This window comes from Flavobacterium alvei (genome assembly GCF_002920895.1).
Taxonomy (GTDB): Bacteria; Bacteroidota; Bacteroidia; order Flavobacteriales; family Flavobacteriaceae; genus Flavobacterium; species Flavobacterium alvei.
On record NZ_PQVG01000001.1, the window covers coordinates 230687 to 346029 of the forward strand.

At 36.2% G+C, this 115343-nt stretch carries 62 protein-coding genes, 1 tRNA gene and 1 pseudogene (2 of these 64 running past the window's edge); 15 read left to right on the forward strand and 49 right to left on the reverse strand.

All coding sequences use genetic code 11. The annotated features are described in order from the left end of the window. On the forward strand, positions 1-660 hold the 3' portion of the coding sequence (rny, locus tag C3L50_RS01040) for a ribonuclease Y (protein WP_103804145.1). The gene continues 903 nt to the left of window position 1, outside the view; 660 of the gene's 1563 nt are visible here — the last part of the coding sequence; its start codon lies off the left edge, out of view; it ends in the stop codon at positions 658-660. A 110-nt stretch (positions 661-770) separates the two neighbouring features. Here the strand turns inward: rny and C3L50_RS01045 are convergent, their stop codons facing one another. From C3L50_RS01045 to C3L50_RS01055, 4 genes are all read right to left on the reverse strand, one after another. Then, on the reverse strand, positions 771-2276 hold the full coding sequence (locus C3L50_RS01045) for a PAS domain-containing sensor histidine kinase (RefSeq protein ID WP_103804147.1): 1506 nt from the start codon (positions 2274-2276) through the stop codon (positions 771-773). Between the two features lie 181 nt (positions 2277-2457). Further along, positions 2458-3354: a site-specific tyrosine recombinase XerD gene (gene xerD / locus C3L50_RS01050; protein WP_103804149.1), complete on the reverse strand. Its 897-nt coding sequence runs from the start codon at positions 3352-3354 to the stop codon at positions 2458-2460. A gap of 172 nt (positions 3355-3526) precedes the next feature. Then, entirely contained in the window at positions 3527-3661 is a 135-nt protein-coding gene (locus C3L50_RS16545) for a hypothetical protein (RefSeq protein WP_262496648.1), read from the reverse strand. Position 3662: 1 nt separating this feature from the next. After that, the gene (locus tag C3L50_RS01055; RefSeq protein ID WP_243400307.1) at positions 3663-4145 is read right to left on the reverse strand and encodes a porin family protein; all 483 of its coding nucleotides are present in this window, start codon (positions 4143-4145) and stop codon (positions 3663-3665) included. Positions 4146-4314: 169 nt separating this feature from the next. On the opposite strand from C3L50_RS01055, the gene C3L50_RS01060 reads away from it, so the two are divergent. The 4 genes from C3L50_RS01060 (at position 4315) to C3L50_RS01075 (ending at position 8550) form a co-directional block, all read left to right on the forward strand. Then, positions 4315-4857, forward strand: a complete 543-nt coding sequence (locus tag C3L50_RS01060; RefSeq protein WP_103804151.1) for a porin family protein — start codon at positions 4315-4317, stop codon at positions 4855-4857. Between the two features lie 76 nt (positions 4858-4933). Further along, positions 4934-5347 carry a type II 3-dehydroquinate dehydratase gene (gene aroQ / locus C3L50_RS01065; protein WP_103804153.1) on the forward strand — a complete coding sequence of 138 codons (414 nt, stop codon included), beginning with the start codon at positions 4934-4936 and terminating at the stop codon, positions 5345-5347. 98 nt (positions 5348-5445) lie between these two features. Next, complete coding sequence (locus C3L50_RS01070; RefSeq protein WP_103804154.1) at positions 5446-7932, forward strand: DUF5686 and carboxypeptidase regulatory-like domain-containing protein; 2487 nt, start codon at positions 5446-5448, stop codon at positions 7930-7932. 111 nt (positions 7933-8043) lie between these two features. Then, positions 8044-8550, forward strand: coding sequence for a hypothetical protein (locus C3L50_RS01075; RefSeq protein WP_133158835.1), 507 nt, complete (start codon positions 8044-8046; stop codon positions 8548-8550). Between the two features lie 154 nt (positions 8551-8704). On the opposite strand, the gene C3L50_RS01080 is transcribed toward C3L50_RS01075, so the two are convergent. From C3L50_RS01080 to C3L50_RS01095, 4 genes are all read right to left on the reverse strand, one after another. Next, entirely contained in the window at positions 8705-9577 is an 873-nt protein-coding gene (locus C3L50_RS01080) for a cation diffusion facilitator family transporter (RefSeq protein WP_103804157.1), read from the reverse strand. Between the two features lie 68 nt (positions 9578-9645). Next, positions 9646-10956, reverse strand: coding sequence for a UDP-N-acetylglucosamine 1-carboxyvinyltransferase (murA, locus tag C3L50_RS01085; protein WP_103804159.1), 1311 nt, complete (start codon positions 10954-10956; stop codon positions 9646-9648). A gap of 96 nt (positions 10957-11052) precedes the next feature. Then, entirely contained in the window at positions 11053-11778 is a 726-nt protein-coding gene (locus C3L50_RS01090) for a DUF4290 domain-containing protein (protein WP_103804160.1), read from the reverse strand. A gap of 2 nt (positions 11779-11780) precedes the next feature. Beyond that, the gene (locus C3L50_RS01095) at positions 11781-12077 is read right to left on the reverse strand and encodes a DUF493 family protein (protein ID WP_103804162.1); all 297 of its coding nucleotides are present in this window, start codon (positions 12075-12077) and stop codon (positions 11781-11783) included. 148 nt (positions 12078-12225) lie between these two features. Between C3L50_RS01095 and C3L50_RS01100 the strand changes: the two genes are divergently transcribed. From C3L50_RS01100 to C3L50_RS01120, 5 genes are all read left to right on the forward strand, one after another. Then, positions 12226-12765 (forward strand): AAA family ATPase, encoded by a 540-nt coding sequence (locus tag C3L50_RS01100; RefSeq protein ID WP_103804659.1) that lies wholly within the window; start codon positions 12226-12228, stop codon positions 12763-12765. 61 nt (positions 12766-12826) lie between these two features. Then, entirely contained in the window at positions 12827-14722 is a 1896-nt protein-coding gene (locus C3L50_RS01105) for a RecQ family ATP-dependent DNA helicase (protein ID WP_103804164.1), read from the forward strand. Further along, the gene (gene fmt, locus C3L50_RS01110; protein WP_103804165.1) at positions 14722-15669 is read left to right on the forward strand and encodes a methionyl-tRNA formyltransferase; all 948 of its coding nucleotides are present in this window, start codon (positions 14722-14724) and stop codon (positions 15667-15669) included. The genes C3L50_RS01105 and fmt overlap by 1 nt, the downstream gene beginning before the upstream one ends. A gap of 182 nt (positions 15670-15851) precedes the next feature. Further along, a complete protein-coding gene (locus tag C3L50_RS01115; RefSeq protein ID WP_103804167.1) occupies positions 15852-16124 on the forward strand; it encodes an HU family DNA-binding protein in 273 nt (90 codons plus the stop codon). Positions 16125-16239: 115 nt separating this feature from the next. Next, positions 16240-16800 carry a YqgE/AlgH family protein gene (locus C3L50_RS01120; protein WP_103804169.1) on the forward strand — a complete coding sequence of 187 codons (561 nt, stop codon included), beginning with the start codon at positions 16240-16242 and terminating at the stop codon, positions 16798-16800. Here C3L50_RS01120 and C3L50_RS01125 read toward each other — a convergent pair. Continuing rightward, on the reverse strand, positions 16797-17636 hold the full coding sequence (locus tag C3L50_RS01125; protein ID WP_103804170.1) for an aminotransferase class IV: 840 nt from the start codon (positions 17634-17636) through the stop codon (positions 16797-16799). The genes C3L50_RS01120 and C3L50_RS01125 overlap by 4 nt on opposite strands. Positions 17637-17699: 63 nt before the next feature. Continuing rightward, complete coding sequence (locus tag C3L50_RS01130) at positions 17700-18092, reverse strand: START-like domain-containing protein (RefSeq protein WP_103804172.1); 393 nt, start codon at positions 18090-18092, stop codon at positions 17700-17702. A gap of 154 nt (positions 18093-18246) precedes the next feature. Here C3L50_RS01130 and C3L50_RS01135 point away from each other — a divergent pair. Next, positions 18247-18320 (forward strand) — tRNA-Met (locus tag C3L50_RS01135). Between the two features lie 149 nt (positions 18321-18469). On the opposite strand, the gene C3L50_RS01140 is transcribed toward C3L50_RS01135, so the two are convergent. From C3L50_RS01140 to C3L50_RS01240, 21 genes and pseudogenes are all read right to left on the reverse strand, one after another. Beyond that, positions 18470-19384, reverse strand: a complete 915-nt coding sequence (locus C3L50_RS01140) for a carbohydrate kinase family protein (RefSeq protein WP_103804174.1) — start codon at positions 19382-19384, stop codon at positions 18470-18472. 75 nt (positions 19385-19459) lie between these two features. Then, positions 19460-20614: a DUF4960 domain-containing protein gene (locus C3L50_RS01145; protein WP_103804175.1), complete on the reverse strand. Its 1155-nt coding sequence runs from the start codon at positions 20612-20614 to the stop codon at positions 19460-19462. Between the two features lie 20 nt (positions 20615-20634). After that, a complete protein-coding gene (locus C3L50_RS01150) occupies positions 20635-22473 on the reverse strand; it encodes a DUF4960 domain-containing protein (protein WP_103804177.1) in 1839 nt (612 codons plus the stop codon). A gap of 27 nt (positions 22474-22500) precedes the next feature. Next, positions 22501-24207: a RagB/SusD family nutrient uptake outer membrane protein gene (locus C3L50_RS01155; RefSeq protein WP_165783946.1), complete on the reverse strand. Its 1707-nt coding sequence runs from the start codon at positions 24205-24207 to the stop codon at positions 22501-22503. 10 nt (positions 24208-24217) lie between these two features. After that, entirely contained in the window at positions 24218-27295 is a 3078-nt protein-coding gene (locus C3L50_RS01160; protein WP_103804180.1) for a SusC/RagA family TonB-linked outer membrane protein, read from the reverse strand. A 72-nt stretch (positions 27296-27367) separates the two neighbouring features. Beyond that, complete coding sequence (locus C3L50_RS01165) at positions 27368-28966, reverse strand: glycoside hydrolase family 32 protein (RefSeq protein WP_103804182.1); 1599 nt, start codon at positions 28964-28966, stop codon at positions 27368-27370. 5 nt (positions 28967-28971) lie between these two features. Beyond that, complete coding sequence (locus tag C3L50_RS01170) at positions 28972-30291, reverse strand: sugar porter family MFS transporter (protein ID WP_103804660.1); 1320 nt, start codon at positions 30289-30291, stop codon at positions 28972-28974. Positions 30292-30918: 627 nt separating this feature from the next. After that, a complete protein-coding gene (locus C3L50_RS01175) occupies positions 30919-33456 on the reverse strand; it encodes a GH32 C-terminal domain-containing protein (RefSeq protein ID WP_103804183.1) in 2538 nt (845 codons plus the stop codon). Positions 33457-33655: 199 nt separating this feature from the next. After that, positions 33656-36385 (reverse strand): substrate-binding domain-containing protein, encoded by a 2730-nt coding sequence (locus C3L50_RS01180; RefSeq protein WP_103804185.1) that lies wholly within the window; start codon positions 36383-36385, stop codon positions 33656-33658. Positions 36386-36795: 410 nt separating this feature from the next. Then, positions 36796-37818: pseudogene (locus tag C3L50_RS16435) on the reverse strand (pectinesterase family protein). Positions 37819-37919: 101 nt separating this feature from the next. Beyond that, complete coding sequence (locus C3L50_RS01190) at positions 37920-41312, reverse strand: carbohydrate-binding protein (protein WP_133158837.1); 3393 nt, start codon at positions 41310-41312, stop codon at positions 37920-37922. Positions 41313-41383: 71 nt separating this feature from the next. Continuing rightward, on the reverse strand, positions 41384-43675 hold the full coding sequence (locus C3L50_RS01195; protein WP_103804188.1) for a glycosyl hydrolase family 28 protein: 2292 nt from the start codon (positions 43673-43675) through the stop codon (positions 41384-41386). Positions 43676-43688: 13 nt separating this feature from the next. Continuing rightward, positions 43689-46916: a pectinesterase family protein gene (locus C3L50_RS01200; RefSeq protein ID WP_103804189.1), complete on the reverse strand. Its 3228-nt coding sequence runs from the start codon at positions 46914-46916 to the stop codon at positions 43689-43691. A gap of 172 nt (positions 46917-47088) precedes the next feature. Beyond that, a complete protein-coding gene (locus C3L50_RS01205; protein WP_103804191.1) occupies positions 47089-48783 on the reverse strand; it encodes a glycoside hydrolase family 28 protein in 1695 nt (564 codons plus the stop codon). A 4-nt stretch (positions 48784-48787) separates the two neighbouring features. Continuing rightward, positions 48788-50017, reverse strand: coding sequence for a glycoside hydrolase family 88/105 protein (locus tag C3L50_RS01210; protein WP_103804193.1), 1230 nt, complete (start codon positions 50015-50017; stop codon positions 48788-48790). Positions 50018-50028: 11 nt separating this feature from the next. Further along, positions 50029-51765 (reverse strand): glycoside hydrolase family 43 protein, encoded by a 1737-nt coding sequence (locus tag C3L50_RS01215; RefSeq protein ID WP_103804195.1) that lies wholly within the window; start codon positions 51763-51765, stop codon positions 50029-50031. Between the two features lie 186 nt (positions 51766-51951). Beyond that, positions 51952-53613 carry a DUF5123 domain-containing protein gene (locus C3L50_RS01220; RefSeq protein ID WP_103804197.1) on the reverse strand — a complete coding sequence of 554 codons (1662 nt, stop codon included), beginning with the start codon at positions 53611-53613 and terminating at the stop codon, positions 51952-51954. A gap of 12 nt (positions 53614-53625) precedes the next feature. Beyond that, on the reverse strand, positions 53626-55518 hold the full coding sequence (locus tag C3L50_RS01225) for a RagB/SusD family nutrient uptake outer membrane protein (protein WP_103804661.1): 1893 nt from the start codon (positions 55516-55518) through the stop codon (positions 53626-53628). Between the two features lie 16 nt (positions 55519-55534). After that, complete coding sequence (locus tag C3L50_RS01230) at positions 55535-58756, reverse strand: SusC/RagA family TonB-linked outer membrane protein (protein ID WP_103804199.1); 3222 nt, start codon at positions 58754-58756, stop codon at positions 55535-55537. Positions 58757-58812: 56 nt separating this feature from the next. Beyond that, the gene (locus C3L50_RS01235) at positions 58813-59628 is read right to left on the reverse strand and encodes a hypothetical protein (protein ID WP_133158838.1); all 816 of its coding nucleotides are present in this window, start codon (positions 59626-59628) and stop codon (positions 58813-58815) included. Positions 59629-60112: 484 nt separating this feature from the next. Then, the gene (locus C3L50_RS01240; protein ID WP_108723447.1) at positions 60113-64453 is read right to left on the reverse strand and encodes a hybrid sensor histidine kinase/response regulator transcription factor; all 4341 of its coding nucleotides are present in this window, start codon (positions 64451-64453) and stop codon (positions 60113-60115) included. 311 nt (positions 64454-64764) lie between these two features. On the opposite strand from C3L50_RS01240, the gene C3L50_RS01245 reads away from it, so the two are divergent. After that, positions 64765-67380, forward strand: coding sequence for a beta-glucosidase (locus C3L50_RS01245; RefSeq protein WP_103804204.1), 2616 nt, complete (start codon positions 64765-64767; stop codon positions 67378-67380). Between the two features lie 50 nt (positions 67381-67430). Here C3L50_RS01245 and C3L50_RS01250 read toward each other — a convergent pair whose 3' ends face one another. From C3L50_RS01250 to C3L50_RS01290, 9 genes are all read right to left on the reverse strand, one after another. Further along, positions 67431-70415, reverse strand: coding sequence for a glycoside hydrolase family 2 protein (locus C3L50_RS01250; protein WP_103804206.1), 2985 nt, complete (start codon positions 70413-70415; stop codon positions 67431-67433). Positions 70416-70432: 17 nt separating this feature from the next. Next, positions 70433-73336, reverse strand: a complete 2904-nt coding sequence (locus C3L50_RS01255; protein WP_103804207.1) for an exo-beta-1,4-galactosidase — start codon at positions 73334-73336, stop codon at positions 70433-70435. 13 nt (positions 73337-73349) lie between these two features. After that, positions 73350-75698 carry a beta-galactosidase gene (locus C3L50_RS01260; RefSeq protein WP_103804662.1) on the reverse strand — a complete coding sequence of 783 codons (2349 nt, stop codon included), beginning with the start codon at positions 75696-75698 and terminating at the stop codon, positions 73350-73352. Positions 75699-75759: 61 nt separating this feature from the next. Continuing rightward, positions 75760-77397: an SGNH/GDSL hydrolase family protein gene (locus C3L50_RS01265; protein ID WP_103804210.1), complete on the reverse strand. Its 1638-nt coding sequence runs from the start codon at positions 77395-77397 to the stop codon at positions 75760-75762. Between the two features lie 101 nt (positions 77398-77498). Then, the gene (locus C3L50_RS01270; RefSeq protein ID WP_103804212.1) at positions 77499-79931 is read right to left on the reverse strand and encodes a beta-galactosidase; all 2433 of its coding nucleotides are present in this window, start codon (positions 79929-79931) and stop codon (positions 77499-77501) included. Positions 79932-79933: 2 nt separating this feature from the next. Next, entirely contained in the window at positions 79934-83209 is a 3276-nt protein-coding gene (locus C3L50_RS01275) for a tetratricopeptide repeat protein (protein ID WP_103804214.1), read from the reverse strand. Positions 83210-83297: 88 nt separating this feature from the next. Continuing rightward, positions 83298-85094: a glycoside hydrolase family 2 protein gene (locus tag C3L50_RS01280; protein WP_243400308.1), complete on the reverse strand. Its 1797-nt coding sequence runs from the start codon at positions 85092-85094 to the stop codon at positions 83298-83300. Between the two features lie 32 nt (positions 85095-85126). Next, the gene (locus C3L50_RS01285) at positions 85127-87535 is read right to left on the reverse strand and encodes a glycoside hydrolase family 2 TIM barrel-domain containing protein (RefSeq protein ID WP_103804217.1); all 2409 of its coding nucleotides are present in this window, start codon (positions 87533-87535) and stop codon (positions 85127-85129) included. 28 nt (positions 87536-87563) lie between these two features. Continuing rightward, positions 87564-88961: a sugar porter family MFS transporter gene (locus tag C3L50_RS01290; RefSeq protein WP_103804219.1), complete on the reverse strand. Its 1398-nt coding sequence runs from the start codon at positions 88959-88961 to the stop codon at positions 87564-87566. Between the two features lie 137 nt (positions 88962-89098). Between C3L50_RS01290 and C3L50_RS01295 the strand changes: the two genes are divergently transcribed. Next, the gene (locus C3L50_RS01295; protein ID WP_103804221.1) at positions 89099-89980 is read left to right on the forward strand and encodes an AraC family transcriptional regulator; all 882 of its coding nucleotides are present in this window, start codon (positions 89099-89101) and stop codon (positions 89978-89980) included. Positions 89981-90111: 131 nt separating this feature from the next. On the opposite strand, the gene C3L50_RS01300 is transcribed toward C3L50_RS01295, so the two are convergent. The 9 genes from C3L50_RS01300 to C3L50_RS01340 all read right to left on the reverse strand — a co-directional run bounded on the left by C3L50_RS01300 (position 90112) and on the right by C3L50_RS01340 (position 111424). Continuing rightward, a complete protein-coding gene (locus tag C3L50_RS01300; RefSeq protein ID WP_243400309.1) occupies positions 90112-91872 on the reverse strand; it encodes a RagB/SusD family nutrient uptake outer membrane protein in 1761 nt (586 codons plus the stop codon). A gap of 14 nt (positions 91873-91886) precedes the next feature. Then, on the reverse strand, positions 91887-95075 hold the full coding sequence (locus tag C3L50_RS01305) for a SusC/RagA family TonB-linked outer membrane protein (protein WP_103804223.1): 3189 nt from the start codon (positions 95073-95075) through the stop codon (positions 91887-91889). 18 nt (positions 95076-95093) lie between these two features. Further along, a complete protein-coding gene (locus C3L50_RS01310) occupies positions 95094-96560 on the reverse strand; it encodes a fasciclin domain-containing protein (protein ID WP_103804225.1) in 1467 nt (488 codons plus the stop codon). A 54-nt stretch (positions 96561-96614) separates the two neighbouring features. Next, positions 96615-98330: a fasciclin domain-containing protein gene (locus tag C3L50_RS01315; RefSeq protein ID WP_103804226.1), complete on the reverse strand. Its 1716-nt coding sequence runs from the start codon at positions 98328-98330 to the stop codon at positions 96615-96617. Between the two features lie 15 nt (positions 98331-98345). Further along, complete coding sequence (locus tag C3L50_RS01320; RefSeq protein WP_103804228.1) at positions 98346-99860, reverse strand: RagB/SusD family nutrient uptake outer membrane protein; 1515 nt, start codon at positions 99858-99860, stop codon at positions 98346-98348. Between the two features lie 19 nt (positions 99861-99879). Beyond that, complete coding sequence (locus C3L50_RS01325) at positions 99880-103161, reverse strand: SusC/RagA family TonB-linked outer membrane protein (RefSeq protein ID WP_103804230.1); 3282 nt, start codon at positions 103159-103161, stop codon at positions 99880-99882. A 1-nt stretch (position 103162) separates the two neighbouring features. Beyond that, positions 103163-105403 carry a fasciclin domain-containing protein gene (locus tag C3L50_RS01330; RefSeq protein WP_103804231.1) on the reverse strand — a complete coding sequence of 747 codons (2241 nt, stop codon included), beginning with the start codon at positions 105401-105403 and terminating at the stop codon, positions 103163-103165. Positions 105404-105983: 580 nt separating this feature from the next. After that, positions 105984-109598, reverse strand: a complete 3615-nt coding sequence (locus tag C3L50_RS01335) for a rhamnogalacturonan lyase family protein (protein WP_103804233.1) — start codon at positions 109596-109598, stop codon at positions 105984-105986. Positions 109599-110068: 470 nt separating this feature from the next. After that, positions 110069-111424 (reverse strand): T9SS type A sorting domain-containing protein, encoded by a 1356-nt coding sequence (locus tag C3L50_RS01340; RefSeq protein ID WP_103804235.1) that lies wholly within the window; start codon positions 111422-111424, stop codon positions 110069-110071. 437 nt (positions 111425-111861) lie between these two features. On the opposite strand from C3L50_RS01340, the gene C3L50_RS01345 reads away from it, so the two are divergent. Together C3L50_RS01345 and C3L50_RS01350 are read left to right on the forward strand one after the other, a co-directional pair. Beyond that, positions 111862-113247 (forward strand): T9SS type A sorting domain-containing protein, encoded by a 1386-nt coding sequence (locus C3L50_RS01345; protein WP_103804237.1) that lies wholly within the window; start codon positions 111862-111864, stop codon positions 113245-113247. A gap of 238 nt (positions 113248-113485) precedes the next feature. Continuing rightward, positions 113486-115343, forward strand: partial view of a DUF2339 domain-containing protein gene (locus C3L50_RS01350; protein WP_103804239.1) — the 5' portion only. 665 nt of this gene lie beyond the right edge of the window; 1858 of the gene's 2523 nt are visible here — the first part of the coding sequence; the start codon lies at positions 113486-113488; its stop codon lies off the right edge, out of view.

The window sequence follows — 115343 nt, forward strand, 5'->3', positions numbered from 1 at the left end:
GTTGGTAAACGTACAGTTATTGACTTAGGTATTCACGGATTGCATCCTGAATTGATAAAAGTAGTAGGTAGAATGAAATACCGTTCGTCTTACGGACAAAACTTATTGCAACACTCTCGCGAAGTTTCTAAACTTTGTGGAATTATGGCAGCCGAATTAGGTTTGAACGTTAAACTAGCTAAAAGAGCTGGTTTGCTTCACGATATTGGTAAAGTTCCAGATGCTGAAAGTGATTTGCCTCACGCTTTGTTAGGAATGCAATGGGCCGAAAAATATGGCGAAAAAGAAGAAGTTTGCAACGCAATTGGAGCACACCACGACGAAATTGAAATGAAATCATTGTTATCTCCAATTATTCAGGTTTGTGATGCTATTTCAGGTGCAAGACCAGGTGCAAGAAGACAAGTTTTAGATTCTTATATCCAACGTTTGAAAGATTTAGAAGAAGTAGCTTATGGATTTGGTGGCGTGAAAAATGCTTATGCCATTCAAGCCGGTAGAGAACTTCGCGTTATTGTAGAAAGCGAGAAAGTATCAGATGAAAATGCAGCCACTTTATCTTTTGAAATTTCTCAAAAAATCCAAACAGAAATGACTTATCCAGGTCAAGTAAAAGTTACTGTAATTAGAGAGACTCGAGCGGTTAATATCGCTAAATAAATCCTTACCCCAGCCCTCTCTAAGGAGAGGGAGTGGAAATAAAAATTCCAAATTCCAATAGTTTTATATTGGTATTTGGAATTTTTTATTTTCTGGACTTATTTGAAAGATTAATTTTCAAAAGTAATTTTAAAAGTAGTGCCTTTGCCAACTTCGCTTTCAACTTCTATTGAACCATTCATAGCTTCTATTTGGTTTTTAGTAATATAAAGCCCCATTCCGCGTGATTTTACATGTTGATGAAAAGTTTTATACAGTCCAAATAATGTATCTCCATATTTATCTAAATCGATACCCAAGCCATTATCCGAAATACTCAGCACTTTTTTGCCATTCTCTACATAGAAATCATATTCAATTAAACAAACCCTTTCAGTGTGTGAATATTTAATGGCATTGGTGGTTAAATTTTGCAAAACACTTTCAAGATATGCCGAATTAAAATGTACTACAACATCCTTGGGAATGCGGTTCTTGAATAGTACTTTTTTACCAGAATATAAATTGGAAACCTTTAATGTTTTTTCTAAATAATCATTCAAATTAAGAGGCTCTTTTTTGATATTCAAATTATTCTGAATATCAACAATTTGAGACAGATTAGCAATTGTACAATTCAAATCATTTGAAACGGTTCTCAAATGCTCTAAAAACTCCTTTTTAGTTTCGTTGTCTTCCTCAATTTCAATAAAATCGAGCAATGATTTAATATTTCCTGCATGAGTATTTAAATTGTGTGAAACTATATAAGAAAAATTCAAAAGCCTTCTATTATGTTCCTCGAACAATTCGGTAGTTTTTATTAGTTCTAATTCCTTTTCTTTTTGTGCCGAAATATCTGTATGAGTCCCAATTACGCGCAAAGGTTTTCCGTCCAAGTCTCGTTCAATTACTTTACCCCGATCTAATATCCACTTATATTTTCCGTTGGCAGTCAAAACCCGGTGATAATTTTCATAAAATGGAACGATATTGTCAAAATGCTTCTGGATATCCGAATAATATTTTGCTAAATCATCGGGATGAACAATTTTGTCCCAACGTTCTGGATTGTCAAAAACATCTGTCGATTCTAAGTCAAGAATTTTTAATGATTGGGAAGAATAAAACACTTTATCGGTTCTCAAGTCCCAATCCCATACTCCAGCTGTAGATGCCTCTAAAGCAAACTGGAATCGTTCCTCCGAAATTTCAAGTTCTAGTTCCTGTTTTTTAATTTCAGTTATATCAGAAACTCTACCATAAAAAACAACACTACCATCATCTAAGGCCTCTGTTCTAGCTGAAATTTTGAGCCATCTTAACCCTTTAATTGGCAACAAAACTCGAAACTTAGGTTCCCATCTTCCAATACTTTTTTTCGCATAAACTAAAGATTGAAAAAAAGAATCACGATCTTCTTGAATTATTCTATCATAAATAGATTGTTTATTGTCGTTGGTAAAATCTTCTGAAGATAATTCTACTATTTGAAGAATAGATGAGCTTATTAAAGAGAAAGTATATTTATTGAACGGATCAATTGAAAACTGAAATATTAAATCAGGAGTTTCTTTAAATAATTTGCTGTAAAAATAATTTAAATCATCGGAATTTTTGTCCTTAGAAAAAATCATAACTATTTTTAAATTAAGATTAAAACAAATAAGTTACAGACAACTTCATCACCAAATACAAGACAAAACTAAAAAAAACAATTTAAGTAGCATTATCTTAACAATACAAATGAGACTAATAAATCTCGAAAAAAGTTACCTTTAGACAAATGTATGGTTTTAAATTAATTATACAAAAAAGTTATCCTCTTGGATGAAAATTATTAATGACTTCAGTCAAAAATTTCCTGTCTAAATGCACGTATATTTCTGTCGTTGTAATCGATTCGTGCCCCAACATTAACTGAATCGAACGCAAATCGGCGCCATTTTCGAGGAGATGTGTCGCAAACGAATGTCGCAAGGTATGTGGGCTGATACTTTTTTTTAATCCAATTGCAGCAGTTAGGTTTTTAATTATTGTAAAAACCATTGCTCGTGTCAACTGATTTCCTCTTCTATTTAAGAACAAAGTATCTTCTTGGCCTTTCTTTATATTCAATTCAGATCTCTTATAATCTCTATAAATTTGGATGTATTTTTGCGTCAATTTCCCCACAGGAACAAATCGTTGTTTATTGCCCTTACCCGTAATTTTGATAAAACCTTCTTCAAAAAACAAGTCCGAAATTTTAAGCGTAATCAATTCCGAAACTCGAAGTCCACAACCATAAAGTGTTTCCAACATCGCCCTGTTTCGTTCTCCTTCGTTCGAACTTAAATCTATGGCGGCAATTAAAGCATCAATTTCTTCAACCGTTAAAGTATCTGGCAGTTTCCTCCCTGTTTTGGGGGTTTCAATCAATTCCATTGGATTATCTGTTCGATAATCTTCGAAGATTAAATAGCTAAAAAAACTTTTTAAGCCCGAAATAATTCTAGCCTGCGAACGAGGATTTACCTCTTTTGAAACACTATAAATGAATTGCTGAATGGTTTCTTCACTAATTTTTAATGGCGAAACCGAAATATTATTTTCGTCCAAAAAAAGGCACAAACGCTCGATATCAAAAGAATAATTGTCGATAGTATTTTTCGACAATCCCCTTTCAATCCTCAAATAAGATTGAAAATTTTTAATATCAGTTCTCCAATTCATATATTGATATTTATTGTTTTTTATCGGTCATATGTAATTCGCAAATCATCATTGGTTCTTGGGACAAATAATCGGTATTGCTCATTTCATAGAAGCAAAGTAAAGCTATTTTTAGACATAAAAAAACCACGCAAAAATTGCGTGGTTAGATGCTATATGTTCAATCAAGATGTTATCTACCCCATTTTCCACCACCTACAAAGAATCCAATATGAATCCCTAAATAAGCATTTTTTGCTGTTCCAACTTTAGCTCCATTAACATCTTCTATATCAGATTCAGGAAGAAAATTATACTCTAACCCCATTCTAAAACCTGCCCATTCTAAAACCTGCCCATTCAAAACCTCCACGAATTAAACCCCCAAATACGCCAGATACAGCAGGATTTAATTCAGTAGAAGTACCCCCATTAACATCAGCATCATCCAATTCAACATTTGCAAGAGAATAATAACCAACACCACCTCCAATATAAGGTGCAAAAGAACTTCCTGATTTGTGAAAATAATAATCATACGTCCCTACATAAGAACCAATACCAGCAACTTTTGCAGTAAATTCATCATTATTATTAGTCACCAAATCACGAACTACTGCGGCTCCACCAAGGCGTAACCCTACATTCATGTTGTCTTTTATATTAAACTTAGGTTCAAGAGAAACTAATCCTCCTCCACCTCCACCTGCTGGCACATAACCAAAATCTAAACCTACTCTAAACTTTCCAGCTTCTTGTGAATAGCCGTTAGCAAACAGCAAAACAGCAACTAATAAAATAATTTTTCTCATGATTTTTTAAGATTAATTTTTGTAAATTTTTCTTAAAAATAGTATTTTCCTTTTTAATAAAATAAATCGCCACATCAAGTTATTAACAAATACGAAATCAGTAAAAGTTAAATTTTACAATAATCAAATAATTTTAGCGTTAAAAAAACAACCCAAAATTTATATCATTATGAAAAAGACACATTTAATTACCTTCGCTTTACTACTCTTTGCAATGAACACTCAAGCGCAGTTATTACAAATTGGTGCAAAAGCCGGTTTAAATTACGCCAACTTTTCTGGAACTGAAATTCAAACTGATGCTATAACAAGCTATCACGCTGGTTTGATAGCAGAAGTTAAACTCCTTGACAAATTTGCCATCCAACCCGAATTGCTGTACACTACACAAGGAGCTACATATAAAACAGCTTTGGGAGATGTTAAAAATGAGTTGGGCTATATTGCCATTCCAGTTTTAGCAAAAATCTATTTAAGCAAATCATTTAGTTTAGAATTGGGCCCTCAAGCTTCGTTTTTATTGAGCGAAAAAGACAAATTTAATGTCAATGACGCCAATACATTTGACTTTGCTGTTGACGCTGGTTTGAGTTTTAAAATCACCAAAAGCCTCTTCATTCAAGGACGCTATGTTCTTGGATTGACGGAAGTTTCAACTAACGCCGATGCCAAAAACTCGGTACTTCAATTTTCAGCAGGACTTATGTTTTAACAAAATTTAAAATTATTCGTGATTTAAAACCGTTCTTTATTGGAACGGTTTTTTTATTTTTACGAAAATTATTTTTATGAAAATTGGTATTATCAACGGACCCAACCTCAACTTATTAGGAAAACGCGAACCAGAAATTTACGGAAGCCAAACTTTTGAAGATTATCTTGAAATCTTGAAAAGCAAATTTCCAAACGTAGAATTGACTTATTTTCAAAGCAATATCGAAGGCGAATTGATAGGTAAAATTCAAGAATTTGGTTTTTCTTACCAGGGCATTATTCTCAATGCTGGTGCTTACACCCATACTTCCATAGGCATTGGCGATGCCATAAAATCAATAACAACTCCAGTGGTTGAAGTACATATTTCGAATACTTTTTCGAGAGAAAGTTTCCGTCACCAATCTTATATTTCAGGAAATGCCAAAGGAGTTATTCTTGGTTTTGGAATGAAAAGCTACGAATTGGCAATACAATCGTTTTTGTAATTCTAATAATTTCTTTATAATCTCTTTAGCATTTAAATAACAAAATTTTGTGATTGTAATTGAGTCCTACTTGTATATTTGTAGGAAAAAATTACCGTATGAAAAATTTCTACTTGCTTCTGTTTTTGTTAGTTTCGTTTTTTTCTTTTGCCCAAATTAGAGGAACCATTACTGACAACAAAGGAATTCCGCTTTCGCTGGTTACTGTTTTAGAAGAGAACACTTATAACGGAACTTCCTCGAACGAGAAAGGCAATTATGAATTGAACATCAAAAAAACGGGAAATCACACTCTAGTTTTCCAATATTTGGGATACAAAACCCAAAAAATAACGGTTACAATTGACCAATTTCCTTTTACACAAAACATAAAATTAGTCGAAGAAAATCTGTCGCTTTCTGAAGTCGTTATTAATTCTAAAGACAATCCGGCCAATGCCGTAATTCGACACGCCATTAAAAGCAAAAAAGAAAACTCCGAAAAAACAGCTCGTTTCAAAGCCGATTTTTATTCGCGTGGCATTTTCAAAGTCAAAGATTTACCCAAAAAAATATTAGGACAAAAAATTGGTGATTTAGACGGCGCAGTCGATTCAACTGGAACTGGGATTATCTATTTATCGGAAACCGTTTCGAAAATTATTTTTGAAAAACCCGACAATTTAAAAGAGCGAATTATTGCTTCGAAAATTAGCGGAGACAATAAAGGCTTCAGTTACAACACAGCTCGCTCGACGATTTATGATTTTTATGACAATACTTTGGACTTCAACAGCAAGATGATTTCGCCCATTGCCGACAATGCTTTCAACTATTATAAATACAAATTAGAAGGTACTTTTCAGGACGAAAACAACCTGATGATCAACAAAATTAAGGTTATTGCCAAGCGAGATGCCGAACCAGTTTTTGAAGGTTACATTTATATCGTGGAAGATTCTTGGGCTATTTACGCCGTTGATTTAGACATCAAAGGCTACAGAATGCACCAAGAATTTGTGGATGTAATGAAATTGAAACAAAATTTTAGTTACAACAAAAACAATCGCATTTGGGCAAAAACCACTCAAAGTCTTGAATTTTCGGCGGGTATTTTTGGTATAAAATTCAACGGAAAATTCTCTTATGTTTACAGCAATTACGAATTCGAAAAAGCGTTTGCCAAAAAGACTTTTACCAATGAAATAGTAAGTTTTGAAGACAATTCCAACAAAAAAGACACGCTGTTTTGGAATAAAATCAGACCCATTCCTCTTACTCTCGAAGAGAATACCGATTACATAAAAAAAGACAGCGTTCACACTGTTCGAAACTCCAAAAAATATCTGGATTCGATAGACAAGAAAGACAATAAATTCAAATTTTTGAGTCCCATTACAGGCTACAGCTGGAAAAACAGTTACCAAAAAAAATCATTCCGTTACGATGGTTTGCTCAATTTATCTTCGTTGAGTTTCAACACCGTTCAGGGTTGGAATCTGGATTCTGGATTTTCTTTTCGAAATTGGAAACAGCAGGAAGAAAAAGGAAAATCGACCTCCATCAGCACCAAATTCAATTACGGATTTTCAGACGATAGACTGCGAGTTACCGCCGATTATTACCATCGATTCAACAACCAGAATTATGCAACACTATCGGTTTTTGGCGGAACAAAAGTCAATCAATTCAATCCCGAAGAACCCATTTCAAGTTTCATAAACACCGTAAGCACCTTATTTTTTGAAGACAATTATATGAAATTGTACAACAAAGAATTTGCTGGAGCTACTTATGGTCAAGACGTGGGAAATAATTTTTATCTAAAAGGAACTTTAGAATACCAGCAACGAAAACCTTTGTTCAACACGACCGATTATACATTTATCAAAAGTGACGACGTTTATAGTTCCAATAATCCGTTGTTGCCCGACGATAATTTGACTCCAGCAATTGAACAACATCATCTTACGAAAGCTTCTGTTTTTGCAAAAATAAATTTCGGAAACAAATACATTTCGAGACCTGACGGAAAATTAAATATCCGAAACTACGACTATCCTACTTTGACTTTTGGTTACGAAAACGCCTTTGCATCCAATGAAAGCAAATACGAATACCAATTGATTACGGGTCAAGTTAGATATGATTTTGATGCGGGAAACAAAGGAACTTTGGGGACAAACCTGAAAGCAGGAACTTTCATTCACGGTGATAATATCTCGTTTGTGGATTACAAACACTTCAACGGAAACAGAACCCACGTGGGAACCAGCGACCGTTATTTGAACGTTTTCAACTTAATGCCATACTATTCGAATAGCACAAATAAATCCTATTTCGAAGCACATTTGGAGCACAACGACAAAGGTTATATTATGAATAAAATTCCTTTATTGAACAAATTAAACTCGACTTTGGTCTTAGGATTTCACTCTCTTGCCGTTCCCGACACAAAACCATACACCGAATTTACTGTTGGTTTGGACAATCTAGGTTTTGGAAAATTAAAGGTATTCCGCTTTGATTATGTGCATTCTTTCCAAAACGGAATTCAAGAAAACGGTGTTGTTTTTGGTTTGAAAATTTTGAATGTTTTGGAGTAGAGTTTTTGGATGAATTTAGCTATATTTGAGAATAAATAAACACTAAAGTTTATCAGACAAAGCGAACCAATTTAGGGGTGAAAAGTCTGATTATGTCAGACCTTATAAGTTTTGGCTAATTTTAAAACCCAGCAAACAATGAAACGAAATCTATTTTTTGTGCTTTTAATTTTTATCGGATTTAATCTTAATGCACAAAAATCCGGAATTGAATTTTTCTTTGTAGAAAATTATAAAAACTTAAATTCTGATTGTAAATATTGTTTCGACTTGGAAACTGCTAATTTGGAGTCAATTCCAATATTAAATGAGGAAGATATCAAGCATTTTAATTGGAAGGATCAACAAATAATTTTAACAGAAAAAGGGAAACATAAATTTACAGATTTGAAAATTCCTTTATCGGGATTACCAATAGTAATCACTCTAAATGGAAGAAAAATTTATGGTCTTTGGTTTTGGAATGCAGTATCTTCTTTTGGTTGTGATAGAGTATTTGCTTTTCCAACCATTGATTTTAAAATCCAATTTGGTTTGCCTAAAAATTATAGTTTTGGAACAGATCCGAGGTTTGATGAAAAACTTAGAGAATATGTGGTTTCCAAATATAATCAATAAAAACAACGGCAAACAGTTACTACGGATTTGGGCAATTGGCTTAATGGAAAACTGGTTTGTATTTGTGATATTTTGGCAGATCCGAAAGACACTATCCTAAAAAGTGTGTAAGTTTAAAATATATTGGTTTAAAAAACCATTTCAACTGAAATTTTCAATAATAAGAAGGTTCAATATGAATCAAAACGTGTCCTAATTCAGGGATTTCTGCTCGCAAAGTATCTTTTAACAAATGGGAGATGTCGTGACCTTCTCTCACCGTGATATTGGCGTTGACAATGGCGTGCAAATCGACGTGGTATTTCATTCCTGCTTTACGAATAAAACATTTTTCGGTGCTTTCGACACCTTCAACTTGAAGCGAAACTTTCCTGATTTCGACAATTAAATCATCGTATAAATTTTCGTCCATTATTTCGCCCAAAGCGGGTCTGAAAATTTTATAACTGTTATACAAAATAAATCCAGAAGCAAAAAGTGCTGCAAAATCATCGGCCGATTCGTAGCCTTTCCCAAAAAATAAGGCAATTGAAATTCCAATAAATGCCGCAACCGAAGTTATGGCATCGCTTCGATGGTGCCAAGCATCAGCTCTTAGCGAAGAACTATTGGCTTCTTTGCTTCGTTTCATTACCAAACGAAAGGAATATTCTTTCCATAAAATTATAGTTCCAAGAACAATTAGCGTCCAAGATTCAGGCAATTTGTGTGGAACTCCAATATTGGTAATGCTTTCGTGAGCAATAATGGTTGCCGAAGTAATCAAAAAACCAACTACCAAGAAAGTTACCAATGGTTCGGCTCGACCGTGTCCGTAAGGATGATTATCGTCGGCAGGTTTGTTCGAATATTTAATTCCAAATAATACTAAAAATGAAGAAAAAATATCGGTTGTCGATTCAATAGCATCGGCAGTCAAAGCATAGGAATGTCCAAAAAAACCTGCCAACCCTTTTATTAAAGCTAGTAATGTATTACTTGCAATACTAAAATAAGTCGCTTTTACAGCTGTTTGTTCTTTATTCATTTGGATAATTATAAAAACCTCAAAAGCTTGTGCAACTTTTGAGGTTTGAAGTTTTTTTAAAATATGAATTAAGCTCTTACAATTTTTGCTCCAATGGCTCTCAATCGTTCGTCAATTCGTTCGTAACCTCTATCGATTTGTTCTATATTTTGAATGGTGCTGGTTCCTTTTGCAGAAAGTGCCGCAATCAACAAGGATATTCCCGCTCTAATATCTGGCGAAGACATTGTGGTAGCTTTTAGTCTGGATTTGAAATCGTGACCAATAACTACCGCTCTGTGTGGGTCACAAAGAATAATTTTAGCTCCCATATCAATCAATTTATCTACGAAAAACAAACGGCTTTCAAACATTTTTTGATGAATCAAAACATCACCTTTACATTGAGTTGCAACAACCAAAACAATACTCAATAAATCGGGTGTAAATCCTGGCCAAGGTGCATCGGCAATAGTAAGAATCGAACCATCGATATCGGTTTTCACTTCATATCCGTCTGTATGAGCTGGAATGTAAATATCATCCCCTCTTTTTTCTAAAGTAATACCTAGTTTTCTAAACACATTTGGAATTAATCCCAAATTTTCCCAGCTTACATCTTTAATAGTGATTTCGCTTCTGGTCATTGCTGCCAATCCAATCCAGCTTCCAATTTCGATCATATCTGGAAGAATTCTATGAGTACAACCCCCAAGACTTTCAACCCCTTCTATAGTCAATAAGTTAGAACCAATACCTGAAACTTTGGCTCCCATAGCATTCATCATTTTGCACAATTGTTGCAAATAAGGTTCGCAAGCAGCGTTATAAATGGTTGTTGTTCCTTTAGCCAAAACCGCTGACATCACAATATTGGCGGTTCCAGTAACTGATGCTTCGTCTAACAACATAGCAGCGCCAGTCAAACCTTCTGGAGCTTCTACTCCATAAAAATGGTCTTCTTTATTATAACGGAATTTTGCACCCAGATTGATAAATCCTTCAAAATGCGTATCTAATCTTCTTCGTCCAATTTTATCACCACCTGGTTTAGGAATATATCCTTTTCCGAAACGTGCCAAAAGTGGCCCAACAATCATAATAGAACCTCGAAGTGAGCCTCCTTCTTTCTTGAAAGCTTCTGTTTCTAAATAGCCAACATTGACTTCATCAGCTTGAAAAGTATAAGAACCCGGTCCATTTTTTTGAATTTTAACCCCTAAATTTCCCAAAAGGGTAATTAGTTTGTTAATGTCAATTATGTCTGGAATATTATTGATGATTACTTTTTCAGGTGTCAACAATACGGCGCATAAAATTTGCAATGCTTCATTTTTGGCTCCTTGTGGCGTGATTTCTCCTTTTAGAGGAACACCACCTTCAATTTTAAAAACTCCCATATTTGTTTTTAGTTATGAGTTATAAATTATGAGTTTTAAGTTAAGTATGAATTATAAGTTAGTTTTGAAAATTCATAACTCATAATTCATAATTCCTTATAAAGGTTTTCTGTTTTGGTTTTTATGCGTAGGATTTGACTTTCCTAATTTGCTGTTTTTGTTACTTTGAATTTTGGGTTGACCAGCAGGCGTAATTTTATTAGAAACTCGCTTGTTGGTTCTCAATAAATCGGTTGTGGTCAAAAGTTCTTCTGTACTTTGCAACATATTTATTTTTCCACCTGACAATTCATATAAATGTTCAAAAATAACATCGTCTTTTACCGTGTCTTTGTTCCAACTCAAATAGGATTTTTTCATATGATTGGCAATTACTTTTACCAAAGCATTTTTCATTTCTCCTTCTTCCCATTTATTGGCAACATCAATCATATACTTAATATTATTGCCATAATATCGGTATTTCGGAAAGTTTTGTGGATATTTTAAAACATCCGGTTTGAGTTGTAAAACTTCGCGAGTTGGCACTGGATAAGGAGATTCTACATCCAATTTAAAATCGGACATGATAAAGATTTGATCCCATAATTTGTGTTGAAAATCAGGAACATCTCGCAAATGAGGATTCAAACTCCCCATAACTTGAATGATGTATTTAGCTGCTTTGTTGCGCTCTTCTCTATCTTCAATTTCGGTAGCTTGATCAATCAATTTTTGCAAATGGCGGCCATATTCGGGAATAATTAGATGAGTTCGCTCAGCGTTGTATTCCAAATGATGCACAACATCGTTTGCCACTTCTTTTATGTATTTAGTGTTCATATTTATAGCGAAATAATACCTTTAATAGTAGATAATTCAATATATTTCTCAATTATTTCTTGAGAATTTTTCATCATAACATCGACAGAAATGCTAGTAAATTTGCCTGTTTTGGATTTTGTGGTTTTAATCACTGCGCCCATACAATCAAAAGCTTCTTCAACTCGAAGAATATTTTCTTTATCAGTAGGTACGATAAATTTATACAAATACAATGCAGGCCAAGCGGTACTTAAATCCAACTCCTTTTTTAACCTTTCGTAAAATTCTTGGGTTTCTTTTTCTTTTTCTGAATCCATTCTAAATTAAAATAGAAGCAAATATACAGTTTTGATTTTAGAATTAGGATTTAGGGTTTAGGATTTTTAAAATAAAGAGACTTATAAGTCAAATTAATCTTTCGGAATCCCAATAAGTTTAGGTAAATTTGCGCTTTATTTGAAAAACGTGAGTAAAGAAATTATAGTCATCATTGGCGGACCAGGAACAGGCAAAAGCACCATTATCGATGGATTAATAGAAAAAGGTTTTTGCTGTTATCCCGAAATTTCAAGACAAGTAACTTTGGAAGCCAAAAAACAAGGTATCGAGCAATTGTTTCTTGAAAACCCTTTGCTTTTCAGCGAATTACTATTAGAAGGTCGAAAAAATCAATTCAAAAGTGCTTTAGAAGAAACCCACGATACTGTTTTTATTGACCGTGGAATTCCAGATGTTTTGGCTTATATGCACTATATTGGCGACAGTTATCCCGCACATTTTGACTTGGCTTGCCGAGAAAATTTATACACAAAAATCTTTATCCTTCCGCCTTGGGAAGAAATATATGTGAGCGACGAAGCCCGTTATGAAAACTTTGAACAGGCCAAACTCATTCACAATCATCTCGTTGAAACCTATCAAAATTATGGTTACGAACTCATAGAAGTTCCGAAAGATAACCTTACTAACAGAATTTTGTTTATCTTAGATAAAATTTCTAAATAATTTGAAGTTTTATAAACAGTGTTTTAAAATTATTTAATAGCTAATCAACAACTTCTATTTCATGGCTGAAGCGTTAGCAATTCTTCAAAAATACTGGAAACACGACCAATTTAGATCGCCACAAGAAGAAATTATCAATTCGATTTTAGAGGGCAAAGACACTTTTGGCTTGATGCCAACGGGTGGTGGAAAATCCATTTGTTTTCAAATTCCCGCTTTGATGAAAGACGGAATTTGTTTGGTTATTTCTCCCTTGGTTGCCTTGATGAAAGATCAGGTGCAACGGCTGCAAAGTATGAACATCAAAGCTATTGCATTGACAGGCGGAATTCAATCGGACGAAATGATTACACTTTTGGATAATTGTGAATTTGGCAATTATAAATTCTTATACTTATCACCAGAACGCCTGCAATCCGATTGGATTTTAGAGCGCATCAAAAATCTTCCTATTAATTTAATTGCCATCGACGAAGCGCATTGTGTATCGCAATGGGGACACGATTTTCGTCCTGCTTATTTAAAAATTTCAAAACTAAAAACTCATTTCCCGAAAGTTCCTTTTCTAGCTCTAACTGCTTCGGCAACCCAAAGAGTTCTTGAGGATGTGATTCTTCAATTGGGATTAGAAAACCCTGTGGTTTTCAAAAAATCATTTGCCCGAAAAAACATTGCTTATATGGTTTTTGAAGTGGAAGACAAATTGTATCGAATGGAGCAAATCTTGAAAAAGAATCCGCAGCCTTCTATAATATATGTACGAAATAGAAAATCGTGCTCGGATACCGCTTCACAATTGCAAGCTTTAGGATTCAAAGCCACTTTTTACCACGGCGGATTATCTGTTAAGGAGAAAGAAAAAAATATGAGCCTTTGGATGAATGAAGAAGCACAAATTATGGTTTCGACCAATGCCTTTGGAATGGGAATTGACAAATCGAATGTAAAAACGGTCATTCATATTCATCTACCCGAAAGTTTAGAAAGTTATTATCAGGAAGCAGGTCGAGCGGGTAGAAATGATGAAAAAGCCTTTGCCATTATTCTAACGAGTCCATCTGATAAAATGCAAGCCCAAAGTCAATTTATTGATGTGTTGCCCGACAAAAAAATCTTGACCCAAATTTACATTAAACTGTGCAACTATTTCCGAATTGCTTATGGCGAAGGGATAGACGAACAGTTTTCGTTCAATCTGAATCACTTTTGCCAGAAATATGGCTTTCCTACATTGAAAACCTACAATGCTATTCAGTTTTTGGATCGTCAAGGAATTTTGACTTTGTCACAAGAATATTCAGAGAAAATCACGATGCAATTCATCATTGAGTCCAAAGAAGTAATTCGCTATATGAGTTTAAACCCAAATGAAGAACCTGTTATTTTATCACTACTTCGAAACTATCCTGGAATTTATGAATCGCAAACTGCGGTTAATACATCATTGATTGCCAAAAAATCAAATTGCGAAGAGGCTTTAGTTCATTCTATTTTAGATAAGTTAAAAGAACGCGACCTTATTGATTATCACAAAAAAAACAATGATGCTTCGATTATTTTTAATGAAGTGCGTGAAGACGAAAGAACTATCAACCGGGTTTCGAAATATTTGGAAAACCAAAACAAACAAAAAGTAGCTCATTTCGAATCTGTTGTGCATTATATTAACGAAAAGAAAATTTGCAAAAGCAAATTGATTTTGGACTATTTTGGAGAAAAAACAGAAACCGATTGTGGAATTTGTTCGTATTGTATTTCCCGAAAAAAGAAGTCTGATGATGAATTGTTAGTCCCTAAAAAAATAATGCAACTATTAAAAATCCAAGAATTGAATTCGAGGGAAATTCAAAAACTGACCAAAAATAGTGAAGACGATGTTATCTTTGCTTTGCAAACTTTATTAGAAAACAATAAAATAATCATTCAAGCCAACAACAAATACACTTTAAAATCATAATGGAAAAATTAAGAATCATTTTTATGGGAACTCCAGAATTTGCCGTTGGCATTCTAGATACCCTCATCAAAGCCAATTATAATGTCGTTGGAGTTATTACCGTTGCTGATAAACCAGCAGGTCGTGGCCAGAAAATAAAACATTCGGATGTAAAAGAATATGCTTTGGCTAATAATCTTCCTTTATTGCAACCCACCAACTTAAAAGACGAAACTTTTTTGGCCGAATTAAAAGCATGGAATGCCAATTTACAAATCGTGGTTGCCTTTAGAATGTTGCCCGAAGTCGTATGGAAAATGCCGGAATTAGGCACATTCAATCTTCATGCCTCATTACTTCCTAATTATCGTGGTGCTGCTCCAATTAATTGGGCGATCATTAATGGTGATGCAAAAACAGGGGTTACCACTTTTTTTATTGATGATAAAATAGATACAGGAGCTATGATTCTTAGTGCCGAAACCGAAATTGATCCAAACGAAAACGCAGGACTTTTGCATGATAGATTGATGCTATTGGGAAGCGAGACGGTTCTAAACACTTTAAACCTAATCGAAAAAGGAAATGTTAGTACAATCATTCAGGAAGAAACTGCTGAAATAAAAACGGCATACAAATTAAACAAAGAAAATTGCAAGATCGATTGGACTAAATCGACAAAAGAAATATTTAATTTAATTAGAGGGCTAAGTCCATACCCATCGGCTTGGTGCTTTTTTCAGGACAAAAATGAAGAATGGAGTGTTAAGATTCACGAAGCAAAAATGGCATTAGAAAACCACAATTTTGAATCTGGAAGTCTGATTTGCAGTAAAAAAGAAATGAAAATTGCCGTAAAAGATGGTTTTATTCAGGTGATTAGCCTTCAATTTCCTGGAAAAAAGAAGATGAATGTGGGAGAATTATTGAATGGAATGACTTTTTCTGATAATGCAAAGGTGGTTTAGACCAACAAAAACGGGGATTTTAGGGTGTTTTATGATGATTTTACATCGGCTTATGAACAAAAAAAACAAGTTATCAACAAATTAGGCTAAAATTAGGCAAAACACTTGTAAGGGAAGTTAATCCTACTAATTTTGTTATTATTAACAAAGTTTTTTTAACCAACATTTAATAACTAAACATTATGAACAAATCAGAATTAATCGACGCTATCGCTGCTGATGCAGGAATTACAAAAGCTGCTGCTAAACTAGCTTTAGAATCATTTTTAGGAAACGTAGGTAGCACTTTGAAAAAAGGCGGAAGAGTATCTTTAGTAGGTTTCGGATCATGGTCAGTTTCTTCAAGAGCTGCAAGAGATGGTAGAAACCCTCAAACAGGAAAAACTATAAAAATTGCTGCAAAAAATGTAGTGAAATTTAAAGCTGGAGCTGAGTTAGAAGGAGCTGTAAACTAATTTAAGCTTTCTTAAAATATATAAAACCTTCCTATGGAAGGTTTTTTTATACTTTTTATCGATTTATTTGTTTTATTTTAATCTTTTTTTCTTAAATTTAATTAAAATACAACCTATGATTTCAGAAAAATTAAAAAAAGGAAAACTACTTATTGCAGAGCCTTCTATAATTGGAGATTTGTCTTTCAATAGGTCAGTAATTTTGTTGGCGGATCACGACAAAAAAGGATCTGTGGGTTTTATCATCAACAAACCCCTAAAATACACCATCAACGATTTGGTGCCTGACATTAAGGCAAACTTCAAAATCTACAATGGTGGCCCTGTCGAGCAGGATAACCTTTACTTCATTCACAATGTTCCTGATTTAATTCCGAATAGTATAGAAATCTCAAATGGAATTTATTGGGGAGGCGAATACGAAACTACAAAGGAACTCATCAATAATGGTCAAATAAACAAAAATAATATACGCTTCTTTTTGGGTTATACTGGCTGGGATGAAGACCAATTAGAAGCCGAAATGGCCGAATCCTCTTGGATTATCACCAAAAATAATTACGAAAACAAAATAATTGGAAAATCGGCTTCACACTTTTGGAAAAAACAAATTATGGAATTGGGCGGAGAATACTTAATTTGGGCTAATGCACCCGAAAACCCAACGTCAAATTAATTTCTATTTATAGTTTGATTTAATTTTTGCAAAAGCTGATTTGCAAAATCTTTCGTAAACTCTTTTTTGCGATATTTTGTTATCGGCTGAATTCCTTTAATCACATTAGTAATAAACAATTCATCAGCTTTTTGAAGATCAAAAGGAGAAATAGTTTCTTCAAGTACTTCTATGTTTTCTATAGTTTTGGCCAAACTCAAAATTTGTTTTCTCATAACACCATTCAAGCAACCATCGGAAACTGGGGGTGTCACCAATTTATTTCCTTTGAGCATAAATACATTTCCCTGCAAAGCATCGACCACATTTTTACCATCATTAAGTAGCAAACAATTATCCAAATCATTTTCACTAGCATAAATACTTGCCGTGATGTTTATCAATTTATTTGTAGTTTTTATTGACGAAAGCAACTGCTTAGCCACATAAAAATCGGTATATAAATCTACAATGTATTCTTTTTTATTTATTGAATAGGGCACTTCCTCTATGCTTTCTGTAGTGATTAAAAAAGAAACTGTATTGGTTTGCGGTAAATAATATCCTCCATCATTTCTATAAACTGTAATTCTAGCTCGGGCAGAATCAGCTACATTTTTGGCTTTGGCCAAAGAAATAATTTGTTCTTCAAAGTATTCCATGGTAAAATTCATAGGAATTTCCATTCGAACAATTCGCATAGAGGACATCAATCTAAAATAATGATCTTCTAAAAAAAGAATTTTAGAATTTACAATTTTTACTGTTTCAAAAACTGCGTCGCCATATAAAAAACCGCGATTGTGAGTCAACACATTAGTGTCATCAGACACAATAGAACCATTAAAATTTATCATAGTATTCAAAAAAAAATCCCGATTAAATCGGGACAAATATAAGGCATAAAAAAAACAAAATTACTATACCGATCCAATTACATGTTTAAGATCGGAAATTTGATTTTCCCACAAAAGTCGTGCTTCATCAACTTCTTCTTTGTGAGCAAAATCGATAACCATCAAGGAAACATCTTTTGTAATTTCATCTACTAATATATTAAGTTCAAAAAAGTATTCTGAGTCTTTATTATTCCCATCAACCCATTTGAATCTAACTTTTTCGCCAGATTTTTTGGAACAAAGTCGAGCTTTTTCTTCTGAATCATCCCAAATAAAAGTAAAGAACTCGCCACGAGAATTAACATTGTCGGCAAACCATTCTGACAAACCTGATGGAGTTGATATGTATTGATACAATAATTGTGGGGATGAGTTAATAGGAAACTCTATTTCGTAACGTATTTTTGCGTCCATGAACAGTATTTAATTTTTTGGAAATTTATAGAATATAAAGTCAATAAAAAAGCCTTTTTAAAAATATTTTTTTTTATTACATATATGCTTGCAACCTCTAATTTAATTTTTATCTTTGCACCCGCATTGAGAGATGATTTACATCTTGAAATATGGCGAGGTAGCTCAGTTGGTTAGAGCGCAGGATTCATAACCCTGAGGTCACGGGTTCAACTCCCGTCCTCGCTACAAACTTAAAGTTTTGAAAATCACGGATTAGTTTACTCTAATCCGTTTTTTTATGTCTAAAATTTAAAAAAATACTTATCATTTGAATTCTAAAAAAAAGCCGTCTCTAATTGTTTTTTTGAGACGGCTTTAATCTTAAGAATAAAAAGTTATTTTTTGCTTTTCTTTTCTTCCAGCATCATATATTTTTTTATTTCAGTATTAGAAAATTTTGGATTAGCCCCTTCCTGACCCGCTACTAATGCTCCAACGGCACAAGCGTAATTCAAGGATTTCTGCGGAGATTTGCCTTTGAGCAATCGAACAATTAAAGTCGCCAAAAAAGAATCTCCAGCACCAACTGTATCCATCACTTTGATAAAATAACCGCTATTGTAATAAAATTTATCATTGTAATATAAAACGGCTCCAAATTCGCCTTTGGTCACGCAAATTTGCTTGGTGTTTGTTTTCTCGGCTATAAATTTCATATTCTGCTCAAAAGAATTATAGGGCGAATTTAACTCTTTGCTTATTTTCTTTAATTCTTCATCATTTAGTTTAATAAAATCAGCCTTTGACATCAATTCTATCAATACTTCAGTCGTGTAATAAGGTGCCCTTAAATTTGCGTCCATCACTTTATATTTTGCTTTATCTAACAAAGCAAATAAGGTTGATCTAGAAACTTCATCTCTACAGATTAAGCTTCCAAAAATGAAAACATCTGATTCAGAAACCTTTTCAATCATTTCATTTGTTAACGCGATTTTATCCCAAGAAGAAGGATACATAATATCATATGATGCATTACCCTTTTCATTGATCATAACATTAACCACCCCTGTCTTGTAGTCCTCCCCCACTTGAATCGAATCAAAACTGACATTTTGATTTTTTAAGAAGGATAATATATCATCTCCTTCTTCGTCTTTACCAATACGACTTATAATAGTTGTAGCCAATCCTAAAGAATTCATCCGAAGTGCCACATTTAGAGGAGCTCCACCAATCTTTTTGTGAGAAGGAAAGACATCCCATAAAACTTCTCCAAAGCAAACCGCTTTAAAATTATTTTTTTGCATTATTATTTACTTTAATTATTGGGCAAGTTTTACTTGCCCAATAAAATTACTAACCAAAAAATTATTATAAAATTACTATTTTGTATTCAAATAATCTATCGAATTGCGGTAGATTCCTTGTATGTTGGAAGCATAGGCATTGGTTCTACCATCATTCATAGCCCATTCCATACCACCAACACCAATTGCGATAATCGTTCCGGCATATACAGAATTCGATTTAAACTCAATAATTCCTGGGCAGCATTCATCGGATACTCCAGACCAAACAGCAAGAACTTTACCACCATACAGGTTTTCAAATTCTGCAAATTGCCCTTTTTGATGACCTGGTCCTAATAATGGTCCTAAATCCCAAAGATTATTGTGATCTTCTTTGTAACCTCCATTAATTATTGGGAAATACCCACTAGAATCAGTAGAAATTACTTGGGTGAAATTATAAATAGGGCTGCTTCTTTGATCGTTTTGAAAATTCACGCCTCCATCAATAGCCCAAGTACCCGCATCGACAAAACCGATGCCGTTTCCTTTTATGGTCAAAAGACCGCTTTTGTCACGACCAATAACTTCTGCATAACTGGTAGCCATTCCGCCCAAAAGCATTTTACCTCCTTCAACAAGATATTGAGTCAAAATATTCTTTTTGTCTAAACTAGATTGTGGCAAAGCAGATGTTCCTTGCGTATCATAAAAAAAGAAAACAACATTCACCGTTTTTAAAGAATTCAAGGTTAAATCCGAAAAAGGAATAAATACAAACCGACTTCCGTAGGTGTTTTTTGCCCATTGTGCGGCCGCTTTTACATCCTCATCAACAATGGTTTCAATCGAGGTTGCATCACTAACAAAAGCAATTTGATTAGGCAACACTCTAGCATTGATTATATAATGTCTCGTTTTGCCTCCAGAAGTAGCGGTTAGCTCCAGCGGATTTGTTAAGTTAACAGTAGTTCCTGAAGCTGGAGTTACAGTTACGCCATCGGGGCTTTTTATATCCAAAACAACCGAATTGATGTTGGTTTCGGAAGGTAAAACAAAGTTTATCACTCCGGATAAATTATCTACCGTAGCAGTTGTTTGACCTATTTTGATGGATTCGATGATGTTCAACGTGCTCGGTAATTCGTCATCAGAATTGAGACGTTCCTCGCAGGAGTATGCCATTGTTGCTATTACTAGCAACAATACATACTTAAGTTGAACTATTTTTATAAATTTATTTTTCATATCAATTTTTTTGAAATTAATTAATCGTTGTTGATGCTATACAAGTAATCAATAATATTTTTAGTAAAGACTTTTATATTATTTTGATAAGCATTTGCTGTACCATTTGAATTCCATTCGTAACCTACGATTGTATTAGAAATTGTTAACACGTGTCCTTTGAAATCTTTAGGAATTTGAGAATCAAACGAAGCATCGTTTGTCAAATCAGTTCTTTTGAATTCAACAGCTCCATAACCAAAGGCATCGCCAATATGTCTTAGGGTTCCGAATTTTGTAGCGGTTAATGTTTTTTCAAATTTAGTGGCAGCATCAGAACCACAACAGCTAGGATTAAGAATTCCGTCAAAGTGTTGCCACCAGATTAATCGAACTTCTCTATTGGCACTATTTTGCAATGGTAAATATTCATTTCCAGCTCCACCTTCAAAAGTCAAACCGTTGAAAATAGCGTGAGTACGTCTGTTTCCAGAATTATTTGCATCTCTCATTCCCAATCCCCAAATATCGTCTGATGGTTTACCTGTGTCATAACAACCTGATGCACCGGCACAACCAAATTCAGAGAACACATAATTTCCTGGTGCTCTTGCCGCTCCAAAATTGGCTGGAACTCTGCCTAAAGAGAAGATAAATGGGCTAGGATCTCCAGCAATCAACATGTCTCCACCACCTTTTACCCAAGATTTAAGCACATTGGCTTGAGAAGCTCCAGCTCTTAAAGCCGCTGGTAACATTGTAGAAACATCGGTTGGTGTTGCCGAGAAATTTTGATTTTCGCTTGGAGTTAAGTAATACAACATAGCTACTTTTACATCCCCAATATTTTGGGCTGAAATGTCCGCAATTTTGATGTATTTAAAATTCGCTCCGTAAGTAGTTTGCATCCAAGTTGCGGCAGCTTTTGCATCGTCATCAACCATAGAACTGATGTCGTTTTCTAACCCTAAAAAGGCATATTTTGTAGGAGCAATTGACTCTACTTTTACACTATATGCTTTTGTTAAATTTTCTTTGTTTTTAACCGTATAGGTAATATTGCCAGTACTAAAATTTTGTGATACTCCAGAAGCTGGTGTCACTGTTTGATCTGCTGTTAATGTAATTACGGGGGCTAAACTAGTTAGACTTGTTCCTGGAGGTAAAATAACCACAATAGAATTGGCAGCATTGTCAATAATACCAACGGTTCCATTAATCACAAAAGAGTCAATTCTAGGGGCTTGAATTTGAGTAACTGTTACCGTATATTGTTTGGCGGTGTATCCATTATTGGACAAAACGGTATATACTTTTGGAGCCGTAAAATCTCTAGCAACTCCTGAAGCAACATCTACAGTAGTTCCTCCAGCAATTACAAATGAAGGAGCCAAATTATTCAAATTCCCATCTTGACTTCCGATTTCGACTGTTATGGTATTTTTGGTTTCGTCAATAATACCCGCTTTTCCAGCAATAGAAAAAGATAATATTTTAGGGTCACCATAAGCACCAATGCTGGCTGTGTAGGTCCTGTGAGCTCCATTAGTAGAAACCACTTCAAAGGTTACTGGACCCGCACTAAAATCTATTTTGGTTCCTGAAGCTGGTGTCACTGTAGCAGATTCTGGTAGTCTAATTTCGGGCGTAACATTTTTTAAATCAGTTCCAGAAGGCAAGGTCATTGTAATAGTTCCTATTGTATGATTGATATCGGCATACTTGGTTCCTACTTTAAAAGATTGAATGATGGATTCACTATAATCCGGAACGCTATCCGAGAAATTGTCGTCTTTTTCGCAAGATATTACAGCAAAAATAAGTACTAAAAAGGCCAATGCCGTTTTATAAATAGAACTTTGGTTTAGAATTGTTTTCATTTTTTTAATTTGTTGGTTAGTTTGTTATTAGTATCCTGTTCTTTGTTTGTAAACTCCTGAACTTGCGTCAATTTCTATTTGTGGTATTGGCAAATATTGTTCGTGAGCTTGTAATGAAGCACTTTGCAAATAAGTACGACGTGTTTTTTCCACTTGAATATAGTTGTTGACATACGATTCGGCTATGCCCCATCTTACTAGGTCATAAAAACCGTGACCTTCATTGGCCAATTCCAATCTTCTTTCCATTCTAAGGGCTTTTCTTGCCGCATCTTGCGACAAACTCAACGGATAGAGATTAATTAAATAATTGGCTGCATTTTGAGATGGATTATTGAAATCTTTCACATAAGGTGAATTTTTAGCCCTATTTCTAATTTCGTTAATCAAGGCAACACCTCCAGAAACATTGGTTCCTGATTCAATCAAGGCTTCAGCTTTCCACAACAACAAATCGCTGTATTTGATAATTGGAAAATCTAAATTACCCAATGCCCAAGGGAAGCCCGTTGGATTGGAAGCCAAACCGTTTGAATTGGGAGAAATCACATTTTTCTTAACCAGGAAAGAACCATACGTTGCTGGATCTCTATTCCAGTCTGGTTGTTGTGGTCTTCCAGCCCAATCTTTCCAAGTAATTCCATTTCTTCCAATTTCGTGATCTAATCTTGGATCAACTAAGTCCGTTGCCGTTAGATTGGCATTATTGTAAGAGTCAAAAAGAGGAAGTCCGTCCGAACCAACTTTGAATGCGTTTACCAAATTTTGAGAAGGTTTGTCAAAATCATCTCCATTCAAATAAGGATTTTTAGTATCATCTCCAGGGCTATCAGGAGCATTTAATAAGTTTCCAAAATTGAGGTTTCCATACTGTGAACCGTCATTTATGGAATATTGAACCGCAAAAATGTTTTCACGATTTCCATAACCCGGAATGGAATATAATTTTTCAAGATCGGCTACTAACCCATATTTACCAGAATTAATAACATAATCAGCACTTACAATAGCGTCAGACCATTTTTTCTGAAAGACCTGAGCTTTACATAAGTAGGCATAAGCCACCACTTTATTTACTCTTCCTAATTCTGTTTGAGTATCTGGCAAAAGAGCAATTGCATCGTTCAAATCGCCTTCTACTTTAGACCACATAAAGCTAGTATCAAAAGAATTGGGTATTTTATTAATCTCCGCAATTGGAGTGTTTTCATCATACCAAACGAAAGATCCAAAATTTTTAATGGCCTCGAAATAAAAATGAGCTCTCAAAACTTTTAATTCTCCAATTCTTGCTTTCTTATTTGGAAATTTTGCTTCGTCAATAATACTGATAGTTCTTAAAGCCGAATCCACTCTTTTTATTCCGAAATAAATCGCTCTCCAAACATTGTAGGCATTTTCGCTTGACGGAAATAAATCTTGCGTTTCCAATTGGTGCATTCCACCCCCAGGATTATCACCGGTTCCACCGCCACCTTTGTAAGCATCACCACAACGAATGTCAGATGTTGCCCAATTGGACGGAGCGTGGTCAAAAGGCCATAAATCCCTAAAATCACCCGTGTTATAACGATAATCAAGAGCGCTATAAGCTGCAATTACCAATTGTTCGGGGTCAATATTGTCGGCTGATAAAACATAATTTTCCTTAACCTCTAAATCGCTGTCATTCACACAAGAAAGCAATTGGATGCTTATCAATAGTGTAAATACTATTTTAAATTTTGTTTTCATTGTTACTGTTTTAAAAATTTGCATTAATTCCAAAAGTCATCGATTTTGTGTGCGGAATTCCATAACCTGCCACACCAATTCCACCGGCACTCAAACCGGAAACTTCATAGTCGAAACCTGTAAAGGAAGTCAGGGAGAACAAATTTTGTCCCACTAGATACAATCTCAGTTTATTCATTCCGAATCTTTTAGAAAAGTCTTTATCGAAATTATATCCTACTGTTATGGTTTTCAATCGGATGTAAGAACCGTCTTCCACATAATAACTGGATGGTTGCAATTCGTTATTGCTATTTAAAGTCGATAAGGCAGGAATGTTGGAATTTGCCTTGCTTGGTGTCCAAGCATCCAAAGTATTGGTGTTGTGATTAAAACTGAAATAATCAAAATCACCTATGGCACGTTGAGCATTGTACAAATCATTTCCTTGTTTTCCGTCAAAAAATAAGGTCAAATCAAACCCCTTGTAAGATGAATTTAAGTTAATTCCATAGATAAAATCAGGATGTGGATTACCTATGATTGTTCGGTCAAATTGGTCAATTTTCCCATCCAGATTAACATCTCTAAATCTAATTCTACCCAAGCCTTTACCCGGTTGCTCTGCATGAACGGCCACTTCTTCGGGAGTCCTGAAAATACCATCGGCAATTAATCCGTAGAAAGAAGCGATTGGCGATCCTTTTTTGGTTATTGAAACTCCATTAAGTAAAAAATTGGAATCGGTGTCTAAACTTTCCACGTTATTATCATACATAGAGTAATTGAAATCAATTCCGTATTTAAAATCTTTGGCGGGATTGCTTTTGTAACTCAACACCGCTTCAAAACCTTTGTTGCTAACAGAACCTGCATTAATTAAAGGAGGTTGGCTTTCTCCGTTAATGGACATTGCAATAGGTCTAAGAATTAAATCATTGGTGGTTTTGATGTAGAAATCAGATTGCAATGAGATTCTTTCGTTCAAAAATCCGATGTCGAATCCAACGTTGTATTGCTCCGTGGATTCCCATTTTAGATCTGGATTGGCTTGACGAGATTGCAAAACCCCACCCGAAGTTCCGATACCTGTTCCGCTGATGTTGTAATCCGAAAATTCCACCACATTGCCAACAGTGTTATCTACAAAACTGGATAAATAAGCATAATCAGCAATTTGATCGTTTCCATTTACTCCCCAAGAAGCTCTTAATTTTAGATTGGAAACAGATTTATTATCGGTTAAGAATTTTTCGTTTTTAGCATTCCAAGCCAAGGAAGTCGATGGGAAAATACCGTATTTGTTATTTTCTCCAAAACGGGACGAACCATCTCTTCTCACGGTACCAGACAGAATATAGCGATCGTCAAAAATATATTTAACAGACCCAAATTGTGAAATTTTGAAGGTTTCTACTTTCCCTACAAGGGTTTTGTATTGTGCATTGGCATTCACCACATAACCGGCAGGATCGGTAATGTTTACGCCATTGATTTGGTTGTTGTGAAAATTTTCTTCTCTTGCCGAATTTTCAATACCTCCCAATAATGACAATCTGTGTTTTCCAAAAACTTTATCATACTTTAAAGTATTGGTAAAAATGGTGGCTAAATAATCGTTGTCCACATCGTCGGTTGTAATGTTTTGAAATACGGATGGTATTGTGCCTTGTGCGGAAAAAGCTTCTGTAGCCGTGTTAAATCTGTAGTTTCCTTTGTCAAAATTCAAAGTCGAATTGAATACCAATCCTTCCATAATTTTAAAATCTAAATAGGCATTCCCCAAAAATCTTTGATTCTTTTGTTCGTTATTTCTATTGCTCCATAAATTGGCAACCGAGTTAGGTTTGTCTTGCATTCCACCCGTAATGATGGTCGCATAATCGCCAAGATTGGAATATACAGGAAGCATTGGATTTTGAAGAATGGCGTTTTCAAATTCGTTGGCTTTTACCTCATTAAATTGGGAGTACAAGAAATTCTCTCCAATGGTTAATCTTTGTTTGAAGAATTTATAAGAAGCATTTATTCTCGCATTGAATCGGTCATAGCTGGTGTATCGTTGCACACCATTGTCTTCCGAATAGCTCAATTGGGTGTATAAACTCAGGTTTTCGGTTCCTTTGCGGTAGCCAAAATCGGTGTTGTTGGAAACCGTTTGGTTTGTAATTTCATTCACCCAATTGGTATCGGACGCTGTTTGCAAACCATTGGAATCTAAATATTGGGGAATGGTAAAACCAGAACCATTATTTATCAAAACCGGATGCGTTGGAGTGGCAATCCCGGCACCCAGTTGTGCTTGGTATTCCACGTCAGCCCATTGTTGCGAATTCAACAAGCTAATTTTGTCTCTTAACTGGTTAACAATTACTTCGGATTTAAAACTGAATTCGGAAACTCCTTTTTTACCTTTTTTGGTGGTCACCACAATTACTCCATTTGCAGCAGAAGTTCCATAAATTGCTGCCGAAGCTCCATCTTTCAAAACCTGGATCGATTCGATTTCTTCGGGATTCAAGGAAGAGGAACTGGTAGTTTGCACTCCGTCGATTACCCACAAAGGTGCCGAGCCGCTGGTTACGGTAGTTAATCCTCGAATGATGATTTGGGAATCATTCCCTCCGGGAGTACCACCAGAATTGATTTGCAAACCCGCCACTCTACCTTGTAAATTACTCAAAATATTAGGGCTGGTTTCCTGGGCAATATCGGCCATTTTCACCACCGAAATAGCGCCTGCAATGTCTGATTTCTTTTCTTTGGTGTAGCCTACAACTACTACTTCTGAAAGACTGTTTGCACTAGATTGTAATTTTATACTATAAGTAGTTTTTGAAGAAACTTTTATTTTAGCATCTTGATATCCTAAATAAGATACAATCAAATTTGCACCTTCTTCTACTGAAATCTTAAATTTACCATCGATATCTGTAGAGGTTCCATTTTTTGAACCTTCTACAATAATATTAGCACCTGGCAAGGGCTGACCATCATCTGCCAAGACAGAACCGTTCACTTGTCTTTGTTGCCCGGAAGCAATAAACACTAAGAAAAACAAACATATTGTCACTATGTTTTTCTTGTTTTTAAAATACTTGATTTTCATATTTTTTATTGTTTAGTTGTTTGGTTATAAATTTGAATTGTTTGGTTGTTTGGTTAGGTTGTTTTACATTGATTATTTAATTTTTAGTTGGTTTATGGTTATGTTTTTTAATTCAAAATCAGAATCTGCTTTTACTACAGAAAAAGATTCCATTGGTTTATCGGGAAAAAAGATTTCTGTCATAACCGTTTTTCCATTGTCATAAAAAACTTCTATCGAGGTTTTGTCAATAACCACCCTCACTTCAATCGAATTAAAATTGGAAGTAATGGGTGCTTTTGAAATTGTTTTGGCAAATTCATTGGAAAATGTTTTTTGACTTGCATTTTTTCTGTTGATGTAAAAAAACTTTTCCTTTTTATTGATTCCAAAATAAACGGCATTGTTTTCTTTGTTGGAAAGGATAAAATCATAGTTGTCATCCTTTAAATTATTCATTGTGAAACGAATGTCAAATCTTGCCATATCTACTTTTGATTTGTCAACAATTACAGTAGTTTTATCAATGGTAAGCGGCTCTTTTTTGATTGTTTTCGAAATGTATTTATCCAATTCTTTTACCGGAAGCGAAACAATTCGATAATGTCCATCGGTGTTTATCAGCTTCAATTCTCGTGGAATGGTTGTGCTGCCTCGCCAATTTTCGGTAGGAACTTTATCCGCATATTGCCAATTGGACATCCAACCCATAAACAATTTTCGACCATCGGAATTTGGGACATTAGCCCAAGTAACTCCTGCATAATTGTCCTTGCCGTGATCCACCCACAAAGCGCCAAATTGGTTTAAATCTTGAAGGAATGAATCCCCAATTGAAAAAGTTTTCCCGTCAAAATCACCCACAAAATATTGAGTTGCCGATCCTCCATTTGGCCCACCGGGATTAATGCTTTGCAACAAAACCCATTTTGTTTCGGTAGAGCCTTCGACTTTCATCGGGAAAAAATCGGGACATTCCCAAGGAGCGCCGTGAACTCCCAGATTTTTGCCAAAACCAGAAGCCAATTCCCAATCGATTAAATTGGAAGAACGATAGATTTGAGTTTCCACATCAGCTGCCAAAACCATTATCCATTGGTTGTGAATGGCATCCCAAGTCATTTTGGGGTCTCTAAAATCTTTGATATTTGGATTTTTGATGACTGGATTATTCTTATATTTTGTCCAAGTCATTCCTTTGTCCAATGAATAAGCAATGGCTTGCGATTGAAAATCGATGGCTCCCGTTTTTGCTTTTGCAGCATCGTGATAGGTAAACATTGCCACGATTGGCGGATTTTCTTTGTTTCCAAATCCAGAGGTATTGTTGACATCAACAACGGCACTTCCTGAAAAAATATAGCCCTTTTCATCTGGATAAAGTCCTGGTTTTTCTTCTTTCCAAGTTATCATATCTTTGCTCGTGGCGTGTCCCCAATGCATTGGTCCCCAAACATTATCATTGGGGTAATACTGAAAATACAAATGATACAAACCTTTATAGAAAAACATTCCGTTGGGATCGTTCATCCATCCGCTTTTGGGCGTAAAATGAAGGTTGGGTCTGTATAATTCTTCATTGGTCGCTACTTTTTCAGTAGTAGATTTAGTTGAACTACAGCCATTCATTGCAACCAATATCAGGATGGCAACTATTGCTTTGAAAGCTTCTATTTTTGAAATATTCTTCATAATTCTTATTTATTGGTTAATCCTTTACTTACGTCTTCCAAAGAAATTCCTTTGGTTTCCGGCATCATAAAGAGTACAAACAGCAATTGAAAAACCATCATAAAGGCAAAAAAGGAAAATACGTTGCCAACACCAAAACTGGTGAAAAGAATAGGTACCATCGAAGGGATGATGGCTGCCAAGACCCAATGAACAGAACTACCAAAAGACTGTCCAGAAGCTCTCAAATGATTCGGGAATATTTCGGAAATAAATACCCAAATAACAGCTCCTTGTCCGATAGCGTGAGAGGCAATAAAAAGGAATAAAAATCCAGGTACTGCCAGTCCTGTCCAGTTTAGATAAAATGAAGTGGCCACCATCGAAAGGGAGAAAATATAGCCAATGGAACCAAATAGCATCAATTTGCGTCTCCCCAATCTATCGATAAGATAGACGCCAATTAGGGTAAAAATTAAATTAATGAAACCTATTCCGATGCTACTCAACAAGGCCGTTTTCGCACCCAATCCAGCTTCTTCAAAAATTCTGGGAGCATAATATAAAAATGCATTAATTCCAGATAATTGATTGAATGCCGCAATCAAGAAAACCAAGATTAATTGAAAACGGTATTTTTTCATAAAAATATTTTCGTTCAAAGGAGTGCTGTCACTGTTATTGCTTAAATCGTCCAAAATACTTTGAACATCTTCTTTGGAACCAATTTTTTCAAAAATAAGTTTTGCCTCTTCAATTCTAAGCATCGAATACAACCATCTTGGACTTTCAGGAATGCTAAATCCCATAAACGTATAAATCAAGGAAGGGAAAACCTGAACTCCAAGCATCCATCGCCAAGCGTTTACACCGACATCACTAAGAAGATAATTGGACAAAAAGGCGACAAGAATCCCCAACACGATATTAAATTGATACAATCCCACCAAACGTCCTCTATCTTTGGCTGGTGCAATTTCAGAAATATAGGCCGGTGCCGCAATGGTTGAAGCTCCAATGCCCAAACCTCCTAGAAATCTAAAAAAAGCAAATACAAATGGATCGTTTGAAAGTGCCGAACCTGCAGCCGAAATAGAAAACAAAATACCTATAATAAGTAATGTCTTTTTTCTACCTAATGTATTCGTTGGAATTCCTCCAAAAATAGCACCTATTACCGTACCCCAAAGTGCCATTGCCATTACTACAGAACCGTGAAAAACATCGCTTGAATTCCATAGCAATTGAAGCGTTTTGTCTGCACCCGAAATCACTACCGTATCGAAGCCAAATAGAAATCCTGCAAACGAAGCAATGACTGACCATCTCAAAATTTTATTATTCATCATTTTGTGTTTTAATTATATCCAAATGTATTGTTAAACAGCAGTACAACGTTTTCGTAATGTATCCATTAACTTCAAATTTGTTACATATAGTTCAAATAATTGATTTTTAGCTAATTACAAACTAATTATTAGTGTAATGATATAGTATTGTTACATAAAGTTATGGTTTTGAAACAATAAATAAATTAAAAAACAGGTTTTAAATAATTTAAATCACTTGAAAATGGAGATACTGTTTTTTTATTGCTAAAAAGTTGTCATTATAACAATGGTTTGCTTCCAAAAACATTTTATTTAGTTGGGAAATAATGATGATTTCACTTCAAAAGTTGGATAAAAAAGGTTTTAACTAAAGTCTAATTGATAAATAGGGTCCTAATTGAGTTTTGTGAAAGAAAAAAACATTTTAACCATTAATAAAATTAAGAGAATTAAGATTTATAGCGTTCATAATCTTCTTCATTGTATGAAAATTTGTTCTTTTATTTCTACTTTATTGGTGTAAAGAAAAAACATTAAAACATTAAGAAAATCCAGTAGAAGCCAAAAAAAGATTGTATAATGATATTCAACAATACCATTATACAATCTATTAATAAGGAGAGAGAGATACTTTATCAGATACTATTCCACAATTATTTTGGCATCAAACAATTCGTTTTTCAACAAACCTTTGATGACATAAACACCACGGATGGCTTGACTTCCATTGTCCATTATACCATCCCAATGAACGATTGAATTATCGGCATCGAGCAATTTATCAATCTTTTTCACTGGAAAACCTGTTATGTCAAAGATATATCCATAAACAGGAGTTGATTCAGCAATATTACTAAATTTAATGTTGAAATTGACACTTGACGGATTCGGATAAACAAGGGGATGAATAATTACTTCAGTTTTTTTTTCGCTAAGTTTTGCGACAGAAGCTGTTCCGCCACCTTGAATGTTGTAAATTTTCAAATCGGTTGCTGTTGCCGAGCCGCCTTGGGCATACAAATCAATCAAGTTATTGGCAGTCGAAGGAAAAGAGCGGGTTGCAAAAGCCAATTCTTCATTGACAAAAACTTCGATTACCGAAGCATCGACAAAAATTCTCCAATTGATGTTTCCAGCAGGCAACACATAATTGGTAGATTGATTCGACAGTGGAACACCTGTTAATATGGAAGATTTACTTCTATCCACAACAAAACTACTGGTGGCAAAATCATAGTAAATTAAGGTTTGTTCGCCTGTAGCCGTGTTTTTATTTAGGGAAAAACCAACTTTTGAAGTCGTTCCTGGATTAATGGTCGCCACGATTTCATATTGAGATCCCGTGGAGTTATTCAAAACATTTGAGCTGTTTTGATCAAAAACTACATTGGTAAAATTTTTCGAAGTTCCTCTAAGACTCAATAAATTGGGATGAGGCACTTGTTTTATTTTGCCATTGACCAATGTCCAAACCCTAGGCAAACTAAATGTGTGCGCCCAGCCTTGCTCTTTGTGTTTTGCAGAAGTAACGCCGTCCGGTATAATTCCTATGGCGGTCAAATTTCCGTTGGCATCAGGATGAATGGAAGGGGATAATAATTGATTGATTACATCCAATCGTTCCGGAACGGGATTGTCCCTGACGAATTGCGCCCCATTAAAATTCCCTGTCCAATACAAGGCATTGGCATTGGGAAGTTTGTTGATTAGTACAATTGATTTGGAACCAAAATTATAATAAATGGGCATTTCCCAAAAATCGCCAGTGCCATCTACCGAAGGATTTCCTTCCAACATTGTGCCTTGTGGAGACCAGTTTTTAAAATCGGATGAAGTCGATTTGTACAAATACAATCCTCCTCTTGAGCTACCACTTCTTAAACCTGTTCCCACCATCATATACCATTCTGAATTGTGTTGAAACACGAATGGATCTCTAAAATCGGCATTGGCAGAAGTTGTTGGCGCGTTGGGAATTATGGCAGTCGGATTTTTTGTCCAAGTATCATAAGGTGCGGTGGAAGTTGCTAGTCCAATGGCCGCTTTCGATTTATTGACACCAGTATAAAAAATATAGGGTTGACCACCGCTAATAATGGCGTGTCCCGACCAAATTCCCACTTCGTCAAATCCGGGTTGAGGCCATAAAACTTGTGCTTTTTCCTCCCAGTTGATCAAATCACTGCTCACATAATGCCCCCAATTGATGTGTTCCAAATAAGGCCCATTCAAATTTCTTTGACTAAATATATGGTATTTGTTGTCGATATAAAGTAATCCGTGGGATTCATTGGTCCAGCCAGCCGATGGCAGCAAATGGTATTTTGGACGATGAATATCATTGGCAAATCGGGCAGTCGGGATTTTCAAATCGGGGTTTGAAGGCGTGTATTTCGTATATTGGGCAAGTATTTCGTTGGCGGTCAATTCTTTATTCCAAAGGGCAACTTGGTCGATGGCACCGGTTAATCCATTGGTGTCGAATCCGGCAATTGTTTTGGATTTGGATTCTTTTCCGATATAAATCGTGGCATTGTTATCCCATAATAGTGTACCAGCATCAAACGTGGTGCTTTTAATTTGAACGCCATTCAAATACAAGGAAGCCGAACCGTTTGAAGCATTGATGTTTAAGGCAATAAAACTCCACTTTTTTAAGGCGACTTCTTGGTCTGATACTATTTGAATTACATTGGTTCCCACTTTAAATTGTCCGATAACTCTTCCGTGATGATTGATTCCCAAGGCAACGCCCGAACTGTTGGACGTGTTGACATTGGAAAAAATGGCTGCGTTCGTGTTTTCGGTAATTGGGTCCAAATCTTTTCTTTGAACAGGAAAAGCAGAAGGCGCAATCCAGCCGGAGACGCACACTTTTGCCGTAGGATAAGTGGTGCTCGCATTTCCAGTGGCCCAGCCATAAAAACCATTCACTCGAAGCGCATTGCCTTCGACACCCCCAATTCGTTCAGCAGATCCTGAAGAACCATTGATGGAAAAACTCGCATTGGTCTTGGTTTCCGACACTGATTGTCCGGAGGTTTCGTTAAAATTAAACGACAAAAGTTCAGTAGCCACATTGGATGGTGGAATCGGGTTTGGAGTCGGGCTTGGGTCATTTTGTGATTTGCATCCCAAAAGAACAAGTCCCGACAGGATAATTGTATTCAGCTTTTTCATTTCTTTCTAATTTTAGATAAAATTACCAGAAAGTCAACCGGAACAAGTTAGGTAATGTTACAGTTAACCGATTTATTCATAAAAAAAAGCTAACTCCAATTAATACAAGGCTTTAAAGAGGATTAAAAACAAAGAAACCATTAAAAAAAACACTAAAAATGGTGTTATGTATAAAAATGTTACATCGTTATAGTACCAATTAATTGTTCCTAAAGTCTTTTGGAGGAACTCCATACTTGGTTTTGAAAGAAGTCGAAAAATAATTAGGAGACGTAAATCCGCAAGAATACGCTATTTCTGAAATGTTCATCGTAGTCGTCGTCAGCAAGTCTTTTGCTTTCTCTAATCTAAAATTATTGATGTAGTCCCCTACTCCAATTCCCAAAACCGCTTTTACTTTTCGATAAAGTTGCACTCGCGAAATATTTAATTTACTGGCCAATTCTTCAACAGAAAATGTGGAGTCATCCAGGTTCTTTTCCAAAATCGAATTAATCTTGGACAGAAACTCTTTTTCAATCAAACTCAAACCATCCGTTTCAATTTTATCTACATTGTTGGTGTAATAATAACGTAACTTTTCTCTATTGAACAGTAATCCTTTGATAGCCTGCTTCAAGACTTTGAGATTAAAAGGTTTGGTCAAAAACAAATCGGCTCCCGCTTCCAGTGACTTGATATAGGTTTTGTTATCGTCCATCGCAGTCAAAATAATCACGGGAATATGGGATGTGATCATATTGGTTTTCAAGGCTTCGCAAATTTCAAAACCATTCTTTTCTGGCAAATTCAAATCGCAAACCACGATATCCGGCATTACCTCCAAGGCAGCTTCAATCGCTTTGGTACCATTGCATCTTATGACGGTATAGTCTGTTTTTAACTTCGAAAAAATAAAATCCAGCAAATCAGGATTATCTTCAATAATCAATATCGTTTGCTTGTTTTCGGTAATAAGCGATTCGGCACTTTGTATCAGTTCCGTTTCTAAATATTCATACCCATTTTCGCTGTCCGAAATATAACCGCTTTCATTTAGGATGTTGTTTTTATCTAAATGTGCTTCTCCCAATTTTAGATAAATCGAAAATTCGGCACCGTTTTTAGACTTTACTTCCAATATTCCTTCGTGCAAATCGACAAAGTTTTTGGATAAATTCAACCCAATTCCCGAACCGTTTCGATAGTTGTTTGAACCTTGAAAAAAGGGACTGAAAATTTGATTGATTTCATTTTCGGGAATACCAATTCCTGAATCTTTAAAGTTGATTTTTACCAGTCCTTTTTCTAATTCTTGCGTTATTTTAATTTCAATTCTGCCGCCGTCAGGAGTGAATTTAAAGCAATTGGACAAGAGATTGTAATACACCTTGTCCATTAAATTGGCATCAAAATAAACTTCCAAATCTTCGTTGTCGGTGTCGATGGTGTAGTTAATTTTTCTTTTTTTGGCCTCTCTTTTAAATTCCTTGAACATATTGACGGAAAATTTCCAGAGATTGTTTTTGGACAGTTTTAGCGTGAATTTTTTGTCCTCGACCTTCCTGAAATCCAACAATTGATTAATCAATCGAAGCAATCGCAACGAATTGTTGTACATTATGTCCAAATCTTTTTTTACGGAATGACTTTTGTTTTTAAATTCATCGTGCAAAGATTCTACCGAACTCAATATCAATGTCAAAGGAGTTTTAAACTCGTGCGATATTCCCGTGAAAAAATTGATTTTGGATTCATTGCTTTCTTCCAGTTTCTCGACAAATTTTTCAATTTCGTTTCGTTGTTGGATAATTTTAGAATTGGTTTCCTCCAATAACTTCTTTTTCTTTTTGATGGAAACCACGGAGTAAATACTGAAAAGCCCCAAGCAGAAAATAATCACTAACAGAAAAGTTAGTAATTTGATTAAATTATACAAGGTCAAGTATTTTTTTTCTTGTTCTTTAATCGCTTTTTGCTGCAATTCGATATTGGATTGTTGAATGGTAATTCGATCAAACTGATTGCTCATTATATCGGCATTCAAGGAGTCGATCAAAATGGTGTTTAGGGTATTATTCTTGGCAACCATTTCTTTGTTTGCCAACTTTATTGCCAACTTAATGGCTTCGCTTCCACCTGTTGGATACAAAATGGTCGCCGTAAGTTTACCATCTTTAACAGCTTGAATTCCGCCATTTGGATCATTCAATCCGTCAATTCCAATGAATTTTATGCTTTTTTCCCTTCCTTTTTGTTTGGCTACATCCCAGGCTTGAAGCGCAATAATGTCGTTGAAAGCAAAAACGTAATCTAATTTTGGCATACTATCCAAAACCTTGCTCAATTTAGTATTTAGCGATGCCAAATCCGGGGCAGAAATACTTATCTTTTTTATGTTTGGATATTGGTAAACAATTTGTTTGAATCCCAAACTTCGCTCCACACTTGGCGAAATAGCCGTCGTAGCTTTTATTTCAAGAATAGTGGCGCGAGCCTTGGACATAGAAACAATATATTTTCCAGCAATATGGCCTACTTCAACATTGTCGGCCCCTAAAAAGGAAGTGTAATTTGAGGTATTCACTTTCCGATCGACTATAATTACAGGAATTCCTTTTTTGCCTGCTTTTTCGATTACGGGTACAATGGAATCGGAACCGTAGGGAGCCACAATCAGTACATCGACGTGGTTTTCGATCAATTTTTCAATATCTTGAATCTGCTTTTTGGTACTGCCGTTGGCATTGTAAATGGTTAAGTCAATTTCTGGATGCAGCGAGGCTTCGACCGTCATTGTGTTATCCATAGATTTTCTCCAACTATCGTCCTCAGAGATACTTTGTGAAAATCCAATAGAAATGGTCTTTTCATTCTTTGTGTTTTGATTACAAGAACATAATAAAAGCAAATAACAAATTGGAATGATAAAACTAAGTTTTCTTAGCATTGAGTTTATTATTAAAATAGTTGATTAAAATAACATCAAAAAAATATAAGATATTATTTATTATTGAAACGAAGCCTTATTTAAAAAGACAATTGATTATTTTGAGAACGAATTTAATTAATTCAATAAAACAATGTAAATATATAGAAAAGCAATTTACAGTAAAAATATTCAATCTATAAAAGTATGTTCCATCAATTTGGACAACTAAATTAATTTGATTTTTTTGTGTTCAAAATCATTATTTTCGAGCAATAAAAAACACAAGGACTTACGTTTTTCGCAAGTCCTTGTGTTTTTTATTAGAAATAAGTACTCAATCGTTAGTATTTAATTCTTTTTATTTGTGTTGTCATCTGCAAATGAGAATTCTTTCTAACAATTTATTTAATTTATTATAATGAATTTGCCTATCTGTATAAATTAATAACCTCGTTCGGATTCCAATTGTCGATAACTGGAGGATTTGTATTTGTAGTTTTTAAAACATTTTCTACAGTATATTGTTTTACTTGATCTGCCGTTAAATATTTCATCCAGTTTACCCTTTCATTTGAATAGGCACCAACGCCTGAAGAATTAAATTCACTATATCTTGCTGTAGATTCATTTTCTGTTTTGCGCCAGTTATCCCAGCCTGCTGGTTTTATGGCATCTGACATTTCTACGTTTATAAAGGCTACTGCTGCATAAGGTCTCCAAGGCCTACCCAATGTAGTTATATGCGTTCCTGATCAGCTAATTTTGCAATTGTTAAAGACATATCCAAAATTGACATACTCTTTGGTAGAAGCTGCTGTAATAGCACTGCCTCCTTTTGTATATAATTTACAATTATCGAAAAATGCTGTTGAACTTCCAAAGATAAAATCTGTAGATCCTTCTATATAGCAATCCTTGAAATATTGTCGTGCATCTGCTCCATACAATGTATCTTGAAAACCTAAAAATTTACAGTTATTAAATACTGCTTTATCTCCCTGAATACTAATTGCTAAAGCTTGTCCAACTGGTCCTGAAGAATTTTCAAACGTTATGTTCTTTGCATAAAACCCATTAGCCATTATAAAACAACTTGAAGAACCGCTTGTTCCATAACCCTTATTAGTTACTGGATTTATTTTGCTAGAATAATTATCATAAGTTAAGACAACTTTATCCACATCTTCCCCTATTAAGGTCACATTATTTTTATCGGTTTCTAAAGTAATAACTTGTTTATATATACCGTTTTTTACAAAAATAACACTGCGCTCTGATTTTAATTTTGGAACGGCATCAAATGCTTCTTGCACCGTTTTGTAATCACCACTTCCATCTTGGGCCACAACAAAATTGTATTTGTTTTTTTTATGCTTGCTTGTTTGTGCAAAAAAGGATTGGGAAACAATCATACACAAGAAAATGTACTTTAAAACAATAATCTTTTTCATATAACAAATAATTAATTCCAGTTGCTAATTTATTTATTTTTAATAATTGATTTAAAAAAATGGAGATAAAGCTTTTTTGCTTCAACTCCATTTTTAAAAACTTATTTCACGATTATCCTAGTGGTCATTCCTGTTTTTTGACTTTTAATGACATAGATTCCATCGGACAAATCACTGATGGTGATATCAGTTTCCAAGGAAGTCACCTGAACTTGCTTCACGACAAGTCCCGCTGCGCTGATAATGGACACCATGTCATTGTCTTCGATAGATTTCAGGGTTATCCTGTTTTTGCCAACGGTGGGATAGGCATAAAACAAATTGCTTTTGTTCGAAAATTCAGTCACGGCAAGAGTTCCGTTTTGATTGTCCGTTATATTTTTTACAATATTGTTTAAATAGACTTCGACGTTGGTGTATAATGCGTCCAAGGTTTTTAGATTACCATCGATTGGATTATTGGGATTTAATCCTTTTTCAGTTTCCCACGCATTTGGCATACCATCTCCATCAGTGTCGTCAGGAGCTGCTTCTGAAGGTAAATCAGGCCAGCCACCAGCAGCCGAAGGAGTGTCAATATAACCATTTGTACTTCCGTTACCTCCGTTCATAATGGTAGCTGTACCAGAACGAGTGTCGTCAACAGCCCTTTTATCGACGGCATCCCTATATAAACTGGCACCAGCATTTTCCAAAACTAAATCATAAGCATTTGTTGCACTATGGGTAGTAATCTCGCCCGGATTGTGTGGGGCATTAAGCTTCATTGCCGCTTTATCGGCTTCGCTTACGGGAAGTTGACTGCCGTGAAACTGGTTATATACTCCATAAGTCCAGTTATCCTGTGTGGCTCGAGTGGAACCATTTACATAATTTCCGTCGATAAAAAGTTTACCCCAAATTCCGAACATTGGTGAGGTGGAATCCAAGTTTCTACCTGTTGACAAAATACGTTCTTTTGTAGAATTAGAAGTACCCGGACCTGGTTTCCAAAAGTTGTTTACCATATTGACATTCATGGCATCTCCGCCATAGCAACTATTGTATCCCCAATTGTAAATGACGTTGTTTCGTATATCAAGCAAGCCTTCTAAAGGTATTGTACGACCGCCATATTCTCCGAGTCTAGGATTTCTACTGCTATGATGGGCTAACAAATTGTGATGAAACGAAGCTTTCAATCCTCCCCAAATTCCCCCATAACCATGCGAGCCCTTGAAGTGAACGGAATTAGTAAGACTTTCAGAAATAATGCACCATTGCATCGTGAAGTTCTTGTTTTCATAAAATGAAGCGCATTCGTCAGTGGACCAGCTCACAGAACAGTGGTCTATAATAATGTCTTTCAAGAAACGACCACCAAGTGCATCGTCTTCTACTCCATTCTCATCTCCCATTCTAAAACGCAGATAACGAATAATGACATTATTGCCTCTTACTTTTACATTATAGCCTCTCAAAGTAATTCCACCTCCTGGAGCTGATTGTCCAGCGATGGTAATGTTGTCGGTAATACCCAACTCGCTTTGCAATATAATGGTACCCGAAACTTTAAAGGCAACGATTCTAGGGCCTGTTTGATTAATGGCATCACGCAAAGAACCTACTCCTGAATCGTTCAAATTGGTTACATAAATAAGTTTTCCGCCACGACCACCAGTAACATATTTACCGTGACCTTCAGCTCCTGGGAAAGCGGGAACAACTGCACCACTGCCGCCATTATAATCTGCTTTTACTTCAATGCTTCCATTGCCATCAAAAAATTCTGGATGGGTCGTTTTATTATAGGTTCCGATGCCAAAAACCACTCCATTGATGGTTAGCTTTTGCACATTCATCACGATATTCAAGACTGCTTTGCTATTTCCTGCCAAATTTAATTTTAATTCTGCACCAGCAGCACGCTCGTGACTAAAAACAACAGAATTACCTTGATCTACATTGATGGTTCCCGAACCAAAAGCGTTGGCAACATTCCCTTCAATTACGGTTGGATAATCGACACCCAGAAATTTAGTGCTTTTTTGGGCCAAATCCCAAGTTCCCGTAAACTCGCTATTATCCCCTTTCAAAAGCAAAACTCCAGTATTGACAATGCTTCCTTGACCAATATTCAATGGTGTAATCTTTCCACTGCCGGAAATGGGACCGTTTAGGGTCATCACGGTTTTGTCGGCAATGCTCGAAATCATTTCGCATTTCAGGTTTCCGGAAACAATGATGGGAGCATCCAGCGTCATTCCGGCACCACTGGTGAAATAGTATATTCGGGTATCTTCTTTAAACATTAGGATTCCCGTTGCTTTATGGGATCCACGCAGACGCAAGGTTCCGGCTCCCGAAAAAATAAGGTCGCCAGCAAAAACATTGGCCGTTGTCTCAATTTCGACTTTACACGAAACTATGTTGCCGGCTATGGGCAAAGTGGCAGGATTGAAGTTGTTGGGATTGTCCCAACTTTTGTTTTCCAGCGCCAAAAAAACCGAGTCAAAACCTGGAGCAGGACTTTCAATGGGCTGATTATTGCCTACGGTTCCCAAAAACGCATAAAACACTTGGTTTCCGATAGCGGTCGTTTCAATTTTTTTGATGGTGTTGGGTACCGTATCCGATGTGGACCATCCGTAGAAAACATAATTCGTCAAAGTGGGAATTGGCAAAGTTACTGCCGTTCCTTCAGTATAGACTGTTGGAGTCAAACCGGCTATTCCTAGACCGTCAATTGAATTAATATACGAAATGGCGGGAGTGTTGGCAGCCACAAATTCTGCCACATAAGTCAAATTGGAGGTGATGGTAAACACGGCTGGATTGGTAGTCGAAACGGGATTCCCGTTACCATCAACCCATCTCGAAAATTTATAGCCAAAGTTGGGATTGGCCGTCAAAGTTATTTGGGTTCCGCCAACAAATTGATTGCCTGCCAAACTTGAAGTGATGTTTCCTGACGAAGCCGGACTCACATTGGTTGCCAAATTATAAATAGTGGCGTTGGCAGTATTGGTGATTTTTTCAAAATAATCAACATTTCCCACGTACGTATTTCCAGCAACTGGTTTGAATACCAAATACAAATCGTGCGTGCCTGTTGTTTGGGTTATTGCTGCAGAAACAACTTGATATGTTGTCCAATTGGCTGTTGAAGTCGCATTAATATTGGCTGTCCCAATTAAAGTGCCAGCAACGGCATCTATCCTGAATTCAATTGTTCCTGCCAAAGACCCTACTGTTGGTGATCCAGTTTGTGTTCTACTGGCAGCTGCCACATCAAAACGAGTATCTAGTTCCGTAAATTGAATACCATTGAATTTAATCCAATAGCCATTTTTGGCAGAACCAATATTTTTACCGCCAGAGAGGGCTGCATTCGTTTCTATGGATACGCCATTAAATGAATCATAATTTTCAGCTTCAAATCGATGAATACTTTGCGTAAATCCCTTAACCGAAAAGATTGTCAGCAACAAGCACATCAATAATTGTTTTTTCATTTTGATTTGGTTTTGGTTATTTTTTTGCTCCAGAATACTCAAGAAACTTGTCAAAAAATGCTTGATTCTATTTATTCCTTGATTAACTTCGCCGTGTCAATTTTACCATTGTCCAACATAACTTGCACAAGATAGATTCCCGCTGAAAATCCTTCAACATCAATATTTTGTTGGGTAGAGTTATTGCCTTTTAACTCTTTCAATTTTGAGCCGGAAAGATTATAAATCATAATTTTTTCAATACCTGAATCCGTATTTATCGTGAAATTATTTCCTTTTACCGGATTGGGATACAACGAAAATGTACTGCTAGCTTCTTGTACATCATCCACGGACAAAGTACAAGATGTGGAAGCTCCCGTTACGGTATTGATTCCGTTGATTACATTGCTGCCGCTTACCGATTCGGCTTTATAGGAAGTGATGGCATTGCCATTCGGAACAGTAATGGAAGAGCAGTTTTGGAACACCATTCCTGTTATGAAATTGGCCTTCATTCCAGTATTTGCGTTAATTTTCACATTGTCGAAAACAACATTGGAGATTAAAGATTCCGGTAAACCATAAATCATTCCAGCATTGTCAGAATTGGTTACCGTAATATTTTTGAACGTAATGTTTTTCCAAGTTGGGGTTGTGCTCGTTACTGTACCAGCAACTAATGTTGATGGATCCGCCGTAGGTTCTTTGGGGTACCAACTTGTAATGGCAAATGGAGTCGAAACATTGATCATCGTTACATTCGAATAGTAAAACGTGGATTCATTCCCTCCGCGGTCAATGGCTGATTTCAAACGAAACCCGTTGGAAGTGCCATTAAAGCTGCAATTATCCACAAAAACATTGTTTACGTTAGAAGTATAACTTCCCACCGAAACCCCGTGTCCTTCACCAAAGGCAGAATTTTTAATTTTGATGTTCTGGGAATTGGCATCTACCGCCACATCATCGTCACCCACGGAAAATTTACAGTTCAAAACATCCAAACCATCCCAGTACCATACATCTAGAGCGTCGGTATTTGGCGCAGTTTCCGGTGCCATAATTGTTACATTCTTAATTGTTCCGTTATATCCACGACCACTACCGCTTTTCCCCATAGTAATGCTGACATTGGGAGCATTGTGAATAGTAATATCGGTAATCAAAATCTTATTACAAGCCTTAAAGCGCATAATACCAGGACGACCAATGCCAGTGGCATCAAAGGCTGTCCACCAAGCGCTACCATTTCCTTCAATAGTTCCTCCTCCACTTATGGCAATATTGGTAAGATTCTCTCCATAAATAAAAGGTGTGTAACTATCTGCCGTTCCGCTGTTGGGATAAGAACCGGCAGGAACTCCATTTCCATTTCCGTAAGGCATCAATTGTAAAGTTGCCCCTGTCGAAATTTGAAGATTGACATTGCTTTTCATCGTGATGGGACCACTCAAAAAAGGAGAAGCATTGGCAGGAACAACAACGGTTCCACCTCCAGCAGCGTTTGCCGCACTAATAGCTGTATTTATGGCTGCTGCATTGTCAAGATTGGAAGTACTGCCTCCATATATTGCCTCCGTAATTACATACTGGGTGGCAGGTATGGTGGGCAAAATTTGTGTAGAAGCAACATCAGGAAAAGTCTCTGCCACAAATTGTGCCTCACGAGTGGTATTTGCGGTTAGTGTCAAATTAATTGTACTATTGGTTGAAACAAGAGCGCCATTGCCATCGACCCATTTTGAAAAAACATAGCCAAAATTGGGAGTTGCCTTCAAACTTATTTGGGCTCCATCTACAAATTGGGTACCGGACGGGTTTGAAGCTATTGTTCCTGACAAAGCCGGACTCACATTAGTTGTCAAAGTATATATGGCGACATTGGGATCACTGGTCACTTTTTCAAAATAATCAAAATTGCCTACATACGTATTTCCGGTGACTGGTTTAAACACAAAATACAAATCGTGCGTACCTGTCGTTTGGGCTATTGCAGCAGAAACAATTTGATACGTTGTCCAATTGGCAGTGGAAGTCGCATTAACATTGGCTGTACCAATTAGCGTACCGTTAGTTGCATCTATCCTTATTTCAACAGTTCCAGCCAAAGCTCCAACCGTAGGCGATCCAGTTTGCGTTTTACTGGCGGCTGCGATATCAAAACGGGTATCATATTGGCTAAAGATATGTCCCGCGAATTTAACCCAATATCCATTTTTACAACTTCCGATATTCTTGCCACCGGAAAGAGCCGCATTAGTTTCTATGGACACTCCATTGAAGGCACTGTAATTTTCCGCTTCAAGTCGCTGTGTGGTTTGCGAAAACCCCATTGCCGATATAAATAGCAGCAATAGGGGAATCAATAATTGTTTTTTCATTTCTAATTTTAATCTAGTTTTTAATCACTTTTGCTTTAAAAGTAGCTCCTTCGGCATTTTTCATACTGATAATGTAAACTCCGGAATTCAACGCACTTAAATCTATGGAACGGTCAACCTCCGTTGACAAGACTCCATTTTTGACTTTTTGTCCTTGGATGGAATACACTTCATAGTTTAGGCTTCCAACTCCTTTTGGCAATGACAAATTCACCACGCCAGTGGTTGGCATTGGATAGGCAATCACTTCATTGGATTCCTTTATTTTACCCAATCCCAAAGTAGTGGTGGCACTGGCGGTACTCAAACCTCCATATTCGCTAACGGCTTGCACGGTATAAGCATATTTAGCTCCGGCCGCGGTAGTGTCAACATAAGTGGCATCTAATGTAATGGCCAAGAGTTTTCCTTCCCTGCACACCACATAGCAAATAGCATATTGATTGTCGTCCCATTTGAGGGTGTTGTTTCCAATATCGGATAGATTGGCCGGTGCTGCAACTTGTTCTACCACCAAACGTGGATCCCATTTGTCTGTTCCTCCCAAAACGTTTTCTATCGTATATTGATCTGCTTGTGCCTTGGTCAATACCGGATTGTAATTTCCGGTTTGATTAACCCCGCTTACCGAGAAAACATTGGTTCTATTGGAAGTGTTAACCGCCACTCCAATTCCGTTTACGCTGTTGTATTCGGCAAAAAGTGCCGGCAAAGTTCCCATACTGGCCCAACCTTGAGTATTGGGTTCGTTGATCATTGTTGTATTGAGATAAACCGCTCTTGGAGCATTTTGCCAAGGTCGTCCCAAATAATATCCTGTAACTGCAGTGATGGTATTGTTGTTGAAAACATAACCGTAAGGATCTGTAGCTAAATGATTTGGAGCGACTAAATAACCAGCGGCCACCGAAACTAATTTGCATTCTTCAAACCAGTGTGTTCCTCCTCCACAAATAAAATCGACATCACCTTCGATGGTGGATTTATAGTAAAAACTTCTGTTACCTCCCGTAACTTGGGTATCTTGCTTGCTTCGTAATTTGATTCCGTTGTACACATTTCGGTCTCCTGCCGGATTCAAAGCGGGTCTTTGACCGGAAGTTGTTATTCCGTCTTTGTGCTCGATGGTTACATTTTCCATATACAAATCGTTGGCTTGAATGGAAAGTACCGCATTTTGGATTCCCCATCCCGGATTTCCCTGTAGAATTACATTGTCTTTGGATTGGGCAATCAAGGAAACATTGTTTTTTCCTGACGGAAGTTGCAACACGATTCCTTGTGGACTGGTTCCATCGCCACCCAAATTATAGGTTCCGTTGGTAATGAATACCAAAAATCTTGTGGTGGAATTAAGCGGTGCCGCAGTAAATGCCTCTGCAATGGTTTTCACGTATTTTCCAGTGGCCAATTGCGTGGCCGTTGCATTGGCATCCACGATCAAGTCATAGACGCGTTTGGCAGGAATTGGCTTCACCATTGTTTTAAATGACAAATTAACCGCTGCCGCGCTATTTCCCGAAAGGTCGGTAACCAATCCAGCCGGCACGCTAAAAGTATATTGTTGGTCGTAGTTCAATCCATAATAACTGAATTTCACGGTTTTGTTCACAAATTCAGGAGTTATGACTTTACCGTTGAAGCTAACGGTTCCCGTGCCCAATTTTACCTTTTCGTCATAAGTCAGGATGATATAGCCACTGGCACCAACCGAAGTGGAAGCCTCGGCAGGAAGCGTGGTTTGAAGCACTGGAGCCACGGCATCCGTAACAAGAACCTCATCGGCTTTCACCATGACATTGGACAATACCGTTGCCGTCACGTCAATGGCGCTTCCGTGTTTTGGTCCGGCAACATTGGGCAACCATCTTAGATATACTTTTGCTTTTCCTTCGGCTTCCACCGGCAAGATTCCTCCAATTGGAGTGATTGAACTTGTGTTGATAGTCGTCAAGTTGGAAACATTTACAAAGTTTGTACCGTCAAGTGAATATTGCAAAGTCCATTCATCACAACCGTAATAGTAACCGATGAGTCCAGACGAAACATTAATATTTTTATATCCAACGGTTGAAAATGAAGTCATAAAATAAAAGAAATCACCTCTAATGGTATTCCAGACTGCAAAACCATTTTTTCCTCCTCTATTTATAAGTCTCACGTTGGGTGTAACAATGTTATCGTTGATATTATAGGCAAACAATTCAGGTCTATTATCTACTTTAGAGTATAATTCAGCCACTCTAGGATGTGCATATTGATCGGTCTTGAATGTCCAACCTGCTATAAAAGACACATTGTCATAAGTACCCGTAATGGTTTTATTTCCATCCATTGTCAATGAAGTTCCCAATGATGTTGATCCATTAGACCAATTACTGAATTTAACAATATCATTTTCAACGGCAGTAATGGTAACATTGGTTCCCGCTTCATAAACCGAAAAAGCACCATCCTTGCCAGCAGGAGAAACAGTATATTCTCCCAAACCGAAAGCGCCTTGAGTGCTTACATTCAAGGTAAAAGTATTGACCGCCACATATTCGGCAACCAAAGTTGTATTTGAAGTAATAGTAAAAGTATAAGGATTGGCTGTTGAAACTAACGCTCCGTTTCCATCGACCCATCGAATAAAATTATACCCAAAATTTTTATTGGCCGTTACCGATACTACAGTCCCTTGATTAATTGGAGAACCACCCGGATTGGAAGTCAGCGTTCCTGAAGACGTTGGGCTAACATTTGTGGTTAAACTATAAGTAATTGCAGTTGGATCGTTGGTCACTTTTTCGAAATAATCCAAATTGAATAAATAACCTGTGTTTGTAGGATGTTTAAAAACTAGATACAAATCATGAGTACCCGTTGTTGAAGCAATTGCAGTCGAAAATTTTTTGTAATCGCTCCATCCTGTACTTCCTGATACTATTGCGGTTCCAATCAAGGTTCCGTCGGTCGCATCCAGCCTAAACTCTACAGTTCCGCCCGTTGTTCCAGAGGCTGCCACTGTGAAACTGGCATCATATTGATTGAAAACGTGTCCGGTAAATTTAATCCAAGTGTTGTTTTTAATATAGCCCACATTTCCTGTTCCCGAAAGCGCTGCATTCGTTTCGGCCCTTGCTCCCGAGGCGGTATTGAAAGTTTCGGCTTCAATTCGCTGAGTGGTTTGTGAAAACCCTAGTACTGAAAATAGTAGTAGTACTAAGAAAGTAAAAAATTGTTTTTTTATTTTTGTCATTTTTTTGGTTAGGTTAAATAGTTTATCTAAATAGTTTACACTAAAATCTTAATCCATTAAATCCGTGTTGTAGATTTACATTCTCGTATTATTTTTTCATAGTTTTTATAGTTTAGAAGTTAAATTAATTATGACCTTATATTGGTTATAGGAACAACCCTATTTATCTATTTTACTCTATGATTTTTACCTGATTTTTAATCGATTCAAGAACTTTAATATCTTTAGAATATATTTTTCTGTGCTTCATATTTAGAGTCACACCTTTAGTTAGATTCCCTCCAACTAAAAATAATTGATTTTCTCCTTCGGAATTAAATTCCTTGAAATCGATGTTTTGACTATTGAAAAATCTGGCCGAAATACCCGGTTTATCTAACTTCAAATCGACATTGTCAAAATCAATATTTGCCGTATAATTCATTTGAATACCAACTTCCGATCGAATAATCATGTTTTGAAATTGTATGTTTTGAACTGGCATTTCAGGTATTCCCATAATTTTCAAGGCTTGTTGCGCTCCATCGACATAAATATTTTTGAAATACATATTCTTAAATGCAGGAGTTTCCTCGGATACCGTTTCTTTTTCGACAATCATTTCGCCCGTAACGGGATCTTCGACTGCCCCTTTGGTAAAATAGTAGAGGTTAAAATTGATGGCATCAGTTGGAATGTTTTTCATTCGGATGTCTTCCATCCAAATGTTTTCGACCAGGCCGCCTCGACCTCTAACGGACTTGAAACGCAAGCCGCAATCGGTGCCAATGAAGGTCAGATTCTTTGCCAAAATATTGCGAACTCCTCCCGACATTTCGCTTCCAATTACAAAACCACCGTGGGCGTGATAGACTACACAATTGGTGATTACGAATAATTCCGTGGGTTTTCCGCGCTCACGACCTTCTTTGTCCTTGCCCGATTTGATGCAAATGGCGTCGTCGCCCACATCAAAACGGCAATTGGTCACCGTCCCGATTCGACAAGATTCGATATCTAAACCATCACCATTTTGAGAATACCAAGGATTGCGAACCGTTAGATTTCTTAAAGTCAAATGTTCACACATCAACGGATTGAGATTCCAGGCGGGTGAATTTTGAAAAGTCACTCCGTCTAACAATAGTTTTTTGCAATTGACCAAACTCACCATTACCGGACGAAGTGCCTGTTTGTAAGGAGCCATATTTTCAACAGTAGGTTTTTTAGGCAATTTATTTTTCTCTTCATCAGCTGTACGTGCTCCTTCTGATGGATACCAAATTTTACCATCCTTAGACAAAACGCCTCCTGACTGAACTAGCTCCTGCCATTGTCCCGCGGTCATTTTACCGATTTTAACCGGACGCCAGGCAGACCCATTTCCGTCAAAAATACCCTGACCAGTAATGGCAATGTTTTCTAAACCAACTCCCATAATAGGAGATTCACAACGAAGCACCTTATTTCCCTCAAAATAAGATTCAATTAGTTGGTACTGATTTAAATCGCTGGTAAAAGATATAAAAGCACCGTTTTTAGTGTGTAAATTGACGTTGCTTTTCATTTTTATGGGACCGGTAGTCCACAATCCCGCAGGAATGACAACTACTCCTCCACCAGACTCCGAGCATTTTTGGATGGCGTCATTAATCGCTTTGGTGCAAAGTTCTTCGGAGTTTGGAATCGCCCCGAAATCAATAATATTCAAAGTATCCACTTTAAACCTTGGAATCTGTACCTCAGGCATTTCAAAAGGAAGCTTCGCCTTAGCTATTGACACAGTACTTTTTGATTTAGCTGTATTTTGTCCAAACATATCGTTGCCACGTAAAATAGCAGCGAATAATACTGTACCAATAAGGAAGCTGGTTTTAATTTTTATCATCTATTTAATTCTTTATTTTTTTGTCTAAAATCTTTTGCAATTCAATCCCTGCCATAATAAATGGCCCCACCGCTTTTGCATCGTCATCTCGTATAGGTTCTGAAATATAATATTCGAATGAACCGTCTCTATCCTGAGGATTTTTACCTCCTAATCCAGCAACGGCACAGCATTTTGTAATAGAAATTGTTCCATCAGGATTCTGTTTGATGAACTGTTTTAAAACTCCATCAAAACCATTCCTCGCAGCATTTAGGTATTTAAATCCAACATATCCTTTGTTATAAGCTTTGGCAAACGAATAAATAAACATTGTTGAGCATGTAGATTCTAAATAATTACCTTGCTTACGAGGCTGATCCATTACTTGCCACCAAACTCCGGAATCTCTATCCTGAGCTTTTAAAACAGCTGCAAATACTTTTTGCACAATTTGTATCAACTCTTTACGTTTCGGATGATTTTTGGGAACAAAATCTAAAATATCAACCAAAGCCATGCAATACCAGCCCTGAGCACGTCCCCAAACGTGAGAAGATTGTCCGGTTTTTTTATTGGCCCAAAACTGTTCCCGCTTTTCATCATAACCGTGAAAATTCAAACCTGTTTTGGGTTCTAAAGTGTGTTTCTGAATCAATTCTGTCTGCAAAATCGCATCATCAATTGCTTTTAGAACATTGAAAACGGCACCATATTCCGCCGAAAACGGATCAGCCATGTACACGCCGTCGAGCCACATTTGCCAGGGATAACTTTTCTTGTGCCAATAACCGCCATCATAATTTCTTGGATGCGTTTCCAATTGTTTGTGGAGTACATCCATTGCTGTTTTATAGCGTTCATCAGCCGTTTTCTTATAGATTTCAAAAAGTATTTTCCCTGAGTTTATTAAATCAAGACTGTACTTTTCCAGTTCGTAACCTCCTAGAATTTTTCCGTCCTTGTCAATTAATTGTTCAGCATAAGAAAGTGAGTAATCCCAATATTTTTGCTCCTTTGTATAATCATATAATTTCTGATTGGCCAGTGTTACCAATCCGTTGGTATAATTCCATTTGGGAAATTTCACTCCATCGAGAAATACCGGATTAGGCACTCTTTTTTGATCAGAATCAGCCATCTTTTTAGACCAAACAATTGGTGAATCGCCCTGAGGATTATCTTTTAATTGTCCAAAAGTGACCATATGGCTAACCAACAAAGAGAGCAAACTATATTTGATTGTACTTTTCATACTTGAAAAATTTATTTGTTGGCAGTCAAACTAGTTTTTGCTTTGTTATTTATTACCTCTTGCTCACGCAAATTTGTTGACATTGCTGTTTTCTTGGCTTCGTTATCACTTTCTACCCTAAACCAGTCGTAATCGGCATAACTACTATCGCTGATATTTTTAGTTCCCGTTGCAAACAGTCCAATTTTGGCTCCTACCCAACGTCCTGCACTAGGTTTAAAAGGTTTCCCAAATACTTTAAAAATTTTTCCATCCGTACTATAATAAAAAGTGACTTTGCCATCAAAAGGTTCTTTGTCTTGTAGCATCTCTACTTTGGCGCGGAAGTAAATCATTTTTTGATCAATAGCTATTGCGGTTATTTCTGTCTCGCTTTCTTTAGAAGTTCTAGCGTCTTTCATCAAACGTTGCACTAATCTGAGTTTTGCATCTGCATCCTGCTCGATAGCGATATAGGAGTAATCTTCACCAAAAACTATTAGACCTGTACTAGATTCTTTTGCATCGGGATTGTTTTCGAAAGTTAATTTGGTTGTAGCTGTAAAATTTGCCCCTGGAAATTTTTGCAACAACAGGTTAGGCATCATCCACATTGTTTTCATATCCTCATCACGAGGAATACAATTCAAACGCATAAATCCTAAGTTTCCAGACAACCACCCCCATTGTTTATCTGGGTTTTGATTTGCTTGCCATTGCCATTGCAAACCATATTGATATCCGTTAAATTCATCCGAAGAAATTAAAGGAGTGGCAGGATAATTTTTACCAACATTGGGTTTTGTCCACTCAGCAACTGGTTCTCCAATGCCATCTTTATTGGTATCTTTCCCCATAATTGGCCAACCCTCTTTCCAAATAACAGGCTCTAGATTGATGATACGCCCAAATGCCCAACGATCTTGGAAGTGAATAAACCAACCTTCTCCATTTGGAGTTTCAACATATCCACCTTGATGAGGTCCGTTCATCTTAGTATCTCCCTGATGTAAAACAATTTTAGATTCATAAGGTCCCCAAACATTCTTAGAACGCATTGCTAATTGCCATCCTGGTTTTACACCTCCAGCTGGAGCCATAATCCAGTAATAGCCATCACGCTTGTATATTTTAGAGCCTTCAACAGTTGTATGTCCGTTATGACCATCAAAAACCATGGCTGGATTTCCAATTAATTTTGTTCCATCTACATTCATTTCAGACAGCATCAAAACTGTTTTAACACTAGCACGACTTCCCGCAAAAGCATAGGACAAATAAGCCTTTCCATCTTCGTCCCAAAGAGGGCAAGTATCGATATATCCTTTTCCTGCTTTGACCAAAACGGGTTCTTCCCAAATACCCGCAGGATTTTTAGTTTTGACCATATAGATTCCAAAGTCAGGATCGCCCCAATAAATATAATATTCGCCATTGTGAAAACGAATGGAAGGAGCCCAAACACCATCGCCGTGACGAACGGTTTGAAAATGCTCTATTGGAACTTGGTTTTGCAAAGCATATCCAATTAATTCCCAGTTCACCAAATCCATCGAATGGAGAATTGGAAGTCCTGGAGAACTATTGAAACTCGAAGCAGTCATATAGTAACCCTCTTGTCCTGCACATACATCTGGATCAGAGTAATCGACATGAAGAATGGGATTTTTATACTTTCCATTTCCTAAATCGGCATTCCACCCTTGAGCATTTGCTCCTAGCACATAAACTGTCAAGCCTAATGACAGTAGCAATCGTTTTAATCTCATTTTAGCTTATTTTTATCAAAATTATTTTTCAAAAAAGCACATAGTATCCCCTTAAGAGAACTTTAGATTCTCTTCAAATTGAGTATTCCTTTTATAATTTAATAGTATATGAACATTCAAGACAGGGAAAGAAGCATCCCAAATATGGACGCTTCTTTTCTGTCAAAACACTAACCTAACTGTGTTTTATTGAAGCCATCTTAAATCCCCTACCTTATTGGTAACAATTGGAGAATTAGAATCTTTAATTTTCAAATTTCCATTCTTTGGATCTACGAATAAGTTCAATGCACTAATTCCTAATGCCGTTCCTTGAATGCTTGTAGGGCCAAGTAGATAATCTGTAGTAGTATAATTATTACTATAAGTAGTGGTTGAGCCTGCTGCGATTGCTTGAATCACTTTTCCACAAGCAGATGCTAACAATACATTCTTAAAGACTAAAGTAGAGCCTGCTGCATTTGGAATATTAATTAAAGATCTATTATAAGCATAATCATAAATCGTTACATTATTATATTCCAAATAAATTGGATAGGATGATGTGCCATAATCAAACAGATTTTTAAAGTTACGCGTTCTATCAGGTACTTCAGTTCCTATCGTATAATAGTCTCTCATAAAAGTACAATTAGTAAAAACCGCTCTTTTAAAATTATCTGCTCCAGCAGAACCAAGGGCAAACGTACCATAAGGTCCTGAATGACCACCATTCATATCCAAAGTACAATAGGTCATCTCAAAGTTTCCTACTTCTTTATATTTTCCACTTCCTTGATGTCTCCAAAAACCTCGTCTAAAATTATTAAAAACACAGTTATAGAACGTAACCTCTCCTATAGTCCACGAAGTTCCACTGTTGAAAAAGTAACTTGCGTCAATGGTTTGATAAAAACGAATGTTTTCAAACGCCAAACCTGACAAATAAGATCCTTCTTTAATATTCCAGTTTCCGTTCAATTCTATTTGAGGTCGTTCGCCTTGTGTGCTACCTATAAGTCTAAATCCTTTTGAAATAGTAAAAGGAGTAACTTTGAACAACGAACCTGCTTCTAAGAAATATTCTGTTCCTTCTGGAATCGTTGCATCCAAATCGTTTTTTCTCAAAAGAGCATCTAAATCATCTCCTTTCATAACCAAAATTTGTCCTGCTGATGGTCCTGCCGAGCGAAAAGTTACTTGATTATAAGGTCTATCATAAACACGTGTTTTTGTATTGTCAAAAACATTTAGGTTGTAGGCAGTACTTTTTTCTAAACCTTCTAATTTAGCCTGTCCAATTCTTATTTCTTCTGCCGTTAACTTACGCCCAATAGAAGGAAGTTCCTTGGCACTTGCTGGGGCAACAGAAATACTATCTACTGGATTTGCCGCATCAATAATCCAACTTGCTATGACGCTAGTTTCAGAAATATTTACCTTTTCTACCTTTTTCAAAATAGCAGCATAAGGCAGACGATCTTCTGTTAATGCGGCCGTATTAGACCATTGTGAATTAAAATTTGCATTATCCTTATTGGCACGAACTCGAATATAGAACTGCGTTTTGTAAGGAATATCATCCATCAAAATTTGTGTGTCCGTAATCGTATAGGACTTGAACAAGCTTTTGTAGTAATTATCTAAATGCAATTCTACCGTATAAGAAGTAGCGTCATTTACTTTATACCATACCAAAGCAATAGAATTGCCTTTAACTAAAGGGGCTGGAAGTACAAACTTGGGTTGAAACAAATCTTCCACCTTGTTATAAACCGAACTGTCGTCTTGACAAGAGTTAAACATTCCTCCTAGCAAAATCATGCTGAAAAATGACAACATTAAAATTATTCTTTTTGAATTTTTCATACTTGACTAAATTTAATAGTTAAAACCATAATAATTTTGAATATTTCCTCTATGATCTGTAATTACTTTAGATGGGTAAGGGCACAAATAACGTAAAGGATCGTTAGGAGTTTTACTTGAAGCATTGTTAAAATTGATGAATCCTCTAAAACTCCATTTGATGTCATTTCGTGGTTCATAAGCCTGAGTATCGCTATTTAAAGAATACCAAGCCGATGCAAATACTTGTTCAGTATAACCAGCTGGTTTAGCATATAAAATTTCATTAATTCCTTTTATGTCTAAAATAGTACGACCTGCATTGTTAGGGTCTGGAATGTTCTTCCAGTACACACTTCCGGGAACATTATCAACGCCAGCAACATAAGCACCATTGGCTACTTTGCCCCAGTTTAGCAGTTTATTATATTGATTATAAATCACTTCACCATATTTATTCCAGCGAGCTAGATCAAACTTACGTTTACTCTCACCTCCAAACTCCCAAGCACGCTCATCTACAATAGCATTAAAAAATTGTGCTTGAGTTGTTTTTGAATCGACATAAGCATCCACTTTAGCCGACCAATCTGCCTTATCGAATGCTCTGCGGCGAACGCGTCTTAAACATTCTTTAGCATCTTCACGCAAACCTACTCGCTCGTTTACTGCTTCTGCATACATCAATAAGACATCGGCAAATCGCATCCATGAGTAATTCACACCTGTAGATTTAGTGCTTGTACTACCCAGTGGAGCAGTTTCATAAAGTTTTGACCATTTCCCAGTAGCCAATTGCGCTAAATTTAATCGAATGACTTGATTCAAATTAGCATCATACGAATAAGGGGCACAAGTAACGTCACGTCGCAAATCTTTAACATCAAACGAATATAAATAGGTCCCGCATAAACTAAGACTTCCCGAAGCCGATCCATAAGGATGTGACCCTGCTGTAATTGGAATACCTATAGAATAGGCATATTCCCCTGAAACGCTCTTTAATAAGGGTAACGAAAACATTACATCATCATCAACAGGTGTTACCCAATTATTTTGTTTTACCCAAAAATCACGGTAACTCAATTTCAGATCGTGGTGTTTCTCATTGATTACTTTACCTAAGTATTGAATTGCAGTATCATAATACATTTCATAATTCTCACCTCGAACCATATGACCAATTCCAGCTGCATCTGTGTCAGGACGTAAAGCCCAACCCCCACGAGTTAGAGCAAGCAAACCAATTAAACCTTGATTAAAACTTCTTGAGGCGCGTTCTGTTCCATAATCCAGTTCACTGGCATATTGCATTAGTGGTTCTACTGACTTCAAATCGTCTATCAGGAATTCAAGAATTTTATTTCTATCGGTAACTCCTACAGTAAAATCCTCGCCACCAACTGATGATTTAGTACGAAAGACAACATCTCCCCAAATGCGAATCATGTCCAGATACACCATGGCGCGAAGGGTCTTAACTTCTCCATAAAGTTGTGTCACTTTTGATGCTTTGTCTTTCTTGTCTGCTTTATAAATATCCGATTTTTCAATTCCTTCAATAATGTCATTGGACAAGTTGATGATTTTGTACATTGCATTCCAAGTTGAATTCAACGTTGTCCAATAAGGTTTGGGTTCAAAACAAGCAATGTCTGAACCGTTCACATTTACTGTATTGGTTGAAACTCCTGCCATTTCTACATCGGTATTCGGATTAAAGACAAAAGCAAGACGGTTAGAATAGGCATCGTCACTCAACATCAGTGTATATACTCCAGCAACGGCTGATTGTATTTCACTTTCCGAACTGAAAACCTCTGCCTCAGTAAAACCAGTTGCTGGTTGTACATCTAAATAATCATTACATGCTGTAAATCCCAGCAAGAAAGTAAATAGAAGGCTTAATAATATCTTTTTCTTCATTGTTTTAGTTTTTATATTAAAATGATAATTGTGCTCCAAAAGTGTAATTTCTTGTTCTTGGATACGCATTATAATCAATGTTAGGTGTTAATCCAGTTTCTAAATTAACTTCTGGATCGTAGCCCGAGTAATTAGTCCACACAAATAAATTGGAACCCGTTGCATATAAACGAACTCTATTAAATATCATTTTTTTAGTTAATGCTTTAGGAATTGTAAATCCTAGTGTAAGCATATTTAATCTTAAAAATGAGCCATCTTCAATGGCGTAGGACTCAGCAACAGGACGACCGATTGATGTTGGATTCCATATGGTAGCATTTTTATTGAAATCGGCTAAAAGTTCTGGCGAGGTGCGAAGATCGTTACCCATATCATCAAAATTTCTCCATCGATTGGCCAACGATATTTCCATTCCCAAATTATTTTGGTTATTAGAATACCAAGAAGTCATCATGATTTTGTTGGCATTATACACATCAAAACCGTACACAAAATTGAAAAAGGTAGATAAATCAAAGTTTTTCCACACGGCATTCAATCCAAAACCTCCTGAAAAATCTGGATTAGTATTACCAATAACCTGTCTGTCTTTAGCTCCAATCACATACGTATTGGAATCTGTTGGGTCAACAGGAGTCAATTTTTTAAACTTGGCATTTCCTGGTCGTGGATCGCCCGAAAGGTTTTTGGAATTGGCCACACCATCTTTAAGTACCCAAACTCTAGTGACAGGATCCAATGGTTCGAAATCGTCCACGGTATAAAAACCATCATTTACAAAACCGTAAATTAACCCTTTTGTACCTCCAACATAAGCACGATAATCATCATCATTCAACAACTGCGTACCAGCCCATCCTGAACTAAGAATCCATTCATTTTCTCCACTTGAAAGTGCATCAATTTTATTTTTATTAAATCCAACATTGAAGTTTAAATCCAGTTGAAAATCTTTATTCTGAACCACACTACCGTTAATTCCAAAATCAATTCCTTTGTTGGATGTTTGTCCCACGTTTGTCATAATTTTATTAAAACCAGATGCTCCAGCAATATCAGATGGTACTAACAAATCTTTAACTGTGTTTTTATAGATTTCGATTGTCCCTGTAAGACGCTCTTTGAAGAATCCGAAATCAAAACCAAGGTTTGTAGTATAAGTTGATTCCCATTTCACATCAGGATTGCTTAAGTAATTACCATTATAAAAATTATAATAGTAATGGCTAGTCTCGCCCCAACCCACTGAGCGGTTTTGAGAAACACCATAATATTTAGCATACAAATCGCCACTAATTCTATCATTACCAGAAACTCCATAACTTAAACGCATTTTCAAATTCGAAATGGTTTTATTATCCTTTAAAAAATCTTCGTTTGAAACTCTCCAAGCTACTGCAGCTGATGGAAAAAATCCCCAACGATTTTCAGGACCAAACTTTGTCGAACCATCTGCACGACCTGTTAGCGTTATAAGGTATTTATCATCATAACCATAATTGACACGACCGAAGAAAGAGGAAATTCGGTTTGGCGAACCTTCAGAAGAAGCGTTTCCAAAAGGGGTTCCCAATGCTAGATTATCTAATGCTTTTTCTGCTGTTATAGTTTCAGGAAAATAACGAGTAGTGTAAGTCTTATTGGCACTGCTCTGATCTTTTATTTCTTGACCAAGCATCAATTGAAAATCATGAAGTTTCTGTAGTTTAAAATTATAATTCAATACATTGGTCATTTGCCAACGTGGACTTTGAGTCATTCCCCAAGTTACTACTGGCTGATTGTTATTGGCAAATGCAGTGCCCGTATCAGTACCCCAGAAACGACCATCTTCAGAGTATTGGTATTGAAAACCGAATGAGCTTCGAAAATTCAATCCTTTATCAATATTCCAAGTCAAGGCACCCACTGTATTAAAAGTGCGTGAAATACGATTGCGATAATTCTTTGCAGCTTCCTGTATAGGATCAAAACGTTTAACTGGCTGATAATCCTCTGGGTCAAAATAAGTATCATCTTCTGGTAAAGTCATATAATCTTGCAAACCAAGAGTGGGTGCTTGACGAATGGTATTAAGCAAACTAACCCCTTCAGTTCCGGAACCTGCAATAGTTTGATCTGTAAAACGAGTTTGATATTCAAAAGTAAATTTGTCTGACAATTTAGTAGTCATCATAAAATTTATATTGGTTTGTTTTAAACCAGTTCCTATCAATACCCCCGGCTGATCCTGATTGACTACTGCAAACTTGAATTTTGTTTTTTCAGAACCACCACTAATATTTAAGTCTAAATATTTTGCAATTGGATTTGTACCAAAGATTTCATCTTGCCAATCGGTGCCTTTATCACCTTGATAAATATACAATTCATTGGCACGTCCATAGCGATTGAAAAAAGCAGTCGGATTTGAAGTTCTTCCACGTTCATACTCATATTGCATCATAGTATATTCGTACGGATCCATTACATCTAGATGATTCGATAGTGTTTTCATCTGCATATAACTATTTAAATTTACAGAAACCATATTGGCTTTAGGCTTTTTTGTAGTTACCAAAATAACTCCATTAGCTCCTCTAGCACCATATATTGCTGTTGATGCAGCATCTTTTAACACTTCTACCGATTCAATATCTGTTGGCGGGACATCATTTAGAGTGGCAACCTCAAACCCATCCACCAAAATTAAAGGAGAATTATCTTGAGTAATGGATCCTCCTCCACGCACTCTTATCATAATATCAGAACCTGGAGAACCATCGGCTGAAGTAATCTGAACCCCTGGCAATCTTCCAACCAATGCTTCAGCTACAGAACTGGTTGGAACTTTTTCTAATGTAGTTCCTTTGATACTTGAAACTGCTCCTGTCAGGTTGGCTCGTTTTTGTGTTCCATAACCAATGACCACAACTTCATTCAATTCACTTGTCGATTCTTTCATCTCGACAACAATACCTGAGGTACGCCCTTTTAAAGGGACAGTCAAATCTTGCATACCAACATATTTAACCACCAAAACAGCTGTTTTTGGATCAGTTACTTTTATGGAGAATTTACCGTCCAAATCGCTGGAAGTACTCGATTTTTCATTTTTTACTATAATTGTTGCAGATGGAATTGAACCCATTTTATCCCGCACAACACCCGTTACGGTTACCAATTTCTGAGCATAACCACTAACCGTCAATAGCAAAAGGGTCAAAATGCTCACGATATGTTTTTTTATCGTCATAACTAATATATTATTATTTAGATTTATTTTTTAATCTGTTCATTATTGGATTTTATCTAATTTGGCACTACTACCCCATTAATGGTCACCACATAATCTTTGATAATGGGAGTGTCTGGATCATTTAAGTTAAAATCGACATTCGTAATTCCGTTAGGTAAAACTGGAAAAGTACCCGCAAATTCCTTTGTTTTGACAATAACAGAATTCGCATCCATAAACTCTATTTTGGCACGAACATTATTTGCTGTATCATCTGTCTGAAATAGAATAAAATCGTCTAAATAATTAATTCCTCCTGTGGTCGTTTTCTTTGTTTTATTAACCGACATATCTCCTTGCACAAAGGTTTCATCAACAGGTTTGTATCCAGTTCGTTTTACAAAAACGGTTACTTTTATATTCACATAACTTGGATCTGCTACAATATCTTTTGCTTTCAAACGCAATGTACCTGTCCTTGTTAAAATATTCATCTTAAGAGTATCCGAGAATGGAGAGGCATAAGGTACAGCTGCCGATAAGTTTACCTTTTGATCGGCAGTGACTAATTGAGGAATAATCAAATCCTTTAGATTAACTGGAGAAGTAATCATTTGCGCTGGAATATCGGTTGCTATAAAGCTATACTGTCCATTGTTTAGAGCAAAACGATATAACGAACTGTAGTTCCCAAAATAATCGCCATTTTCTTTATAAATAAAAATAGGCAATGTTGAAATTCCAACATTTAAATTCCAAGGATCTCCATTCAGTTCAAGTTCATAATTTCTAACAACCGAAGTGTCATATTTAATTTCATCTTTAGTGCAGGCAGTCATCATTAAAAGTGATACCCCACACCCAAGTATAAGATTTTTTATATTTTTCATACAGTGTAATTTATAAATTGAAATTCCTTAAGACTAATTAATGATTGATGCGATTCCGTCAATTCATTCCTTTGGTTACATGACACTGTAAACATCCTAATAAATGGAAGGACGAAAGTGTTAATTTGTTTCATAAGCTTATTTTTTAGTTAGTTAATTAACTTTTGGTTGTATGGCAAAACTAGATATATGAAATCCTAATTTGGTGTAAATATTGCTTTTCGATAAGGGTGTAATTGCTAATTTAACCCCTAATAAATTGATGAATCAATAAATAAATAGGAGTATTTTTTTCACTACAGAAAAAAAATAAAGAAAACTAAAATACACTAGAAGTAAACCCAAACCATAGTAACACAGACCTAATGTCATTATAGCACAAAAAAAACAGGGACTAAAAGCCCCTGTAAAAACACCACCTTTATTTTAAGTATATAGTGGATGAATCCAAATACCATTTTGGAATTATATATCTTTTATCTATCTAGCGATGTTGCTGGCGATATTCAGCTGGAGTACTATTAAATTTTGTTTTAAAACATTTTCCAAAATATTTCAGGTCATTAAAACCTACTTCAAAACAAACTTCTTTTATCAACATATCTTTATTTTTGATAAGATCGGCAGCCTCATTCAATCGCATATCACGAATAAATACAACAGGCGAAACTCCTGTTATGTTTTTAAGCTTATTAAAGAAACTAGCCCGTGACATGTACATTAATTTTCCTAATTCATCGACTGAGAAATCTGATTTAGACATATTTTGTTTTACAAATTCAATCACTTGTAACATAAACTTATGATCTTTATTAGAAATTTGCAAAGGTTCTTTTTCTGAAATTTCAGGAATTGTACCTGTTGAATACAACTGCTGAAGACGCAAGCGCTGTTCCAAAACATTCTTTACCCTTGCCTTTAAAAAACTCACATTAAATGGTTTAGTTAGATACTCATCAGCACCATATTCCATTCCTTCTAATTTACTCTCTATTGATGTTTTTGCACTAAGTAAAATTACTGGAATGTGGCTGGTTGCAAAATTATTTCGAATTAATTTAAGCATTTCGATACCATCCATTTGAGGCATCATAATATCACTAATAATAAAATTTGGAGATACGTTTTCGGCTTTCAAATTTCCCTCAACACCATTTTCAGCCACATAGATTGTATATTCATCCTCTAATACCGAAACAATAAAACTCCTCAATTCGGGATCGTCTTCTACAATCAGACCTACTGGTTTCTGGTCAATAATTTCATCCAAATCTACATTTTCAGCAAGCTCTTTTTCAGGTTTTAATTCATCTATTAAATCTTTATTAGATTTTTCAAGTAAAATAGTTACATCTTCAGTAAAATGCTTATATCCTTTAAAAAAACAAAGTTGAAAGCTACTTCCTTTACCCGGAGTACTATCTACAACAATAGTTGCCCCATGTTTATCTACCAAATCTTTCACAATAGAAAGCCCTATGCCAGTACTAGGATTATATGGGTTTTCGTTGTAATTAGAAAAACGTTTAAACAATTTTTTTTGCATTACAGGATTGATCCCTGGTCCATTATCTTTTATCTTTAGGAAAACTTGTTTGTCAGATTCCTCTACAATTACCTCAACAGTATCGCCTTTGTTACAATATTTAAAAGCATTTGAAATTAAATTTACCAAAATTTTATCTAGGCTATCTGGATCAAACCATACTTGTGGATTGGGAGCAATACTATTTAGTTTTAAACCTATATTGCGCTGCTTGCTCATTTCGCTAAAATTTTCACCTATTTTAGCCACAAATTCCTCTAAATTTATTTCAGTAACTTCTAACTTCCTGTCTTGAATTCTTCTTAAGTCTAAAATCTGATTAACCAAGTTCAATAACTTATTACTGCTTCTTTCAATAACTTTAAGTTGGGTTTTCACTGACTCAGAAATTTCATTATCCGAGAGCATTTTCTCTACAGGAGCAGTAATCATCGTAAGTGGAGTTCGGATTTCATGTGAAATATCGGTAAAGAATTTTAGCTTTAATTCATTCATTTGCTTCTGCAACTCTACATCACTCCTCAATTTCAAGATGGTTAAAATCGTACGTCGAGTCACTAAAAACAAACCAACAGCCAGTAACAAATAACAGAAATAAGCCAAATTAGTTCCCCAAATAGAAGGACGAATGATGATTTTAATTCTTCTTTCATTATTCACCCATAAATTGTGTCCATTTGTAGAGGATAGTAAAAGAGTGTATTCTCCTCGATCTATATTCGTATAATTAATCGACTGACCTCCTTTAATATAATTCCATTGCTTGTCAATTCCTTCTAATTTATAACGGTAAACAATATTCTCATTTTTTATGTAATCTAAAGCTGAAAATTGAACTCTGAAAAAATTCTGATTATGTTCTAGTGTGACTTCTTCAAGTAAATCAGGATTTCTAGGAGTCTCAGGATTTATTTCGTGGAGTTCTCTATTATTTACTGTAAATCCAGAAATGGCCAAATAAGGTTTAAATCGAAAAGGTTTAATAGCTTCTGGCTTGAAATAAATAACACCATTAGAATAGCCTAACACAATTTCACCACTTGCTAGACGGCACCTTGTCGCTTCTGAAAATATTTCGTTACCAATAAGAGATTTCAATTCAGGAAAGGTTTCAGCACTATTGGTTTTGAGATCGAATCGAACAACCTGATTATCGCCCATTACCCAAATTTTACCTAATTTATCCTCTTGTATAGATACAATTCCTTGAATAAGGAAAGAAATAGTTTCGCCCCAAACCGATTTAACCTTTAGCTGACCTTGTTGGTCTATATCAGCCATAATCAAACCTTTTCCGTTGGTTGCCAATGCCAATCGATTATCAGAGGTTACTAGAATATCTAAAATATCATTACCCGAAACTTGTGAAAATTCTTTGAACACTAGCTGACTTGCTGATTTACTTTCCTCTGAAAAAGAAAACAATTTATAAGACGAAATAAAAAACAATTTATGCTCTTTATTTTCGACTATAGATCGAACCTTATCTGCACTTTTTATTGGGTAGTTTTTCAGTTCATTTCTATAATTAATAAATTGAATACCACCTTTTGACTCTCGAATAAGATTTACTCCACCTCCCCAAGTAGCCAAATAAATCTGACCCGATGCCGACTGAAAAACTTTATAAATATCATTAGAACTAATACTATAGCGAGCATTCTCGATATATTTATAATGAATTACCTTATAGTTAAATGGTTTTTTACTAGGAGTCAGACAAAATAACCCATTCCCTCTTGTTCCTATCCATATTTTTCCTTTGGAATCCTCTAGCATACTATAAACATCTGACCCCCAACCTGGACTATTATTTGATAGCGTTCCGTCTGCGCCTAAAAGTCCTATCTTCTTTTTATGAGAATCAAACAAAGCTACTTTTTCAGCACGACTAGCAACCCATAGATTACCCATTTTGTCTTTCATCAGACTCCTCACATTATGCTTTTGAAAATTGCCTGCCGAGTCTAAATTTAATGTTGAAAAATTAGTATTGCTAAATGTTATTAAGTCTAAACCTTGCTTGTAGGAACAAAACCATAAGTTCCCTAATCTGTCGAACATTGCCGTATGCATAACATCCGAGAAGGTTTCTCTTGATTCTTTAATACATTGAATTATGGAACACAATTTATTCTGTTTTTCATTCCAATAAGCAAATGCTCCTTTATTAGATTGAATCCAAACCGTTCCGTCTGGCGAAGTAAGCAAAAAACTTCTTCTATCGGTACCAACACTAGCTGGATCACTTGAATTTACTTCTATATGTTTTAACTTTCTGGCAATCAAATCAAATTGATATACTCCTGACCCTATTGCCTCAAACCAAAACTGTCGCAAATGAGTTATTCCTAAATACCTAATTTTTCCACTTGGAAAACCTGCTAATGTTGTGCTATTATAAACATCTAGTTTACCTTTTTTTATATCATAAAGATAAAAGCCTTGTTCTTCTGTTGCTATCAATACTTTGTTATCAGACACAAGCTGAATTTGAATAATATTTCCCTTTATTCCAAGCTCAAAATCAAAAAAAGTACTCGACTTTTTAGTGTATCGTGTAAGCTTGCCCTTGGCTCCTCCAAACCATATATCGTCTTTCGTTTCCATAATAAAAGTAAACGAATAGGGTTTTCCAGAGTGTCTCGTCATATTAAAAAAGAAATACTCTGGCTCTCTACTTGTTTTCTTCAATCGGCAAATCCCTGAATCAGTCAAAAACCATGTTGTACCTAAAGCGTCTTCAAAAATATCTCGGATTCCAGTAGAAAGTCTTGCTGAATCAAAAGTTACTTTGCTAATTTGCTTATTATTTTCAAATGCAATTAGGTAATTTTTATTTTCAGGAAACAACCATACTCTTCCAGAAGGCATCACTTTAAAATCTTTAAAGGAATCATTAGAAACTGGAGTAGATTTTCCTTCAATAGGTTTATGAAAAAGCAACTGATTTGTATCGAAATAATATATATCATTCTTTTCAGACTGAATCCAAACCCTTCCATTTTTATCAAATTTAAATTTAGAAACCCGATTGGATTGTAAGTGTAATGAATCTCTTTGTCCTACTCTAAAATTTTCAAAAATAGAACCATCATAACGAATCAAACCATTGTAAGTAGCTAACCAAATGAATCCTTTTTTATCTTGTTGAATGTCTATGATACGGGATTGACTTAACTTCACATCATGCGAGAAATGAGTCAATATACCAGATGGCTGTGACACACATATGGTGCTAACTAGATAAAAAAGAATTACAATTATTTTCTGTTTCAAAATTTATATTTTTATTAGCCTAAAGCAGATACAAAAATATCATAATTCTTGTCTAAACCTAAAACAGAGCTCCTTCATAGTCAAATAACCCTTCTTAAATAGCATTTTGCCCCCACTTGTAGAGGTTCAAAAATTAAAAAGCACAAGAATAAGCTTTACAACATCCTTCAAATAGTAATTTATCCTAATTGATAATAATCAAAACAACTAATTTTGTATCAAATCGTAATTGAATATTGAAAGTCTATACTATTTTTACAAAACAATTACTTTTTAAAAATAATTAAAACTAACTATTTTAAAATAGCTCAATGAAAAAAAAATATCTCCTAGTGTTTTTATTAAACCTAGTCGCATTAAACACTTTTGCTCAAAAAAACTTACCCTTTAAAAACACTGAATTACCAACAGAACAAAGAGTAAATGATTTAGTCTCAAGGATGACAATAGATGAAAAAATTAGTCAATTAATGGATTCATCACCAGCTATCGATCGGCTTGATGTGCCAGAATACAATTGGTGGAATGAAGCTTTGCATGGGGTTGCTCGTGCAGGTTATGCTACTGTTTTTCCGCAATCTATTTCAATTGCATCCTCTTGGGACCGGCAATTAATCTTTGATGTTGCCAATGTAATTTCTGATGAAGCCCGCGCCAAACATCACGAATATTTAAGACGAGGACAACACGGAATATACGAAGGGCTGACTTTCTGGTCACCAAATATCAATATTTTTCGGGATCCTCGTTGGGGTCGTGGTCATGAAACTTATGGAGAAGATCCTTTCCTTACAGGACAACTTGGACTCCAATTTGTTAATGGTTTACAAGGAAATGATCCCAAATATTTAAAAGTAATTGCCACTGCCAAACACTTTGCTGTTCACTCTGGTCCAGAACCTTCACGACACTTTTTCAATGCTGAAGTGAGTGATATCGATCTTTACGAAACCTATCTTCCTGCTTTCCGAACTTTAGTAAAAGAAGGCCAAGTTTACTCAATAATGGGAGCTTATAATCGACTTAGGGGTGAATCGGCCAGTGCAAGTCCATTTCTTTTTAATATTCTTCGAAAAGATTGGGGATTCAAAGGCTACATCGTATCCGATTGTGGTGCTGTCACCGATATTTGGAAATACCACAAAATCACCAAAGATGCAGCAACTGCTTCTGCTTTAGCAGTAAAAAATGGTTTGGATTTAGAATGTGGAAGTTGTTTTAAATCATTAAAAGAAGCCATTGCTAGTAAATTAATTACCGAAGCCGAAATTGATTTTACGCTAAAACGTCTATTTACAGCTCGTTTTAAACTAGGTATGTTTGATCCTGAGGAGATTGTTCCTTATGCTCAAATTCCGTATTCTGTAAACAATAACTCCGCTCACGACTATCTAGCTCTCGAAGCTGCTCAAAAAAGCATTGTTCTTTTGAAAAACCAAAATAAAACTCTTCCCCTTTCCAAAAACATAAAAACTGTTGCTGTAATTGGTCCAAATGCTAATGACGTACAATCTTTATGGGGAAATTATAGTGGTATTCCGAGCAATCCTGTTACGGTACTGCAAGGCATCAAAAACAAATTGGAACCAAATGCAAAAGTATTATACGCAAAAGGAAGTAATCTTGCAAAGGGAGTTCCTGCAATGAAAGCAATTCCATCTATTTATCTTCAAAATGAAAATGGAACACAAGGTTTAACTGGCGAATATTTTGATAATAAAGATTGGAATGGGAAACCTCTTTTTACTCGTGTGGATGACAATATAGATTTTCATTGGGATATTGATACGCCAGATCCACGTTTAAAAATGGGTAATTATAGCATTCGATGGACTGGTTATCTTATTGCTCCAAAAACAGGAACCTATGACATTTCTGAATGGTCGAAACCTTTTATGACTGTAGAAATTGAAGGCGGAAAAAGCACAGGTGGAAAAAACCAACATCACCCTAGAATTCGTGCTCAAAAAATGGATTTAGTAGCTGGAAAAAAATATAAAATTGAAGTCAAATACCAAAACTATTATGGCGATGCTATTGCGCAACTATTGTGGGCAGAACCACAAGAAAATTTACTGCCAGAAGCTACACAAATTGCCAATCAAGCCGACGCAATAATTCTTGTATTAGGATTGAATGAACGATTAGAAGGCGAAGAAATGAAAGTAGAAGCCGATGGTTTTGAAGGAGGAGACCGCACTAGTCTTGATTTACCAGCCAATCAACAAGAATTAATGCAAGCCATGGTAGCCACAGGAAAACCGGTTATTTTAGTTTTAATAAACGGAAGCGCACTCTCTATAAATTGGGCTAATGATAATGTTCCAGCTATTCTTACTGCGGGATATCCTGGCCAACAGGGAGGTAATGCCATTGCCGATGTGCTGTTTGGCGATTACAATCCAGCGGGTCGATTGCCTGTTACTTATTACAAATCGGCAGAACAACTCCCTGCTTTTGAAAACTATGATATGAAAGGACGTACGTATCGTTATTTCGATAAAAAAACACTTTATCCGTTTGGATTTGGTTTGAGTTATACCCAATTTAAGTACAGTAATTTGCAAATTCCAGCAACCATAAGTCCCGAAAAAGATTTTGAAGTAACTGTTGAAGTAACCAATACTGGTGACAGAGATGGAGATGAAGTGGTTGAATTATACTTAAAAGATGAAAAAGCATCAACTCCACGTCCTATTTGTCAGTTGGAAGGTTTTGAGCGTGTAAATATAAAAAAAGGAGAATCAAAGACAGTTCATTTTAAAATCAGTCCTAGACAACTATCCTTAATCAACACTAAAGACCAACGTGTGATTGAGCCAGGATGGTTTACACTATCGGTTGGAGGAAAACAACCTGACGGATCTAACGACATTCAAAGCGGACGATTCCAAATTACAGGCAAATTAATAACACTCGAAAAATAAATTATTTGGAGGTTGTCTCAAAAAGACAACCTCTTTTTTTTTAAAATTCATTACCTAATAGGCTCATAAAACTCAACTTCTATTATAGGTAATTGTTCAATGGTTTTGCCTTCTTTATTTATTCCCGCTTGATCTACTTTTCCAGTAATTTCAACTAAGTTAATTCCGTCACTATCTTTGGCAGTTGCCATTAATTCGATTTGAACTTTTTTGCCTTTGGTAGGTTCAAAATCGAGGGTTACATATCCCAAACTAAGAGGAGTAAATCCTTCAAACACTTTTTTATTGTCGATTGAAATCCGAATCGGATATTTTTTACTTCTCCATCCAGCAAGCTTCAGTACCACTTGATTGATATTGGCCTCACGCTCTAATTCATATTCAATCATCGCTTTGCCAGTTTTTCCATAAGACCATTGCGTCAATTCATTGTCATCATAACTTTTTACAGCATCTGCCTGATTAGAATCAGTATTGGCTGCGATAATAGCAACAGCAGTACGAGTTTTGGAGAAAGATGGTGTTGCCGGAGTGGGTCCTTTTTCTGTAAATGATGATAAATTTTCGCTTGGCAACGTATTCGATACCTTTTCAATATCGGTTTTGATAGTTTTTATAGTAATTGCATCACTTTTTAAAGAATCTGAAGTAGCCAAAATTTTAATATTCCCTGCAATATCGATTGATTTAACGAAGATTCGATTGACACCACATTCTACTGGAAGTTTTTTGCTTCCAATATAATTATCAGGTCCTTGGGCTATTCCTCCAATAAAAGTCCCTTGTCCTTGCACATCAAAATTGATTTCGTTTAATGCCGTTGGACAACGATTGCCTTTTTCATCCACTACTTCTACTTGAACCAAAGCCAAATCATTAGCATTAGCTAGTGTTCCTCCTGGTCTTTCGATGGTACTCAACTTAATTCCAAAGGGTTTTCCAGCGGTTTGAATTTGATTTTCACAAACTTTTTTACCCGTTTTATCATAACCAATGGCTTTGATAATTCCAGGTTTAAAGGATACCTTTTTGAAAGTGAATAAGAATCTTTTATCTTGTATGCCTTTGCCAAGGCTTTCGTTATTTACAAATAATTCTACTACATCTGCTGTTGAAATTACGGTAATATCTTTGGTCACACCATTTTCATAATTCCAATGTCCTACGATATGCAAATCGGGTGTATCGGTATCGACCCATCCGTTCCAAATCACTTGATGAGCATAGAAATTGTCTTTTGGGATTCGCATGGCGTCCACTTCTCCGCTTCTGCGATAATTTTCTTGCCCTCGGTAATGGGTATTCGAATCACTAAAAATAATATTCACTCCACCAGAATTCACGCGTTCTCCTGTTCCCGGGCGCATTTCCCAATAATCATACCACCGTGCCACATCTTCTTTAGCGTGTGTATCTTGATTGTGATTATAAGCGCTAGCATCGGCTACTTTACTACCATTGACATTAGTATGAGCCGTTCCTCCTGTACCTTCTTTGTGAAAAGGTGGCGTGAATTCGTCCCAATATTTGCGTAAGCCTTCATCTCTACTGTATTCTGTAGCCCAAAATGGAATGCGAGCACTTTTGTTGATGTACAACATTTCTCCACCATATTCAGCCACTTTGCTGTCGAGCATTTCTCTGCTTCCAATAGCGCGACCTCCTTGTGGGTCGAATGTGTTTTTGATAGCCAACATTTCTTTCATATGATCCTCCGAGATGCTTTCGTTTCCAGATTCGTAAAAAATAATACTGGGATTATTGCGATTGTAAATGATGGCATCTCTCATTAATTCAGTGCGTTGTTCCCATCGGCGACCCTGAACATCAGCTTCTGAATCTCCTGCTGGCATGGCTTGAATCAAACCCACTCGGTCACACGATTCAATATCCTGCTTCCAAGGTGTAACGTGCATCCATCGCACTAAATTTGCATTACTTTTTATCATTAAACTATTGCTGTAATCGCTTAACCAAGCTGGCACTGACATTCCTACAGACGGCCACTCGTTGCTGGTTCGCTGTGCATAGCCTTTCATCATAATGACACGATCGTTCAAATACACCATCCCTTTTTCGAATTTAGTTTTTCGAAATCCCGTTTGAATAGTCACTTTTTCGACTGATTTAGTATCGACCAATAATTCCGAAGTAACTGTATATAAATAGCCGTAGCCCCAACTCCAGAAATTCAAATTATCTAAAGCTTTCATAGCTGTTAAATCCTTAGTTTCATTTGGAGCAATAGCGAAAGAATCGCCAACAAAAGTAGCTATCAGTTTTCCTTCCCTATCTTGAACACTTACTTTCAATTGAGTAGTAATCGATTTAGAAAGTTCATTTTTTACTTGCGAAGCCACATTAACAACTGCCTTTTTGTTTGCAATATCAAAATTGGTGGCATAAACATAAGTTCCTGTTGTGCCCAAAGTAGAATACAACGGCAGTGTTTGATACACTTTGGGTTTTAAATGTAGAAATACATTTTTGGGAATTCCACCATAATTGGCATTAAAGTTATTATTGTTCCATTGAAATCCAGAACCTGATGATTTCTCTTTATACTTCCAATCATTATCGGTTTTTACGGCTATCACATTTTGCTGAGGATAAGGTTTTACATAAGGAGTCAAGTCAAAACCAAAAGCCATAACTCCATTTTCATGTCGGCCAATAAAAGTTCCATTGATATAAATTTCTCCCATTTGACGCACTCCTTCAAACTCGACAAAAACTTTTTTATTGTTCGAATCTTTAGGAAGCTGAAAGGTCTTGCGATACCAAGCAATTCCTGTAGATAATTGTGTAATATCTAAACGAAAAGCTTCAGATTGATTCCAAGCATACGGAAGATTTACATCCTTCCATTTCTTGTCATTGAAATCAGCTTGTTTAGCTTCTTCAACATCGCCAATATTTAATTTCCAACCGTAATTGAAGTTGTATTTTTCTCTATCTGATCCGTTTTTCTGCGCATTTACTGAAACAACAGCAATTAGGAAGAAAAACAAAATATAAAAACGACTATTTTTCATTATTGATTTTTAATTAATTATTTTACTTTATTTTGATTCGAATTGGGTTTCAATTCATCAGGGCTATCTTTCGTATAGGTATTAAATATTTCTTTTGATGGGCTTAGAAATAGATCCTGGATTACATCCAAAGTCAAGCTGTTTTTGGGACTAAATTGATCTGAATTCATATACTCTTGAAGCGATAAAAACAATTGTTTTGCAGCTGGTTTGTTTTCCAAATCTGGACTCAAATTGGCACTACTTACAATGATTTTCCCTTTACCTACTTGGGCTTCAAATACTAAAGCCAACCTGCGATTCATAAACCAAGTATCAATAGGTTGAATTAAAGGTCGGAAATCTACCGGAAAATCTTCGAGATTCATTACTTGCGAGCGATTTTGAATTTCCCACCATTGCAAATCAGAGTGGAAACTTGTTGGAAAATTGGAAAAAGCAGGACTTTTATCCTGAATTAGCATCCCTGTAACGTGAGGCGGACGCATTTTGAACCAAGAGGTATTCCAAAAAACAGGCAAAAAGTGCATTTCCACTTCTTTACCTTTTACCACTTTTCCTGAGGCATTCAAAAATACTTTTCCACCATTATTCAAAACCTCTTTGGCTTTTTCGTCCAAAGTTGTCGTGTAATAAATCGCTGGGGAAACTTCCACTTTTTGATCAGGATACACCCAAAAATTCCAGTCGTTGACAAAAGCAGTATCGTTGACTTTTACTTCCAATTTTAATTTCGAAGCTTCTTTAATATCGACTAATGGAAAACTAAGATTTCCAACGAATTGACCATTTCCATTTTCGAAAGTTTTAGGATCAAAACTTCCTGAAGAAAGAATATTTCCTTTTTCGTTTTGAATCGTCCAACTAATTATAGCATTTTTTAATGGCGTTTTTCCTGAATGAAACAGCACAATTTCTGCCTTAAAGGTTTCAGCATTGGTATATGCAAACTTTGGAATCTTGGCCAAAGGAACTGTAGAATTACAAAATCGACTGTATTCAGCAGCAGTTACATATCCTTTTTCTTGAAAAAAAGCATCCAAAACACCCACTAAAGCCGTTCCTTGACCCGGAAAATCCTGTAATCCTAATGCTTGAAAACCTCCGTAACCAGGCGTTCTCAACATTTTTTCGATTTCGTTTTTATAACACAACACCTGTAACTTTCCAGAGGCAATCAAAAAATCTTTGCTTTGATTTCCCATATGGTGATCATCTAAATCTTCGCGGAACATTTCGAAATTTTTGGCTCTGTAAACTCCTGTGTATTTTTGAATTTCATCGAAATTTGGAAAAACACAATATTGACCAATTTCGTGTGACACAAAAGGAACTTTAAATGGTGCAATTCCGGAGCTAAAATCAGATTCGGTTTCAGGCATTTTTTCCCATTTCAAACCTCTAACTCCCCCACGAGATTGATATTCAGCATTGGGAACAACTGGCCAGCTACCACCAACTGACATTCCGGTATAAACTCTTCGGTTGTCTTTTGCTTTCCAAAAATCAACAAATTCATTCAAGTATTTCACTTGGTTTCCTGCAGGCTCATTCCCAGCAGACAACATTGTAAAAGAAGCGTAATTGCCGTATTCCTTTGCCATTCGCGTGGTTTCGTCATACAAAAATTTATCTACAGGCTGACCCAATCCTATTTTTGGTCCGTGGTTAGGCCAACTCGGGCCTTCGGGTTGCAAATAAAAACCCACTTTATCGGCAGCAATAAAAGCTGCTTCAGGAGGACACCACGAATGAAAACGAACGTGGTTCAAACCATAAGACTTTATTTTTTTAAAGATAATTTCCCAAGCCTCGACCGTAGTTGCCGGATAACCAGTTAACGGAAATTCGCAATTATGAACCGTTCCTCGAAGAACAACAGGATTGCCGTTTATTAAAAAGCGGTTGCCTTCAATTTTGAATTCACGCATTCCAAACTGGACTTTTTTCGAGTTTTTTATTTGTTTCGAAACCAATTTTACTTCCAGATTGTACAAAGCTGGATCAAATTCATCCCAAGTCAGCATTCCTTTTCCGAAAGGCAATTCGACTTCGATGGTGTTTTTTCCCAATTTGGACACCGAAATCGGGCTAAAAATTTCTTGAGTTTTATCAGATTCGTTAGTGTTGAAACTTTTGGCAGCTATGGCAATTTTGCCGTTAAAATTATTTTGGGTACTGTTGTTGACCGTGATTTTTACCCGAGCTTTTCGATTTTTTATGTCAGGATAAATCTGTACATCGTCTATATATACTGGAGAAGCAGCCTCCAACTCCATTTTTCCGATAATACCATTCCAATTTCCTTGAGTATGATCGGTGACGCTATGGGAATCTGGTCCCACATTTATTTTTTTGATTTGATTGTCAATTCTAATAGAAATCCGCTGCTTTCCGGGAACAAGATATTTACTCAAATCATAGTTGTGAGGAGCAACGAGTGAGTTTTGCAAACCTACTTCCTGATCGTTTACCCAAACCCTAGTTTCGATATGGGCTCTTTCTAAATGGAGCACTATTCGTTGCCCTTTCCAATTCTTAGGAATGTTTACTTCTTTTTGATACCAAGCCACGCCAACATAATGTTTTGCAGGAGTCAACCAAAAGGGAATATGTATGTTTCCAGGCTCGCGAAACTTTTTTAATCGAGGTACAAAATAGTAAGAACTGTCATAAATAGAGCCTGTCCATTTGGTTTTCAAAGTAATTTCATCGCCTTTCAAGTTTTCGGCCATTGAACCTGGCAGATGAATTACATCTGCCAATTTTTTGTTGTACCATTTTGCTGTGACACCTTCGTCATTTTGATCCATTTGAAAAAGCCAATTGCCTTTCAAATTAATTACTTGAGCCTTACTATTGAAACTGCTTAAAGAAAATAATGCTAAAAAAAGCAAGCAGATATAACTATTTCTATTCATTAGGTTATTTTTTTTATTTCTTAATAGAAAACAAGGATGATTTAATAAAGAAACGATAGGAATTCACATTTCCATTGGTACTTTTATCGGTTCTGGGTAAATATTTAAAGCCTTTAATTTTTACAATTTCATCCATATTGACAACAACATGATGGGGATGCGGCGTTTTTGAAACCGTCCAAGCCGTGGACCAAAAAGTAGATTCCTGTTGGTCGAATATTTTTTCGGCCGAATAGTTTCCTACTGAAATTTCTTCGCTGTCTGCATAAATTATTTTCCATTTAGAACGATTAATCGGCAATCCATCTACGCCAATTAATTCAAATTCAGCCATACTGCTACTTTGGTCTTTTGGATTTTGAGAACTTAATGCCTCAAAACAAAAATACTGCCCTTCACTTTCTTTATCAAAAATCACTTCTTTCCAACCTTGCCCTGCAATAAACGAGCCAGAATTGACAGGAGCTTCAGCAGAAAGATCGAGAGTTTCTCCTTTTTTTCGGTGCAAAAGCGATTCGTCTATCACTATTTTGTCTAAAACAGGAGTTGTAACTCCTGAAATTTGAGTTGCTGTGGGTGTTTCTAAATCGAGAATTATGATTTCATTTTTTCCTTTTTTCAACCAACATCCCGGCATATACAGGGTTTGTTGAGGACCAACTTTCCAATAACGACCTAAATTATATCCGTTTACCCAAACCATTCCTTTGCCCCAACTGCTCATGTCGATATAGGTGTCGCCAGTGGATTTCAAATCAAAAGAAGCTTTGTACCAAGCTGGGCCGTTGGCTTTTTGCGGTTTGAATTTCAGGTTTTTCTGGAAATCGTAATCCACCGAAAAATTGAAAACTTCCCAATTAGTAAGGTTGGTGGTATTCGAAGCGACAAGCATTTCCACTTTTTCGGTAATCCCTTTTCGGTCAATGATGGTTTTGCCGTAATTGACGCGTCCCATCGCTTCTACCAAAATATCAAGGACATCGCCTTTTTTGACAGCAGGTATTTCGATGGTGTTTTCGTCTTTGCGTCGATCCAGGTTTCCAATGAGTTTTCCATTGACATAAATGTTTGCCCAATCACGCAATTCGGTAATTTTTAATTTAAAAGCCGTCTTGGATTCCGGCAATTGGGTGCGATACAAAATGCGTCCCCAACCTTGGTCAAAGGCCTCCATCGATTTTATGGTTTCCGATGTATTGGCTTTTGGAAGATTTTCGAATAGCGATGCCGTTTCCTCAAATCGAATCTGCGGGATCGAAATTGCTGGATAATTTACCGGAGGTTCTGGAATTGTTTCTCCCGGATTCAGGTAGTTTTTCATTAAATCACGAACAGCATAAAATTTGTCTGTAGGTAATCCTGCCTCATTTATTGGAGCATTATAATCGTAAGATGCGACCATTGCTCCAAAAGGCGGTGCATTGGATCCGCCCCATTGTCCAAACGAAGTACCACCGTGAGCCATATAAAGACTAAACGAAATTTGGCGATCCAACATATCTTTTAAACTGCCGATGAAACTGCTAATCGAACGGGTTTCGTGTGCTCGTCCCCAATAATCGAACCAGCCTGTCCAATATTCGCTACACATTAATGGTGCTTTTGGATAAATTTCTTTGTATTTTTGAAATTGCTGCTCGATGTTGGAACCTGCTCCAAAGTTTAAAGCGGTATAAACGCCATCCACATCGTATTTGAAGAAGTTGGAACTCCAGTCGCAACGGAACAATTGCACTTTGTCGAAACCAGAAGCACGTACTGCATCACGAACTTTGCCCATATAAGCTATATCATTCCCGAAAACGCCGTATTCATTTTCCACCTGAACCATAATGATGTTTCCACCGTTTTGAATTTGGTAGGGAGCCAATTGTTTGCCAACCTGCTTTAAATAGTTGATAGAACGCTCCATAAAATAGGTATCGTCTTTAGTGCGTACTTGGATATCACTTTTCTTCAGCAACCACCAAGGCAAACCGCCCATATCCCATTCGGCACAAGCATAAGGACCGGGACGGACAATGCAATACATTCCGTTTTTCTGGATGAGTCTCACAAATTCGGCCACATCTTTTTGTCCTGTAAAATCAAATTGATCGGGTTTTTGTTCGTGAAAATTCCAAAAAAGATAAATACAAATCGTATTCATTCCCATTGCTTTGCACATTTGGATTCGCTGTTCCCAATATTCGCGAGGAATTCTCGGAAAATGGATTTCGCCGGCACGGACCAAAAATGGTTTTCCATTAAGCAAAAATGTATTTTCTCCAGCCTCAAAAGTTCCCGGTTGCTTCGAAACTTGTGCATTTGCTGTCAGTGTCATAAAAATGACTAGAGCCAGAATTAGTTTTGATACTTTCATATTTTTTTTCAATTTCTTTATTTTTTTCAAAAATACATTTATGATACAGATTTTGGAAGGATTAATTTCCAATAAATTCTATTATCTGTGACGCGATGATTTCCTGACCGGAGCCTGCCATATGAATTCCGTCTTGTGCATAATAATCGAGTATGCCTAATAACGGATTATAGATGTCTATTACTTCAAAATCATATTGGGCTGCGACTGTTTTTAATTGAGGCAATAATGCCTGCAATCGTTCATTGCTTCCGGAATATTTATCCAAAATATTATTTGTCCTAATAGGAGGTGGCGTTACAAACAGAAATTTTGTTTTTGATTTTTTAACTATGGAATGGCTTTTTATTTTATTCAGTAACTTGTCAAAGTTGGTTGCTACTTCATTTTGGTTGTCGGCAAATACTTTTTTGGTGTCATTGGTGCCTAAACAAACAATAATATAATCGTATTTTTTGTTTCCAATTTTCTGTTGGGCTTCATTCAAATAGTCATCAATGTTGGTCAGTGCATTGAGGTCTTTTTTTCCAAGATTATCAAATCCAATGGTTCTTCCTCCTTTGGAAATATTGTAGATAAACGATTCTGGCATCCTCTTTTTTAATTGGTCAACCCAGCCGTCTTTGTTGGCTCCATTGGAATCACCGAGAGTTAAAATAGTATGCTTTAGCGATGTTGTGGCTTTGTGTGGAATTAATCCCAAAGCCTGGGGAATTTGCTCATGACCACCTTCAAAAATGGTTAATTGAATGTTGTTGAATTTTCGAGAGAGATAGATGTTGCGATCAAATAATTTTTCTTCTTTCTTGTAATCGGGGTTGAAACGTTTTGTTATCAAGTTAATGATTTCTTTTTCAGGCACAAGGTCTGAATCTTTTGCTGTTTTTGATGAAATTTCGTCAAGGTTAGTAAGCCCGTATTTGATTTCGCCAACTAAACGATTGTACATATTGATGGAATGCGTAATTGGAACAGAGCCTGTATAGCCATCGTGAATGCCCTCATAAATGTATAATTTGGCGTTTTTTCTTAATTCCTGTGGAAATTTTTGCAATAATGGAGAACGTTTTATTGCCTCTTTACTATTGAAAACACTATCTGTTGATAGCGCTTTGAAGATGTCATCGGCATATTTTTGTTTGCGTCCAACAGATTCCCAATACCAAGTTTCTAAATCGGAAATAGGTGCCCAGGCCGAAAAGGTTTTAACGGGATATTGAACATTCATATAAGCCGCCAATGTGGCAAAACCTCCTCCCGAAACTCCTATAATATGTACCTCATTGGGGTCGGAATTTGTATTTTTTAATGCAAATGCGATGGCATCTTCAATATCCGAAATAACCAGTTGACTTCCCATAGATTCGGCCGTTTTATTTGCCCCCCTAAAATCCGGATGAATGTAGTTCCAGTCTCGTGCCAGTATTTCTTTAGTTAAAGGGTCTTTTTGAGTGTAATCGGCACTCCAAGTATGAAGGCTTATTATTAATGGTTTGGGGGTTTTGCTTTTCGATGAATATAAATATGCTTTTTGAATTTTATTATCTACAGAAGAAGGTATTTCAACCTTTTGGAAAGCACTGTCCCAATTATTTTTTGAAGTATCATCCCAAGTTGGGTCTTTTTGTGCAAACAAACTGGTCGATGTAAAAATATTTATTACACAAACTACCAAAAATGTATTTACTGATTTTATCATAATTATAAATTACCTTATCTAAGTTCCGAAACTTGTACCTGAGCCATTAGAGCCATAAAAATGACGAGGGCAAGTAAGTAGTTTAGATGTTTTCAATAATCTCATTTTCTATTCAATTGTATATTTACCTTGTATTCAACCGAAATCAAAGGGGATTTGATTTCCAGAAAACTTTTTTTATCACGAAAATCAGGTAGCACTTCTTTCTCTAGATAGTTTAAATAAGGAGCATCTTTGGCCATTGGCATAAAATAAAAATACATATCAGTTGTTTTCAAGGCTTCCTGATATTTTTTAAGTCCAATAGTCCAAGGCTTGCTGGTGTAAAGATCGTCCGTTTGCAACTCGCCGTTCATCATACAAATACCCCGATCGCCACGATAATCGAAGGTAATAAAAATGTCATTCACTTTCGACAAATCGAGACTGCCGGCTTTAAGCACAAAATGACTGGCGTCTGCCTGAATCAATTGGATTCCTGTTTCAACTTTTGGCACATTCACGCTCCATTCGTTGATGTTTTTCAGTTGCGATTTGACCTTGGTTATCGTGCCTTCCATTGAGGTGACATTGGCGGAAGCCGGATAAATGGCAAAATCGATATGTTCCTGATTTTTGCTAATGAATGATATTTGTTCACCATTTTCCAATACCAATGCTTTACTGATTACCAATTTTTCATCATTGGCTTTGCCTCCAAGATAAGCGTTTTTGGCATCGCTATCGGGCAAGACTAAAAACGAAACTCCATTTATCTGGAATTCACTCCTTTTTTCGGTTGGAAAGCTAATTACTGTATTGCCGTTTCGGATGGAAGTCTTTATTCCTGAACCATTAATTTTTACCTTGCCTTTGAATACCATTTCGGGAGCAATACCGTCAACCGTTGTCATTACGTTGTAACGCTTGTTTTTGTTGGTAAAACTACAAAATGGTTGAACGGTAGCCAAACGAATTTCGACCCCATCATAATTAACGTTGAAAGGAAAAATCGCAGAACCACCTGCTTTCAAGATAAAAGTTCCAGTTTCTGGAAATGAAACGAAACCCGATTTAGTGGTAATATCAATTTTTAAACCTTGCAAATCATTCATTATCAAATGGTCTTGAAAATTCTGCATAAACAAATAGCCTTTGTTTCCATCACTCCTCACGGAATAGCGCAAAGTCTTGGTGTTAGTGGCTTTGATGCTATCGTTGGTTGTTGGCAAAATGGGATATAACGGAGCTAAATCGTTGCCATAGCATTTCAAGAAATAATTGATGCCTTTTAAAGGGTAAAATCCACTGCTCACATTTCCAAACTCACCAATTGGAGCTTGATAATCATACGATTTATTGTGTAATCCAGCTCCTTCGGTAAAAAAATAATTGCCAATAGAAGGTGTTGTACCGCCGTGATACATATAAAATCCAAGTCCATTGGTACCGCTGCCGACCGTTCGAACCATCAAAGGCAAAAAGCTTTCACCCGGAACACGTGGTCGTCGGGAATAAGTGACCGCCATACCTGTTCCCAACTCGGCCGCCAGCGAAGGATATAAATTTACATCGTAACTCACAGGAGAATAATCGGGTTTTTGTTGGAGATCTTTAAACAAATAAAATGGTGAAGGCTTATTGCTGGCCGACCATGACGGATAGGCGTATCCAGCCATTACAGGGATTGACTCTTTTTCGACAATAGTAGCAAATCCCCAACCTGTTGCTGTGTAAATAGGTGCAATAAGCCCCGCTTTAAGAGCTAATTTTTTGAGTGTTTTCATATGGTCACGTCCCTCGTTTGCAAATTCGTTGCCCGAGTTGTTGATGCCCACTCCGTCTTGGATAATTTTTTTGTCTCGTCCTGCAACAGTGCGTTCTTTGGGAGCATCCTGATAGGTAAATCCCCAGGGAGCCGTTGAATGCTGGTATTCGTTTTCCAATTGCACTCCAATAATTGGTCCGCCGTCTTTGAACATAAGTCCTTTCAATTGTTGGCCAATTTCTTGATACAACCGGTTGGTGTAGAATAAATAAGTTTGGTCGTTGCTTCGAACATCTATCGGGCGACCATAAAGCCAATCGGGAAGACCTCCATTACGGATTTCGCCGTGAGCGAAAGGGCCAACACGCATTAAAACTTCCAGCCCATTTTTGGCACACAATTCAGTAAATTGGCGAACATCTAAATCGCCTGTCCAATCGAATTTGCCTTCCTTGAATTCGTGCATATTCCAAAAAACATAAGTTGCCACTACGGTAATTCCTCCGGCTTTCATTTTTTTTAACTCCTCGTCCCAATATTGGTGCGGATAACGACTAAAATGGAACTCCCCGATAACGGGAATAAAAGGTTTGCCATTTCGTTCGAGATAAAAACTATTTACGGAAATTTCTTCACCAGTGGGATTTTTGCCTCCCAAATCGAGATGACCGCGTTTCACCTCGGTCTGAACTTTAGTCACATCAAGCTGGTATTTATTTTGAGCGGATAACGAAAATGCAATAAACAGCAAACTTGCCATCAGCACATTTAAAGGTCTATTTTTCATTTTTATAAATTTAGTATTGTTGCTAAATGCACTTGAACTCCCTGATGGTTTACGTCCATTGTTGCGGCTTCCAACAAATGGTTTTTTGCTTTATCCATTTTGCCCAATCCATAATTTCCCAAACCAAGCATATAATGACAATGAATTTTATTACGGAAAGTCAAATCGTCCTCCCAAATCAATAAATCAGGCAATGATACCGCAAAATAATCGAGTTTTATGGTGTCGTTCAAATGTTTTTCTCCAAAAGAAATCAGTTTGTCAAACCTGATATTGGCCTCATTCGGCAATCCTAATTTCAGCAATGCCAATCCTTGATAAAATATCTTGTCGGGTTTTTGGTCATTGTAAAAAATGGCTGCCGCAGGTTCTGAATTTCCGTCTTTGGCCAACTCCCAGTATTTTCGAGCTTCGTCCATTTGTTCCAATCCTTCATAAGCACAGCCCAACCAATAATGAAAATCATTTTCCTGTGCTCCCGAAAGTTTGCCTTCGCCCAAATTGTGCGGATATTCCAAACATTCTTTTAATAATGGAATAGCTTGTTCAAATTCTTTTTTGGCTAAATGTTCTTTTGCCAATTCCACTCGTGCCAATTGATATTGCGCTGGAACTTTTCCTTCGCCGCCTTCCCAAGGATGAAAAATACGATGGTCAATCAATTCTATTGCTTTTGCGTAATTTCCAAGTTGGTTACACAAGGTAGCAAATTCCAGATAAACATCATCCCGTTGGGTCACCAAATTGAAATGTTTTTCCAAAAAGGCAAATCGTTCCGAATGGGGCTTGCAAAGACGTTTGTACAATTGGTCCAATTCCATCAGGATGCGGGAATCGCTGGTGTCCAAAGAAAAAGCTTTTTCGAGATATTGAACCGCTTTTTCTTCCTGTTGCAATTTGTTGAAATAAGCCAAAGACAAGTTTCTTAAGACTGTCGGGAATTTGTCGTCAATTTCGACCGACTTTTCCCAACAATTTATTGCTTCGGAATATTGACGTTTGTCATACCATAAATTCCCCAAATAATAAGGAGCTTTTGCGTCTTTTGGATTAGCTTTTTGTGCCACTTCCAATGCCAATATCGCTTCCAATCGGTTTGGAAAACAATATTCAGGTGCGTGATTCGCTGCTATTTCAAACACGGCTTTAGGATCTTTGTTGGCTAAACTTAATGCCCAAGCCATATAATAAAAAGTCATTGGTGTGGTGGGACAAACCTTGATTCCTTCTTCCAATAACTGAACGGCTTCATCGTACATTCCTGCAGCAATATAATCCAATGCTACAACTTCATAATTATGAATTTCGCCACGCATCAAACTATTCATTTCATCCAAAACTGTAGCTGAATTTAAAATCAGATACTGTTCGAAACGACACCCAAAATTGAACAAGTCGATTTTTAATGATTCTTCTATCAGTGCCAAAGCATCTTTTCCGTTTCCTAATTTTCGTAAAATAGCTGTCTTCAAGGCACGTGCTTTGTGGTTATGCCAGTTGCGTACCAACGATTTGTCAATTTCATAAAGGGCTTCGGTTAGATTGTCCTTTTTGCAAGAAATCTGCGCGCAACCAAAATAGCCTGCATCTTGCATCGCGGCATTCCAACAGGATTTGTAGAAAGCATCGTATGCTTCCTTGTTTTTTCCTTGGTATTGTAGCGCAAGACCCAGATTGTATCGTGGTTCGCCATCATAAGGATTAGGATTGCGTTGCAATTGGGTGTCAATTGCGGCATTGAAATATTTTTCGGATTCGTCAAATTTTCCACGGCGAAGCAACCAAAGCCCCATCGCATTGTTGTTTCTCACGTCAGACGGGTCGCGCTTCAAGGCTTCCAAGTAATAATCGGTGGCAACATAAGTAGCGTGACGGTATTGTTCTAAATGCAAGCCCGTAAGATACAATTGCTCGCAAGTTGGTGTTTCTTCTGGAGAAAAAGCTGGTTTTGCCGCATCTGGTGTTGGTTTTGCCTCTTGTTCTTCGGATTTGATACCCAATAGTTCTCTTCCATTTTCAGAATAAACCATTAATTTTAGATCGATTATGGAAACATCGCCTACCAAAATTTCGCGTTCATAAACCTTTTCAGGACTTAAATCGATGGTTTCATCCAAAAATCCTTCCAATACTATTCTTGCCTTTTTCTGCAAGGAGGTTGCAAAAATCTTCACAATGGCTTTGTCTCCTTCTTTGTCAAGGTTTAAAAGTAAATCTTGGGAAGCGTTTTTTACCACTCCCAGTTCGCGATACGGAAGAAAATATTGGGTAAATGTTTTTTCTTCATAAGGTTGCATCCAACTAAAATCAGGTTGGTTGTCTGTAAAAATGCCCGCCATCAACTCGATATATGGCCCATCTTCATCCGTAAGATTTCTGTCCCAAGCTTTTCCGAAATCGCCATTTCCCCAAGTCCATTGTTTTTTTCCGGGCGAAATATGATGATTGGCAACGTGTAACACACCTGCTTGAGTATCATTCTCGTAACCACCCACAAAATTAAAATCCGAGTTGATAGCCATATACGAGGTTGGAACTGGAATATTTTTATAGTTCGAAATATCGACACCAGCAGAATAATCCACTTTATAATATGTTCCTGTGGCAATGGGAAAGGTAGATACGTCTCTTTTTCCGTGATCGAAAACGGCGTGCACATCAGGAGGAAAAACCGATTGATAATGCTCGTTTACCGCCACGGCAGGATTCGCCCACCACAAAAAAGTTTGCGGAACAGGCGTTGGATTGTATAGTTTTCCTTTAATTTCCAGATAGGCTTTTCCGGGATGCAACGTAAATCCAGCCATTCCTTTCTGGTGAAACATTTTTTCGTTTTCGCTTACCCAAACGGTAACACTACCATCAGCATTGTTTTCGATGGTGTGATCCACCGGCAGAAAGGTGCTTGGACGATGGTGTTGCGGCCAGTTGAACTCTATTCCACCCGAAATCCAAGGACCGGTAAGCCCAACCAATGCGGGTTTGATTACCTGATTGTAATAAATAAAATGGCGTTGCTTGATCTTGTCGTAAGCCATTTGCACACGACCACCCAACTCAGGTAAAATCATTACCTTGATGTATTCATTTTCCAGATAAACTGCTTTGTAAACCTTGTCCTGTTTCTCGTCTTCAATTTTTTCGACAACTGGATAAGGATAAACAACGCCACTGCTGCCCTGATACACTCTTTTTTCAAGAAAGATGGGATTCTTTTCTGGTTTCCCAATTTCATAAGTGGGAATGATTACGTCTTCTTGCCAAGCTTTAACACTCATTATTTTATTTTTACAATTATTTAATTTTCTTGTTTCTAACGCAACTGAATATTGGGTTGAAATCCATTCTGGAGACGAATATCTCCATTTAATTTTGTACTGGTTTCTCTTTGGAATAAAAGGCTTTCAACACATACCACGCTTTTTTCTTTTCGCCTTTATCAGAAAGTAAACCTTTGCGATTCCAACCCTTTTGATAAATAGGATGCAAACGAAGAGGCGATTGGAAATCAGCTAAAATCCACGGACAAGTACCACGCAAAAATGGAATCCGTTGCAACATCGTAATCTGGTCTTTATAAAATTGCTCCATATATTCTTCACTCCACGAACTGGCTACATCCGATGGGCCGTGATTATCATACAAAGCTTCACAACCAAATTCACTCATAATTACGGGTTTGTTGTAGTTAGATACCCATTCAATTTCGGACGGCGATTTAAACCAAGGTTTATACCAACCGATATATTCATTGATGCCAATCAGGTCTAAAGAGTTGATAAGCTCATCCTCAATAATAACTTTGTTACCCTCATATTTTATATTGTTGAAAGCCGCCGAAATAAGACGAGTATTATCAATGCTGCGGCAAAGTGTTGCCATATCTGCAATGGCTTGAGTTCGATTCTTTGATGATTGCGGAGTTTCGTTGGCCATACTCCAAGTGATAATAGAACAGCGGTTTTTATCGCGTCGCACTATTTCTTTCAGTTGCAAATTCATCAACTGTTGCGTTGGTTCTTTGTCAAAACTAATCGACTGGAAAACGGGAACTTCTTCCCAAATCATAAAGCCCATTCGCTCAGCCATTCGAACCATATTTTCGTTGTGCGGATAATGAGCTGTTCGTATAAAATTGCATCCCAATTCTTTAGCCCAAGTAAGCAACATGAGCCCATCCGACTCGGAATAGGCACGACCTTTGCGTTGCGGTATTTCTTCATGAATGTTTACACCTTTCAGAAAGACCGACTCGCCGTTGAGCAGAATGTCGGTTCCTTTAGTTTCAATGTTGCGAAATCCAATTTCTTCAGACACTTTATCGCTTTCACAACTAATATTTATCTTATACAATTTTGGATTTTTCGGACTCCAAAGCGATAATTTTGCCGGAAACTTTACCGCTGCATAACCTTCGGCATTGGTTTTCAAAACCAAATTAATTTTTGCTTCCGGGATTTGCACTTTAACTTCCTGAGCCGAGGTTACTCCTGCTAACTTTACATATCCTGACACTACATTTTTCGACCCTTTCTCCAGTTGAATAAAATAATCGTCTATATAAACCGAAGACGTTTCCACCAATCTCACATCACGCGTGATACCGCCGTAGTTCATCCAGTCATAACCAGTAGCTGGCACACCATCTTTTTGTCGCTCGTTGTTGACACGCACAATAATTGAATTTTCACCATTTTTTATTTTATCGGTAATTTCAAATTGAAATGGAGTGAAACCACCCTCGTGACTGCCAATTTTTTCCGAATTCAGAAAAACGTCGGTGCTATAGTTGGCAGCATCAAAATACAGAAACAGGCGTTTCCCGGATTGTTTTTGAGCGACAAAAGTTTTCTTGTACCAAATGGTGGATTCGTAGTTTTTAAGTTCTGGCAATTGTGAGTTTATATCGCCGGGCACATCCAACACAGGCCCACCATCGAATGAGTATTCGTAAAACTCTGATTTTTCAACAGGCTTTTTGTCTTTGTACAACGCCTTCCAGGATTTAATTCCAACATCGTATGGATCAATGATAACTTGCCATTTACTGTTGAGACTTGTCTGTTTACGGGCTGGAATATTGGTCATAAAATCCTGCGCACTAAGAAATGTGCAATTCAATAGAACCAAAAGCAGTAAAAGTGTGCGAATACGTTTTTTCATAGAAATGGATTTATTAATATGCTGACTAAATACTATTTTACCGTAAAGGTTTTCTCAACCCCTTTCAATCCTGCTGCGGAAACTTTCAATTTTACGGTTCCTGCTTTTTGTCCTGAACGCAAAATAGCCATCGCAAAGCCTTTGTAAAGTTTCTTTTTATTGCCGCCAAATAAATCATCACTTAGATGATCACCATTATCCACCGCAATTATGCTTGCTGCCCCATTTACATCAAATGTTATTTCTCCAGTGGCAGTTGGCACTTTATTCCCTTTACTATCTACGGCATAAACTTTTACATATTGAAGATCCATACCGTCCGCTTTCCAGTTGGCATTTTCTGTTTCTATTTTTAATGCCACTGCTTTTCCGGTTGTTACCAGTTCGTGACGAGCTACTTCTTTGCCTCCTTTTCGAGCAATAGCCGTAATTTTACCCGCAGCATAAGGAACATCTTTCCAATAAATGGTGTTGCGTTTTTTTACTTCAGTACTGTTTTTCTGTACACCAATAGATTTTCCATTCACAAATAATTCAACTTCATCGGCATTGGTATAGGTGTACAAATTATATTTACTTCCTTCAGTACGATTCCAATGCGCCGAAATCACTTTTTGTCCCACCATTTGGTCATTCCACATTTTAGATTCTCCTTCATTATCTACAATACCTATATACACCAAGGGTTCGTCTGTAAAAATACTTTTGGTTAACCAAGCCTGTGGAAAAGGCTCCATCGCATGATTGAAAAACGAATAATTCCAACCTTTTCTGGGCCAACCTTGTGATTCACCCCAATATTCGATTCCTCCCCAATACGCCAGACCTACCATTTTATCTCTATCCATTCCAAAGTACGGTGCAGCCAATTCGTTGGTTACCGCTTCACTTTGATACACAATCATATCGGGTGCATGTTTTAGATACTCTTGGTAATCCTCCCAAGTGTAGTTGAAACTGGCAATTTCGGTCACTGTTGCCAATTCGGGTGGAATGATATTTTCTTTGATACGGAAATCAGGATTGGCTCTGATGATACCTCCAGCACGAGCGGGATACATAGCAACAGTAGTTTTGCGGGTTGAATCGTAACGTTTTGCTACTACATCCATCAATCGGTAAGTAGTTACACCCCAATCCGTTGTTGTCCAATTCCATCTTTCTTCCTGAAACTGCAATTCGTTTCCAAAACTCCACATAATAACCGAAGGGTGATTGCGGTCGCGTTTAATCCATTCCTTGACATTATCGTACCAGATGTCATTCCATTTTGCACTTCCTGCCCAAGCCTGGATGCTTCCCCATTTGTCGTACAATTCATCTACTACCAAAATTCCTTTTTCGTCGGCTAGTTTAAAAAAGGACTCTGAATACGGATTATGGGAAGTTCGTATGTGATTAAAACCAAAAGCTTGCAATTGATCCATCATTCTGGCAATCGAAGTTTCATGAGCAGCTGCACCTACCGCACCCAAATCATGATGATTAGCGACACCTTTGAGAAAAACTTTTTTGCCATTTAATTTTAATCCAAATTCTTTCGAAAACTCAATGGTACGGATTCCAAACTTTTCGGTAAGTTTATCAACCACTTTACCGTTTACCACCAATGTAACTTCGGCAGAATACAAATTGGGTGTTTCGCAAGACCAAAGCTGTGGATTGGAGATATTAACGCTTGGCAAAGGCACTTCTACCTCGACAAGATTCGATTTTTTGGGAGCCATCGTTTTTGTTTCGGCCACTTGTTTTCCTTCTGGAGAGAATATTTTGGTATTGATTTCCAATTCATATTCTTTATTTTTAATTCCAGCCACTTCCACTTGCACTTTCACTTCGGCATTTTGGCTATAAATTTTTGGAGTGGTGATATAAATACCGTGTCGCGAAATTGAGATTGGGTCTTTTACCACCAAATGCACATCGCGAAACAGTCCGCCACCGGTGTACCAACGAGAGCCACCTTCTGTCGAAGAACGAACGGCAACCACATTGTCGGCATCATATTTAATTAGATCGGACACATTGGATTCAAAACCAAGATAACCATAACTGGTTCCTCCTATTTTCTTTCCGTTCAACCAGACTTCTCCGTGCAACATAATACCCTCAAAATCAAGAAGCACTTGTTTTCCAGACCAACTCGCATCGGCTTTGAATGTTTTTCGGTACCAACCCACACCCAAATCTTTAAATCCACGCCCACGGTTTGCTTCTTTGTTCCAAGGTTGTTCAAACTGGAAATCGTGTGGCAAATCCAGCTTGCGCCAAGAACTGTCGTCGAAAGTCAAATCTTGGGCATTCGCGATTTCTCCGGCTTTGAATTTCCAACCAAAATTAAAAAGTTGGTTGATTCGAACATCCTCCTTGTTGCTCTGTGCAAAAAGAAATGTAGTGCAGCAAAAGACAATAATAATTGACAAAATTCTCCTATTCTTCATAATGTAATATTTAACCTTTAATGTATTTCTATTTCACCAATTCACTTTCAATCTCTTCCAATGTTTTGCCTTTGGTTTCGGGCAATTTTCTCAAGACGAATAAAAACCCGAGGACGCAAATTCCGGCATAAACCCAGAAAGTCCCCGCGGCACCAAACGATTTGTTGAGCAATGGAAAGGTATAAGTAAGAATAAAACAGGCAATCCACAAGGCAAACGTTGCCAAAGCCATAGCCGCACCACGGACGCGATTAGGGAAAATTTCGGAGAGAATTACCCAAGTTATTGGCGCCAACGACATCGCATAAATAGCAATCGCCACTACCACCAAAGAAAGCACAGCAACACCTTTCAACTGAAAATAAAAAGCACTTCCTAGCAATAAATACGTGATGGCCAAACCAGATGCGCCGAAAACCATGAGTTTTTTTCGTCCCCATTTATCCACCGTAAACATCGCAACAAGAGTAAATACTAGATTTACCGTTCCGGTAATCACAATGTTGAACAAGGTATCGCTTACGCCATAACCTGCTGCAGTAAAAATTTCTTCGGCATAATTAAAAACCGTATTTATGCCGCACCATTGTTGGAAAACGGCAATAACAATTCCAATCAGCAGCACGTTACGAAATTTAGGATTAAGAAGTGCTTTGAAATCCATTTTTTCGGTAACATCGTTCAAAGTTGCCTGTATATTAGCCATTTCCTCACGGGCATATTCTTCGCCTCCAATTTTGTTTAATGTAGGGAATGCTTTGTCTTGTTTACCGACTTTCATTAACCAGCGAGGACTTTCAGGAAGTGTAAATGCCAATAGTAAAAACACTACCGATGGCACAGCGCAGGCATAAAACATCCATCGCCAGCCCATTTGTCCATTCCATGAAGCACGAATGAATTCGTCGGTTACACCTGCCGGAACTTTTTCGGCAATGAGTAAGTTGACAATTTGTGCCGCAAGAATACCTATAACAAGGGTCATTTGGTTGAGCGAAACAAAACGTCCTCTCAAATGAGAGGGAGCCACTTCGGCAATATACATCGGAGAAAGTGCCGATGCCAGACCAATTCCTACACCACCAACGATTCTGAAAATAACAAATACCACATAAGTTGAAGCCCATCCTGTGCCTAACGAAGCCACCGTAAACAAGAAAGCAGAAAGTAATAAAGGCCATTTGCGCCCAAATTTATCGCTAATTACACCAGAAACAACAGCACCCAAAATACAACCAATCAAAGCAGAGCTCATAGCCCAAGCTTGCAGATTTGCCGATGAGGTAATATCGAAAAAACGTTCGTAAAAGGGCTTTGCGCCACCAATTACTACCCAGTCATAACCGAATAGCAATCCGCCCATGGCAGAAACCATGGAAATCGCAAATAAATAAAAGTTGTTGAATGATTTGGTTTGGTTTGTCATAAAAATAGCATTGAGTTTTGTTGTAATGAATCAAACAAAAATACATTTTGCATTTCATAAATAAATAGATTATATATTGAAATAAATGGATTATCTTACGGACTTATTTCTATTTTAGCAATATTAGCCTATTTATAATGAATAATACAACGACACTCAAAATCAAGACCGGTTTCCTTGGACAAAATATGGTTGTTTTAGATCCCGATAAAAAAAGAAAGCTAGTTTCAAATCTTTTTTTTCGCAATCTTTTCCCGGATGCCATCGGATATTTTCCAAATGCGAAACACCACAACAGGTCGAGAAAGAACGGTATCAACGAATATATTTTGTTGTATTGTTTAGCGGGAGAAGGTTGGATAAAAATCAATAAAAAAACAATACAACTAACCCCAAATACTGGTTTTATTATCCCTGAAAATACGGGACACAAGTATGGAAGTTCTTTAAAAGATGCTTGGAGTATTTATTGGGTTCATTTTGAAGGGAATTATGCCGAAACACTTTATAAACGTTTTTCGGCCTCCAATGATGGAGCCATCAAGATAGCATTTGACGAAAGTCGAATTACACTGTTGAACGAAATAATTACACTTTTAGAAAGCGATTTTACCGATGAAAAAGTAGAACTGACCCATTTTAAATTGATTACATTCTTGAGTTCTTTGTGTTATTCTGATGCTTTAAACAGTAATGTTGATGATACAATAAGCCATTCCATAGTATTTATGAAAGCTCATTTGAACAAAATATTGACTATTGAACTATTGGCAAACCAAGCTTGTTATTCCATCTCAAGATATTCGGAACTTTTCAAACAAAAAACGGGTTATTCACCCATTCAATTTTTTATTCGGTTAAAAATACTAAAATCTTGTGAATACCTTTATTTCACAAATCTCAACATCAAAGAAATATGTAAAGAAGTAGGTTTTGATGACCCCTATTACTTTTCTCGAATGTTCAAAAAACAAATAGGCGTTTCTCCAAGCAAGTATCGTAAGCAGAAAAAAGGGTGAATTTGGCATTTAAAACTAAACCTTTCTGCTTTTAAACTAGATTAAAAAACAACCCTATCAATTACAAAAAAATCCCAAATTTTACTTCGGGATTTTATAAAAGTTTTGTGAATCAAATAATTTAAATTCTTTTAGTTCCAATTAAATGGCAAGTACCAGTTTTGAACATTCATTAACTTTGTACGTACAGTACTTGCATTAGAATTACCTTCTTTACTCAATTTATCATACACTTTATCTGCTAAAAATGCTGGGTCATTACGACGTAAAGCGATACGAACTAAATCTTCCCAACGGCTACCTTCGTAGGCTAGTTCTAATGCGTCTTCTTGTATAATATTATTTTCAGTTGTAATCATATCATCACCAATAGCCCCAGCTGCTTTCATATAGGCACGTCCACGAATTCCTGCACCACGATGCCAGTTTGCTCTGAAATTAGGAAAATCTCCCATACGGGCATCAAAATCATAAGGAAAAGGCAGCAATGTTTGTTGAATATTAGTAACATCAGTTGGAATTGGATCGGGTTGGTATGCCGATTTTATACCGAAGTTTAAAATAGCATAAGCAATTTTTTGCTGATTATTTCTATTAGCCGCCTCTGCATAACGAAGATGTAATTTGGCTGCACGATATAAAAACCATTGTCCTTTGGTATTGGCAACCGTAGATGTTACCGCTTCGCTACTATAAAGATATTTCATAATAACAGGATCTCCGTTTACAATTTTATAGGTAAATTTTGAACCACGTGCATCATAAGGAAAATTATTTGCCTGAGTTTGACTATTCCACAAATCGATTGCGCTTTGAGAAGGCTTCACTAAATAATCGCCATTTTTGTTAGAAAACAATTTAATAAATGGGTTTTTTGGCGCAAAATTATTTTCAAACGGCAAAGACCAGATCCACTCGTCATTCCACAATTGATCTCTATCTCTAGCAAAAATCGATCTCCATCCTTGGGTGTTACTGTCTATTAATCCTTTAGCATCTTGTTCTGAATATCTCACATAACCAACGGCTAAATCGTCATGTGTAATTACTTCTGCAAATTTTACACGATAAGTATCATAAAGAGCAGTATTTGCACCACCTCTTGTGGCTGTTTCCATAACAAATTTGTAATGGTTAGCGGCAGCTAAATAATTTCCTTTCCATAATTGTAAATCTCCTAACAAACATTCTTTGTTAATAAAGAATTTTGCAGTATTGTAGCCATCAATGGTTATTACCATAGAACTTTCAGCAGAATATAAGTCTTTATAAGGTAAATTCTCAGTAAACTCAACTAATTTATCTAGCAATTCATTAAAGGATAGCCTAGGAAATTTAGAAATATTTTTTACATCCTCTAAATTCTCAATAGGTTCAGTTATATAAGGAACACTTCCGTAATGGATTCCTAATTGAAGGTAAACCCAAGAACGAATGGCTCCAATATCTGAGTAACGTTGATCGTATTCGCCTTGCGTAAATTTCTTTTGGGCAAGCATAATATCAAAATTCTTTAGAACATCGTTACAGTTTTGAATCACTATATAAAAATCTTTTGGATTGGCATAAGGATTATTAGCTGAAACGTTGTGTTCTGAAATTTCTTTTAGTAAAGGGCTTGAATTACGAGTAGTGGTCATCAAGTCGGCACGCATTTCGTTAAGAATCACATTTTTTTCTGCTAGAGCCATAAACTTTCCGTAAACACCTATCACAGCTGCATCGGCATCATACACATTACGATATACTTGTTCTTCAACAAGTTTATCTTCAGGCACTACATCTAGAAAATCTGAACAAGAGCTCAGGCTAAACACTAATGCTATCGCCCATAAAAGGGTGTGTTTTTTTGTTTTTGTACTAATTGTTGTTATCATTTGTATTGTTCTCATTAGTTTTAAAATAATTATAGCCCTAAGCGTAATCCTAACTGAAAGGTTTTGAATTGAGGTGTCATTCCCATATCTACACCTTGTCCAAATATAGAAGAAGTAGCGCTAAATTCTGGGTCATAGCCTAAATAATCAGTAAATGTAAACAAGTTATTGGCTGTTGCGTAAATCTTTATGGCTTTGATGTAATTCATTTTTTCAACATTGAAATCATATCCCAATACTAATGTTTTTAATCTTAGGTAAGAACCGTCTTCAATCCATCTGTCAGAAAAACTAGCATTCCCCATTGGATCTCCCCAAGTTGCTTTTGGCATATCAGTTTGTTGTCCTTCTGCTCTCCAACGATTTTCTACAGCAACGCTTTGGTTTTCATAACCGCTCATTTTTTCAAGATTATAACGCACTCCATTATAAAGGTCGTTTCCTACTGAAAAATTAAATAATCCTTGCAAATAAAAACGTTTGTAAGCGAAATTTGCGGTAATACTTCCTGTCAAATCTGGATTTGGATTTCCAATAACCATACGATCATTATCATCAATTACTTTATCGCCATTAGAATCTGTAAAACGCATATCTCCTCCTTTGAAAGGAACTAATTCACCATTAGTCAAACGTCTTGAAAAACCATCTGCCTGAGCATCAGAAGTAGTTGCATAGACACCATTTGTTTTTAATCCGTAGAATAAATTGGCATCATTACCTACTTCTGTCATATAAGTAGCACCTCCAAATTGGCTATAAATAGTTCCGTTTGGCAAGCTTAACACTCTGTTTGAATAAGTAGCTAAATTAACTCCTAAATCAAAAGTAAAATCTGGGCTGTTTATAATACGACTATTCAAGGCCAATTCAGCACCTCTAGTTTTCATACTACCACTATTAGATACAGCATAATCAAAACCAGTTGATGCTAATACAGTTTCATAGATAAGCATGTTTTCAGTTTTGTTTGCAAACAAATCTAAAGACACATTTAAACGTTCGTTAAACAGAGCCAAATCTGCACCAAGGTTAAATTTCTTAACGGTTTCCCATTGCAAATCAGGATTTGCAATATTACCTCTAACTAAACCTTGTACTCCCAATAGGTTTTGAGAAATATAATATTTTTGAGCAGCAAAATTTCCTATATCATCATTTCCAGCTGTACCAATTGTAGCTCTAAGTTTAAGATAATTGAAGGTATTTGAATTTTTCAAGAAATTTTCTGCTGAAACTAACCAAGCTCCAGTGATAGAAGTCATTAAAGCATATTGATTGTCTCCAGTTGAACTTTCATCACCAAAACGGCTAGATCCATCTACTGCATAACTGGCTGATAAGAAATATTTATCACGATAGTTATAGTTTCCGTTGGCATAAATGTTTAACCAATTCCATTGACCTAAAACTCCACCAACTTCACGCAACAAGTTAGATCCTGAACCTACACTAGTAAAATCGTCTGTAGGAGAGTTATATCCTAATCCTAAATCGGTTTCAGATTTATTTGCTTGGGTTCTAAAACCAAAACGAAAGTCTAGTTTGTCTTCATTTTTGAATTTTTTAGAATAATTGGCGTAAGTATCTGTATAAAGCGTATTCAATATTTGAACTTCACTACCCGAACGGTTTTTTCCAATAGCAATTGGAAGAATAATATCTGTAACTCCTCTATCTGGAATAAAGAAAGTTTCTCTTTCTTTGTTATATGTTATCCCAAAAATAGTGTTCACATTCCAAGTATTGTTAATAACATACTTGAAATTCATATTTCCGAAGAAACGATAGTTTTTATTGACTCCAATAGCATTATCTATTATAGCTCTTGGATTACTAACATTAAAATCATCGACATCCGATAAATTTGGAGAAACACTTCCATCATCAACAATTACGTTTGCACCTAAAAATGGAGCTTTCGTAAGTGCCAAATACATTGGACTAGTCAAATAAGCAAAACCTTGATCTCTTTGATTTTGAATATTATTGATAAATGACATGTTAGCATCAACAGTAAGTTTTTCGGTCAAACGTAAAGAGGCATTCAAACGAGTACTGTAACGATTGGATTCGGTGTCTTCAATTATTCCTTTGTTATTAAGGTATCCTACAGATAAACCATATTTAGCAATATTATCACCTCCACGAACTTTTAGGAAATAATTTTGGCTAATACTAGATTTGAATACTTTATCTTGCCAATTGGTTTCATTGTGATATTTGTAATATCCTACTGAACCTGGGTTATCATTAGCATATGGCAAATAAGTCAATGGAATTTGAGCTAATCCTCGACTAGCTTCTAATTGATATATATGAGTACGATAAGCATCTGATTGCATAACTGGTAATTCATCTGGCTCTTGATTCACAGCACCATACATGGTGAAATCAATTTTTGTAGTTAATTCTGTTGGACGAGTGGTATTGATAATAAGCACTCCATTTGCACCTTTTGTACCATATAGAGAAGCGTCGTCTTTTAGAACTGTAATGTTTTCAATATCTTTTACATCAATATTTTCTAGGGGTGAAGAACTGTTGTTTTTAATAATTCCAGAACCATAATCTTCATCGTCATAAATCATTCCGTCAACAACAATCAAGGGTTTGTTAGTAGCATATAACGAATTAAAACCGCGCAATGACAAATAAGCACCAGCACCAGGGACACCTGATTTTCTAACACTATTTAAACCTGCTACTCTACCTTGAAGGAAATCTCCAACCGACTCTTTAACAGGACTTGACCATTGATTAGTCTTGAAATTAACTACGCTTGAAGCTTTTGTAGTAGCATAGTTAATTTGTTCTCCAGCTGGTAAGTTAGCCACTTGGTATAAAGGTGAATAATATTCTTCGAATAAAAAGATTTCTATGCCTGCATCCCTACTTTTTAGAGGAAAAACTTTGGTTTGAAAATCTTGACCGCTAACAGTAAGTAGCGCCTCTAAATGAGGAACACCTATTTCGAAACTTCCATCATTATTCGTAATTGCTGCCGAAAAACCTGGAACAGCAATATTGATTCCCGAGAGAACCTCTTTGTTTTTAGCGTTTTTAACAACACCTTTAACCAAGATACCTTGTATTTTTTTTGGAGCGGCGGTTATAGTTTGAGTCGAATCCTGAGCGATCTGGGCATGTAATTGCTCGGTGAAACTTCCAGCAAACAAAATGCTTATCAGGCAGGTTAGTTGTAAATTTTTTAACATATCTATTTTTATAAAATATTATTTAATTACAGGGACAAATTTTAAATAATCGAGGGTGAGAGAGTTGTTCCCAATTGTAGTAGTAGCAGCAGCCACTAATGAAATCGTATTAATATCGCCCGCTTGTGCTAACGGAAACTCTCCTATATAAACTTCATCATACTTTTTAATATCAACCCCCATATAAGGAAATGCCATTAAGGATGTTGTTAAATCAATCGTACCATCTGCTTTGAAAACTGACCCTACAATTAACCTTTGCTGAAATACATTGCTTTGTTCGTTAATAGCTCTCCAATATACTTTGTACTTGGTGCTGTACATATCTGAGGCAGTATAATTAATAAAAAAATTAGGTCCTTCGGTCACCCTATGATACTGCGCAATATCATTATAAAGAATATTTGCAGGATCTTTTCTGTCTCTATAAAAAATAGTAGCTCGATTACCGCTAGTAGATGGGAAAAAAGAAGTGTTATTTTCTCCTTCAATTATTTTGGTTAGTAAACGATTTTCTAAAGTAACATCCATTTTTTTCATGCGATAAATAATTCCGTTACTCAAAACAATTGGCGAACCAATAATTTGGGTTTTGTCTATTGGAATTTTTACACCAAAACGAGTAGTTAATTCATTTGGCAATTCATTTGGCAAATAAGCTTTTGGGAAAGCCATATCTCTAACCGTAAAATAACTAGCATAAGTATCTGATCTTGCTGCATTATTTTTAATCAAATAAGGTTTAAGTTTGTCAACTTCGGTGGTATAACTACCGTCATCCATTAAAAATAAAGTATAAGAATTTTTCTCGTTGTTTAGATTGTAAACATTTCTCAAATAAGAATTTGAAAGTGAATCAGCATATACTCCAGGTGCTGTAACTAATTTTGCAATACTATCTGCTTTGTAGATATTTAACTCCGTTAGACTTACCAAATATTTACTCATTGCTGAACTAGATGACACACTATTCACATATTGCCAAATATTTAATTTTGGAGTAAGTGGTTTATTTACGATATGAAACACACCATTTTTTGCATATTGATCAGGAGTAGTAATAGTTGCATCACCTATAGTATTGGTTCCACTGAAGGTCAAATATTTGTTACTATACATAATAATTTTTTCACTCGCTTTATCCCTTACTGTTGAATAGATAGCTGGTGTAATATGATTACTCACAAATAACACCAAATTATCAGTATTGTTTAGGATTGAAACTGGCACTTGATCCATAGCATCATTGGTTGGAACAAATACGGTATAAGTCAAAGAGGAAGCTAACACTTTATCATAACCTGTTTTTACTAAAGCCTCAGCAAATTTTGAGGTTTCAGGATTATTTAAAATGGCTTCTTTAAGAGTAAGTTTTAGATTTTCATCATTGGTTTCGCGATCTGACCAAGGGTCAGAACACGATACCAAAGCTATTGTCAGAATACTAACAAAGAGTATTTTATAAATTAATTTTAATGAGATCATTTTTAAGTGATTAAGTTTTTAATTAGAATGCTTTTGTATTTTAATAATTGATAATTAGGGTACTAAACCACTTCCTCCTGATTCAAGTCTAGGATACAATTGATCCATATCTACTGGGCGGAATTCTACCACATCCATCCAAGCAGTATCTCCAGGATTTGAAAGCGACTCAAAAGTAATGGTATGACGACCCGTTGTAAGCACATCAACAATTCCAACAAGTCTGCAATTGAATCTATTGGTAAATGGAGAAATATGACTTTTATATCCTTGTGATTCTAAAACTCTTTCGTTGATAGTATTAGTAGCCTGCTCTTGGAAATTAACCAATCTAGGCAATGCAATACCATTAAAATAAGTTCTAACTGTAGGGTTTTTTGTGCCTTTCCATCTGTAAGATACCCAAATTTTATATTTACCTTTTATGATTACTGGCGTTTTAAATTTTAAATTTTGAGTATTATTGGCTCTAAATCGGAAGATTTCAATAATATCGCCATTCCAAGCCCTGTCTTGATAACTAGAACTTCCTTTAGTAGCACATACATAAGTAAGTGCATCACTACCATCCCAAGTTACATCTTTAAATAGTTCTTTTTTAAGAGCTGCCGAAGTACCTGGTTTTCTAAAAACAGACGTCAATTGTCTGAACTCAGGTTGGTCACCAAGATCAAAATAAACTGGAGCTGGAATCCTTTTTTTGATAAAGAAATTTTGATCAACAGAATGTATTACTCCATTTGAAGCCGTTACATCACTTAATCCTCTGTTCACCACAACTCCTTTTTCTAAAACTCCATTGAAAGTTTCTTCGTTTAACAAAATTGTACCTGCGGCCAATTTAACGCTAATTACTTCTAAAGGTGCTTTAGTTTCTAATGACTGTGATACTGCCAAATCAGCAAGATATTGCAATTTTGGCAAGATACGGTAACTAACAAAAAGGTTCAAACTATCGGCAGGATTCATTGGGTCATGCAAATGACTGTATTTAGCTTTTAAATCAGCTAGTGAGTTAATACCTGCGGCTTTAAACACTTCATTGGTTTGAGTAAGAACAGATAAATGTCCAATTTTGGTAGTCGTTGTAGTTGTAGTTCCACCAGTTGTTGTTGTAACAGTAGCAGTTCCTAGAGGTTTATTTAATACATCATACCACCCTGTTGCTTTTAAAGCTTCAGTAAATAGAGAAAGGTTTGGATCTGCCTCAATACTTTTAGCAAGTGTTTTATCAGCCACTCTTAAAACTTTATCAATAACGTGTATGATACCATTACCAACAATAACATTTGAAGCGGTAATGTTTGATGTTTTATTTACTGTAATACTCGAAACACCAGCTATATTGGCTGCCCCAGTAATTAAAAATTGTCCTTGTTGACTAGGTGTTGCAATTTTACCATCTGTAAAATCAGTAGTTGCTACGACTTGATCTAAAATATGCAATTTTACAATTTCCTTTAAATCTTCGATAGGCACATCTTTCACAGTTGCTGCTCCTACATCGCTTAAATATTTTTTTACAGCTTCATTATTTGGTACAAATACGGTGTAAGTTCCGTATGTATTCATAAAAGAAGCATAATTGGTAACTTCCAACATTTCCAAAAACATAGAATAATCATCATTATCTTTTAAATAATCAGTAACATTCAATGTTTGATCAGTGAATTCTTTAATTTTCTCTGAGGTACAATTTACAAACGCTAGGGTTAAAAAAACCACTAAAGTAAGTCTCATCAGTCTGTTTAATACAAGGGATCTTTTCATGACTTAATTATTTAATTATTTATAAAATGGGTTTTGAACAAGCGCTTTGTTCGTATATAAATCGTATTCATTAATAGGTAAATAATGACTATTTGGGTCTTGAAGTTTTGCCATAATAGATTGCTGTTGATCTGCAGGTGCATTTACCAGAGCCATATTAATCAAAAGTTCTTTGCGTTCGTAATTATTCTTTCTGGCATTTCGCAACACATCAAACCAACGTTTTCCCTCAAAAGCCAATTCACGAGCACGTTCTGCTAAAATATAATCAATAACATCGGCTTTATTGGTAGGATCTACAACTTGTTCTGTCAATTTAATAGCTCCACGTGTGTCGCGAATTTCTTTGATAATTTTTAAAGCCTCATCTCCTTGTCCCATTTCAGCCAAAGCTTCTGCTTTCAAAAGCAATACATCGGCATAACGATAGACAAACCAATGTGTATCTGCTTCTTGCAAAGATTTACGTTCACTATTATTTAGTCCTGTAAATTTATATATCTCATTAGTACCTGCTATTAAGGAGCAACGGTCTCCACGTTTGTCAACATTGTTTGCATCTGCAAAGTCAACCCCAAAGACATCCTCTAACACAGTTTGAGAAGCAACAAATTCTGGTCTTTGGAACAACATATCATAGAAAGGATTCAAATTTGTTGTAGAAAATTGAAATTCAAAAATACTTTCTGAAGAATTCCCTTGGGCAAAAACTCTTGAAAACCAACTACCAGACATTGGAATTAAAGCAAAACGCCCTGAATTGGTTACTTTTGTTGCTGCGGCAAGTGCGTCTGGGTATTTTTCCATCCAAAGATACAAATCGGCCTGCATCGCATTAATAGCATAAACAGTTACACGACCTTTGTCATAAGCAGTATTTCCATAACTAGAAACCGCATACTTCTCTGCTAACTCTAAATCTTTGGCTACTTGTTCAAATATTTGATTTTGAGTGGAACTGGCCAATTGAAAATTATCAGTATCCGAAAGTGTTGCTGTCAATTTTAAAGGAGCATCTTTGAATGTTCGAGCTAAAGTAAAATACAAATAAGCTCTTATAGCCAAAGCTTCGGATAAATAATTATCTAATTGTTTTTGGGTTAAAGTTGGATCTGTTTTTAATACTCCTGGAGCAAGTTCAATAACCGTATTACAGTAATTGATTACACGATAAAAAACTGCCCAACTCGTAAGGTCGTTTGAAGATAGAATATTTGAAGTAGTAATATCTCTTTGATCTGGCGTTACATTACCTCCTGGAGATACCATATCAGCTCTAAATTCACCAAACATAAACAAAGTTTCGCTCAGGGTATAATCAGTTCCACCAGTTGGAACTTTTACTACTGGAGGCGATTTCAACAAAGAGGAATAGATACCTACAACCGCAGCTTGAATATCTTCTTTTGTTTTCCAAAATTCATCACGAACGATTCCGTCTTCAGGACGTAAATCTAAATAATCGTTACACGAAACTGTGGTAACAAAAATTAAAAGGATTGTTAATAAAGCATTTATTTTAGTTCTCATAAATCTACTATTTATTTTTTTAGAAACGTGTTGTTATACCTAATGAAATACGTGAAGTTGGAGGCGTACGAGAGTTATCAATTGCTATTCCAAAAGGGTCACCTGATTTCATACTTACCTCTGGATCTTGTCCTCTATAGTTGGTCCAAGTATATAAATTATCCGCTGTGATATAGGTTCTAATTTCATCCATTTTTAATTTTTTTAGCATTGACTTACCTAAAGTATAGCTAAATGTAATAGAACGAAGGCGAAGGAAAGAAGCGTCTTCTACATAACGATCTGATCCTAACCAGTTATAACCAGCTCCATATACTGCTCTTGGCATATCGGTTACATCACCAGGATTACGCCATCTTGATAATGTAGCCGTACTTTGATTATTCCAACCATACATATTGGTTGTAAGCATATCTGTTCCGTTTACGATATCATAATTCAAACGGTAGTTGAAATACAACAATAATTTGAATTGATTATTAAAAATGATATTAGGACCAAATCCACCAGTAAGTTTTGGGTTACTATTTCCTAAATAAACTACGTCACGACTGTCAATATTTCCATCTTTATTGATATCTTCATAAATAGCATCACCCGGTTGAAAAATATAATCTGTATTTGGATAATTAAAACGCATATAAACGGTTTGTCCATTTGGACCAGTAATTACATTTCCATTACCATCTCTTGCTAATGTAGCATCTTTGTCAACATACACACCTTTGAATTTATATCCGTAGAAAGAACCAAAAGGGTTATCGATTTGAAGAAAACGTTTAAACTCTCCATTACGATCTGTGTTTCCAGATTGATTTGGATAATATTCAGATATCTCACGAATCATGTTTTCATTACTAGAAATATTGAAGTTGAATTCCACTTTCCATTTACCTGATTTATACGGAGTTGTAAAAAGACCTACTTCCCAACCTTGGTTATCCATAGTTCCTACGTTAGCATCTACTTTACTATACCCAGAAATTGTAGTTAAATCAATGTTTTGAAAAATCATATCTTCAGTAGTGTTACGGTAGAAATCTACATCCAAAGTTAGTCTTCGTTTAAACATTTGAAGGTTAAACCCAAGGTTTTTACCTGTTAGAGTTTCCCAACGTAAATTACTCAATTCTATATTTTGTGGATACACTCCATTCATTCCTAAATAATCTGAACTGAAGTTGCCATAAACATTAAAAAAGCTATAATCGTATCTTGGTGCTTTACCGGATTTTCCGTAACTTAATCTTAAACTGAAATCATCAATATATGTTAGTTTTTTCATAAACTTTTCATCTGATATTCTCCAACGAGCCGAAGCAGAAGGAAATAATCCGTATCTGTTTTCAGGACCAAATTTTGAGTTACCATCAGCACGAAGACCAACGTTTACAATATAGCGATTGTCCATCAAACCGTATTGAGCATTTAACAAACTACCTACCGATCTTGCCTGACTATTATTGGTATACAACTGCAAATCTGAGTTTTGTGTTCTAGAAGGATTAGATGGGTCTGTAAGCAAAGACGAAGCGGTGTTCGAAGTTAATACCTGATGAGACTCATAGCGAAAATCATTACTTTGAATAGACCAAAGCATTTGTAAACTTTGGTTTTTACCAATATTAGGCGAATAAATAAAGTTGGTTTTAGTTGTAATACTTGAAGTATCAACATCAGCATCTGAAGCACGGTTTACTACCGTTTCAGTAATAGGACGACCGGTTGCATTTTGTGGTAAAAATGCTTTGGCTTTTGTACTATTGAAATCAAATTGTAAATCGAATGTGGCTATTAATTCTTTCGGGATAATGTCAACATTAATATTAAAATGAGGTACAATTCTATCACTTACTTGATCGTTAGTGGCATACTCAGCCATAGCAACTGGATTATAAGTTCCAGGATATCTACCTTGTACGTTTTGTGCTGGAGAAAAATAGTTAGGAGTTAATATCCCTTCTTCATTATATTCATATACACCCATATTTGGCATTTTCCCATAGGCCACACTTCGTATAAGGTCACCATTTCCTGTTCCATTAACATAATTACGTTGGGTATCGGAATGGGTATATGATATATCTGTTTTAAATTTGATACGGTCAGATACAACATAATCAAGATTCAAACGAGTACTCACCCTTTCAAAACCAGTTCCTCTAGTAACCCCTTTAGAATTATAATATCCTACCGATGTAAAATATCTAGCTCTTTGTCCACCACCTTGTAAAGAAAGGTTGTGATCACCAATCAATCCTGTTTGCGAAACCTCATCGATCCAATTCGTATTATTACTATAGTTTTTGTAATAATACACTTCTTGAGGATCATACATAAATTCTTTTACCGTTTGAGTATTCAAAGGCACACCATTTCTGTTCATAAATTCCTCTGGAATCAATTGCGAATATTGATCTCCATTTAACATAGGAATAGCGTCTGGCAGTTTTGAATAAGTTCCAACAAAAGAGTAATTAATTTTTGGAGCACTAATACCTCCACGTTTTGTGTTGATGATAATAACCCCACCTGCAGCACGTGAACCCCACAAAGCTGTGGCCGCCGCGTCTTTGTCAATGGTAATGGTTTCGATATCTGAAGGAGCAATATTCAACAAGGCCGCATACCCTTCGTCATCGGCAGTACCAAAGTTGAAATCTGCCGGGATTGATGTTTCATAAGGCATTCCATCAACAACAATCAATGGAGCAGAAGAACCAGAGATAGAAGAAGCTCCTCTAATTTTGATTTGCATTCCAGCTCCTGGATCACCACTACTAGCAATAATATCAACACCCGCAACACGTCCTTGCAATTGCTCGTCAATAGACGCTGCTTGTGAAGTTGCTAAATCACTGGCTTTGATGGTTACAGAACTTGTTGTTTTATTTCGTTCAGAAATATTCATCAATCCCGTTTCTACCTTTTTTTGAGAAGTAATTACAACTTCACTTAAAGTTTCAACAGAAGATACTAAGGCAATTCTAATATTATCTCTTCCATCAATGGAAACTAATTTAGACTTATAGCCAATAGAAGAGACAAATATTTTGTTTTTTGGGTTTTTTACATGTATTGCAAAATTTCCATCAACGTCAGACAAGACCCCTGTTATAGTACGATTCTCTGAATCTTGTTCTACAACAGTTGCTGATGGTATAGGTAAATTATCACTTGAATCGACTACCTTACCACGCACAACAGTAGTTTTAGCATTTTGCGCTAAAGTTGGTAGTGCTGCCAAGACAATCAAGGCAAATGAAAAACAGTAAAGTAAATTGGTTATTTTTTGTTTCATTTTATTCCGTATATAAAAGATAATTGTCAACTAAATGGATTAAGGTTCTGTCAGCTAAATTGTTACTTTGAGCAGGTATAAAGTTAGAAGTTTTTTTAGCAGCATCAATAAAGGTTAAAACCCCTGTGTCGCTTAAAACACCTACATAAGTTTTCTCTCCCTTACTATCCTTTCTCAAAGTTTCAAACTGACCCCCTAAAAGTCCATCATCAGAAACAGTCTTAGTTACTAGGATATGATAACGAAGAAAATCAGCTACTAAATCTTTTTCTCCTAAGGTAGGCGGTGTAAAATTAGGCACACCCGTTGTTACATTTCCAGGAAGCACTCCAGCTTTTACGGCTTTCACAATTGCAGCATTGTTTGGAACTACAAATGTATAAGCTGTCCCTAAATCTACTCCTTCTATTTTATCCCCTGTTGCATTGTAAATAGAAGAATTTTTTAAATAATTATAAAAATGTGAAAATTCTGAACCTACTGGCGTAGCTAAATTTTTAAGATCCACACCTGGAGACTCTTCGCTAAATTCTATTAAATTATCTATATAATAGGTACGTCCGTTTTGTTGATCTTCGAATCCAACGACATTGGCAGCATTTCCCAAAACTTCATTTCCTGCCCCATACACCTTGTTGTTTTTCCATTTGATATATTCACCAGCAATATCGGCATCACCAGTACGAATAACACCCGAACCTGATAAATCATCCAATTCTCCGTTAGGAGTAGAAACGATACAATTATACAAAACACGTAATAAACGTAATCTGGCACTAGCTCCAGTAATAACTGCTGAATTTATTGGAGAAGTATATCTCCATTCAGAACGACTCACGTCATAATCATATCCAAGTCCACGCAATACTGTGTCTGAAGGAAGAAACAAAGTGAATCTTTGATTAATATTACTAATAATTTCTCTATAAGAAGATCCATCATTAAACAATCGTGTAGCTAAAGTAAAGTTAGGATCTAAATAAGCCGATGTGTAAACACTATAAAACAAATTAGATTTCTGTACTTTATTAGTACCATAAAAGAATCCATTACTTAAAGCTTTGGCGTCTTTCACATTAGTATTCATATCAAACCTCAAATCTTCATCTAGTGCATTGCTAAAAGATCCAATCTTTGATGGCCAAACTGCATTGATTACCATATGTGCCTTGAACAAGTCTTCAAAAACGTATTTTGGAAGTTTATCAAGTGAAGGATAGTTTTTAAGCAAAACTTTATCCACAAATTCTTGTAAAGAAGCATTATCAGGAACAAACATAGTATAAGCATCATTTTGCCCATCATTATCCGCTTGTTTCAAATAACTCTCATTATTAGGAGAAAAAGGCAAAGCAGCATCAAACACCTTTACATATACTCGGTCAGATTTACCAGTAAAATTATTATAAGTAGTAGTTGCCGGTTGATTAAAGATATAATTAACCAAATTTTTATTTAGCAAATCATTGAAAAGGCTATAATTACTATTGCCCTCAAGATACTGATCTAAACTCACTAACGGTAGCGAAACCTGACTAACCTCTTGAATAATACCATTTTCAGCAATAATATTGGCCTGTTTGATAGTACCGCCTAAGACATTAAAATCAGTATATGTTGAATTGGGAAAGAAAAAAGTATAATCACTTGCATTAAGACTTTGAGCTGCAAAATATTCTTTCTCAAAATAAGAAATATACTTGTTATTATTATCTCCAGAAACATAATATGGAGCTCCAGATGCAGCACGATTGTTACGGTTTGACGCCACAACAACCATAGGAACACCGTTTACGGTTTTTTTCTGAAACCCATCATAAAATGCGGTTCTTCGTCTAAAAGCATTATCCACAACCCAACCAGCAGCCGATTGATAATCGGAAAGTTGCTCAGTTCGAAACGCATTATATATAAGTGCATATCTTACAATCTTAGCTGCTGTAATCGAATCTACTTTAGAAACATCAGCATAACCTTTTTCTTGAAAAAATTTAGTAAAGGCTTCGTCATTAGGTGCCATCATCGTCCAATACCCTGATTTACTCAAGATGTCTTTGTAGCCTGCTTTACCAATTAGAGCCGTCAGATTTTTGAAATTACCACGTGCTTCCAATTGTTGATAAATAGGATCCTCGAGACCTTCTGGACGAGCATAGTACTCATCAAATACGTCTTTATTACAACTAGCAAAAAATGCCAGTAGTGGAAGAACTAATAAATAGTAGTGTATTTTTTTCTTCATTAGAAATTAACTTATAAAATGGTGAACAATAATTTATACTTTTTTTAACTTTTTTTTAAATCATTTAACATTTCCAAAAATACAGGTTCAAGACAGCACTTCTATCCTGCCCTGTCCTGTTTTATTTATTTTTTTTTACTAAAAAAATAAATAACCCAATTAAATAATAATACCATAAAAAACACAGCACTATTTCATTAATTTAATATTTCCTTTATTGACAATGCTTCAAGAGTCACATTATCTTTAAAATTTGTGTATCAATAAAACAAAAACCCATTAACATTTCTTTTGGATTTTAGCAAATTGAAATGAGTGTATCTAATTAAAAAAAAACATTAAATCAGCAATAAAACCAACTAATTATTCTTAAAATTAAAAAAAATACAACTAATTACAACTGCTAACGAATATTATTTAACATTATTCGCAATCATTTATTAAAAACAAATCTATAAAATAAGCTTTTTCTTAAAAAAAATTTCGTCAGTATTGGCCCAGAAATAGATTAGTAATGCGTGTTAAAAAAAAAGGATTTACAAAATTTGCAAATCCTTTTAAATTAAAATGAAACTCTTTTTTATTTTTCAATAACAATTTTCTGTATCGAAACACCTTCTTCTGTCTCAACTTTCACAACATAAACACCAGAAACCAAATTAGAGAAATTTAATGAAATGGATTGATTACCCCCAGCGAGTTTAACCTCTTTTTGACCAACAATTTGCCCCATCAAATTTGAAATAACAACTTTAGCATTTACTGAATTACTACTATTAAATTGAACTTCAAATTGCCCATTAGATGGATTAGGATGAATAACCACATTCGAATCAAGATCCTTTTCCTCTTTAGCAACTCCCAACGAAGCTGAAACAATTTGAATATTGGGTGTTGGCGCAGGAGCCATATCATATCCCAAAAAGAAACTTGGATGTGGCGGTTGATTATAACCTGAGTTTTGCCAAGCAATTGCAGTACGATATTGAGGGTCATGCATCAAAGTATAAATTCGTTTGTCGGTAGGAATATTGGTGGTAAAAAGAATCAAAGCAGTATTATCAGAACGGCGAAGAATAATTTCCTCTCTCCAATCACCAAAAATATCAGCCGTCAGACAAGGATTCTTTTTAGAATCATTATTAGACGAAACTGGTGCTGCGTTGTAAATGGTAAACAAACGATTTAAGGATTGGGTACTTGGATTCCATTTGTCCATAATAGTCCCGTCTAGCAATTCGCGTCCCAAATCAGCATCCCACCATACGGCGGCATTTACAGCTTGACTCCCACCAGTTGGTCTGGCTGTACCAATTTGACCGTCCTGAACATTATAAAGATTTCCTGAAGAACTCCACATTTCATACCCTCGGTGAGCTGGATCAATATCGGCAGCCAAAGCACGGCCTACATCACCTGTAGTTTCGGCACCAAAAATCATTGCTCCCGTTTTTGCGTCATTCAACCTGATGCCATAAGGACTGTATTGTCCTGGAGATTCTAAACATTGCCAAATTTCTTGACCAGGACGATCAGGATCCATATCCGACATATGCAAAGCATCTCCGTGTCCTTGACCATAGGTCCAAAGTCGTTTTCCGTCATCATTAATAGCACTTGAACCATTAATAACTTCATCTTTTCCATCGCCATCCACATCACCAATGGTCATTTGATGATTTCCTTGACTTGAGTAAGCATTGTTAGCAGGATTAGCAGCATCTTTACTATCAAAAATCCAACGCAAAGTAAGCTGACCATTGCGCCAATCGTAAGCTGCGCGCATTAGTTTGTCATAATAACCACGTCCAACAATTATACTTGGGCGGGCGCCATCCAAATAAGCCACTGCCGATACAAAACGATCTTGGCGATTACCATAATTATCTCCCCAATCGACCGTATTAGCTCTGGCTGGCTGATAGGTCACTGTTGCCATTGCCGCCCCTGTTAATCCGTTAAAAACAGTCAAGAATTCAGGCCCTTGTTGTACCCAACCATAAGCATTGCGATAATCCACAGTTGCATTTCCGATTACAACTCCTGCTCCATCAATAGTCCCATCAGCGGTTTTCAAAATCATTTCTGATTTACCGTCTCCATCAAAATCATACACCATAAAGTGATTAAAGTGCGGCCCTGAATTCACGTTTTTACCAAGATTGATACGCCAAAGTCGTGTGCCATTCATTTTATAGCAATCAAAAATTTGCTCACCAGAAAAACCTCCTCCATTATGATTCAAAGCTGTTGGATCCCATTTTAGAATAACTTCGTATTCTCCATCACCATCCACATCACCTACACTAGCATCATTTGCAGTATAAGTATAAGGTGTTCCGTCAGGCAATGTATTTTCAGGAGGAATTTGCAACGGAATAGACAATTGATTATTTGCCCAAACCGAAACTGCAGCAGTTGCAATACCTTCGGTTCCGTTGACAATTGCCTTAATAGTATATGTCCCATTGGTTGTGATAGTATCTACATAATTAGTAGAAGTCGTAATTGGAGTCGCATTGATTTTTACATTATCACGATATATATTAAAAGCTATATCAGAGGGGTCATTCCCCAACAAACGCCAGCTAACAAAAACCTCTGTAGCCGATTTTCTCAAGGCAACTACTCCACGGTTTAGAAACTCCATTTGTTTAGCTGTAGTAACCACCGCATCAGGCAGTATCAAAGTATTTACCCGAACATTATCCCCATAAGTAGTACTTGTTCCTCCACCATTGATAGCATAAGCTCTAACATAATACAATGTAGTTGGATTAAGTCCTGAAACACTAACCGTAAATGCTCCTATACCAGTTCCTGAATCTACAACCTTAGTATTAGCAACGGTTGGATTAGCATTAGTACTATAAACAATTCCTCTTTCGGTAATGGTTGTTCCTCCATCAGCAGTAATTGTGCCACCGGCCTCAACCGTTGTAGAGGTAATATTGGTAACCGTATTGGTTTTAAGCACTGCTGGTGGTGGTGCTGGCGAATAAGCTCGAACAACAGGCGTAACAATACTACTCGAATTGGTTTTAGTGTAAACTACATACGGATAGACACTTCCAGCAGCAATAGTTAAATTTCCTGTATTATTTTCAATACCTGTAGTCAACACCGAAGGATCTTTCATTTCTGTCCAGACATTAGCTCCTGCAACTTGCTTAAAGACACGCGCTGAATAGGTCGCTGTACTCGAAACATTATCAATAAAAGAACAATACAAATTATTTGAAACATCTTTTATCAAGCTCAAACTAGGAGAATCTCTTGAACCTATTCTCGTTGTGGAACTCCAAGTTGCAGCAGTTTTATTATATTCAATAGATGTAGCACGGTTTGTATCTGCAGTATTAAAAAAAGCAATAGTCAAGTTATTGGCTGAATTCAACACCATACTTGTATGACGAACACCTGCGGTGACAGTTGAAGTTGTGGCGGCAGACCAAGTTCCACCAGTAAATTTATACAATGTCATTGTACCAGTTGTAGAACTTGTCGTTCCCATATTACAAAATACTAACCAAGGCACATCGGCTTCATCTAAAACCAAACTTACTCCAATTGCAATGGCACTTGCATTGACTTCACCACCTCCAATAGTTACCCATGAAATACCATCAAACTTTTTTACAAAAGGCTTTAATATACCATTATCCCCAAAAGCAATATAAGGATTGTTATCTGAATCGAAAGTCAAAGAACAACGAGGTGTTGAACTTAATTGAGAAACCCCATTAGTTACTGAACCAACCGAAACATAAAGATTGTTGACATCATTATTTAACGGTTCCCAAAGATTAGTCTCTTCGTTGTAGATTTTCACAGCCAATTTATTACCATTCCCGGCATCAACATAAGAAACATACAGTCTATTGGTCTTGTCTAAAATAATTCTAGAATAGGTTAGATTTGTTCCTATATCATCCCCTAATTGCTCCCAAACACCTGTTGTTGCATTCCTTTTTTTGACCTTGACAACTGGCCCAGTTCCTTCTCTTAAAACCACATAAGGAACATCGTTCAAAACGGCAATAGAAGTATAAGAAGAAGCCACCGAAGACAAATCGGATTCACTTCCTAAAATAGTCCAATTTTGAGCAAAGGATGATTGCACTGCTAAAAGCATAAAAACAGCAATAGCAAAAACTTTAGAAGTAGCGTTGTTTAAAAATAGTTGTTTTTTCACATCTAAATAATTAATGGTTGAAACTAAATAGTAAGTCCTTTTTTTTACCAGATTTGAATATAGTTTTTAAATATTCGAAGAATATAAAAAACAAATAAATTATGGAGTAAAAAAACAGGATGTGTATTTTTTTTGTTAATATTTTCTCCAAAACTATTATTATCTTTTTTTAATAGTATCCTGTAGAATCCTGTTTTAGCTTAAAAATTGCAACTCATAATTTGAAAATTTCAATTGCAAAAGCCTATCTAAATAATTATTCTATTTAAAGCCCCCCTCTAAAACATAAAAATAAATTACGCAAAAAACCCAGACCACTTTAACATCCATTGGACAAAAGCATATCTGGGTTTTTAACTTGAATGCGTCTCGCCAAAAAAAGCAACTACACTCTATGGGTTCAAATAACTAAATTCAATTGCGAGTTTTAAATTCTAAAATCAATAGCAATTCAATTCAAAATTGAGTTTTTAATTTTTAATAATCTTTTTTGAATAGTTTCCTTCAGCTGTTTGTACTGTTAAAAAATAATTTCCATTAGTCAAACCTTGAAGCGAAACTGTGTTTTTATTTTCTGAACGAACTAATTGCCCCAAGTTATTATACACTGAAATTTTTTGAACTGTAGCATTATTAGACAAGCTAACAGTTACAAAATCAGTTGTTGGATTAGGATAGACTGCGATTTTAGCAGATTCTTTAAATTCACTAATACCTAACGGCGCAGCAGAAACAACAATAGTAATTGCTTTAGTAGTAAATCCATAATCTGTTGATGCCTTAAGATAATATGTAGTTAGTGCCTTAACAGCAGTTGGTGTACCGCTAATTGTTCCAGTTGCAGAATCAAGAACCAAACCAGCTGGAAGTGCAGGACTTACTGTATAAGTTGCTGTAGCACCTGTCCCTAAAGTTAAAGCTGATTTAGGATTGTCAGCAATAGCAGTTCCTACAGTATAGGATCCTGCAGTAGTGGTATAATCAAGTGCTGAAGGTTCTGTTCCTGGTAAAACTGCCATAATAGTTGTTAAAAGTGTAACCGGATCATACTTGTTTAAAAGTACTTTTCCAGCTGTTAGAGCAGCTCCCGAAACCTTTAATACATTAGTAGTGATGTAATTTCCGATTGCCACCGTTCTATCAGTACCCAACTCAATTCTACCGCCATCTACATTAACAATCCCCTTAGTACCAATTGTTAAAGCCCCTGCTGTTTTCACAAGACCAGCATTTACATTCAATATACCATTGCAATCTACGTACTGAGGGTAATTTCCCACAGCAATACTCCCAGCAGAATCTGTGGTTACAGTTCCGCCATTTACATTTAAAGTACCTGCTTGTTTCTGACTTATTAATAAAGCTGATTTTACATTTAGAGCTCCTCCAACTTCTACATTGGTAACGGCCAAAGAAGTACCAACAGTTGTTCCAATATAAAAATTACTTCGTCCATTAAATAAACCACCAGTAACCGTTAATAACCCATCAACACTATTAACACCTCCTGCATTAATATTTCCAGAAGTTGTTAGATTTCCTACTGTGGAAATATAAATAAGACCAGAAGTTGGCGCACCAGATGTTAATGGATAATTTGCACTAAGCACAGGGTTATTAGGCGACCCTGCACCTATTGTGAAAGTATTCCCGCTAAGAAAAGTGGCTGGCGGTGCTGCTGTACTCCAATTCGTAGCATCTAGAAAATCTGAACTTGTTCCGCCAACCCATGTGTTTAATTGCGCATGTGAAACATTAAAAGCTCCCAAAAGAAAAACAAGAAAGCTAAAAGATAAAACGTTGTTTTTAAGTAATTTTTTTTTCATATTTAAAAAGTATTAATGGTTTAAAAAATCATGTTTTTTTTATTATTTAAAATAAATAGCTGCTAAAAAAATATTTTATTCATTTTTTTAGTTAAAATTTATTTTCAAAACTATTACAATACATATCCAAAAGCATCCTGTACTTTCCTGCACATCCTAAAATCTACTAAATCAAACCCAAAACAAATTAAGGTTTCCGAACAATTACTTTGAATTTCCAACAATATCACCGCTATTTCTCTTACACTTATTTTCAAAAATGTGTGAATATTAACAAAAAAAAGCGATAATTAACATAAATCACAAATTATCAGCAAACTAATTTTTAATATCAAAAAAAATATATTTTTATTTTATCAAAATAAAAATATATTTTTGTAATCGATTACACTTTAACTATTTAATTTTATAATTCATACTAATTTCTTTTGTCAAATATGAAAAAAACAGTTTTATTGAGTTTCCTGTTATTAGCCCTCAACTTTACTTCGGGTCAAAATTATTACATGACCAGTCCAGAGGGGTTTGGAGCAGCTGCAACTGGGGCGGGAACTCCAACACCAACGAATACGGTTACAGTTACAACCTACGCTCAATTAAAAACTGCTCTTACATCCACAGCAACCGCTAATGCAGTAATTCTGGTTTCTGGAACTATTACCTGTGACTATACTAGCGTGTTGTTGACCAATAGAACAATTATTGGTTTGCCAGGAGCAAGACTTAGAAACACTCAAATTACAATAACTGCCACACCACCAACAGCTGCCGACAACACAACATCAGCAAATAACTCAGGCATTCTTTACATTAAAGACGGCTCTACTAATGTCATTATTAGAAACCTAATTTTCGAAGGACCTGGCGCTTTTGATTGCGATGGTAGAGACTTACTCACAAGTGAAGGCAAAAATATCTGGGTAGATCACTGTGAGTTTCAAGACGGAATGGATGGTAATTTTGACATTAAAGGAGCAGCCGACAACCACACCGTTTCTTGGTGTAAATTTACGTATTTAAAACCTCCTTATGCTGGAGGATCTGGAGGATCAAACGACCACCGTTTTAGTGGTTTAGTTGGCTCAGGAATTACCGACATGCCAACTGACGGAAGATTCAGTGTTACTTTTAAAAACTGCTATTGGGCAGAAGGTTGTAGAGAAAGAATGCCAAGAGCCAGAAACGCCGAATTACACATTTTAAATTGTTATTACAAAACTTCTATTTCAGGAGCCAAGGCAATTGGACTCGGAGCCGGAGATAGTGGTACCACTTGTTATGTAGAGAATTGCAATTTTGAACAAATAACCACCATTTCTAGTCCTGTTACCGAAGGAACTGGAACCACTTCAGTAAAATTTGATGGCTGCACAAAAGGAACTGTTCCAACTGCTGTAACTGGTCTAGATAAATTAACTGCTATAAAACCAACCTATTCTTATACTGTACTACCTGTTGCCAACGTGGCGGGTTATGTTTCAAATACTAGCTGTGGAGCTGGAGCAACTTTGAATGTTACTGCTGCTGGAGTGATTTCAACTTCTTGCCCTAATTTAGGTGTAGAAGATCGTACTATTAGTTTGGGAAATCTGTATCCAACTACTGTAGATACAAATTTGACTATTGATTTATCTGACAGTGTATCAGGTGATGCTACTATATCTATATTTTCGACTTCGGGACAAAAAGCGTATTCCTATTCTAAAATAGTTTCTCCTTCTGAAAAACTTTCCATAAATGTTGCCAACTTATCAAATGGATTGTATTTATGTAATCTTAAAATAGGAGAATCATCAACAACTTGGAAATTTATAAAGAAATAATTTTCTACCAACATCAAACTTAACTGAGGTCTATTTTTTTAATAGATCTCAGTTTTTTTTATACACCTTGTTTTTAGTTCTGCAAAAATCAAATTTAAAATAGTTTAAAAATAACACACTAAAAATTCTACTAGGACATACAAATATCCCAAACACTCTTAACTTTAGATTCAGAAAAATAGCACGCTGTTTTGTATTTATCATTATATTTACATTATTTAATTTTCAAAACATCGCTATGGAAGTTTTCTTATTTGTATTATTGATTGCTTTTTTGTTCTACATCAAAAATGCTATCGACTCAAAATTCGACAGATTCGAAGATCGAATTGAAGACAAAATCGATGAGAAATTCAAAGAATTATTTAAAAAAATTGAGGCATCAAAAGGAACCGAAAAACTTCCAGAAAAACCTATAGTTGCTCCTGAAATTGCAAAACCAAAACAAACTCCAGAAGCAATAAAACCAACTGTGGTCATTGAAAAAACAGAACCTTTGGTTTTTACACCAATCGAAAATGAGGTTGCCAAAGAGAAAATTGTCTTTTCAATGGACAATGCCTCAGCTCCAAAACACAAACAACCAGAACCAAAAGCCTATATCCGTGAAGAACCTACTAAAACCTTTTGGGAAAATTTCAGGGATAACAATCCCGATTTAGAAAAGTTTATTGGTGAAAACCTCATCAACAAAATTGGTATTTTGATTCTGGTTTTGGGAATCAGTTATTTCGTGAAATATGCCATTGACAAAGACTGGATTAACGAACCAGCACGAGTGGGAATTGGGATGCTATCTGGCGGATTGATTATGGGAATTGCACATAAATTGCGCCAAAAATATGCTGCTTTCAGTTCGGTTTTTGTGGCGGGTGCCATTGCAGTTTTCTATTTTACAATTGGCATTGCTTTCCACAGCTACCATTTGTTTGGACAAACAACAGCCTTTATTATTATGGTGCTTATCACCGTTTTCAGTAGCCTAATTTCACTTTCTTACAATCGCAAAGAACTAGCTGTATTATCCCTGATTGGCGGGTTTGCCGTTCCGTTTATGGTCAGCACTGGACAAGGAAATTATGTCGTTTTGTTTACTTACATTCTCATCTTGAACATCGGGATTTTAGCATTAGCCTATTATAAAAAATGGGGAATCATCAATATTATGTCCTACGTTTTTACAGTGATTTTGTATGGAGCTTGGCTCTTTAAAGACCTCGACGAAAAAACGCCGCATTATCTGGGCGCATTTGCCTTCGGATTTGCCTTTTATTTTGTTTTCATCCTTATCAACATCATCAATAATGTTCGAACAAAAGGTTTTTTCTCTCCTATAGAATTGAGTATTCTGGCCAGCAACACCTTCCTTTTTTATGGGGCTGGAATGGCTATTTTAGAACAGTTTCATCCCGAATTCAAAGGATTGTTCACTACTTTATTAGGAGTTTTAAACTTTGGCTACGCTTATTTTTTATACAAAAAATTTGGTTTGGACAAAACTGCCGTTTACTTGTTGGTTGGCTTGACGCTTACCTTCTTAACTTTGTCCATTCCAATACAATTCGAAGGGAATTTTATCACCCTTTTCTGGGCTGCCGAAGCCGTGATGCTGATGTGGCTTGCACAAAAATCAAAAATAACTTATTATCGATTTGCCTCGGTGATCGTTCATCTGTTGATGATTGGAAGTTTATTGATGGATTGGTCTGCTATTTATATGTCGTCCACTATTTTAACCATTGTCTTCAACAAAATCTTTTTGACTGGAATTTTTGCCGTGGGTTCTTTATTTGCCGTTTACTATTTATTGAAAAAAGAAGACGAAGATTTGGAACAATTTGGATTCATTTTCAATCCAGAAAAATACCGAAACGGTCTAGGATTGATTGGAATAATCCTCTCCTATTTTGTTGGATTGTTTGAGGTAAATTTTCAAGCCAACGCGCATATCCAAGGAGCCAATTCAGCCTTGACATTACCTATTTTATATCATTTAATTTTCTGTGCTTTGGTTGTGTACTTCTTGTGCAAAATCAAGAACACTCTTGGTTATCAACTAGCATCCATTATAGCCGTAGTCAATATAATACTCTTTG

Bases quoted from the DNA above. Each gene is read 5' to 3' on its own strand.
- C3L50_RS01125 (WP_103804170.1), bottom strand. From the start codon at position 17,636: ATGATAAATTTTAATGGTTCTATTGTGTCTGATGACACTAATGTGTTG.
- C3L50_RS01170 (WP_103804660.1), bottom strand. From the start codon at position 30,291: ATGAATAATAAAATTTTGAGATGGTCAGTCATTGCTTCGTTTGCAGGA.
- C3L50_RS01325 (WP_103804230.1), bottom strand. From the start codon at position 103,161: ATGAAACAAAAAATAACCAATTTACTTTACTGTTTTTCATTTGCCTTG.
- C3L50_RS01150 (WP_103804177.1), bottom strand. From the start codon at position 22,473: ATGAAAACAATTCTAAACCAAAGTTCTATTTATAAAACGGCATTGGCC.
- C3L50_RS01300 (WP_243400309.1), bottom strand. From the start codon at position 91,872: ATGAGAACAATACAAATGATAACAACAATTAGTACAAAAACAAAAAAA.
- murA (WP_103804159.1), bottom strand. From the start codon at position 10,956: ATGGGAGTTTTTAAAATTGAAGGTGGTGTTCCTCTAAAAGGAGAAATC.
- C3L50_RS01345 (WP_103804237.1), top strand. From the start codon at position 111,862: ATGAAAAAAACAGTTTTATTGAGTTTCCTGTTATTAGCCCTCAACTTT.
- C3L50_RS01060 (WP_103804151.1), top strand. From the start codon at position 4,315: ATGAAAAAGACACATTTAATTACCTTCGCTTTACTACTCTTTGCAATG.
- C3L50_RS01205 (WP_103804191.1), bottom strand. From the start codon at position 48,783: ATGATAAAAATTAAAACCAGCTTCCTTATTGGTACAGTATTATTCGCT.
- C3L50_RS01265 (WP_103804210.1), bottom strand. From the start codon at position 77,397: ATGATAAAATCAGTAAATACATTTTTGGTAGTTTGTGTAATAAATATT.
- C3L50_RS01195 (WP_103804188.1), bottom strand. From the start codon at position 43,675: ATGAAAAAACAATTATTGATTCCCCTATTGCTGCTATTTATATCGGCA.
- C3L50_RS01080 (WP_103804157.1), bottom strand. From the start codon at position 9,577: ATGAATAAAGAACAAACAGCTGTAAAAGCGACTTATTTTAGTATTGCA.
- C3L50_RS01230 (WP_103804199.1), bottom strand. From the start codon at position 58,756: ATGACGATAAAAAAACATATCGTGAGCATTTTGACCCTTTTGCTATTG.
- fmt (WP_103804165.1), top strand. From the start codon at position 14,722: ATGGAAAAATTAAGAATCATTTTTATGGGAACTCCAGAATTTGCCGTT.
- C3L50_RS01210 (WP_103804193.1), bottom strand. From the start codon at position 50,017: ATGAAAAGTACAATCAAATATAGTTTGCTCTCTTTGTTGGTTAGCCAT.
- xerD (WP_103804149.1), bottom strand. From the start codon at position 3,354: ATGAATTGGAGAACTGATATTAAAAATTTTCAATCTTATTTGAGGATT.
- C3L50_RS01280 (WP_243400308.1), bottom strand. From the start codon at position 85,094: ATGAAAAAACGTATTCGCACACTTTTACTGCTTTTGGTTCTATTGAAT.
- C3L50_RS01070 (WP_103804154.1), top strand. From the start codon at position 5,446: ATGAAAAATTTCTACTTGCTTCTGTTTTTGTTAGTTTCGTTTTTTTCT.
- C3L50_RS01180 (WP_103804185.1), bottom strand. From the start codon at position 36,385: ATGCTAAGAAAACTTAGTTTTATCATTCCAATTTGTTATTTGCTTTTA.
- C3L50_RS01250 (WP_103804206.1), bottom strand. From the start codon at position 70,415: ATGAAAAATAGTCGTTTTTATATTTTGTTTTTCTTCCTAATTGCTGTT.
- C3L50_RS01290 (WP_103804219.1), bottom strand. From the start codon at position 88,961: ATGACAAACCAAACCAAATCATTCAACAACTTTTATTTATTTGCGATT.
- C3L50_RS01215 (WP_103804195.1), bottom strand. From the start codon at position 51,765: ATGAGATTAAAACGATTGCTACTGTCATTAGGCTTGACAGTTTATGTG.
- C3L50_RS01200 (WP_103804189.1), bottom strand. From the start codon at position 46,916: ATGACAAAAATAAAAAAACAATTTTTTACTTTCTTAGTACTACTACTA.
- C3L50_RS01165 (WP_103804182.1), bottom strand. From the start codon at position 28,966: ATGAAGAATATTTCAAAAATAGAAGCTTTCAAAGCAATAGTTGCCATC.
- C3L50_RS01055 (WP_243400307.1), bottom strand. From the start codon at position 4,145: ATGAGAAAAATTATTTTATTAGTTGCTGTTTTGCTGTTTGCTAACGGC.
- C3L50_RS01330 (WP_103804231.1), bottom strand. From the start codon at position 105,403: ATGAAGAAAAAAATACACTACTATTTATTAGTTCTTCCACTACTGGCA.
- C3L50_RS01255 (WP_103804207.1), bottom strand. From the start codon at position 73,336: ATGAATAGAAATAGTTATATCTGCTTGCTTTTTTTAGCATTATTTTCT.
- C3L50_RS01235 (WP_133158838.1), bottom strand. From the start codon at position 59,628: ATGAAAAATATAAAAAATCTTATACTTGGGTGTGGGGTATCACTTTTA.
- C3L50_RS01090 (WP_103804160.1), bottom strand. From the start codon at position 11,778: ATGAACACTAAATACATAAAAGAAGTGGCAAACGATGTTGTGCATCAT.
- C3L50_RS01130 (WP_103804172.1), bottom strand. From the start codon at position 18,092: ATGGACGCAAAAATACGTTACGAAATAGAGTTTCCTATTAACTCATCC.
- C3L50_RS01310 (WP_103804225.1), bottom strand. From the start codon at position 96,560: ATGATCTCATTAAAATTAATTTATAAAATACTCTTTGTTAGTATTCTG.
- C3L50_RS01295 (WP_103804221.1), top strand. From the start codon at position 89,099: ATGAATAATACAACGACACTCAAAATCAAGACCGGTTTCCTTGGACAA.
- C3L50_RS01155 (WP_165783946.1), bottom strand. From the start codon at position 24,207: ATGAAAACAAAATTTAAAATAGTATTTACACTATTGATAAGCATCCAA.
- aroQ (WP_103804153.1), top strand. From the start codon at position 4,934: ATGAAAATTGGTATTATCAACGGACCCAACCTCAACTTATTAGGAAAA.
- C3L50_RS01305 (WP_103804223.1), bottom strand. From the start codon at position 95,075: ATGTTAAAAAATTTACAACTAACCTGCCTGATAAGCATTTTGTTTGCT.
- C3L50_RS01275 (WP_103804214.1), bottom strand. From the start codon at position 83,209: ATGAGTGTTAAAGCTTGGCAAGAAGACGTAATCATTCCCACTTATGAA.
- C3L50_RS01120 (WP_103804169.1), top strand. From the start codon at position 16,240: ATGATTTCAGAAAAATTAAAAAAAGGAAAACTACTTATTGCAGAGCCT.
- C3L50_RS01145 (WP_103804175.1), bottom strand. From the start codon at position 20,614: ATGAAAAATAAATTTATAAAAATAGTTCAACTTAAGTATGTATTGTTG.
- C3L50_RS01140 (WP_103804174.1), bottom strand. From the start codon at position 19,384: ATGCAAAAAAATAATTTTAAAGCGGTTTGCTTTGGAGAAGTTTTATGG.
- C3L50_RS01340 (WP_103804235.1), bottom strand. From the start codon at position 111,424: ATGAAAAAAAAATTACTTAAAAACAACGTTTTATCTTTTAGCTTTCTT.
- C3L50_RS01175 (WP_103804183.1), bottom strand. From the start codon at position 33,456: ATGAAAAAGCTGAATACAATTATCCTGTCGGGACTTGTTCTTTTGGGA.
- C3L50_RS01270 (WP_103804212.1), bottom strand. From the start codon at position 79,931: ATGAAAAATAGACCTTTAAATGTGCTGATGGCAAGTTTGCTGTTTATT.
- C3L50_RS01260 (WP_103804662.1), bottom strand. From the start codon at position 75,698: ATGAAAGTATCAAAACTAATTCTGGCTCTAGTCATTTTTATGACACTG.
- C3L50_RS01320 (WP_103804228.1), bottom strand. From the start codon at position 99,860: ATGAGAACTAAAATAAATGCTTTATTAACAATCCTTTTAATTTTTGTT.
- C3L50_RS01160 (WP_103804180.1), bottom strand. From the start codon at position 27,295: ATGAAAATCAAGTATTTTAAAAACAAGAAAAACATAGTGACAATATGT.
- C3L50_RS01220 (WP_103804197.1), bottom strand. From the start codon at position 53,613: ATGAAAAATTCAAAAAGAATAATTTTAATGTTGTCATTTTTCAGCATG.
- C3L50_RS01190 (WP_133158837.1), bottom strand. From the start codon at position 41,312: ATGAAAAAACAATTATTGATGTGCTTGTTGCTGACAATCTTTTCGGTT.
- C3L50_RS01095 (WP_103804162.1), bottom strand. From the start codon at position 12,077: ATGGATTCAGAAAAAGAAAAAGAAACCCAAGAATTTTACGAAAGGTTA.
- C3L50_RS01285 (WP_103804217.1), bottom strand. From the start codon at position 87,535: ATGAAGAATAGGAGAATTTTGTCAATTATTATTGTCTTTTGCTGCACT.
- C3L50_RS01225 (WP_103804661.1), bottom strand. From the start codon at position 55,518: ATGAAGAAAAAGATATTATTAAGCCTTCTATTTACTTTCTTGCTGGGA.
- C3L50_RS01045 (WP_103804147.1), bottom strand. From the start codon at position 2,276: ATGATTTTTTCTAAGGACAAAAATTCCGATGATTTAAATTATTTTTAC.
- C3L50_RS01105 (WP_103804164.1), top strand. From the start codon at position 12,827: ATGGCTGAAGCGTTAGCAATTCTTCAAAAATACTGGAAACACGACCAA.
- C3L50_RS16545 (WP_262496648.1), bottom strand. From the start codon at position 3,661: ATGGGGTTAGAGTATAATTTTCTTCCTGAATCTGATATAGAAGATGTT.
- C3L50_RS01245 (WP_103804204.1), top strand. From the start codon at position 64,765: ATGAAAAAAAAATATCTCCTAGTGTTTTTATTAAACCTAGTCGCATTA.
- C3L50_RS01115 (WP_103804167.1), top strand. From the start codon at position 15,852: ATGAACAAATCAGAATTAATCGACGCTATCGCTGCTGATGCAGGAATT.
- C3L50_RS01315 (WP_103804226.1), bottom strand. From the start codon at position 98,330: ATGAAAAGATCCCTTGTATTAAACAGACTGATGAGACTTACTTTAGTG.